This window comes from bacterium SCSIO 12844, assembly GCA_024397935.1.
Classification (GTDB): domain Bacteria; phylum Pseudomonadota; class Gammaproteobacteria; order Francisellales; family Francisellaceae; genus M0027.
The window spans coordinates 230,686-346,028 of sequence record CP073743.1; the positions used below are offsets into that span (position 1 = coordinate 230,686).

General features: G+C 34.2%; 98 protein-coding genes, 4 tRNA genes, 3 rRNA genes and 1 riboswitch (2 of these 106 only partly in view). Of the genes, 48 read left to right on the plus strand and 57 right to left on the minus strand.

Annotation, left to right across the window (positions count from 1 at the left end; all coding sequences use genetic code 11):
- On the minus strand, positions 1–854 hold the 5' portion of the coding sequence (locus KFE69_01070) for a ChbG/HpnK family deacetylase (protein UTW42770.1). Its footprint begins 4 nt before the window's first position; 854 of the gene's 858 nt are visible here — the first part of the coding sequence; the start codon lies at positions 852–854; its stop codon lies off the left edge, out of view.
- A 38-nt stretch (positions 855–892) separates the two neighbouring features.
- On the opposite strand from KFE69_01070, the gene KFE69_01075 reads away from it, so the two are divergent.
- From KFE69_01075 to KFE69_01110, 8 genes are all read left to right on the plus strand, one after another.
- Positions 893–2,665 carry a glycosyltransferase family 39 protein gene (locus tag KFE69_01075; protein ID UTW42771.1) on the plus strand — a complete coding sequence of 591 codons (1,773 nt, stop codon included), beginning with the start codon at positions 893–895 and terminating at the stop codon, positions 2,663–2,665.
- A gap of 98 nt (positions 2,666–2,763) precedes the next feature.
- Entirely contained in the window at positions 2,764–4,068 is a 1,305-nt protein-coding gene (locus tag KFE69_01080) for a transposase (GenBank protein UTW42772.1), read from the plus strand.
- Between the two features lie 239 nt (positions 4,069–4,307).
- Complete coding sequence (locus tag KFE69_01085) at positions 4,308–5,723, plus strand: FAD-dependent oxidoreductase (protein UTW42773.1); 1,416 nt, start codon at positions 4,308–4,310, stop codon at positions 5,721–5,723.
- A gap of 34 nt (positions 5,724–5,757) precedes the next feature.
- A complete protein-coding gene (locus KFE69_01090) occupies positions 5,758–6,600 on the plus strand; it encodes an SMP-30/gluconolactonase/LRE family protein (GenBank protein ID UTW42774.1) in 843 nt (280 codons plus the stop codon).
- 102 nt (positions 6,601–6,702) lie between these two features.
- The gene (locus tag KFE69_01095) at positions 6,703–7,131 is read left to right on the plus strand and encodes a DUF2141 domain-containing protein (protein UTW42775.1); all 429 of its coding nucleotides are present in this window, start codon (positions 6,703–6,705) and stop codon (positions 7,129–7,131) included.
- 34 nt (positions 7,132–7,165) lie between these two features.
- Positions 7,166–7,579, plus strand: coding sequence for a secondary thiamine-phosphate synthase enzyme YjbQ (locus tag KFE69_01100; protein ID UTW42776.1), 414 nt, complete (start codon positions 7,166–7,168; stop codon positions 7,577–7,579).
- Between the two features lie 13 nt (positions 7,580–7,592).
- Complete coding sequence (locus KFE69_01105; GenBank protein UTW42777.1) at positions 7,593–8,141, plus strand: GNAT family N-acetyltransferase; 549 nt, start codon at positions 7,593–7,595, stop codon at positions 8,139–8,141.
- 458 nt (positions 8,142–8,599) lie between these two features.
- Positions 8,600–9,187 (plus strand): hypothetical protein, encoded by a 588-nt coding sequence (locus tag KFE69_01110; protein ID UTW42778.1) that lies wholly within the window; start codon positions 8,600–8,602, stop codon positions 9,185–9,187.
- Between the two features lie 47 nt (positions 9,188–9,234).
- On the opposite strand, the gene KFE69_01115 is transcribed toward KFE69_01110, so the two are convergent.
- The 9 genes from KFE69_01115 to KFE69_01155 form a co-directional block, all read right to left on the minus strand.
- Positions 9,235–10,248, minus strand: coding sequence for an NAD(P)-dependent glycerol-3-phosphate dehydrogenase (locus tag KFE69_01115; protein ID UTW42779.1), 1,014 nt, complete (start codon positions 10,246–10,248; stop codon positions 9,235–9,237).
- A gap of 16 nt (positions 10,249–10,264) precedes the next feature.
- Complete coding sequence (locus KFE69_01120) at positions 10,265–10,672, minus strand: TraR/DksA C4-type zinc finger protein (GenBank protein ID UTW42780.1); 408 nt, start codon at positions 10,670–10,672, stop codon at positions 10,265–10,267.
- 243 nt (positions 10,673–10,915) lie between these two features.
- Positions 10,916–11,776 carry an N-carbamoylputrescine amidase gene (aguB, locus tag KFE69_01125; GenBank protein UTW42781.1) on the minus strand — a complete coding sequence of 287 codons (861 nt, stop codon included), beginning with the start codon at positions 11,774–11,776 and terminating at the stop codon, positions 10,916–10,918.
- The gene (locus tag KFE69_01130) at positions 11,767–12,786 is read right to left on the minus strand and encodes an agmatine deiminase family protein (protein UTW43936.1); all 1,020 of its coding nucleotides are present in this window, start codon (positions 12,784–12,786) and stop codon (positions 11,767–11,769) included. Before KFE69_01130 ends, aguB begins: the two co-directional genes overlap by 10 nt.
- Complete coding sequence (gene speA, locus KFE69_01135; protein ID UTW42782.1) at positions 12,758–14,638, minus strand: biosynthetic arginine decarboxylase; 1,881 nt, start codon at positions 14,636–14,638, stop codon at positions 12,758–12,760. The genes KFE69_01130 and speA overlap by 29 nt, the downstream gene beginning before the upstream one ends.
- 70 nt (positions 14,639–14,708) lie before the next feature.
- Positions 14,709–15,566, minus strand: coding sequence for a polyamine aminopropyltransferase (gene speE, locus KFE69_01140; GenBank protein UTW42783.1), 858 nt, complete (start codon positions 15,564–15,566; stop codon positions 14,709–14,711).
- The gene (gene speD, locus KFE69_01145; protein UTW43937.1) at positions 15,563–15,973 is read right to left on the minus strand and encodes an adenosylmethionine decarboxylase; all 411 of its coding nucleotides are present in this window, start codon (positions 15,971–15,973) and stop codon (positions 15,563–15,565) included. Before speD ends, speE begins: the two co-directional genes overlap by 4 nt.
- Before the next feature lie 323 nt (positions 15,974–16,296).
- Positions 16,297–17,100: a 7-carboxy-7-deazaguanine synthase QueE gene (locus KFE69_01150; protein UTW42784.1), complete on the minus strand. Its 804-nt coding sequence runs from the start codon at positions 17,098–17,100 to the stop codon at positions 16,297–16,299.
- Positions 17,097–17,573 (minus strand): 6-carboxytetrahydropterin synthase, encoded by a 477-nt coding sequence (locus KFE69_01155; protein ID UTW42785.1) that lies wholly within the window; start codon positions 17,571–17,573, stop codon positions 17,097–17,099. The genes KFE69_01150 and KFE69_01155 overlap by 4 nt, the downstream gene beginning before the upstream one ends.
- A gap of 142 nt (positions 17,574–17,715) precedes the next feature.
- Here KFE69_01155 and KFE69_01160 point away from each other — a divergent pair, with 142 nt between their 5' ends.
- Positions 17,716–18,504 carry a 7-cyano-7-deazaguanine synthase gene (locus KFE69_01160; GenBank protein ID UTW42786.1) on the plus strand — a complete coding sequence of 263 codons (789 nt, stop codon included), beginning with the start codon at positions 17,716–17,718 and terminating at the stop codon, positions 18,502–18,504.
- A 32-nt stretch (positions 18,505–18,536) separates the two neighbouring features.
- Here the strand turns inward: KFE69_01160 and KFE69_01165 are convergent, their stop codons facing one another.
- The 10 genes from KFE69_01165 to yegQ form a co-directional block, all read right to left on the minus strand.
- Positions 18,537–20,084 carry a hypothetical protein gene (locus tag KFE69_01165; protein UTW42787.1) on the minus strand — a complete coding sequence of 516 codons (1,548 nt, stop codon included), beginning with the start codon at positions 20,082–20,084 and terminating at the stop codon, positions 18,537–18,539.
- 197 nt (positions 20,085–20,281) lie between these two features.
- Positions 20,282–21,121, minus strand: a complete 840-nt coding sequence (locus tag KFE69_01170) for a hypothetical protein (protein ID UTW42788.1) — start codon at positions 21,119–21,121, stop codon at positions 20,282–20,284.
- A 187-nt stretch (positions 21,122–21,308) separates the two neighbouring features.
- Positions 21,309–22,709, minus strand: coding sequence for an aldehyde dehydrogenase family protein (locus tag KFE69_01175; GenBank protein UTW42789.1), 1,401 nt, complete (start codon positions 22,707–22,709; stop codon positions 21,309–21,311).
- Complete coding sequence (locus KFE69_01180) at positions 22,706–24,352, minus strand: acetolactate synthase large subunit (protein ID UTW42790.1); 1,647 nt, start codon at positions 24,350–24,352, stop codon at positions 22,706–22,708. Before KFE69_01180 ends, KFE69_01175 begins: the two co-directional genes overlap by 4 nt.
- A 108-nt stretch (positions 24,353–24,460) precedes the next feature.
- Positions 24,461–24,537 (minus strand) — tRNA-Ile (locus KFE69_01185).
- A gap of 64 nt (positions 24,538–24,601) precedes the next feature.
- Positions 24,602–25,327, minus strand: a complete 726-nt coding sequence (locus KFE69_01190; GenBank protein ID UTW42791.1) for a CDP-alcohol phosphatidyltransferase family protein — start codon at positions 25,325–25,327, stop codon at positions 24,602–24,604.
- A gap of 11 nt (positions 25,328–25,338) precedes the next feature.
- Positions 25,339–26,187 carry a thiol:disulfide interchange protein DsbG gene (dsbG, locus tag KFE69_01195; GenBank protein ID UTW42792.1) on the minus strand — a complete coding sequence of 283 codons (849 nt, stop codon included), beginning with the start codon at positions 26,185–26,187 and terminating at the stop codon, positions 25,339–25,341.
- A 119-nt stretch (positions 26,188–26,306) separates the two neighbouring features.
- Positions 26,307–27,755, minus strand: a complete 1,449-nt coding sequence (locus KFE69_01200) for a MetQ/NlpA family lipoprotein (protein ID UTW42793.1) — start codon at positions 27,753–27,755, stop codon at positions 26,307–26,309.
- Positions 27,733–28,779, minus strand: coding sequence for an ATP-binding cassette domain-containing protein (locus tag KFE69_01205; protein UTW42794.1), 1,047 nt, complete (start codon positions 28,777–28,779; stop codon positions 27,733–27,735). The genes KFE69_01200 and KFE69_01205 overlap by 23 nt, the downstream gene beginning before the upstream one ends.
- A 68-nt stretch (positions 28,780–28,847) precedes the next feature.
- Positions 28,848–28,922: riboswitch (SAM riboswitch) on the minus strand.
- A 67-nt stretch (positions 28,923–28,989) separates the two neighbouring features.
- Positions 28,990–30,369 (minus strand): tRNA 5-hydroxyuridine modification protein YegQ, encoded by a 1,380-nt coding sequence (yegQ, locus tag KFE69_01210; protein UTW42795.1) that lies wholly within the window; start codon positions 30,367–30,369, stop codon positions 28,990–28,992.
- Positions 30,370–30,580: 211 nt separating this feature from the next.
- Here yegQ and KFE69_01215 point away from each other — a divergent pair, with 211 nt between their 5' ends.
- Positions 30,581–31,531 carry a hypothetical protein gene (locus KFE69_01215; protein ID UTW42796.1) on the plus strand — a complete coding sequence of 317 codons (951 nt, stop codon included), beginning with the start codon at positions 30,581–30,583 and terminating at the stop codon, positions 31,529–31,531.
- A gap of 13 nt (positions 31,532–31,544) precedes the next feature.
- On the opposite strand, the gene plsY is transcribed toward KFE69_01215, so the two are convergent.
- Entirely contained in the window at positions 31,545–32,132 is a 588-nt protein-coding gene (plsY, locus tag KFE69_01220; protein UTW42797.1) for a glycerol-3-phosphate 1-O-acyltransferase PlsY, read from the minus strand.
- Positions 32,133–32,266: 134 nt separating this feature from the next.
- Between plsY and KFE69_01225 the strand changes: the two genes are divergently transcribed.
- Positions 32,267–32,890, plus strand: coding sequence for an NAAT family transporter (locus KFE69_01225; GenBank protein UTW42798.1), 624 nt, complete (start codon positions 32,267–32,269; stop codon positions 32,888–32,890).
- Positions 32,891–32,906: 16 nt separating this feature from the next.
- On the opposite strand, the gene KFE69_01230 is transcribed toward KFE69_01225, so the two are convergent.
- From KFE69_01230 to KFE69_01240, 3 genes are all read right to left on the minus strand, one after another.
- On the minus strand, positions 32,907–33,557 hold the full coding sequence (locus KFE69_01230; protein UTW42799.1) for a dTMP kinase: 651 nt from the start codon (positions 33,555–33,557) through the stop codon (positions 32,907–32,909).
- A gap of 144 nt (positions 33,558–33,701) precedes the next feature.
- Positions 33,702–34,904, minus strand: coding sequence for a cytochrome d ubiquinol oxidase subunit II (cydB, locus tag KFE69_01235; protein UTW42800.1), 1,203 nt, complete (start codon positions 34,902–34,904; stop codon positions 33,702–33,704).
- Between the two features lie 14 nt (positions 34,905–34,918).
- Positions 34,919–36,544, minus strand: coding sequence for a cytochrome ubiquinol oxidase subunit I (locus tag KFE69_01240; GenBank protein ID UTW42801.1), 1,626 nt, complete (start codon positions 36,542–36,544; stop codon positions 34,919–34,921).
- A gap of 330 nt (positions 36,545–36,874) precedes the next feature.
- Between KFE69_01240 and KFE69_01245 the strand changes: the two genes are divergently transcribed.
- Positions 36,875–37,741: a universal stress protein gene (locus KFE69_01245; GenBank protein UTW42802.1), complete on the plus strand. Its 867-nt coding sequence runs from the start codon at positions 36,875–36,877 to the stop codon at positions 37,739–37,741.
- 17 nt (positions 37,742–37,758) lie between these two features.
- Here KFE69_01245 and KFE69_01250 read toward each other — a convergent pair whose 3' ends face one another.
- Positions 37,759–38,970 (minus strand): hypothetical protein, encoded by a 1,212-nt coding sequence (locus tag KFE69_01250; GenBank protein UTW42803.1) that lies wholly within the window; start codon positions 38,968–38,970, stop codon positions 37,759–37,761.
- A 140-nt stretch (positions 38,971–39,110) separates the two neighbouring features.
- Entirely contained in the window at positions 39,111–40,571 is a 1,461-nt protein-coding gene (locus KFE69_01255; GenBank protein ID UTW42804.1) for a leucyl aminopeptidase family protein, read from the minus strand.
- A 95-nt stretch (positions 40,572–40,666) separates the two neighbouring features.
- Between KFE69_01255 and KFE69_01260 the strand changes: the two genes are divergently transcribed.
- The 13 genes from KFE69_01260 to KFE69_01320 all read left to right on the plus strand — a co-directional run bounded on the left by KFE69_01260 (position 40,667) and on the right by KFE69_01320 (position 53,332).
- Positions 40,667–41,269, plus strand: coding sequence for a short chain dehydrogenase (locus KFE69_01260; protein ID UTW42805.1), 603 nt, complete (start codon positions 40,667–40,669; stop codon positions 41,267–41,269).
- A 101-nt stretch (positions 41,270–41,370) separates the two neighbouring features.
- A complete protein-coding gene (locus KFE69_01265; GenBank protein ID UTW42806.1) occupies positions 41,371–42,285 on the plus strand; it encodes a lysophospholipid acyltransferase family protein in 915 nt (304 codons plus the stop codon).
- 95 nt (positions 42,286–42,380) lie between these two features.
- Positions 42,381–43,421 carry a uroporphyrinogen decarboxylase gene (locus tag KFE69_01270; protein ID UTW42807.1) on the plus strand — a complete coding sequence of 347 codons (1,041 nt, stop codon included), beginning with the start codon at positions 42,381–42,383 and terminating at the stop codon, positions 43,419–43,421.
- A gap of 92 nt (positions 43,422–43,513) precedes the next feature.
- Positions 43,514–45,226 carry an NAD-dependent malic enzyme gene (locus KFE69_01275; GenBank protein ID UTW42808.1) on the plus strand — a complete coding sequence of 571 codons (1,713 nt, stop codon included), beginning with the start codon at positions 43,514–43,516 and terminating at the stop codon, positions 45,224–45,226.
- Between the two features lie 121 nt (positions 45,227–45,347).
- Positions 45,348–46,890, plus strand: a 16S ribosomal RNA gene (locus KFE69_01280).
- Positions 46,891–46,956: 66 nt separating this feature from the next.
- Positions 46,957–47,033, plus strand: a tRNA-Ile gene (locus KFE69_01285).
- 1 nt (position 47,034) lies between these two features.
- Positions 47,035–47,110, plus strand: a tRNA-Ala gene (locus KFE69_01290).
- A 51-nt stretch (positions 47,111–47,161) separates the two neighbouring features.
- Positions 47,162–50,053: ribosomal RNA gene (locus KFE69_01295) — 23S ribosomal RNA — on the plus strand.
- Positions 50,054–50,094: 41 nt separating this feature from the next.
- Positions 50,095–50,209: ribosomal RNA gene (gene rrf / locus KFE69_01300) — 5S ribosomal RNA — on the plus strand.
- Together the 16S, 23S and 5S rRNA genes with 2 tRNA genes alongside form the textbook arrangement of a ribosomal RNA operon.
- Before the next feature lie 148 nt (positions 50,210–50,357).
- Positions 50,358–50,792 carry an excinuclease gene (locus KFE69_01305; protein UTW43938.1) on the plus strand — a complete coding sequence of 145 codons (435 nt, stop codon included), beginning with the start codon at positions 50,358–50,360 and terminating at the stop codon, positions 50,790–50,792.
- Positions 50,793–50,837: 45 nt separating this feature from the next.
- Positions 50,838–51,803 carry a S49 family peptidase gene (locus tag KFE69_01310; protein ID UTW42809.1) on the plus strand — a complete coding sequence of 322 codons (966 nt, stop codon included), beginning with the start codon at positions 50,838–50,840 and terminating at the stop codon, positions 51,801–51,803.
- A 46-nt stretch (positions 51,804–51,849) separates the two neighbouring features.
- Positions 51,850–52,884: an alpha/beta fold hydrolase gene (locus KFE69_01315; GenBank protein UTW42810.1), complete on the plus strand. Its 1,035-nt coding sequence runs from the start codon at positions 51,850–51,852 to the stop codon at positions 52,882–52,884.
- A 118-nt stretch (positions 52,885–53,002) separates the two neighbouring features.
- On the plus strand, positions 53,003–53,332 hold the full coding sequence (locus KFE69_01320; GenBank protein UTW42811.1) for a TM2 domain-containing protein: 330 nt from the start codon (positions 53,003–53,005) through the stop codon (positions 53,330–53,332).
- Positions 53,333–53,340: 8 nt separating this feature from the next.
- Here KFE69_01320 and KFE69_01325 read toward each other — a convergent pair whose 3' ends face one another.
- Together KFE69_01325 and KFE69_01330 are read right to left on the minus strand one after the other, a co-directional pair.
- The gene (locus KFE69_01325) at positions 53,341–54,330 is read right to left on the minus strand and encodes a hypothetical protein (protein UTW42812.1); all 990 of its coding nucleotides are present in this window, start codon (positions 54,328–54,330) and stop codon (positions 53,341–53,343) included.
- Positions 54,331–54,406: 76 nt separating this feature from the next.
- A complete protein-coding gene (locus KFE69_01330; protein ID UTW42813.1) occupies positions 54,407–54,640 on the minus strand; it encodes a hypothetical protein in 234 nt (77 codons plus the stop codon).
- A 255-nt stretch (positions 54,641–54,895) separates the two neighbouring features.
- On the opposite strand from KFE69_01330, the gene KFE69_01335 reads away from it, so the two are divergent.
- Positions 54,896–56,029 (plus strand): helix-turn-helix domain-containing protein, encoded by a 1,134-nt coding sequence (locus KFE69_01335; GenBank protein ID UTW42814.1) that lies wholly within the window; start codon positions 54,896–54,898, stop codon positions 56,027–56,029.
- On the opposite strand, the gene KFE69_01340 is transcribed toward KFE69_01335, so the two are convergent.
- The 6 genes from KFE69_01340 to gltA all read right to left on the minus strand — a co-directional run bounded on the left by KFE69_01340 (position 56,012) and on the right by gltA (position 63,324).
- Positions 56,012–57,118, minus strand: a complete 1,107-nt coding sequence (locus KFE69_01340; protein ID UTW43939.1) for a hypothetical protein — start codon at positions 57,116–57,118, stop codon at positions 56,012–56,014. The genes KFE69_01335 and KFE69_01340 overlap by 18 nt on opposite strands.
- Before the next feature lie 177 nt (positions 57,119–57,295).
- Entirely contained in the window at positions 57,296–58,390 is a 1,095-nt protein-coding gene (locus KFE69_01345) for a DSD1 family PLP-dependent enzyme (protein UTW42815.1), read from the minus strand.
- Positions 58,391–58,447: 57 nt separating this feature from the next.
- A complete protein-coding gene (locus KFE69_01350) occupies positions 58,448–59,095 on the minus strand; it encodes a hypothetical protein (protein ID UTW42816.1) in 648 nt (215 codons plus the stop codon).
- A 355-nt stretch (positions 59,096–59,450) separates the two neighbouring features.
- Positions 59,451–60,839 carry a histidine--tRNA ligase gene (gene hisS / locus KFE69_01355; protein ID UTW42817.1) on the minus strand — a complete coding sequence of 463 codons (1,389 nt, stop codon included), beginning with the start codon at positions 60,837–60,839 and terminating at the stop codon, positions 59,451–59,453.
- A 67-nt stretch (positions 60,840–60,906) separates the two neighbouring features.
- Positions 60,907–61,911, minus strand: coding sequence for an FUSC family protein (locus KFE69_01360; GenBank protein ID UTW42818.1), 1,005 nt, complete (start codon positions 61,909–61,911; stop codon positions 60,907–60,909).
- A gap of 123 nt (positions 61,912–62,034) precedes the next feature.
- Complete coding sequence (gene gltA / locus KFE69_01365; GenBank protein ID UTW42819.1) at positions 62,035–63,324, minus strand: citrate (Si)-synthase; 1,290 nt, start codon at positions 63,322–63,324, stop codon at positions 62,035–62,037.
- A 521-nt stretch (positions 63,325–63,845) separates the two neighbouring features.
- Here gltA and sdhC point away from each other — a divergent pair.
- The 7 genes from sdhC to KFE69_01400 all read left to right on the plus strand — a co-directional run bounded on the left by sdhC (position 63,846) and on the right by KFE69_01400 (position 72,254).
- Complete coding sequence (gene sdhC, locus KFE69_01370) at positions 63,846–64,229, plus strand: succinate dehydrogenase, cytochrome b556 subunit (protein UTW42820.1); 384 nt, start codon at positions 63,846–63,848, stop codon at positions 64,227–64,229.
- Positions 64,220–64,573 carry a succinate dehydrogenase, hydrophobic membrane anchor protein gene (gene sdhD, locus KFE69_01375; protein UTW42821.1) on the plus strand — a complete coding sequence of 118 codons (354 nt, stop codon included), beginning with the start codon at positions 64,220–64,222 and terminating at the stop codon, positions 64,571–64,573. The genes sdhC and sdhD overlap by 10 nt, the downstream gene beginning before the upstream one ends.
- An 11-nt stretch (positions 64,574–64,584) precedes the next feature.
- On the plus strand, positions 64,585–66,375 hold the full coding sequence (gene sdhA / locus KFE69_01380) for a succinate dehydrogenase flavoprotein subunit (protein ID UTW42822.1): 1,791 nt from the start codon (positions 64,585–64,587) through the stop codon (positions 66,373–66,375).
- Positions 66,376–66,391: 16 nt separating this feature from the next.
- Positions 66,392–67,099, plus strand: a complete 708-nt coding sequence (locus KFE69_01385; GenBank protein ID UTW42823.1) for a succinate dehydrogenase iron-sulfur subunit — start codon at positions 66,392–66,394, stop codon at positions 67,097–67,099.
- A 104-nt stretch (positions 67,100–67,203) separates the two neighbouring features.
- The gene (locus KFE69_01390; protein ID UTW43940.1) at positions 67,204–70,041 is read left to right on the plus strand and encodes a 2-oxoglutarate dehydrogenase E1 component; all 2,838 of its coding nucleotides are present in this window, start codon (positions 67,204–67,206) and stop codon (positions 70,039–70,041) included.
- A 42-nt stretch (positions 70,042–70,083) separates the two neighbouring features.
- Positions 70,084–71,643, plus strand: coding sequence for a 2-oxoglutarate dehydrogenase complex dihydrolipoyllysine-residue succinyltransferase (gene odhB / locus KFE69_01395; protein UTW42824.1), 1,560 nt, complete (start codon positions 70,084–70,086; stop codon positions 71,641–71,643).
- 92 nt (positions 71,644–71,735) lie between these two features.
- Entirely contained in the window at positions 71,736–72,254 is a 519-nt protein-coding gene (locus tag KFE69_01400; GenBank protein UTW42825.1) for an adenine phosphoribosyltransferase, read from the plus strand.
- A gap of 14 nt (positions 72,255–72,268) precedes the next feature.
- Here KFE69_01400 and KFE69_01405 read toward each other — a convergent pair whose 3' ends face one another.
- Positions 72,269–72,793 carry an FUSC family protein gene (locus KFE69_01405; GenBank protein ID UTW42826.1) on the minus strand — a complete coding sequence of 175 codons (525 nt, stop codon included), beginning with the start codon at positions 72,791–72,793 and terminating at the stop codon, positions 72,269–72,271.
- A 190-nt stretch (positions 72,794–72,983) separates the two neighbouring features.
- On the opposite strand from KFE69_01405, the gene KFE69_01410 reads away from it, so the two are divergent.
- Complete coding sequence (locus KFE69_01410; GenBank protein UTW42827.1) at positions 72,984–74,690, plus strand: NAD-dependent malic enzyme; 1,707 nt, start codon at positions 72,984–72,986, stop codon at positions 74,688–74,690.
- On the opposite strand, the gene KFE69_01415 is transcribed toward KFE69_01410, so the two are convergent.
- The 7 genes from KFE69_01415 to KFE69_01445 all read right to left on the minus strand — a co-directional run bounded on the left by KFE69_01415 (position 74,687) and on the right by KFE69_01445 (position 81,447).
- Positions 74,687–76,651: a hypothetical protein gene (locus tag KFE69_01415; GenBank protein UTW42828.1), complete on the minus strand. Its 1,965-nt coding sequence runs from the start codon at positions 76,649–76,651 to the stop codon at positions 74,687–74,689. The two genes, KFE69_01410 and KFE69_01415, sit on opposite strands and share 4 nt — an antisense overlap.
- A 222-nt stretch (positions 76,652–76,873) precedes the next feature.
- The gene (locus KFE69_01420) at positions 76,874–78,133 is read right to left on the minus strand and encodes a DUF5624 domain-containing protein (GenBank protein UTW42829.1); all 1,260 of its coding nucleotides are present in this window, start codon (positions 78,131–78,133) and stop codon (positions 76,874–76,876) included.
- Positions 78,134–78,256: 123 nt separating this feature from the next.
- Positions 78,257–78,766: a GNAT family N-acetyltransferase gene (locus KFE69_01425; GenBank protein UTW42830.1), complete on the minus strand. Its 510-nt coding sequence runs from the start codon at positions 78,764–78,766 to the stop codon at positions 78,257–78,259.
- Positions 78,767–78,842: 76 nt separating this feature from the next.
- Positions 78,843–78,919: transfer RNA gene (locus tag KFE69_01430), tRNA-Met, on the minus strand.
- A 72-nt stretch (positions 78,920–78,991) separates the two neighbouring features.
- A complete protein-coding gene (locus KFE69_01435) occupies positions 78,992–79,903 on the minus strand; it encodes a hypothetical protein (GenBank protein ID UTW42831.1) in 912 nt (303 codons plus the stop codon).
- Between the two features lie 110 nt (positions 79,904–80,013).
- Positions 80,014–80,775 (minus strand): sulfite exporter TauE/SafE family protein, encoded by a 762-nt coding sequence (locus KFE69_01440; GenBank protein UTW42832.1) that lies wholly within the window; start codon positions 80,773–80,775, stop codon positions 80,014–80,016.
- 30 nt (positions 80,776–80,805) lie between these two features.
- Positions 80,806–81,447 (minus strand): phosphatase PAP2 family protein, encoded by a 642-nt coding sequence (locus tag KFE69_01445; GenBank protein ID UTW42833.1) that lies wholly within the window; start codon positions 81,445–81,447, stop codon positions 80,806–80,808.
- 106 nt (positions 81,448–81,553) lie between these two features.
- Here KFE69_01445 and ampD point away from each other — a divergent pair, with 106 nt between their 5' ends.
- The 3 genes from ampD to KFE69_01460 all read left to right on the plus strand — a co-directional run bounded on the left by ampD (position 81,554) and on the right by KFE69_01460 (position 84,286).
- Positions 81,554–82,096, plus strand: coding sequence for a 1,6-anhydro-N-acetylmuramyl-L-alanine amidase AmpD (ampD, locus tag KFE69_01450; GenBank protein UTW43941.1), 543 nt, complete (start codon positions 81,554–81,556; stop codon positions 82,094–82,096).
- Complete coding sequence (locus tag KFE69_01455; GenBank protein ID UTW42834.1) at positions 82,093–82,941, plus strand: ABC transporter substrate-binding protein; 849 nt, start codon at positions 82,093–82,095, stop codon at positions 82,939–82,941. Before ampD ends, KFE69_01455 begins: the two co-directional genes overlap by 4 nt.
- A 76-nt stretch (positions 82,942–83,017) precedes the next feature.
- On the plus strand, positions 83,018–84,286 hold the full coding sequence (locus tag KFE69_01460) for an MFS transporter (protein UTW42835.1): 1,269 nt from the start codon (positions 83,018–83,020) through the stop codon (positions 84,284–84,286).
- Here KFE69_01460 and rpiA read toward each other — a convergent pair.
- The 12 genes from rpiA to KFE69_01520 form a co-directional block, all read right to left on the minus strand.
- Positions 84,283–84,942, minus strand: a complete 660-nt coding sequence (gene rpiA / locus KFE69_01465; protein UTW42836.1) for a ribose-5-phosphate isomerase RpiA — start codon at positions 84,940–84,942, stop codon at positions 84,283–84,285. The genes KFE69_01460 and rpiA overlap by 4 nt on opposite strands.
- Positions 84,943–85,011: 69 nt before the next feature.
- Complete coding sequence (locus tag KFE69_01470) at positions 85,012–86,064, minus strand: alpha/beta fold hydrolase (GenBank protein ID UTW42837.1); 1,053 nt, start codon at positions 86,062–86,064, stop codon at positions 85,012–85,014.
- A 111-nt stretch (positions 86,065–86,175) separates the two neighbouring features.
- Complete coding sequence (locus tag KFE69_01475) at positions 86,176–87,567, minus strand: hypothetical protein (protein UTW42838.1); 1,392 nt, start codon at positions 87,565–87,567, stop codon at positions 86,176–86,178.
- 202 nt (positions 87,568–87,769) lie between these two features.
- The gene (locus tag KFE69_01480) at positions 87,770–88,183 is read right to left on the minus strand and encodes a hypothetical protein (protein ID UTW42839.1); all 414 of its coding nucleotides are present in this window, start codon (positions 88,181–88,183) and stop codon (positions 87,770–87,772) included.
- 159 nt (positions 88,184–88,342) lie between these two features.
- Positions 88,343–88,774, minus strand: coding sequence for a hypothetical protein (locus tag KFE69_01485; protein UTW42840.1), 432 nt, complete (start codon positions 88,772–88,774; stop codon positions 88,343–88,345).
- 20 nt (positions 88,775–88,794) lie between these two features.
- Complete coding sequence (gene murA / locus KFE69_01490) at positions 88,795–90,111, minus strand: UDP-N-acetylglucosamine 1-carboxyvinyltransferase (GenBank protein UTW42841.1); 1,317 nt, start codon at positions 90,109–90,111, stop codon at positions 88,795–88,797.
- Positions 90,104–90,355, minus strand: coding sequence for a BolA/IbaG family iron-sulfur metabolism protein (locus tag KFE69_01495; protein UTW42842.1), 252 nt, complete (start codon positions 90,353–90,355; stop codon positions 90,104–90,106). Before KFE69_01495 ends, murA begins: the two co-directional genes overlap by 8 nt.
- A 79-nt stretch (positions 90,356–90,434) precedes the next feature.
- Positions 90,435–90,743 (minus strand): STAS domain-containing protein, encoded by a 309-nt coding sequence (locus KFE69_01500; GenBank protein UTW42843.1) that lies wholly within the window; start codon positions 90,741–90,743, stop codon positions 90,435–90,437.
- A 4-nt stretch (positions 90,744–90,747) separates the two neighbouring features.
- Positions 90,748–91,413: an ABC transporter substrate-binding protein gene (locus KFE69_01505; protein UTW42844.1), complete on the minus strand. Its 666-nt coding sequence runs from the start codon at positions 91,411–91,413 to the stop codon at positions 90,748–90,750.
- Positions 91,410–91,883 (minus strand): outer membrane lipid asymmetry maintenance protein MlaD, encoded by a 474-nt coding sequence (gene mlaD / locus KFE69_01510; protein ID UTW42845.1) that lies wholly within the window; start codon positions 91,881–91,883, stop codon positions 91,410–91,412. The genes KFE69_01505 and mlaD overlap by 4 nt, the downstream gene beginning before the upstream one ends.
- A 15-nt stretch (positions 91,884–91,898) precedes the next feature.
- The gene (gene mlaE / locus KFE69_01515; protein ID UTW42846.1) at positions 91,899–92,663 is read right to left on the minus strand and encodes a lipid asymmetry maintenance ABC transporter permease subunit MlaE; all 765 of its coding nucleotides are present in this window, start codon (positions 92,661–92,663) and stop codon (positions 91,899–91,901) included.
- Between the two features lie 6 nt (positions 92,664–92,669).
- Positions 92,670–93,476, minus strand: coding sequence for an ABC transporter ATP-binding protein (locus KFE69_01520; protein UTW42847.1), 807 nt, complete (start codon positions 93,474–93,476; stop codon positions 92,670–92,672).
- A 219-nt stretch (positions 93,477–93,695) separates the two neighbouring features.
- On the opposite strand from KFE69_01520, the gene KFE69_01525 reads away from it, so the two are divergent.
- The 4 genes from KFE69_01525 to KFE69_01540 all read left to right on the plus strand — a co-directional run bounded on the left by KFE69_01525 (position 93,696) and on the right by KFE69_01540 (position 99,029).
- Positions 93,696–94,142 carry a DUF3757 domain-containing protein gene (locus tag KFE69_01525; protein UTW42848.1) on the plus strand — a complete coding sequence of 149 codons (447 nt, stop codon included), beginning with the start codon at positions 93,696–93,698 and terminating at the stop codon, positions 94,140–94,142.
- A gap of 191 nt (positions 94,143–94,333) precedes the next feature.
- Complete coding sequence (gene purL, locus KFE69_01530; protein UTW42849.1) at positions 94,334–98,221, plus strand: phosphoribosylformylglycinamidine synthase; 3,888 nt, start codon at positions 94,334–94,336, stop codon at positions 98,219–98,221.
- A gap of 65 nt (positions 98,222–98,286) precedes the next feature.
- The gene (locus tag KFE69_01535) at positions 98,287–98,595 is read left to right on the plus strand and encodes a type II toxin-antitoxin system HigB family toxin (protein UTW42850.1); all 309 of its coding nucleotides are present in this window, start codon (positions 98,287–98,289) and stop codon (positions 98,593–98,595) included.
- Positions 98,592–99,029, plus strand: coding sequence for a transcriptional regulator (locus KFE69_01540; protein ID UTW42851.1), 438 nt, complete (start codon positions 98,592–98,594; stop codon positions 99,027–99,029). The genes KFE69_01535 and KFE69_01540 overlap by 4 nt, the downstream gene beginning before the upstream one ends.
- A gap of 459 nt (positions 99,030–99,488) precedes the next feature.
- Here KFE69_01540 and betB read toward each other — a convergent pair whose 3' ends face one another.
- Positions 99,489–100,955 carry a betaine-aldehyde dehydrogenase gene (gene betB, locus KFE69_01545; protein UTW42852.1) on the minus strand — a complete coding sequence of 489 codons (1,467 nt, stop codon included), beginning with the start codon at positions 100,953–100,955 and terminating at the stop codon, positions 99,489–99,491.
- Positions 100,956–101,041: 86 nt separating this feature from the next.
- A complete protein-coding gene (gene betA, locus KFE69_01550; protein ID UTW42853.1) occupies positions 101,042–102,784 on the minus strand; it encodes a choline dehydrogenase in 1,743 nt (580 codons plus the stop codon).
- A 211-nt stretch (positions 102,785–102,995) separates the two neighbouring features.
- Here betA and prfB point away from each other — a divergent pair.
- The 5 genes from prfB (at position 102,996) to KFE69_01575 (ending at position 110,490) form a co-directional block, all read left to right on the plus strand.
- A protein-coding gene (gene prfB / locus KFE69_01555; GenBank protein UTW42854.1) for a peptide chain release factor 2 occupies positions 102,996–104,091 on the plus strand; the annotation gives its coding sequence in 2 pieces (ribosomal slippage) (positions 102,996–103,067 and positions 103,069–104,091; 1,095 coding nt in all).
- A 41-nt stretch (positions 104,092–104,132) separates the two neighbouring features.
- Positions 104,133–105,671, plus strand: a complete 1,539-nt coding sequence (lysS, locus tag KFE69_01560; protein UTW42855.1) for a lysine--tRNA ligase — start codon at positions 104,133–104,135, stop codon at positions 105,669–105,671.
- 180 nt (positions 105,672–105,851) lie between these two features.
- On the plus strand, positions 105,852–108,239 hold the full coding sequence (locus KFE69_01565; GenBank protein UTW43942.1) for a 3-hydroxyacyl-CoA dehydrogenase/enoyl-CoA hydratase family protein: 2,388 nt from the start codon (positions 105,852–105,854) through the stop codon (positions 108,237–108,239).
- A 47-nt stretch (positions 108,240–108,286) separates the two neighbouring features.
- Complete coding sequence (locus KFE69_01570) at positions 108,287–109,477, plus strand: acetyl-CoA C-acyltransferase (GenBank protein UTW42856.1); 1,191 nt, start codon at positions 108,287–108,289, stop codon at positions 109,475–109,477.
- A 137-nt stretch (positions 109,478–109,614) separates the two neighbouring features.
- Positions 109,615–110,490 carry a hypothetical protein gene (locus KFE69_01575; protein ID UTW42857.1) on the plus strand — a complete coding sequence of 292 codons (876 nt, stop codon included), beginning with the start codon at positions 109,615–109,617 and terminating at the stop codon, positions 110,488–110,490.
- 7 nt (positions 110,491–110,497) lie between these two features.
- Here the strand turns inward: KFE69_01575 and KFE69_01580 are convergent, their stop codons facing one another.
- Positions 110,498–111,520, minus strand: a complete 1,023-nt coding sequence (locus KFE69_01580; GenBank protein ID UTW42858.1) for an FUSC family protein — start codon at positions 111,518–111,520, stop codon at positions 110,498–110,500.
- 243 nt (positions 111,521–111,763) lie between these two features.
- Between KFE69_01580 and KFE69_01585 the strand changes: the two genes are divergently transcribed.
- Both KFE69_01585 and KFE69_01590 read left to right on the plus strand, forming a co-directional pair.
- Positions 111,764–112,963: a NupC/NupG family nucleoside CNT transporter gene (locus tag KFE69_01585; GenBank protein ID UTW42859.1), complete on the plus strand. Its 1,200-nt coding sequence runs from the start codon at positions 111,764–111,766 to the stop codon at positions 112,961–112,963.
- 249 nt (positions 112,964–113,212) lie between these two features.
- Positions 113,213–115,343, plus strand: partial view of a hypothetical protein gene (locus tag KFE69_01590; protein ID UTW42860.1) — the 5' portion only. 80 nt of this gene lie beyond the right edge of the window; the window shows 2,131 of its 2,211 coding nt (coding positions 1–2,131); its start codon is at positions 113,213–113,215; its stop codon lies off the right edge, out of view.

A 115,343-nucleotide genomic window follows, 5' to 3' on the forward strand; every position in this document is an offset into this window, starting at 1 on the left:
GGTTGTTTCAGTGAAATATGATAATCTTTGAGTGTATTTAGATAATCATCACTTTTAAAATATTTTAATTCAGTTTCACGTGATTGACTTAATACATCGGAATCAATTTTATAGCCTGGATGACACATAATAAGGCCATTATCTGTAATGTGCTTTAATGCATAGCTGAAAGTCTCTGAGAATGTATTTGGATGAAAATTATAAATACCACCAAAACTTAAGTTATGCGGGATATTTTTTTGCTTTAATAGCTGTTGTAGGCGTTTAGCACCAGAGAATTGGATGATAAATGATTTTAAGTTACGCTGATCTACGATATAGGCTACATTGCGGATAAAAGTATTGGTTTTTTTTAGATGATATTCATCATAAAGCCTTAATACAGCTTCTCTTACGATGGGTAAATGATGGATATGTTGATGCCCATCTAAAAAATGGGGCATTTGATTAAAGGTATGGATAAATTGTTCAAGTTGTGCTTTTAATTCTAAATAAATTGAATTTAGGTTTAATAGTCGTAGCTGTGATCTTAATAATAGCTTGTTAAGTGAATTAAATTGACCATTATTACTTAAGCTATAGGCTTTAGTTAAGGGGCTGCCTTCTGTTAAGTTTAAATGAAGTCCAACAAAAATATGATCAAGTGATTTTAAAAGTAGTGCATCTGTTTGAAAGTCAGTAAAATTCGTTAAACAGCTTGTTGCATTAATACGTTTTAACTCAAGTAATTCAAAAATACCTTTAGAAATATCAGCTGCTTGACCAAAGTCATCTGCACAAATGATAATGGATTTGCTTAATTTTTCATTTTCATCACACTTTTGATGTTTTTGTGAAAAGCTCTCTGCTACCATATTGAAGTCTTAATCGATTATACTTTAGGAAATTGTAGATGATTGAAACTAAATCACAACACAATCTAAGCTTAGGCAATAAAAAAATACCCTCATGGCAAGTGGATGTACTGATTTTAGGTCTATGGTATTGTATTTATTTCTTATTTATGTTGGGTTCACGTCACTTAAGTATTCCTGATGAAGGACGATACCCTGAAATTGCTAGAGAAATGCTTACTTCAGGTAATTGGATAACACCGACAATTAATGGTGTCCCCTTTTTAGATAAACCAATTCTTTATTATTGGCTTGAAGCCTTATCAATGAAATGTTTTGGTGTTAACCCATGGGCTATTCGCCTGCCACAGGCTTTATTTGGTATTATTGGCTGTTTGTCGCTGTATGGCTTTGCAAGAGTACTTTATTCAAGAAGTGTGGCATTATTGGCAAGTTTAATCTTATCGGTGAGCTTACTGTATTTTTTTGCAGCGCATTATGCCAATATGGACTTGATTGTTGCTAATCTATTATGGATCTCATTTTTCTTTTTTATCTGTGCATTACGGATACCTTATCCTTCATACAAACGACGATTATTAATGTATTTGGTTTATATTATCGCTGGATTAGCATTTTTAACCAAAGGCTTAATGGGTGTTGTATTTCCAGCAATGGTGATTATTATTTGGGTGCTATTAACAAAAAAGTGGCGCCAATTATTAAAAATTTATTTACCAACAGGGATACTATTATTTGCGCTTGTTGTTGTGCCTTGGTTTTACCTCGTACAAAAGGAAAATCCAGATTTTTTATACTATTTCTTTTATTATCAGCAAGTGCATCGCTTTGTCGGTAGTGGCTTTAATAATCAATTAGGCCCGTGGTTTTATTTTGTAATTGTTTTAGCAGCCTTTTTACCCTTTAGTCTTATGTTGTTACATCGCCTATTACCTGGTTTAAAATCAATTTGGAGTAATCGTTTTAGGGATGATACAACGCTTTTAATTCAGCTGTGGGTTGTATTGATTTTTATCTTCTTTAGTATTCCAAGCTCTAAAATTGTGGGCTACATACTACCAATTATTGCACCATTGGCTTTATTAATTGCTTTATCTTTTGAGGCAATGATTAACGTAGGTATTATTAGAAAAAGCACTAAAGTTATGCATACATTGGCTAGTATGATATTTCTAGTTATTGCCATTGGCGCATTAATCTATCCTTTAATACAGAAAGAGTTTTCAACGAGCCTGTTATATATAAGCTTTATACCCGCTGCAATTGGTGCTTTGGGTGTTTTTTTAAGTTTATTTTATTCATTTAAAAATCAATTAAAAAAAGCACTCTATATTATTGTAGTTTCAATGATTATATTCAATGCATCAGTTTTAACAACAATCCCCATATTTGATAAGAAGACATCACAGCCTTTAGTTAATATCATCAAACCATATATTCATAAAAATACAGTTTTTGTCTCTTATGAAGATTACTGGGAAGATTTGCCACTGTTATTACAGCATCATGTCTATGTTGTTTATCCATGGAAACAAAGAAATGAATTTGAATCTGATAATTGGGCTCGTGAATTTTATTTTGGAATTCAACAGTATCAGAAAACGCATCATAGCAAGTGGCCAAAGTATTTAATTACTGAAGAAGATTTCGCTAAACTTTGGTTTTCGAGCAAAAACATCTTTGTATTTATGGATCAATCCAAATTAAAACAGTTTAAGTATTACTTTAGTAATGAAAAAACAGCAATTAAGGTTTATGGGCGTTACCGTAATGTGTTTGTGGTTGGTAAAATTATAAAGCCATCACCTTAAAACATTTAACAGCAATTCCCGCTATTAATGACACGGGTTGCAAATAAAGACTTTTAGACCGATCATATATTTATTTTTCGTAACCTAGTTATTTTACAATGAACAATCAATTTAAAAAACATCTATCTATACCAGGTTTATTACACACATTAAGAAATAGCTTTGCAAAAGCTACTGATAGGAAGTCATCCAGCATTTACTCACTTGTTGATTGTTTGATGTGTGGCATGGCAGTATTTGGAATGAAGTATCCTTCATTACTTAAATTTGATAAAGATATGCGATCAGAGGGCAGTTTGGTTAAAAATAATATTAGCTCATTATATAAAGTTGAAAAAGTGCCATGTGATACATATTTACGTGAACGTTTAGATGAAATTGATTATCTTCAATTACGTCAGTCATTTAATGCATTACTAAGCAATCTACAAAGAGGTAAAGTTCTAGAGCAATATTGTTTTTATAATGATTATTATTTGATTTCCAGTGACGGCACAGGGATGTTTTCATCACATGAAGTGCATTGTGATAATTGCTGTGTAAAACATCACCGTAATGGAACAAAAACTTATTATCATCAAATGTTGTGTGCTTCGATTGTACATCCTGATATAAAGCAAGTGATTCCATTAGCGCCTGAGCCAATTATTAAAAGTGATGGAACAAAGAAAAATGATTGTGAGCGAAATGCAGCCAAACGTTTAATTAAACGTCTTCGCCAAGAACACCCGCACTTAGCAATGATTTTTGTTGAAGATGCCTTATATGCCAATGGCCCTCATATTGATGACCTAAACAAACATAATATTCATTATATTCTAGGAGTAAAACCAAGTGATCATACCTGGCTTTTTGACTGGGTTAAAGCAAGTAAATCCGAGTTTTTGTCGATGTCACTAGAGGGTGTTAAACATGAATTTGAGTGGGTTAATCAAGCTGAATTAAATGAAACTAGAAGTGATATTAAGGTTAACTTTTTGTCTTATAAACAGACAAATAAAAAAGGTAAAGTACAGCATTTTACTTGGGTGACAGACCTTGATCTTAATTCAAACAATGTATTTAAAATAATGACAGGAGCACGTGCACGCTGGAAAATTGAAAATGAGACATTTAATACATTAAAAAATCAAGGGTATAATTTTGAACACAATTTTGGTCATGGAGCAAACAACTTATGTACAGTATTTGGCTTTTTGATGCTATTGGCATTTTTGGTAGATCAAATTCAAGAACTATGCTGTCCATTATTTAAGTCGGCATTAAAAAAATTAGAGACAAGAAGTCGTTTATGGGACAGAATAAGAAGTGCTTTTTTTATAGCACAGATTAATAGTTGGGAAGCGCTATATTTACACCTATCAGGAAAAGTTAAAGCCCAATTGATCATCGACACTGGTTAATTATATTTTGCCATGAACATCGTGTTTTTAACTATACCCGGTTATTTATTAATGAGACATAAAAATCTAATATACGGTGCATATGCTGTAGCGGTAAGTATTGTCAATGAGAATGCTAATGGAATTAATAATTAAATGAAAAATTAAGCGGGAATAGCTGAACATTTAATAAATTGTTTGTCAGTTTATCTTAAGATCGACTAAACTAATAATGTGTTTATGATACAAGTTTTAATTTTATGTCAGATGATCATTGTTATGATGTCATTGTTATTGGTGCAGGGATATCAGGTTTAGGTGCTGCCAATGAGCTTAAACAGAAAGGAATCAATTCTTTAATATTAGAAGCAAGAGATCGTATTGGTGGTAGAATTCATACCATTAACCCTTGGGGGGCATCACTTGATTTGGGTGCTTCATGGATTCACGGTATTGAAAATAATCCAATTGCAGAGATTGCTAAAAAGTATAATATTCGAACCGTAGAAACAGATTTTGATGATTCAGACTATTTGAAATCAAGGCGTTTATTTGCAGTTTATGATACTTGTGGGCGTCGTTTAAGTCAGAATGAGGTTGATGAATTATTAGCACAAACACTCGCATTTGATCAGTTTTTATCTCAGACACGAAATGAATATGCACACTTGTCATTAAGAGCAGTCTTTGATATTTATTGCCATGAAAATCAAATACAAGAAGAGCATTATCAAAAGCTTTATTATTTTTTAGGTAATATGTATGCCTGTGAGTATGGGGATGATTTATCGTTACTATCTAATGCGGTGCAGTTGCCTTATGAGCGATCTGATGTCGATGGTGCAAATGTCATTTTTACGGATGGCTATAACCAAGTCATTAAGCGTTTAGCTCAAGGTTTGAGTATTCGTTTTAATCAACAAGTAAAATCAGTCAATTATAAAAAAGACGATATGATTGAAATTAAAACAAAAGATAAACAATATTTCTGTCGTTATCTAATTAGTAGTTTACCATTAGGTGTTTTAAAAGCGGGGGATGTTGAATTTTCACCTGATTTACCGAGTGAGAAAGTTGAAGCAATCAGCTCATTAAAAATGGGTGCTTATAATAAGATGTATTTGTATTTTGATCGAGTATTTTGGGATAAAGATAGTGAGTGGTTAGGCTATATTCCACAAATGCATGAAGTTGGTAAAACATTAGATTTTATGAATTATTATAAATATGTTCATCAGCCAATTTTATTAATCTTCTCAGGGGCGTCATTAGCTAAAATTCTTGAGACTTGGTCTGATAGAGAAGTGGTTGATTATATGATGCAAAAGCTTAAGATAATGTATGGTGATAAAGTCGTAGCGCCAACTTCTTATATTAGAACGAATTGGGTATCAGATCCATTTAGCTATGGTTCTTTTTCCTGCTTGCCTGTTGGCATTTCACATCATATGTATCAGGCTTTATCTGCACCGATTGAAAATCGCATCTTCTTTGTCGGTGAAGCAACTTCTTCAACTGATCCTTCAACTGTACATGGTGCTTATACCAGTGGAGTTAATGCAGCTAATCAAGTAGCTTTATTATCTAAAGAGATGAAAAACACAGTAAAAAAAAATGATATAGATACAAACCTTTTAGTAGAAAAAGGGACTAAGATTAAAAAACTAGTTAGTTAAAGTATTAATAATGTAAGTTTCTAGGTTGTGAAATATGAAAATACGCGCGCTTGAAAATAGTTTAAATGATTGTGGAGAGATGCCAGTTTGGCATCAAAAAGAGCAGGTGCTTTACTGGGTTGATGTACTAAAACCAAAATTATTTAGTTATCATCTAACAAGTGACAGTTATTATGAATATACACTTCCCGATTGTATTTACTTTATGGAGATCGCACCTGATGGTTATCTATATGCTATTTTGGGAAATGATTTAGTCCAGCTGCATATTAATGATCATAAACTCCAGATAAAAAAGATTATAGAAAATTTGTGTGATGATTCGCGTGTTAGATTTAATGATGGTAAATTTGATGCTAAGGGTAGGCTTTTTTCAGGCACGATGGATTTTGAACAAAAAAATCCGATTGGAAAATTATATTGTATTTCTCCATCAGGTAAAATAGAAGTTGTTGATGAAGGCTTTATCGTTTCAAATGGTACGGATTTTAATCATGATTTTACTTCAATGTATTTTACTGATAGTAGGCAAAGTACAATCTATCAATATGATTATAATTTAGAAAATGGCAGTATTTCAAATAAGCGGCCTTTAGTTATTTACGATCATGGCGATGGTGTACCAGATGGTATGGCCGTAGATAGAAACGGAGACCTATGGATCGCCGTGTGGTCTGGTTGGAGAATAGATCATTTTTCATCAGATGGCCAACTTATTGAATCGATTAAAACAACCGCACGAAATATGACTTGTCCTGTTTTTGCAGGAGATAATCAACAGTTATTATTTGCAACCTCTGCAACTTTTGATTTAGAAGCAATTAACGATATGGGTAAAGATGCCGGAAAAACATTATTAATTGATTTGAAAGATTAGTTTATTTAAAATTGATAGATAAAAATATTAGTAGTTTTGCGTCATATAAATATATTATACTAGCTATTGTAAATATTAGATTATCTAAAAAAAGAGGACAGTATGTATAGAAATAGAGTAATTTGTATCATATTAAGTATTTTGCCATTATCCCTATTTGCTGCAAATTTAACGGTTGATGTAACGAATATCAATAGTACAAAAGGGCAAATTATTATAGGTTTATTTAATAATCCGCAAAGCTTTCCGCATGCAGGAGAAAAATATACAGCTAAGAAAATTAAACCAATTACAGGGGATGCTGCATCAACAACTTTCAAAAATCTACCAACAGGGGAATATGCAGTTATCGCCTTCCATGATTCTAATGATGATGGTAAGTTAGATCGAAAATTTGGAAGGCCGATTGAGCAATATGGTTTTAGTAATAATGCAACAGGCTTTATGGGGCCACCATCATTTAGTGCAGCAGGGGTGAAATTATCCAAAGATCAAACAAAGAAAATTACAATTAAACTGAATGATGCTTGAGTGAGTATAGTATTTCGTTCTTGGAAGCTTAATTATGTCTATGCAAAAACAATTAGAAATTAACACTTCAGGTCGTGGAATTTATGATATTACAAGTAGTATTAATTCATTAGTTATCAGTGCTAATATATCAGCTGGTTTATGTCACATCTTTTGTCAGCATACTAGCTGTTCTTTAACCCTATGTGAAAATTATGATGATGATGTTAAAGTGGATATTGAAACCTATTTATCAGAGTTAGTCGTTGATGGAGATAGTCGCTTTTTACATACAGCTGAAGGTAAAGATGATATGTCAGCACATATACGCACGATGTTAACGCAAAGTGAGCTTACGATTCCAATTATTGATAATCATTTGGCATTAGGCCGTTGGCAAGGAATAAATCTATATGAACATCGCTATGGCAGCTATCATAGAAATTTGATGATAACATTAATTGGCTAATTGGGCTTTATTCATGCCGGATGTTAATATACAGTTTGAAAAAGTACTAAATAAACATAAAGCAATCATTTTAGAGTGGTTTAGTAAGGATCATGTCAAAGCATTTTACTATGGTGAAGGTTTAGAAAATACGCTGAATAATCTTCAATTATACTGTCAAGGCACTAATGATAATGGGCATTATTCATTTGATCATTGGATTGCTTATTATGGTAATCAGCCATTTGGATTTTTAATGACTTCACCTGTTACTGGCCCTTATGATTGTGATGATGACTATAATAAGTGGCATGAGACTGGTAAGAAAATTTATACACTAGATTTATTAATTGGAGAGGCTGCGTTTTTAAATAAAGGCTTAGCAGATAAGATGATTAAAACATTTATTCTCAATGACTATGTCGATGCAGATATATTTTTAATTGATCCAGAAGCCGCTAATTCAAAAGCTATACATGTTTATGAAAAAGTAGGTTTTAAAAAAATAGCTGAATTTTATCCACAGTTTAATCAGAAATTGCATATCATGATGCGACTACTAGTTGATGATTTAAAGTGCTGAATAGCCAATCATGCTAATAGATAAGATCATTAAAACTAGAGAGAATAGATTAATGACAATTGCCAAGCTATTTTTCTTTTGCCATTCAAAATTTAGATAAGCAACAACAGTTGATGAGATAATAATAATTGCCAGAAATAATCGCTAATAAAAACGATAAAGTAGATATTTGATCGATCCTTTTTACAATGCCATTTACTACATGAATTTACATTCAGGCAGACTATCAAAAATAAAAGTTTGATACAAGATAATCAAAGGTGGTATTTAAATTTGAGTTATAAATAAGCAAGTTAGTTAATATAATACAAAAATAAGTAGACATGCTTCATATTTTTGTATTATATTAGTCGAATCTGATTAAAAATAATTAGAGATTAAAACAGCATATTCTATGATATAGAAGTAAATACATAGTGCTTTAGAACAACAACAATAATTAGGGGAATGCAAAAGATATGAGCAGCTCAGGGTGTCTAACTCAATTACCAGATGATGCTTCATTTACAACATATGCCCACTATGTGATCTGTCAAATTGGTGATTCTGATTGGGGCTTTTATACACTAGTTACTACATTTGGTACTTTGGTAGGATTTATATTAGTAATCATTGGTTTTTATCGCTTACAAAAGCATGGTAGACAGCAACAAATGTTTCGCTATCATTCGCCACTGGCAACGTTTTTCTATCTTTTATCGGGTGTTGGCCTTTTATCATATACGGGATTTTTCGAAATGCTAAGCTATACATTATTTAGTAATTATAGTTTTGATGCTAATCCTATCCAACAATATATAGAATCAACGGCAGACTCACAAACGACTACTGAAGTCGCAATGCAATCTTTAACTTATACTTGCTTAATCGTTATAGGTGCTATAGCTGTGATTCGCGGTATGGTTGGACTAATTAAATTAGGTGAAGGACAAGGTGGTAGTGCAGAAATATCCTCAACTATTATGTATATAGTTGCAGGAGCTTGTGGATTAAATGCACAGGTCGTACTAAGCTTTTTCGGCATTTGGAGTACTGGTAGCGCTTAAAAGTCATTTAGGCTTTTTAAATAAAAATCTTAAGTTGCGTTACTTATTTAACTTTCCATTTTTAACTCTCGATCCATCAATGATTTGACAGCATTGAGCGGCTTTTTATCTTGGTATAAGACAGCATAGGCTTGATTAACAATTGGCATATCGATGCCTAATTTTTTTGCCAAGTGATAAATATGTTCAGTCGTTTCATAACCTTCAACGACTTGGCCAATTTGATTGATGGCTTTATCTTTTGATTCACCTTGGCCTAATAATAGTCCAAAACGACGGTTACGAGATTGATTATCAGTACAAGTTAGTACTAAATCACCCATACAAGCAAGTCCGGATAAGGTTTCTTTCTCTGCTCCTAGTTTTAGTCCGAAGCGTGTCATTTCAGCCAATCCGCGAGTAATTAACGCAGCTTTTGCATTACTACCAAAACCTAATCCATCAGAGATACCAACAGCAATGGCTAAGACATTTTTAACTGCACCACCAACTTGAGCACCGATTAAATCATCTGAAGTATAAACACGGAAATAATTGCCAGTCCATAGTGATTGCATTTGTTGTGCAAAGGCCATATCGTTTGAGGCAACAAGAATTGCTGTGGGTAACTGTTCGGCTACTTCTTTGGCAAAACTTGGTCCTGTGATTGCCCCATAGGGTATAAATGACGGTAATAAGTCATTGGCGACTTCAGAGAGTAATTTATGCTCTTTTGAACATAGGCCTTTAGTAGCCCACAAAAGTGTATGTTGGCGAGATAAAAAAGGAATTAATTGCGTTAAGACAGACTTAAAAGCACTACTAGGTACTGCAATAAGAATGTGCTTAGTTTGTGCAATATACGCCTTAAAGTCATCTGTAACACTTAAGGTGCTCGGAAAAGGATGATCAGGTAAATAGTCAGCATTTATGCGTTTTGATTGCATAGTTTGTACTTGAGCTTGACTATTTGAATAAAGTATCACTTGATGTTTAAGTGACGCTAGATGTATTGCCAGTGCAGTGCCCCAAGAGCCTGCACCAAAAACTAAAAAAGATTTATTTTCAGCATGTTGATTCATAATCGCTCAAGCTATATTAGGATGTACCTTCAGTTTTTTCATGGTGTTCTTGAATTTCTTTGGCTTGAATCGACATAGTTGCTGTAGGGCGAGCAAGCAGACGACGTAAACCAATGGGTTCTCCTGTCACTTCACAATAACCATAATCACCACTTTCAGTACGCTTAATTGCTGATTCAACTTTACGTAATAGTTTACCTTGACGTTCGACAGTTCGTAAATATAACTGCTGCATTTCTTGCTGAGTTGCAACATTATTTAAATCAATATTATGCTCTGCTTCAGACAGATTTTTTTTCGCTTCTTCAATGCTTTGCACGAGTTCTTGCTTATTTTCCTCTAACAAATGACGGAAAAACGCTAATTGTTCGTCATTCATATAGTCGTCTTCTTTCATTGCTAAGAGCTTTGCTTCAGTCAGCATGGCCTTGCTCCTTAATTGTTAATTGTCTAAATCGTTTCTATTTTTTAATCTGCCTGCGAATGTATACCATAATTTAAAAGATTTAGCCATTTTTCATAACAGTATTTTCGCATAATCATCTAAAAATTGCCAATTTTAGATGCTTTGTTTCATTTTTTATATCAGCAGATAAAATTTATTTTATTGATTTTTATAATCTTTTAAATTTTTTATTTAAGCTTATTACCTTCTATTTAAGCAGATCTAAGCCTTTGCAACAAGTTGATTATATAAATCAGGGCGTCGATCGCGAAATAATCCCCAGCTATAGCGTGCTTGAGCAATTTGATCTAAATCAAATTGATGATATAAAATTGCATCATCATAACGATTTGCTTCTATGATTTTTTCACCAGTATGGTTAGAAATAAATGATGATCCATAAAAAGTTGTTTGAATATCTTCATCAGATTCAATGCCATAGCGATTAGAAGCTAAAACTGGCATCATATTGCATGCTGCATGACCAAGCATGGCAGTTTGCCAATGATCTTTTGAATCATATTCTGGTAAATGTGGCTCTGAGCCAATTGCTGTTGGATAACATAAAATTTCTGCACCTGCTAAGGCCATGGCTCTTGCTGCTTCTGGAAACCATTGATCCCAACAAATACCACAGCCAATACGACCATAAGTGGTATCAAATACTTTAAAGCCAGACTGTCCAGGTGAAAAATAAAACTTTTCTTGATAACCAATACCATCCGGGATATGTGATTTACGGTAAATACCTAAAATATCACCAGTTGCATCAATCATAGCCAGTGAGTTATAAAAATTATTTGCTTGTTTTTCAAAAAAACTAATTGGTAAAACAAGCTTATATGTTTTTGCTAGTTGTTGAAAGAAGCTCAATGTTTTAGATGAATTAACTTCTTCTGCTAATTGAAAATATTTAGGATCTTGGCGTTTGCAAAAATACGGATGTTGGAATAACTCCGGCAAAATAATTAGTTGAGCATGATTATTTGCTGCTTTAATAATTAGTTTTTGAGCTTTTTCAATATTATCTTGATACGAATTCGTTATTGAAAACTGAATAACTGCAGTATGAATTAAGCGCATTGAATGATTCCTTGTGGTTGTTGCATGGTGATACAGTGAATACCACCACCACCTGTAGCAATGGTCATAGCGGTATCGATACAAGTAATTTGATGCTTAGGAAAGCATTCTTTTAGAATAGCTTTTGCATTTTCATCGTGCTTTTTTTGTTTAAATAGTGGCATGATAATTTGATCGTTAGCGATATAAAAGTTTAAATATGATAAAGCAAGTAACTCACCTTTAAATTTTATAGGCTCAGGCTTTGGTAATTCGATAAGATTAAACGGTTGCTGTTTTAAATAATTAAGATTTGCTTGGTGGCGATGATAGTTAGCATCTAAGCGATTATGGCAGCTTTGTATCAGTATGGTATTGTGATTAATAAAACAGGCAACATTATCGATATGACCATCTGTATCTGTATCATTAGCAATTCCAAAAGGAAGCCATATAATGGTATTACAATTAAGATGCTTAGCTAATAAGGCTTCTATTTGTTGTTGATTTAAATTAGGGTTTCGCTTGGCATCGATTAAACATTCTTTGGTCGTTAAAAGCACACCCTTACCGTTAGTGTGGATAGAGCCACCTTCTAAAACCATCTGACAAGACTCAACTTGCCAATGGAGTTTATCAGCTAAATAATTAACTTGATTCTGATCATGAAAATAGGGATTAAATTTCTCCCCCCAAGCATTAAATTGCCAATTAACTGGAATGAGTGTTTGATCAATAGATTCATCTTTATAGACGAAAGATGCCATTGTATCTCGAGCCCATGAATCATCGATGGGGATATGAATGAGTTCAATAGATGATGATAAGTGCAATTTAGCTAACTGAATATGTGCTTTTGAGTCATTAATCATAAGCTTAACAGGTTCACTTTCACTAATTGCATTGGCAACATCAGCATAAGCATGACAGGCCAGTTGATAGTCATCCCAAATGGACATTCGACTCGGCCATGCCATCCAAGTTGCAGCATGCCTCTCCCATTCAGCCGGCCAGCGTCTCTGATTTTTCATCATTGCTACTCCAAGTATAATTTTCTATGCTATTTGAAGGAAGAATATTTAAATTAGTGATTAGGTTATCTATTTGATTTTCAGTAAGATAAGGGTTGTTATGTAAAATTTGATTGATTTGTAGTTTTAATGTTTGCGTATTTAAATTATCTAACTGATTGAGTTGGTTTGAAATTTCAAGTGTCATCTGATCAGAATCATAGCCAAAATGTTGCAGTATATTATAATTGGACTCATTTTGTAGAGCTAAAAATTCAACTTGTTCATTTATCTGATTTATTTTTACGCTCACAACAGGTAAGCGGCCAATTAAGTTATGATAAGAGCCTAAAACTTCTTGGTAACTTGCCGTTAAGAAAATAGCCAATGGGGTTTTGTTATTTATTGAGGCGCTAGATAAAGGCAAATAACGATTACTTACTTGTTGATTAGAGTGAGTATAGTGTTTAATCATTCCATCTTTATCACAGCTAATATCAAATAACATGACTTGTTTATCACAGGCATCATCTAAATGTTCAATCGGCATTATAGGAAATGCTTGATTGATGCCCCAATGATCAGTAAGTGATTGAAAAATTGATAAATTTAGCCAGCCACAGTCTTTTTGACTAGTTTGAGTATAGGATTGTAGCAACTGCTCTAATTCAGCATAACAATCAAAGTTTATGGCTTGTTGGTAAAATAAACTAAATAACTCGTTTAATAATAAATCATATTTTTGATTATCAAATAATTCTAATAATTTATTTTTGTTGGTTTGAATCATCTTAAGCTTAGAGATGATCTGTTGAGGATGGATGGCATTATTTAAACTAGTATGATGTAGATTAGTTAAAATAATGCTTGAGTGACTGACAATAGCACGGCCTGATTCGGTAATAATATCAGGTGTATCAATTGATAGTTCATCACAATATTGTCGTAGTGTTTTTATAATTGCTTCAGCGTAAGTTTCAATTGAGTAGTCAGGTGAATTTGACGAATTTGCATCATAGTTAATTGCAAGTCCACCACCTAAATCAATGGTTTTTAAATTAGGAAAAGTAGCTTTAAGATGACTATAAATACTTAAGCTACGTTGTACTTCAGATATGACTGTTTCAAGCTTTTGTATTTGAGATCCATGATGTGCATGTAATAATACAAGTTGAGTTTGCCAAGTGTGGCAGATGCGTTGTTTAATCTGATTAACCTGTGCTAAATTCAAACCAAATTTTAAGGCATGATGGTCTATTTTTAGAGGCTTTAAGCGAATTCCAAGTGAGAAAGGCAAGTTCACTTCTTTAGAGAAAATAGATTCAATAAGTTTAAACTCTTCAATATGTTCGATTATAACAATGACATTAAAGCCAATCGTTTGTGCAATTTGACATAAGCTTAAGTACTGTTGATCTTTAAAACCATTACAGATAATTTTTCTTTTTTGATGACTATGTTTTTGTCCTATAACAGCAAGTAATTCAGCCTTACTCCCAACCTCAAATGCAAGTGGTTGGTGTTTATTACTGTGTTGGCAGAGTGTATTAATAATACGTTGAGATGGATTAGATTTAACTGGATAAGCTAATTGATAATGGCCTTGATAGTGGTATTTTTCTTTGGCTAGTTTAAAGCAGTCATTAATATAATTAATACGATCTTTAAGAATATGATCAAAATGTAGAATAACGGGTAAATGACAATGAGGGTTATGCTCAGTTAATTGCTGATAGAGAGACTTTAATGCTATCTGTTTATGTGAATATTCACCAAACTGAAGGCAAAGTTCGCCCTTTTGATTGATAGTAAAATATGAGCTAGCCCATTGATCAATACCATAATGTTCAAATGATGTTGTTGCAATACCCATAATTAAGACCTTATTTAAAAATTAAACGATATAATTTAACTACTTTTTATTTTTATATTGTTTATGCTAGTTAAATAGCATCGAGTACATACTGTGGTAATGCAAAACTAGCTATATGAATTGCTGGTGTATAATAGCGGCACTTTAATTGAGCTGACTCAAAGCGATTAGTTATTATATCAAGTGACAGTTGGCGTAAGCTTGTATTATTACTTGCATAGCCAAAAGTCATAATGCCACCAACATAAGTAGGTACAGCAGCACTGTAAAAACTAACATCATTAAATAAAGGTTTAAGTCTTTTAGCGCTTTGGGTTACTTCATCTAATTGAAAAAAGCTAACACCATTTTGACAAACAAAAATACCATTATCTTTTAAGCTTTCTTTAACACCATGATAAAAATCATTGGTAAATAATGCTTCGCCTGGGCCAATTGGATCAGTTGAATCACTAATAATGACATCAAATTGATCCTTATTACGATTAACATAATTAAGTCCATCATCAATGACAATATTAACGCGTGGATCTTCAAATGCACCATTGGAATGATTAGGGAAATATTGTTTACACATTTCAATGACTTGTTGGTCAATCTCAACTAATGTAACAGCTTTAACTTGAGGGTGTTTTAATACTTCTCGTAATATGCCACCATCACCGCCACCGATAATTAACACATTTTCAGCACTACCATGGGCAAGTATTGGTGTATGTGTGAGCATCTCATGATAGATAAACTCATCCTTTTCAGTGGTTTGAATAATACCATCAAGTGCCATAACACGGCCAAAGTATGGATTTTCAAAAATGATCAAATGTTGAAAGTCACTTTTATTTTCAAATAAAATATTTTTAACTTCAAAGCTTTGAGCATAACCTTTGTGAAGTGTTTCTCTATAAAGTTGATTATTTATATGACTCATGCTGCTGCCCCTTTTCTACCACGTTTAAATTCATTAATTTTCATTTCTTCAGGCTTAAATGCTTGACGCAAAATTTCAATGGTTTTATGTGGTTTAGCATCACCACACATAAACACATCAAAAGCTGCAAAGCCAAATTCAGGCCAAGTGTGGACACTGATATGTGATTCGGCTAATACAGCCACACCAGAGATGCCACCATTTGGGCTAAAGTGGTGTAGATGAATATGCAATAAGGTTGCTTTGGCAGTATCAACTGCTTTACGTAACGCGCTTTCCATGAGACTTAAATCATCTAGTTGTGATGCGCCCCAAAAATCAATAATTAAATGGTAGCCAGCAAAACGAATACCATTATCGGTGATAAAGTGATCTTGATTTTCATAAGTGTGATCTGCTTGATACATCGCGTTACTAGCAGTTAATTCAGAAGCTAAATGATCTGTTTGAATTGAGTCATCAGCAGTTTTTGAGATAGCAAGTATATCTGTCATTTTTATATTTCCTCAAGGTCATTAAAGCGCACACCCCAATGATGTAATTTGTAATCAAATCATTGAGTTATGTGCGCTTTATGCTTTAAAAGTCATGGTAACTCCCAGTTAAATCTATCAAATTTAGTGCTTATTAGTCTGTGTGTCACTAATAAGGTGGAAACAAGCTATCAATAAAAAAGATAATTGTAAATATATTTTTGCATAAAAAGCGAGTTATTTGTCTTAAGCTTATTTTATACATAACGTTTATCATCAAAAGCAATAATATGATCACGTCCAGTAAATGAAAAACCATATTTTAGACAAGTTTCCATTGTTTTTGGATATGATTTGATCAATATTTCCCGACTTTGGCCATGTGGCATTAAAAAAACCTTATGATTCGGTATATCAAATTGTTGGCAAAATTGAAGAATTTCATTTAAGGTTTGTTCACCACCATCAAATACAGGCTTAATTTGATAATCACAATGATAGCTAAGCATTTGTCTAATGGCTTGATCATTAAGTCGATACTTATTATGTTGATCGATCATTTTTTGTGTAACAGCATGGCCTTTAGGTGTTATTTGATTAAGTTTTGGGATGCTATTAGAAAACTTAGGACTAAGGCTAATTAAAGCCAAGGGATAAGGTGTTTTAACAAAGTGAGAGCCTTCGGTTTCTAAGGTAATTTTAAGGTTCTGTTGATAGGCAATAATACTTAATGCACACAATAATTTTGGATGCATCGTAGGTGAGCCACCGGTTAACATGATTTCTTTAATTTGTGGATATTGTTTTATGGTATTTAAGATATCATTAAAACTCAATTGACCCTTTTCAGCATGAATACTTGAATACCAGCTATCACACCAACTATCACCTTGAAAGTAACAACGATGCGTACAACCTGTAGTACGAATTGCAATCGATGGCATACCACGACGCGAGCCTTCACCTTGGAGGCAGGGGTAAATTTCTATAATGGGTAGTATTTGATTAAAATCATCGATATATGATTCAATGTTTGTTGAATGCTCTAATAACTGGCTCATTTAATTGTACAAGATCCCATATTGTTTTGATTTTCCCAAACTTCGACTTCAGTTAAGTTAACTCGGTTATTACTAAATGCTTGAATCAGTGGCTGTAGCGTATCAAGAATAAATTCAGCCACTTTTTCTGTTGAATAATGTTTCATGGTCCGTAACTGAATTAAGTCTTTTTCTGCTAAAAGTTTAAAGGTATCAAACTCAGGATCATCTTCAGCAATTATTACAGTATGATCAAACATATAATCAAACCAAGCTTTAACGGTCTTATCATCAATTAAGTACTCTTTATTTTTAAGCCAGCCAAAATCCCATACCCAGTGGTGTTGATCTAAAGTTTTAGCCTCAAAATATAGAATAAAAATTAAATCATAACCATGTAGATATCGGCAATGTGAATGACTTGCATTCCATTGGCGAAAACAAGTTGAATAACCACTTAAGCGTTTTGATGTGCGATAAGTTTTCTGTTGCATTTAAATAAACTTAAGATAAGTATTAATATTTCATTTGCGTGTTAGCATAAAAAAAAGACTACCTTTTGTACAGCTTTTCTGTATGATATGGGCAAATTTAAATCATTAAATAAAAAAATCAATTTATTTAAGGACTAAAATAATGAGCTTTGCAGTATTATCCTTATCAGGTGGGATGGATTCATCGTCACTTCTAATGCATTTACTAGCGCATAATTATCAGGTAACTGCTATTTCATTTGATTATGGACAAAAGCATCAAGTAGAGATCGAAAAAGCACAAGATTTGTGCCAATTTTTAATCAAAAAAGGTTATGCTGTAAAACACCAAGTGATTCATCTTGATGGTTTAAGTCAGTTACTTGATTCTACTTTAGTATCAGGTGGCAAAGAAGTCCCAGAAGGGCATTATCATGAAAGTAATATGAAATTAACGGTTGTACCTAATCGCAATAAAATTTTTTCATCAATTATTCAAGCAGTAGCCTTATCAATTGCTCAAGTAAATGATACAACTTGTGATATTGCAATGGGCATTCATTCGGGTGATCATGTAATTTATCCGGATTGCCGTGAAGCTTTCAGAGAGCTGGACTATCAAGCTTTTTTATCAGGCAATTATAATGCTGAGTGTGTGAAATTTTATACACCTTATATTGATGCAGATAAGCATTTTATTTTAAAAGATTTAGAAAATAGCTGTCAAAAGCTAGAACTAGATTTTAATGAAATTATAAAAAGGACCATCACATCATATAAACCCATTTTAATTGATGGTAAGTATTATAGTGATTATAAATCGGCCTCATCAGTCGAGAGAATAGAGGCATTTATTCAATTAAATAAAAAAGACCCAATTGACTATGCTGATGAAACAGGGCCAGTAAGTTGGGAAATCGTTAAAAGCCATGTAGAAGCAGTATTGATGTAACAAAGCTAATTTATTAATTAACTTGAAAGATTTTATTGCATAGAAAATGATTTTTTTTCTTCTTCAGGCCCTTCATGGTTTAAAAATATAAAGCTAATATCCTCTTCATAATCCTCAAGAATTTCAATAGCATCCTTCTCTCTAAGTTGTTGTTTAGTTGCTTTAAGTTGTTGATTTAGTTCAAGCATTCGATTTCCTATAAATTTAATAATATCACGGGCCTTAGTATGATATTGTTCTGGAAATTGATCTAGAATCGAATCCATCTGCTTTGATAGCTTAAGAACTTTATTTTTATTAAATAGTTTAGGTAGTGTTATACATAATTGCCTAAAATCATCAATATTTTGTGAATTACTTAGTGTAAGCGCAAACGTTTTTGCTGCTAATTTTGATGTGGTTGCTGCTTCTTGACCTGTTAATTTTTCTCTTGTTTGATGACCAAACTGTAATAACCTAGAATTAGCAGTTAATGGACTAAATCGTAAATTAGATAAAAGCTCTTTAAGTAATATAAAGGTATTTTTTGGGTCGAACCCATTAGCAATGATCTCTGCTAATGGTTTTAGTGGGTACATCTGAGCGAGGTCTTCTTGACTGTTTTGATTCCATTGACTAATCAAGTAATCATGGTCAATCTTAGCATAAGACTTAATAAGAGTATCTTGCTGCCTATCATAGATAGAGGCAGCTCCATAGTTATTAATATGTGCATCATTTTCAACAAGCAAATACATAAAAATTAAAAGTGGTATTAAATTAGAGTAAGTTTCACTTTGAGGGTCAATTTGAGCATATGGTTTAAAATCTTTCAGACCTTTAGAAGATATGCCAATAACGTGATTATCTAAATCTAAAACGAGAGCTGAAGAAGAAGCTTTTGCGCCAATAAAATATTGCCAGAATTTACAATAGACTATTTCTGCTAAATAACATTCTATTTCATAGTCTTTTTCTTCTTGATTTAATTGTTCATCAAGTAGTTTGACAAAGTAAATATCATCATTGTATCTATAACGTTCAACTGCATGAGCGGATTTAACCATTGCACTACCAACTAACTCTAAGTCTTGATAATAAACATATGTATTTTCATTTTCTATTTGTTCAAAAGGGCTAAGGGGGGCCATTGGAAGATCACTCATATTATCAAAATCAAATGCATTTTTCCTTTTTGGTTTATAATATTCATTGAGAGTTTTACTAATAATGGGTTTTAGTGAAGTTGGTGATGTTTTACCTTTTTGAAGCTCTTTTAAGATAATAAGTGATTTATCATAATTTGTTTTACAGTGATTAATTCTACTACCCAGTGGGTTTGAGAAAACATGATTTTCATTAGACTTGAGAGTAGAAAGAATAATATCTTGAAATTTAAAATTATCAAGACTTAATTCAAATGTGCTTGATTTAGTATAAAGCTCAATTAATTGTTCAAGCTCATTGTCATTATCTTTTAATAAATCGACTAAATCTTGTAATAGGATAGCTCTTTTATAACCATTATCCTTTTGTAGTTGATTTTTTTCTGAGATGTAAGCAGATAGTGTTCCTGTAATAACTTCGTACAATGATGCCATATCTATACTCCTTATAAAGCATTTATTATTGATTGAAAAACATAATCATTTGGCATAGTAGAAAGTGATGTTTAGAAAAGATATAGATAAACATCTATGCAACCCAGTTGATTATATTAAATTTAATATATAGATTAGCTATTCTTGAAAATAGCTAATTTTATAAGGTAGAAATAGTAAGATCTTTTATGATAGTATTAATGCTTTATGGTTAAGCGTTCTGAAATATGAATGCTTTCACTAAATAAATTATTTTCTAAAACAAATGGATGATCTTTAAGAAAATTAGCCAGCTCTCGTTTTGAAGGAATATCAAATTTATCTTTAAGAATATTTAAATAATAAATAATTGTAGGCTCAGAGACGTTTAATTTGATTGCCATTTCTTGAATTGATTCGCCTAAAAGCGCCATATGGGCAACCTTTCTTTGTTGCTTTGGCAGTTTAGGCAAGCGTTTTTCAAATAGCTCATTATGGAATTCAATAACATCACGCTCAGTATAGGTAGGAGTGTTTGAATAAGTGGGCGTGATGTCATTTAAATCAACAAATAATTTATCTAATTTCTTTAGATAAATATCAAACTGTGAACAAATATACTTAACAGATACGCGTAAAATACCATGGATAGCTGGTAAGTCTGTATATAGTAAGCGTTTTTTATTTTGATTGATTTTTTCTTTAAAGTAGAAAATAATTTTTTTATCTTGGTAATCAATAATACAGAAGAAATGGTTAGAGCGACTGCTTCTAAGTTTTTCTGCATAGTCTTTTTCAAAGTTTGTGCCATAGAGTGCGTTTGCTGAATAAATACCGCGACAGATTGCATCATAAGGCAACCGTGCGTCACCTTGATAGAAAAAATCAGAGGTAAAAAAAGATTCTGCTGTTTTTAAGTTTTGCCAAATTTGTGTACTTAACTCATGATAACGAAGATTAATTTGAAATAATTCAAGATTATATTTTTCAAGCTTTTGATTCATTTTAGTGATGATCTTAGCATAGTGTTGTGTTGGTTTTAATAAGGCATCTAGCATAGCAACCTACTTTTATTTAATAATAAAGTTTAATTATCATGTTTTTATATTAAAATGTCTGGTTATTGAAGGTTAACTTAAATTTAATTTTTAGTCAACTAATAAAATAAATTTTATAGATAAATTATTAATATATATAATTATTTTCATTTAATAAATTTGTATTGATGGAAATCAATAATAGGGATTAAATATTTTTAATAACAGCCATCTTTATTTGAACCATATCATGCATTGTATAACCAATACCGCCGATACCATAGCCTGAATGGCGTCTACCAGCAAAGGGCATCCAATCTACTCTAAATGCAGTATGGTCATTAACCATAATCGCTGTGGCATCGAGTAAAGAAATACAATCATTTGCCATTTGCAAGGATTCGGTATAAACAGCAGCCTGGAAGGCAACATCGAGGCTATTAGCACTGTCAATGGCTTGGTGGACATCTTGATAAGTATAAAGACAGATAACTGGTCCAAATACTTCAGAAGTAGAAACTTTCGCATTATTAGCTGGATTTAATAAGATTGTTGGCTCATAAACGCTACTAGAGCGTTTTTTACCGCCAATTAAGCATTTAGCACTAGCATCAATTGCTTCATTTACCCATTGCTCAACACGATCAACTTCTTTAGTTTGAATCAGTGGTCCAACTTCAGTTTTAGCATTACTTGGGTCTCCAACGACTAAATTACTAACCGATTGTGTTAGTTTTTCAGCAACAGAATCTATCATATTCTGATGAACATAGACGCGCTGTGTCGAAACACAGACTTGGCCTGCATGATAAAAACCACCTTTTGTTATAGACGGAATAACCTCATCGAGATTAACATTTTCATCTACAATTGCTGGTGCTACACCGCCATGCTCAAGGGCACAGCGTACCCCTGGTGCTAATTTACTTTTTAGCCACCAACCAACTTTAGCTGAACCAATAAAACTAAAAAAGCCAATCTTGTCGCTGGTAACAAGCATCTCTGCTGTTTGGTTATCACAAATACAGGCTTGTGCCCAGTCAGGGTTAAGGCCTGCTTGATGTACCAGCTCAATAAAACGCAAACAGTTTAATGGTGTTGAAGATGCAGGTTTAATAATGACAGGGCAACCAACTGCTATTGCTGGAACAACCTGATGTATAATTAAGTTTAATGGGTGATTAAATGCACTAACAGCAATAACAACTCCAATTGGTTCATAAGTATAATGGGCATTTCGATTAATCGATGCTTGAGTATGCCCCATTGGGACTTCTTTACCAGAAGTTATATGTGCTAATTCTTTAACTGCAAGATAAATACCATCGATTGCACGGGCAACTTCTACTTTTGCATCCATTAGTGGCTTGCCACCTTCTTTAGCTATTAATAAAGCAAAGTCATCTTTTTCTGCTTCGACTAATTTACCTAACTTTTGTAGTATTTCAATTCGTTGGTAGGGTTCAAGCCATTGGCTACGATCTTTAAATCCACTATAAGCACAGTTTAACATCTCACTAGCTTGAGCTTGTGTGTGCATAGGAATTGTTTTAATCAGTGAGCCATCATAAGGTGAAGTGACATCAATTGTCTTATTCGTATCATTCATAGTATACAAACCTTTTCTTTTAATTCATCAATCAATACCTTGGTATTTTCGGAATAATCAACTTTTAAGTCGATTAAGTGAATACCACCTTGGTTAAAACAATTATTTATTAATGGCACAAATTCTTCGCTACTTTTTACTTCATGGCCATTAATACCATAAGCTTTAGCATAAGTGATAAAATCAGGGTTATTAAATGTTAATCCATAATCTGGATAATTCATACCATATTGTTTCCAACGGATCATACCATAAGAGCTGTCATTTAAAATTAGGACGACTAAATTTAAGTTAAGGCGTGCGGCAGTTTCTAACTCTTGGCTATTCATCATAAAACCACCATCGCCACAAATTGCCATTACTTTTTTATTTGGATAAGCTCTTGCAACTTCCATGGCAGATGGTAGGCCAGCACCCATCGTTGCTAAGGCATTATCAAGTAGAATGGTATTTGGTTGTGATGCTAAGTAATTTCTTGCAAACCAGACTTTGTAAACGCCATTATCAAGAGCAATCACGCCATCATCTGGCATTACTCGTCTTACATCATTAACAAGCCTTTGTGGCTTCATTGGAAAACTTTTATCTTGTGCATATTCATAAATATGTTGATCAAGCTCTTTTTTAATGCGTGCAAAGTAACCATGATCATGTGGTATAGTGCCTAATTTTTCTTTTAGTCGATTCATTGTTGAGATAATATCACCAACAATCTCTAATTGAGGAAAATAGACATTATCAACCATCGCAGTATTATAATTAATATGGATGACTTGTTTACCGCCATGCTCCATAAAAAATGGTGGCTTTTCAACTACATCATGGCCAACATTAATGATCAAATCAGCTCGGTCAATTGCACAATGAATATAATCATCATTTGAAAGTGCTGCAGTACCAATAAACTGATCTAAATGCTCATTAACACAGCCTTTACCCATTTGTGTATTGAAAAAATAAATACCGGTTGATTTAACAAATTCACAGACACTTGTTCTAACATCTTTACGATTTGCTCCAGCACCAATTAAAAGTAATGGGTGTTTAGCCTTGTGAATCATTTCATAAGCTTTATCAATTGCTTTTTCTTTAGCAATAGGGAATTTAACGTAAGATTTTTCAAAGATAGGGGTTGTATGTTCATCAGCAACTTCTGCTGCGATATCTTCTGGAAGTTCTAAGTGAACGGCACCTGGGCGTTCTTCTTCTGCTTGGCGGAAGGCTTCTCGAACCATACTAGGTATCATATTGATATTTGCAATTTGTTTGGCATATTTAGTTAATGGTTTCATCATGCTAACAATATCAACGATTTGGAATTGACCCTGTTTACTATGCTTAATTGGTTTTTGACCGGTAATCATTAATAATGGAAAGCCACCTAATTGTGCGTAAGCTGCCCCTGTGACAAGATTCGTTGCACCTGGGCCTAAGGTTGCTAAACAAACACCACATTTACCGGTTAATCTACCATAAGTTGCTGCCATAAATGCAGCGCCTTGTTCATGGCGAGTTAAGATTAATTCAATCGATGATTTTCTTAACGATTCAAGTAAATCTAAGTTTTCCTCTCCTGGAACACCATAAATACGTTCCACACCTTCATTTTCAAGTGCCTTAATAAATAAATCAGCCGCATTCATATTTCTTATATCCTTATCATTATAATAAGAACTACTATAAAAAGACTTATGCTAGGTTGCAAGGGGAGTATAGTTTGCTCTCACTGAAGATAGCTTGATATAAGATATTGGTGGGCCCAGTAGGACTTGAACCTACGACCAACGGATTATGAGTCCGCTGCTCTAACCAACTGAGCTATGGGCCCTTAAAGACTTTTCAAGTGTATCGAATCTAGTATAATTTTCAAGTATTAAATTCGCTTAATTTAACTAAAGCTTTAATGGTTTTAAGGTTCGATAAACACTCACAGCAAAGTATAACAAAATATAGCCAATACAAATGCCATTTAAAATAAGCTGTTGTTTCGGGTAAGTAACTAATAATAGTATTGTTGCAATACCCCAAATAATTGTTGCTATAAACATTAATGTTACAAGGTATTTATTTTTACTTAAATGCGTCATCCTTGATGGATAAATATATTTAATCGGAATAAAACTAAATATGGTTAATATTACGATAATAAATACATTAGTGATTGGATGTAATTGCCAATAGAACAAATAGAAAATTACAATATTCCAATAGCTTGGAAAGCCCTTAAAGAAGTGATCATCAGTTTTCGCATCAACTTGGGTAAATTGATAACATGCCGCCATTATAATCATAACCATACAAGGGATTTTCCAATAGTGTGGAACAGAGCCATTGGTTTGTGCAATCATAATAAAATAAGCTGGTACAACAGCATAGTTAAGAAAATCAATGATATTATCTAACAGTGCACCATCGATTTTTGCAAGCGCTTTAATATCAACCATACGTGCTAAAGAGCCATCAACGGCATCAACAATAATACTAATAGCGATATATAAAAAAGCTAATTCATATTGATGTTTTGAAATAGCAAATAAAGTCAGTACGCCTAGAACAGCACCTAGTGATGTAAAAACATGAATTAAATAAGCATATAGCTTTTGTAGGCGGTATTTCATTATTTACTTGTTTACTGCCATGAGTTAGATACATTAGTTAACATTTGTTTAAATTGTGCGCTATTAACATAGCCAGGTGTGTAGCTATAAGCACCTGTATCCGTTTTATAAATTAAAACAGGCGTTACATTAAAACCATTACTTAATGCATATTGATTATTTGCTTTGACTTGATCAAAGAATTTTTGATTAGTAGTCGTTTGTTTTAATGCTGTAGCACCACCTGATTCCATTTGCATATTGAAGTTTAACTCATCTTCTTGTAGTGCTTTTGTTTGATCTTTGCTAGCTAATATAGAAGCTGACTTAGCAGCACTATCTTGTTTGATAAACCCAACTGGAATCCAGCGAATTTGTAATGTGCCATCTTGAGTTAACTTAGCTTGATTTAGATCTTTATATAATAAGTGGCAATAAGCACAGTTTGGATCAAAGATAATATACATTTTGTGCTTGGCTTTATCACTTCCTTCAGTGATATAGTTAGTTTTTGAAGCTGATTTAAAAGCAGCTTGTGCTGTTGGTGCAACTACATATTTTTGATTATACTCTTCAGAGATATTTTTACCTTCAGGTGTAATAATGGTTCCTAAAATTAAATTACCATTTTTATCGGAAAAAAGAATTTGTTTTTGGCCACCTGTTTTTGGCTCGATAACATAGCCTTTGTAACCATCGATTGCATTAAAGCTTTGACTGACCTTTGCTTGGTTTTGCGTTAATTTTTGAATCAATGCAATTGTTTTACTATCAGTAGTCGTTGCTTTTGTACTACTAGTCGCTGCATCAGCAGCAAAGCCAATATTGCCCATTGCTAACATAAAAGCAACTGATAAAAATGAAATTTTCTTAAAAGACATTATAGGTTCTCCTAATTATCAAACTAAGTCTTGCCAAGTGTAACACATATTTTAGTATAAAATGTAGTTTACTTAAGCTTGACCCAGATTGAAACCATTATTTTTTAGATAATTATTATTTACCAGGCAGGAATTGCAGCATCATGTGGAAATGCTTTATTTGCAGCTTTGATAACTGCTTGAGAGTGCATGATTTTAATTAATGTTTTATAGATTGGGTTATTTTTATCAGCATTACGGATAGCGATAACATTTGCAAATGGCGAGCTTTTTGGTTCAACAAATAATGCATCTTTAATTGTTAAATGTGCTAAAGAGACAAAATCATTATTAATCGCTGCTAGATCAACTTGATTTAATACTCTTGGAATTTGAGCGGCATCGAGTGTTTTAATATTTAGTTGATATGGGTTATCTATAATGTCATTTAATGTCGCTTGCCAATTAACATTTGCTTTTAATTTAATTAAACCTGCATCTGCTAATAGCATTAATGCGCGGCCTTGATTAGTTGGGTCATTTGGAATAACAACGCTTGCACCGATTGGTATGTCGTGGATGGATTTAAGTTTTGTTGAATATAAGCCCATAGGGAAGATAAAAGTTTTTGCAATCCAATGAATTTTATAGCCATGGTTTTTAATCTCAGCATTTAAAAATGGGATATGTTGGAATGCATTAGCATCAATATCTCCTGAAGCAAGTGCGCGATTCGGTAAGTTATAATCATCAAATGCAATAGGTTTAAGGTTAATATGGTATTTATCTTTAGCAACAACCTCAGCTGCTTGCATAACTTGTGCCATAGGACCTGATGAATAGCCTATTTTAAGTACTGTTTCATGCTTAGGTATTAAACTATAGGTAATCTGACTGATACAACCAACAGCTAAAATAAAGGTTAAAAGCCATAGTTTTGTTAAAGATTTACTTCTAGCTAAGTAGTCTCCAAATGATTGTGTAAGTTGAACAATAACAATTAAAATAATGACAGTTTCAAGCATGACAGTTAAGTTAAAGCGTTGATAACCATATTGTATAGCCAAGGTGCCAAGACCACCACCACCAACGGCACCAGCCATTGCTGAATAACTGATTAATGAGATAACCGTTAACGTAGCACCAGAAATCAATTGCGTTTTTGCTTCTGGTAGTAGCACTTTTGTAATGATTTGCCAACGTGTTGAACCCATTGATTCAGCAGCTTCAATTAACCCTCTATCGACTTTGAAAATTGCAGTTTCAGCTATGCGTGCATAAAACGGAATAGCTGCAATTGTCAGTGAGACAATCGATGCATTTGTACCAATTGATGTGCCGATAATAAAAACCGTAATAGGGATTAATAAAATCATTAAAATGATATAAGGTACAGAGCGTGTTGCATTAACAATTACACCCAAAGTCATATTAAATAAACGCGCTTTTAAGGTTTTACTTTTTGCAGATAAAAAAAGTAAAATACCCAGTGCCAATCCAATAACGATTGATAATAATGATGAAATAAACACCATATATATGGTTTGCCAAGTAGATAAGATTACCTCAGAAAGCATCAGCTTTTGCATAGCCTAAAACCTCAATTTTTATTTGTTGTTGCTTGATGTATTCAAGTGCCTTATTGATATTGTTTTTCTCGCCAAGTAATTGGCAAATACTAATGCCAATGGTTTGATTTTGTACTGGTGCAATATTTGCCTGAATTAAATTAGCAATAACATCAAAGCGTTTTGTTAATGTTGCAATAATTGGTTCTGATGCACTGTGGCCAAGAAAAGTTAACTTTAAAACAGGTGTTAGTGTTTCATCATCTGTATGCGTTAATTTATGCCGTAAATCATCAGGCAATGATAATTTCATAGTGTTTTCAGTCAGTACTTTAGCAATAGTTGTTTGTGGATTAATAAATACATCGATGACATTACCAGTTTCTGCGATAATGCCTTGATCGATAATTGCAACTTGATTACAGATATCTCTGACGACTTCCATTTCATGAGTAATTAGAACAATGGTAATATTTAATTCAGCATTAATTTTTTTTAATAACTTTAATATTTGACGTGTGGTTTCAGGGTCTAAAGCTGACGTTGCTTCATCACAAAGTAAAATATCAGGTTCAGATGCTAATGCGCGTGCGATGGCAACACGCTGCTTTTGGCCACCAGATAATTGTTCAGGGTAGTAATGCGTTTGATTTTCTAGGCCAACTAACTTAATAAGCTCTGTTACACGTTGGTGAATTTTATTTTTATGTTTATGCGCAATCTCAAGTGGGTAGGCAATATTTTTATAAACATCTCTTGAGGAGAATAGATTAAAATGTTGAAAGATCATACCAATTCGATGACGTAGTTGGCGTAAGTCGCTGTTGTTAAGATTGGTAATTTCCAAATTATTAATCTTAATATGGCCAGAAGTAGGCTTTTCAAGTAAATTCAGCGTACGAATTAAAGTACTTTTGCCCGCGCCACTTTTACCAATAATACCAAAAATATCGCCTTTTTGAATCGATAGATTGATACCTTTTAATGCGGTCTCAGTTAAGAGCTTACTCGTATAAGTTTTTGTCAGATTCATGATTTCAATCATCTAAAGTCCCCTTTTATGGGCTATTATTATTTAAAGTATTTAAAATCGACTAAAGATGTTATAGAGAATTGATGAAATACTCGCTTTAGCCGAATTTATATAGCGCCCGCAAGCTGATCGCTCAAATCAGCGCTAATAACTACGCTATCAGTGATTGTAGTTCACGTCAACGTTTAAAATAATAAAAATAGATCAAATATTGGATTAAATTTATACAGGCGTATGAATTTGAACACTTTGGGCTGTGTTATTCTCTAATGGTTCTTCATTAAAATGACGAACTAATAGTGCATAAGAGACATCACGTTCGCTTAATACTTCGTCTAAATGAATATAAGCAGTATAGCCACTACCTTTCGCCGTTTGCATTGTTTCGCCATATTGATCTTGCATATTATCTAGTGTGATCATACGACTACCTGACGGTAACATTAATTCAATACGATCTCCAATACTAAAACGATTGCGAACATTCACTTCAATTTTACCATTGTGGCGATCATAGTCAGTTACCTCACCAACAAACTGTTGTGATTTACTTTTTGATGATGAATTTTCATATTTTTGATATTCATCATGGACATGGCGTCTGAAGAAGCCCTCTGTATAGCCACGATTTGCTAAGCCTTCTAATGTATCCATTAAAGCCATATCAAATGGGCGGTTATTTACCGCATCATCAATTGCTTTACGATAAAGTTGTGCTGTTCTTGCTGCGTAGAAGAAGCTTTTAGTACGTCCTTCAATTTTAAAACATTCAACACCCGCTTTAGTTAAAGATTCAATATGATGAATGGCACGTAAATCTTTTGAGTTCATGATATAAGTACCATGCTCATCTTCAAACATAGGTGATAGTTTGCCTGGGTCTTTATCACTTTCTAAAAGTACAATTTTTCTTGAAGGTTCACCTATACCAAGGGTTGGTTGACTGATTGCTTCAACATTACCCCATTCATCTTCTTTTGCTTCTGTGACATGATAGCTATTACGACAAGCGTTATTGCAAACGCCTTGATTTGGATCTCTATGTTTAATATAACCTGATAATAAGCAGCGTCCAGAGTAAGCCATACATAATGAGCCATGTACAAAGACTTCTAATTCTACATCTGGGCAGTGTGTTTTAATCTCTTCAATTTCTTTTAGTGATAATTCGCGTGATAAAATAACACGTTTAATACCAAGTGTCTTATGCCAAAATTTTACTGCTTGGTAATTGACAGTATTCATTTGAACAGATAAATGGATTTCTTGATCAGGGTAAGCGTCTCTTACCATCATCATCATACCTGGATCAGACATAATTAAAGCATCAGGTTTAAGTTCTAATACCGGCGCTAAGTCATTTAAATAGGTTTTAATTTTAGCATTATGTGGTGCGATATTATTGGCTAATAAAAAACGTTTACCTAAGCTATGTGCTTCATCAATGCCTTCTTTTAGTTTTTCTAAGGTAGAAAACTCATTGTTTCTTGCACGTAGGCTATAGCGTGGTTGGCCTGCATAAACAGCATCAGCGCCATAGGCAAAAGCAAAGCGCATGGATTGTAATGAGCCTGCAGGTGATAGTAGTTCAGGAGATGTCATTGTATTTAGTGCCTCTTGATTTGAAATTTTAAAATTGGCTTATATTTGATCAATAAAGATCATTTGGTTGCTGATTGTATCTAAAAAGTATGCAATTTGCCAATAATTAATCATTTAAAATCCCTTTTTATCTATGAATACTTCGATTAAAATGAGTGGTAAGTAATCAATTGATAGTTGTAGATGAATGATGTTTTTTAGCAAATTTAAAATGATATTACTAAATACGTTTTGTATCATCATATTGGTAAGTAACTTTGCCTATGCAAATGCTTCCAAAGCTAATCAAACTGATGACTTAAGTAGTAACCAAGAAGTTAATGCAGTGATAAAAAAAATTGATGTTCTACAAAAAGAATTAGATCAGATCAATGCTAAAATTAATCAACTATCCCCACAAGATAAACAACAAGTACAACAACCTAAAAAAACGCTAACACCGCAAGAGATGCAAGCTCAATCAAGTTCAATTTTTATCCCTGGCGGAGCACCGCGGCCAATTGCAAATCAATCACATCTTAATCAGCCTAAGGCACCAACGCCTAATAAAGATGCACCTAAAGATCAAAAAGATGCAGCAGATGCAAAATCTAATACAACAAATGATAATTCAACTGGTAGTAGTTATTCAAACAGCAATACCAATGATTATAATAACGCAAATAATTATTCAACACCGTTTCCATCGACAGCAAATAGGCAAGTTACTCTATCATTAAATGACTATACTTCTGACACGCCTACTTATACTTATGATAGTAGTACATCTTCTGTTACATTTACATTTGTGAATGATATAACGCTGACTTTAAATTTTAATAATTTTTCTGTATTTAATTTAAAAATTTGTAATAGTAGCTTTGAAAACTGTCAAACAGTGACTGATAATCCATCAACAAATGAGTACCAACTATCAATGAGTCAGTTAAATGCAGTTAATTCAAACCTAGGTGCAACACAGGCATCGCTTTCAGGTGGTACTTTCTTTGTGCCAACTTTCTATATTCAATATACTGCAACCTCAGGCTCATCTACACTCTTAACGGGTAGTTTTTCATTCCCAACAAGTTCAAGTGATATCTCTTGTAGTAGCACATCTAGTACAGTGTCTTGCCAACTACTAGATAGTACCCAAGTCAGTTTTTCAAGTTCAAGTAGTTAATGTAAGGTAAAATTTATTTTGCTTTTTGACCAATTTTACTTTCACTACCTTTAAGCAAACGTTTAATATTACCGTGGTGTTTTAAAAGGATAATAATAGCAATGATTGAAAACACAACCATTGGCTTAAAACCATAGAGGAAAAACACAATAAATGGCACTTCAATTGTAGCAATTAACGCTGCTAAAGAAGAGTAACGACTAATAAGTGCAATAATTAACCAGGTAATCACAAAACAAATACCGATAACCCATGAAAAAGCGAACGTAACACCTATAAAAGTTGCAACACCTTTGCCGCCTTTAAACTTAAAAAATACAGGCCAGATATGTCCAATAATGCTTAAAAGACCAATTAGGCTTATTTCGAAGAAAGTTAGTTGCAAATACTTTGCAATAATAACTGGTATCAAACCCTTAAGCACATCACCTAGCAAGGTTAAAGCAGCAGGTAATTTACCACCTAATCTTAATACATTGGTTGCGCCAGGGTTGCCTGAGCCAATGGTTCTAGGAGAAGGTAGACGAAATAGCATGCAAATTAAGATAGCCATATTGATTGAGCCTAATAGATAGGCAATAATAGCCATTAAATAGATCATATCGTTAGTTAATGCCCAAATTGATTAATCGTTTAGGCATTCTATAATTAACTGGCTTAATTGATCAAGCATATTTAGTTAGGCTCATAATAATGTTGTAGTATAAGTATGCTTTTATAAAAAGGAGATAAAGTGTGTATTTGAGTTTTTTTGTATCGATGATTGTAATTATGAACCCAATTGGTAATGCTGCAATTTATATTGGCTTAATTTCAGATAGAGATAAAAAGGAACAGGCCTTAACAGCTAAAATTTGTGCAATTGCTGTTTTTATCATTTTACTTGTTTCATTTTGGGCTGGCTGGCCAGTATTAAAGTTTTTTGGAATTGGTGTGGGTTCATTAAAAGTCGCCGGTGGTCTAATTGTTTTAAGAATTGCTTTATCAATGCTTAAAGGAAGCTCTCATACCCATGATCATGATACTGAAGAAGGACAACAAAAATGTGTTAAAAAGGCATCTGTAGCTGTTGTACCAATGGCAATTCCAATTATTGCAGGACCTGGAGCAATCTCTGTTATGATTGCTAATGCGCATCAGTTTCAAGGCCTAGAGTCAGGCGTTATTATAAGTTTACTAAGTTTATTATTAGCTGTAATTATTTGGTTTGTATTAGTCATTGCACCATGGCTTGGACGTCTACTAGGTGAGCAAGGTATGCAAATTATCTCAAGAGTTATGGGATTAATTCTAGCAGCAATTTCAATTGAGATGTTACAAAGCGGAATATTATTACTATTTCCAGCGTTTTCATATTAAAGTTATATTTGAGTAATTATGATGTAGCATTTATATAATTTTCAATGGTTAAAATAATATCATTTTGAACTTCACTAATTGATTTAGAAGCATCAATTGTGACAGCACTAGGATCATTTTCAACTAATTGATGAAAAATAGCTCGAGATCGTTCAAAGAAATCATATTTTTCTTGCTCAATACGATCAGTTTCTCTTGACTGAATACGACTAAAACCAATCTCAGGTGCTAAATCAAGAAAAATAGTTAATCCAGGCTTAAAATTGCCTAATAAGGCATGATGGATTTGTTGAACACGTTGAAGCCCAAGTGATCTGCCACCACCTTGATAAGCAAAGCTTGAGTAAAAAAAACGATCACAAATAACCCACTGGTTATTGTTTAAAGCAGGAATAATGAGCTCTTTGACATGCTGCATTCTCGATGCATACATTAAAAGTAGTTCTGCTTCATTTGTTAAACTTTCAGTTTTAAAATCAGTGATTAATAATTCTCTAATTTTCTCAGCGATAAAAGTACCGCCAGGTTCACGAGTCAGTTGAATTATTTCATTTGGCTTATGATGCCTAAACCAAGACTCAATTGTAGTCATGGCACTTGATTTGCCCGCACCTTCAAGGCCTTCAAGGACGATAAATTTATTTGTTTGACAGTCTATAATTGGCATAAAACTTAACTATTTGATCCTTTGTTGTTTGTATTAAGCTCATCACGTCTATCAATCAGTTGACCAGCCCAAATACCTGCACTGACAGCAAAAATAGCAGTGATTGCCCAAAAAATATAAAACATAAATTATTCCTCTTTCAAACTAATAGAAAACATGCTTATTTGCTTCAACTTCTTCAGTAGTAATTTTGCGATTATTTGGCCACATTTTTCGATAGACAAAACGTGTATACGTAAAAATAACTGGAATCATAATCACGGCAACAACTAAAATACCAATGAGAGATATTTTAGAACTGGTTGCGTTCCAAATAACCAGCGATTGGTTAGGTTCCAATGATGAAGGCATAATAAATGGAAAAACACTTAATGCTAAAGTTAATACAGTGCCTAAGACGGTAAGCATACTCATGATAAACATCTCTTTGGCAGCATCTTTATTTAGATAATATAAAATACCTAATGCACCTAATAAAGCAAGTGCAGGTGCCAAAACCATCCATGGGTGTGTTGTATAGTTAAGATACCAGCCACCATCTGTGATGCTTACAACGCTACCATGAATTGGATGGTAAATGCCATCTGATAAGTATTTTAAATCAGCATTAGGACTCCAGTGATAGCCAGGTAGGAATATTAACCAAATGCTAATTACGATAAATAAAAGTATAAAAAGTACTGTGGATATTTTGACAATCATCTTAAAACGATTGTATAAGTGCTTAGTCGTTCTAAGCGCGATGTAGCAAGCACCATGCATGATTGATAAAACAACGCTAAAAATTGCCATTAAAATTGCAAAAGGAGAAAAAAGCTTAAGTAGTGATAATAAAGCAGGCTCCATAATGAATTGGTTAGCATGAGTGCCATAATAAAAACGTAAAGTCTCTGGATTAAAAGCAAAAGGGAAGCCTAAAAAGATATTACCAACGGCAATGCCTAAAGCAAAAATAGTAACAAAGCTACCTAAAGCAAGCATCCAGTCCCAGAAGTAGCGCACCTTTTTGGTTAAAAATTTAGAGCGGTACTCAAAGGCAACAGGTCTTAAAAATAAGGCCCAGAGTATTAATAAGACAGCGAGATATAATCCTGAGAATGAAGCGGCATAGACTCTTGGCCAGACAGCAAATAATAATCCACCAAAAGCCACAAGCCAAACTTGATTACCATCCCAAGTTGGTGCCATAACATTAATAATTGCTCGACGTTCATTATCTGACTTACCAGTAAATGGCACTAGAATGCCACCACCTAAATCAAAGCCAGCAGTTGCAAGAAATGCATATAAACTAATACCAACAGCGAGCCAACCAAGAAGTTGTAATATGCTAAGTAAGTCGATCATTGATTACGCCTCCTTTAAGCTTTTAAATTTTGTTGTTGTTTTTCGAAATGATAACGTCCACTGTGTATGGCACTTGGACCAAGGCGTGCAAATTTAAACATTAAAAATATCTCAACAGCAAATAAAACACTATCAAAGAGTAAAAATAAAATCATCGTTGTAAATACATCTGCTGTATTAAGTGTTGATGAGCTAATGCTTGTTGGTAGCATATAATACACAGTCCAAGGCTGTCTGCCGTGTTCTGTGACAAACCAGCCAGCAATTGCAGCAATCCATGGTGCTGGAATCATATAGAGCATAAAGCGAAGTACCCATCGATGCTGCCACAGTGAATTTCTTGCAAGTAGGAAAATGCCGATCACAAACATCAATAACATTAAAAGCCCTAAACCAACCATGATTCTAAAGCCCCAATAAATACTAAATGAATTAGGTACGCTATCGCGGGTTGCTTTTTCCAAAATGCTTGGGTTGTGCGCGATGGCCTGTTCTAGTGATTCACCTTGACCAACATAAGGTAGTAAAATCATGCCAAAGCCTAAATCACTTTGATATCGTTTAAAGGTATTTAAAGCCTCTGTATTAGACTGATCTTTACGGAATTTCATTAAGGCATCATAAGCTTTTGCACCTTGGATAATTCGCTCTTGATAAGATGGTTGTTCAATGCCATCAGCATTTTTATAACCATCATACATAATTGCCTTTAAGCCATAAATTGGTGTATCTAATGAGTGAGTAACTAAAGGGCCTAGTAAATAAGGAACTTGAATTTCAAATAGGTTTTCTTGCCTTTCTTGATTTGGCCAGGCAACTAAATTAAAGTTTGCAGGTACCTTTTGGGTGGTCCATTCACCTTCAATTGCGGCAAGCTTTGCAGGTTGTTCACGATAAACAGCCAGCCCATTTTGATCACCCATCACAAGTAACATAATCGTAACAACAAGCCCAAAGCCTAAGCCAACGGCAATTGAACGTTTTGCAAATGCAATGTCACGGCCATGTAAAAGGTAAAAAGCACTAATACCAACGACAAATACAGCAGCTGTTGCATAGCCGGCTAATATCGTATGAATAAAGCCAATCTGTGCAGTAGTACTTGTTAAAATTTCTAATAAATTTGTTGTCTCCATGCGCATAGTTAATGGATTAAATAAAGCGCCGATTGGATGTTGCATAAAGCCATTGGCAATTAAAATCATCAATGCAGATAATGTTGAGCCAATTGCCAAGCAAAATGTAGCTGTCAGGTGTTGTTTTTTTGTTAGCTTATCCCAGCCAAAAAAGAAAATACCGATAAACGTTGATTCCAGCATAAAAGCAACTAAGCCTTCAATTGCAAGTGGTGTTCCAAAAGCATCACCAACAAACTGAGAGTAATAAGCCCAGTTTGTACCAAACTCAAATTCCATCGTTAAGCCGGTTAAAACACCTAAGGCAAAATTAATACCTAATAGTTTTCCCCAGAATTTAACCATATCTTTATAGACTTGCTTGCCAGTTTTGACATACAAGCATTCCATGGTGAATAAAATCCAGGTCAATCCCAATGTTAATGGAACAAAGAGAAAGTGAAATGAAGCCGTTAGGCCAAATTGCCAGCGGGCAAAGTCAACAGATAATAATTGCGGCAGCATAATATATCTTCCTGTTGTTTGTCTTTAATATCTTTAATATGAAAGACTTTTGATATCATACTTACGTGCTCATTATACGCTTAAGTATTAAATTTTGTAGCGATATTTTACCCCTAAATAAAGTTTTTATAAAATTGTGTGGCTTAACAATAGGTTAATTCATTAAATGATCTAAAAAGCTTAAGATACTTTGCTTGTCAAGAGTGAGAGATTTCTTCTATGATTACAGATAAGTTTAAAGTAAAATTATGTTTATTTACTTTATTCAGTTACCTATGGGATAGTTTGTTTAGTTATAAATTTAATGGTTTACATTCAAGGGAGTATTCAATGGAATATAGAAATATCTTAGTGGCGATAAATGTCTATGAGGATTACCATCATGTACTTAACTCAGCAGAGTTAGTAGCTAAAAAATTTGACGCAAGTTTAACTTTATTAATGGTATTGGATAGTCCTTTTGAGCTAATTCCAATGTCAGCAGAATATCAAAAGGAGCTAGAAAAAGAAGCAATTGATACGCTTAAACAAGCAGCTAGTAGAATGGCATTGCGTCAAGTTGATACAGTGACAGAAATTGGTAATCCGTCACTGGTTATTAGTGATTATGCAAAAGAAAAAGGGTGTGATTTAATTATTTTAGGTTCACATGGTAAGCATGGTATTAATTTATTATTAGGCTCAACCTCAAATAGTGTTTTACATAGAGCGCCTTGTGATGTATTAACCATTCGAGTGACAGAGCATCAACCATCGATTCCATCTGATTACCGTAGCATATTAATTGCAACTGATTTTGAAAAAGACAGCCTTGTTTTAGTTGATAGAGCACAATCATTTGCACGTTATTATCAATCGTCATTAAATGCAATTACAGTTCAAGGAGATCCAACAGTTGCAGTAAGTACTTATGGTATTATTCCTGATGTACATCATGATTTAATGAAAGAAGCAGAAGCACGCTTAAGTAATTGGGTGAGAGATAATCAAATTCATGGTAAGTATAAATGTGTTATGGGTGAGGCGCCATTTGAAATTACCCATTATGCCCATGAAGAAAATATTGATTTAATAGTTGTTGGTAGCCATAAAAAAAGCGCAATTGGCCGTTTCTTCTTAGGCTCAACGGCAAATGCGATATTACATCAATCGAAAAAGGATGTACTTGTGGTACGTTTAACTGAAGATCATGTTTAAGATGACTTCTTAAAAACTTAATCAATACACTCTATAGTTGATGGACCTTTATGATTCAGAGTATCTTTACTTTCTATTGCGCATTGTTGATTTGAAAATAAAGTAGGTGGTATTGTTGTCATATGGTTACTGGGTAATGCAAAGCCTTGTGACTGATCAGTTGCTATGTACATTGACTGCTCTAGTGCTTCTTGTAGTGACTCCTGAACCTGTTCTTTAGAAATATACTCTGGCGTATTGTCTTGTAGATTCTCAGGGGGGTTGTGAACCAGTTGTCGTTTCTTGTTGGATTTCTCTTGAGGTAAAATAGCATCATTTAACTCGTTAATATTTAGCATACTTGTGTCAAAATCTACTTTAACTTCTTTACCATTAGCATCTAATTGATAGATTTCACACTCTGGATTAAGCTTAATTAGCATTGCAACTAAACTAATGCAATGTGCTAACCCAACGATATATAGATTATTATTTTGACCTATAGCATTTAAACTTTCATGCATAGTTGCTAGCCATAATAAATTGCGTCCTTGAATATCATCAGAATCAATATTTTTTTGATAAAATTCTTTGTATATATTTGCCTGGAGACGCTCGTCGCCTTTATTGTAGATTTGAGATAATATGTTTCCATCAATATATTGTCTTTCAGATATAACAGAGTTAGCGCTAGATGCGCTTTGGACTGCTAAACGCTTTTCATCAGACTCAAGTGCATATGCATTGTTATAATTTTTTTCGGATTTTAGCGCTATCAGTGTATAAGAGTGATCTGGTGCTAAGGTGCATATTTGATTTGTGCGTTCATAAGTTGGCAGCAATTTTTTTTCAATTTGTAATATGCGTCTTCTTTGTGTTTTATCACCTTTAGAAAATTTCTCTTTACATTCAATTAATTCATTACGTAATTGCATAATTTCATGGTAGTTTGCTTTTGACTGACTGCTATAATCTTGTAAAGCATTTAAAATATTAAAGTTTTGAGATGCTGATGACATTTCATTATAAATACGTTGAAATTCATTTTTATCAAGGTAGTTAAATATAACACCTTTATTTTCTTGATCCAATATACTTGCAGCATGCATAGTTCCCATAATCGTAGCTTTTGAATCACCATGTTTAACTATCCATGTAAGTGTTCCATTTGCTGGTATCTTACTGTTATTTCTTTCTATAAATTCAGCTAAATTATTTAAATGATCTTTTGATATACCTAATTTACCCATTTGCAACCACCATGAAATTTAATTTTTTTATAAATTTTGTTTTATATTATTAAATTTTTTAAATAATGATAGGTTATGATAATTTATTTATTATTATTTTTATTATTTATTGGATATATTTTATATGAAATATAGGTTTGTTAATATTTTAATAGATTATTTAATAATGATAATGTATAAAAAACACCAATGCCTGTAAAATCTGATGGCACACTACCTAATCCGCCTTTATTCATACTTGCTGCTAAATCAAGATGAATCCATTGTTTGACCTTGTCATGATCGACAAAACGGTTTAGAAAACGTGCTGCTAGTATATGATCAGCGCTCGGTGAGACACTGCATTGTAATATATCAGCTACATCCGATTTAATTAGTTGGTCAAAGTCATCTGGGATTGGAAATGGCCAAGCACGTTCACCGGATATAGTCCCTGACTCAATTAATTGTGGTAATTGGTCGACTGCTTTAGTAAATAAAGCCATATAGCGGGTTGAGATTGCACGAACGGCAGCTCCAGTTAAGGTTGCATAATCAATTAAAAGATCAGGTTTTTCTTGTGATGCGAGATGGAGAGTATCAGCTAATGCCATACGACCTTCGGCGTCAGTGTCAGTGATTTCAATGGTTGTACCATTTAAGGCTGTGATGACTTCATTTAAAAGGTAAGCATCTTTATCAATTAAGTTTAAGGTTACAGCAAGAAAGCAGTCTACATTCATTTCTACATCAGCTTCAGTTAATGCCACCAAACTACCTAAAGCAACTGAGCTACCTTGCATATCCTCATGCATATTATACATGTATTGAGATTGTTTAAGGCTGACACCGCCGGTATCAAAGCATATGCCTTTACCAACAAGGGAAACTGATTTTTTTGCATTTGGATGACGATATTTTAAATGGACAATAAATGCTTCATCTGGGCAAGCTCTTGCGACAGCGCAGAAGCTATTAGCCCCCATTTTTTTCAATTCATTATAAGTATAAAATTTACTATCCCATTGGTATCTGTCCGTAAGTTTTTGAATAATAAGCTTATAATCTGATGGTTTAAGATAGTTCGTTGGCGTTGCTGCGAGTACCCTTGCTAAGCTATTACCTAGGTGGCCCGCTTTGGTTTCTTTTAAGTAATCTTTTTTATGTTCGCTAAAGATATCAATACAATTAATATATTTGTGAGATTGTTCTTTTTTGAAATTAGGCATTTGCGTGTTATAGGCTAATACGCATCGCAATGCATTTGCTTCAGAGATACTACATTGACTGTTATTAATAATTGCAATATCGCCTTGAAGTGGTTTAAGACAACCCAAATTATTTTTAAGCCCATCCATAAATTCAAAGGGGTTGTTTTTCTCAACTACAATAAGAAAAGTGCCTTTATCATTAGGTAATTGTGTTACCCAGCTTTTATCTCCTTTTTGATGCTGGTCATTAAAGCGTTTGCTTAAACTCTTAGTCAATGTAAAAGAATCAATTGCAGTTTGGTTTAATTGATCGAGTATTGTGATAATAAGATAAGCATTTTGATATTCACTTAGATTAAATTCAGTATTTGAAATTTTGATATCAGGTAATTGAAAAATTGTTTTTAACATATCGATTAAAGCTATTTTTTGTTACTATGGACATCAAGATTATCATAAATCAAATTCTGTATTCTATACATTTAATTAAAATTGGGGATAAGTATATGAAAGTTATCGTTGTTGGTGGTACGGGGAAAATTGGTAAAGCTGTTGCAAGCGCATTACAAAAAGAACATGAAGTCATTACAGCGGGTTATTCTTCCGGCGATGTTCAAGTAGATATTGGATCAAAAGCATCGATTGAATCCATGTATAAAAAAGTTGGCCAGTTTGATGCAGTCGTTGCAACAGTTGGAAAAGTGAAATTTGCTTCTTTAACTGAGATGACTAGTGAGGATTATGAAATAGGCTTAAATCATAAACTAATGGGCCAAGTCAATTTAGTATTAGAAGGTATCAAGTACATTAATCAAGGTGGTTCATTTACGTTAACCAGTGGTATTTTAAATGTTGAGCCAATCGAAAGTGGTACATCCGCTGCAATGGTAAATAGTGCATTAGAAGGTTTTGCATTGGCAGCTAGTTATGAATTACCGAATAAAAACCGTATTAATGTTGTAAGCCCAACTGTGATTACTGAAGCTTTAGATATTTATGGTGACTTTTTTAAAGGCTATCAGCCGGTTGCAGTTGACCAAGCAGCTTTAGCTTATGTAAAAAGTGTTAATAGTCATCATACAGGGCGTGTTTATCGAGTTGGGTTTTGATAAGTTAATTTGAACTTCCCCAAAAACTTAAGTAAAATTAACAATGATTATAAGCACTCATTTATTTATATAGAGTGTCTAAGATAAACAAGCGATTAATGATGAAATATAAAATAATAAATTTTCTTGTGCCCAAACTAATTCGTTTTTTTTCTTATTTGCCATTGAGCTTTATGCAAGCATTAGGCTGGTTGATTGGTTTTACCTTAAGTTTCTTTCCCAATCAATTAGTGAAAATTGCAGAACGTAATATTGCTTTGTGCTATCCAGAGTTATCCTTATTACAACAACGTAAACTTGTGCGTCAATCGGTGATTCAAGCTGTGATTGCTGGTGCTGAGATGCCTGCGATGTTTATGAAAGACCCAAAAAAACTAATGACCTATATTAAAGAATATGAAAATGATGATTTACTTAACCAAGCTTTTGCTCAAGGTAAGGGCTTGTTATGCCTTGGGCCTCATGTTGGTTGTTGGGAATTAGGTGGGTTATTTTTGGCAGATCGTTTTCCAGTTTTTACCCTTTATACGCCGCCAAAGCAGCAAGTATTAAGTGAAATTATAACTAAAGCGCGCGCTCGTTCAGGTGCTGAGATGGAGCCTGCATCGCAATCAGGTGTCAGACACTTATTTAAAGCATTGAAAGATAAAAAAGCGATTGCGATGTTAACTGATCAAGTGCCTGATCCAGATGACTTTGGTGGACTTTATGCACCGTTTTTTGGCATTGATGCTTGGACGATGAGCTTTCCATCAAAATTATATAGTAAACGTAAGCCGCCAACATTTATTGTTTATGCCATCCGCCGAGGTGTCGGGCGTGGATTTAAATTAATTGTTGAGCCATTTGATGAACATATGAAGCCATTTTTATCTAATAGTCAATGTTCTGATGCGTTTACTTATGCAATGAATAAAGCTTATGAAAAAATTGCTAAAAAATATTCAGCACAATACCAATGGACTTATCGCAGGTTTAAACATCCACCTAAAGGACATCCAGGTTTGTATCTTTAATTAAAATTGATTAAATTTTGTATTTCTGCTACTGTTTTGAAATTATTTTTAACACGATTAACTTAAATACGGCATGATTAAGGTAAATCATTATTATGACGGAATATCGATTAATAAAGGCATTAAAGCGCCAGCCTGTAGATAAAACACCGATATGGATAATGCGTCAAGCTGGACGCTACTTGCCTGAATATCGCAAAGTGCGCTCAAGTGTTAAAGACTTTATGAGTTTGTGTAAGACACCAGATTTAGCTTGTGAAGTGACATTGCAGCCACTAAGAAGATTTGATTTGGATGCAGCAATTTTATTTTCAGATATTTTAACGATACCTGAGGCTATGGGTTTAGATCTTAAGTTTATAGAAGGCCAAGGCCCTGTATTTGCTAATCCAATTCAATCGAAGGCTCAGATAGATAATTTAATGACAGTCAATTTGCTCGATTCATTAAAATATGTTTTTGAGGCAGTAAAATTAATTAAACATGCGCTACCAAATGATAAGCCATTAATAGGCTTTAGTGGTAGTCCATGGACTTTAGCTTGTTATATGATTGAAGGTTCTGGTAGTAAGCAGTTTGCTATTATTAGACGCTTTATGTATGAAAATACTACTTATTTACATCAACTATTGGATAAACTGGCTATTGCAGTTGCTGAATATTTAATAGAGCAAATTCGCCATGGCTGTGATGTAGTAAAGATTTTTGATACTTGGGGCGGTATATTATCTGCAGAGACTTATGCGCAGTTTTCTCTTAATTATATGAAAAAAATTATTAAGCTTGTTAAAAAAGCTTATCCAAATGTACCTGTGATTGTTTTCACAAAAGGTTCGGGTCAATGGTTAGAGCAAATTGTAAATTCGCAAGCAGACGGTATTGGTATTGATTGGCAGACACCAATGAAAAATGCTTATCAGGTTATTAATGAGCGTGCTGCAATTGAAGGTAATTTAGATCCAGCTGTTTTATATGCGGATGAATTAACCATTGAAGTTGAAGTCAAGCGGATACTATCAGAGTATGGGGGCGCACCAGGACATGTATTTAATTTAGGCCATGGTATTTACCCAGATATAGCGCCAGAGAAAGTTCAATTTTTAGTCGATTGTGTGCATCAGTTAAGTAGCCGATAAAATATCGTGTATACTAGTTATTAGTATACGCCATCATAAGCAAAACTATTTTATTAATAGAGAATCAATAAAAATTAATAGGTAATATAAATATGACTAAGCGATTTGTATTTAAGCGCAATTTAGAAACAGGTGAAATGTGGGTTGAAACAGATTTAACAGGAAAAAGTTTATTAACCTTAGCTTCATTAAACAAAGGTACGGCATTTAGTGAGAGCGAACGTTGGGAATTTAATTTAAAAGGTAAATTACCTTATCAAGTAGAGTCAATTGAAGAACAAAAGGCAAGAGCCTACCAACAATTTTGTGGCTTTACAACCAATTTGGATAAGCATATTTATCTAAAAAGCTTGCATGACCAAAATGAAACTTTATTCTATCGTTTAGTTCGAGATCACTTAGGCGAGATGTTGCCAATTATTTATACGCCAACAGTGGGTGAAGCTGTTCAGCGTTACAGTCAGACTTATCGACGTCCACGAGGACTCTATATTGCTTACCCGGATCGACATAAGATTCGTGATCTATTAAAAAATAGAACCAATGCTGATGTTGATATTATTGTTGCATCAGATGCTGAAGGTGTTTTAGGTATTGGTGATCAAGGCGTTGGTGGAATTGAAATCCCTGTTGCAAAATTGATGGTTTATACACTTTGTGCAGGATTAAATCCAGGGCGATATTTACCCATTTTCTTAGATGCTGGGACTAATAATCAAGCGTTATTAGAAGACCCATTATATTTGGGCTGGCGCCATAAACGCGTCTGTGGTGAAGCTTATGATGAAATGGTGGCGCTTTTTGTTGAAGCAGTAAAAGAAGAGATGCCCAATACATTTTTACATTGGGAAGACTTTGGTAGAGATAATGCTAGAAAAAACCTTGAACTCTATCAAGATGAAATTTGTAGTTTTAATGATGATATGCAAGGTACCGCAGCAGTTGCAATCTCAGCGCTATTAAGTGCTTCGAAAAAAGCAAACATTGATTTTACCGATCAGAGAATTGTTATTTTTGGTGCTGGTACGGCAGGGATTGGTATTGCTGATGAAATTGTAGAAGTGATGATGCGTTATGGGTTAACAAAAGAGCAAGCATATCAAAAATTTTGGTGTTTAGATCGCCAAGGCCTAATTACAGAGCAGACTGATAATGTCGATTTTCAAATGCCTTATTGCCGTAGCACAGATGAGGTAGCATTATTTAAACGCAGTGCAGATGGCAAAATTTTATTAGAAGAAGTTGTAGAGCAAGTAAAGCCAACAACCTTAATTGGCTGCTCAGGTGTGCCAGGGGCATTCAGTGAAAAAACCATTCGCTTAATGGCTGAGTATAATAAAGCACCGATTATTATACCGCTGTCAAACCCAACTGATCGCTGTGAGGCATTACCTCAAGATATTATACGTATTACAGAAGGGCGAGCCTTAATTGCAACAGGAAGCCCATTTAAACCTGTCGGTTATAAAGGTGTGATCTATCGTATTGCTCAATGTAACAATGCATTGGTATTTCCTGGGATTGGCTTAGGTGTTGTTGCATTAAAGTGTAAGCGGCTAACTCAAGAGATGCTATGGGCTGCTTGTAAAGCCCTTGCAAATTACCCCATACAAGACTCTGCAATCTTGCCAAGTTTGAATGAGGCTTATACGGTTAGTCGTCAAGTTGCATTTGCCGTAGGTCATCAGGCTATCACAGATAAAGTAACTTCATTTGAGGCTGGAAGTGACATTTGGCATTTGATAAATAATGCTACTTGGGAGCCAAAATATTATTCTTACAAAAAAGTTAACAAAATTAGTTGACAAAGCCTACAGAATCGGTAGAATTCACCCTTGTCGCCTGAGAGTGGTCAGCGGCAAAGATGGTTAAAAAATAGATTGATATGTAGACACTTACGTTCTTGTCAATAAATTACAGAGATACAAACTGAAGAGTTTGATCCTGGCTCAGATTGAACGCTGGTGGCATGCTTAACACATGCAAGTCGCACGGCAGCATGATCTAGCTTGCTAGATTGATGGCGAGTGGCGGACGGGTGAGTAACGCGTAGGAATCTGTCTTAAAGTTGGGGATAACACGGGGAAACTCGTGCTAATACCGCATAAAGTTTACGAACCAAAGCTGGGGACCTTCGGGCCTGGCGCTTTGAGATGAGCCTGCGTTGGATTAGCTAGTTGGTGAGGTAAGGGCTCACCAAGGCTGCGATCCATAGCTGTTCTGAGAGGAAGATCAGCCACACTGGGACTGAGACACGGCCCAGACTCCTACGGGAGGCAGCAGTGGGGAATATTGGACAATGGGGGCAACCCTGATCCAGCAATGCCACGTGTGTGAAGAAGGCCTTAGGGTTGTAAAGCACTTTCAGGAAGGAGGAAAGGTATTAGATTAAGAGTTAAATACTGTGACGTTACTTTCAGAAGAAGCACCGGCAAACTCCGTGCCAGCAGCCGCGGTAATACGGAGGGTGCGAGCGTTAATCGGACTTACTGGGCGTAAAGGGTCCGTAGGCGGATAAATAAGTCAGATGTAAAAGTCCAGGGCTCAACCTTGGGATGTCATTTGAAACTGTGTATCTAGAGTATAGGAGAGGAAAGGGGAATTTCTGGTGTAGCGGTGAAATGCGTAGATATCAGAAGGAACACCAATGGCGAAGGCAACTTTCTGGCCGAATACTGACGCTGAGGGACGAAAGCATGGTTAGCGAACAGGATTAGATACCCTGGTAGTCCATGCTGTAAACGATGAGTACTAGCTGTAGGAATCGGTGTTAAGGTTCTTGTGGCGTAGCTAACGCGCTAAGTACTCCGCCTGGGGATTACGGCCGCAAGGCTAAAACTCAAAGGAATTGACGGGGACCCGCACAAGCGGTGGAGCATGTGGTTTAATTCGATGCAACGCGAAGAACCTTACCTACCCTTGACATACTGAGAACGATTTAGAGATAGATCGGTGCCTTCGGGAATTCAGATACAGGTGCTGCATGGCTGTCGTCAGCTCGTGTCGTGAGATGTTGGGTTAAGTCCCGCAACGAGCGCAACCCTTATTTATAGTTGCCATCATTGAGTTGGGCACTCTATAGAGACTGCCGTGGTTAACACGGAGGAAGGTGGGGACGACGTCAAGTCATCATGGCCCTTACGGGTAGGGCTACACACGTGCTACAATGGGCATTACAGAGGGAAGCGAAGAGGCGACTTGGAGCGAAACTCACAAAGGTGTTCGTAGTCCGGATTGTTCTCTGCAACTCGAGAACATGAAGTCGGAATCGCTAGTAATCGCGAATCAGCATGTCGCGGTGAATACGTTCCCGGGTCTTGTACACACCGCCCGTCACACCATGGGAGTGGGTTGCACCAGAAGTGGCTAGTCTAACTATTAGAGGACGGTCACCACGGTGTGATTCATGACTGGGGTGAAGTCGTAACAAGGTAGCCGTAGGGGAACCTGCGGCTGGATCACCTCCTTAAAGGTAAAAATACAAAAGAACGTTAAGTGTTTACATATGAAACTGTTATGTCTTGAAGAAGAATTTGGGTCTGTAGCTCAGCTGGTTAGAGCGCACCCCTGATAAGGGTGAGGTCGGTAGTTCAAGTCTACTCAGACCCACCATGGGGCCATAGCTCAGCTGGGAGAGCGCCTGCTTTGCACGCAGGAGGTCAGGAGTTCGATCCTCCTTGGCTCCACCAAATTATTTCAAGAGTTTAATATTGATCTTTAACAATTTAGTTTACTGATATAGCCAAGGGTAAAAGCGCAAACGGTGGATGCCTAGGCAATTGGAAGCGAAGAAGGACGTGTAAGTCTGCGAAAAGCAACGGGGAGTTGGCAAAAGAGCGTTGATCCGTTGATGTCCGAATGGGGGAACCCATCCACTGTAAGGTGGATATTCTAATCTTTGATTGGAAAGCGAACGCAGGGAACTGAAACATCTAAGTACCTGTAGGAAAAGAAATCAACCGAGATTCTCTTAGTAGCGGCGAGCGAACGGGGATTAGCCTTGTATGATTTATAATTGATGTTAGTGGAATAAGTTGGGAAGCTTAACGATAGAGGGTGATAGTCCCGTACACGAAAGTATTGATTAGGAACTAAGCATACGAATAAGTAGGTCGGAACACGAGAAATTTTGACTGAAGATGGGGGGCCCATCCTCCAAGGCTAAATATGACCAATTGACCGATAGTGAACCAGTACCGTGAGGGAAAGGCGAAAAGAACCCCTTTAAGGGGAGTGAAATAGAACCTGAAACCGTTTGCGTACAAGCAGTCGGAGCATTTTTAAGAAATGTGACGGCGTACCTTTTGTATAATGGGTCAGCGAGTTATTTTCAGTGGCAAGGTTAAGCGAATAGTGAAGCCGAAGGGAAACCGAGTCTTAATAGGGCGTCTAAGTCGCTGGGAATAGACCCGAAACTGTAGCGATCTATCCATGTCCAGGGTGAAGGTTGGGTAACACCACCTGGAGGCCCGAACCCGGTAATGTTGCAAAATTATGGGATGAGATGTGGATAGGAGTGAAAGGCTAAACAAGCACAGAGATAGCTGGTTCTCCCCGAAATCTATTTAGGTAGAGCCTTATAAGTAACTCATCGGGGTAAAGCACTGTATCGGCTAGGGGGATATTCGTATCTTACTGAACCGATGCAAACTCAGAATACGATGAAGTTTAATTATAGGAGACACACGGTGGGTGCTAAGGTCCATCGTGGAGAGGGAAAAAGCCCAGACCGCCAGCTAAGGTCCCCAATTGTTTGCTAAGTGGAAAACGAAGTGTGAAGGCAGAGACATCCAGGAGGTTGGCTTAGAAGCAGCCACCCTTTAAAGAAAGCGTAATAGCTCACTGGTCGAGTCGGCATGCGCGGAAGATTCAACGGGGCTAAAGCAAACAACCGAAGCTGCGGCAGTACTTTAAGTACTGGGTAGGGGAGCGTTCTGTAAGCCGATGAAGGTGTGTTGAGAAGCATGCTGGAGGTATCAGAAGTGCGAATGCTGACATGAGTAACGATAAATAAGTGAGATTCTTATTGGCCGGAAGTCTAAGGTTTCCTACGCAATGTTGATCAACGTAGGGTTAGTCGGCCCCTAAGGAGTAGCCGAAGGGCGAATCCGATGGGAAACGGGTTAATATTCCCGTACTTATTGTGTTAGTGATGTTGTGACGGAGAAAGCTAGATCATCCTGGTGAATGGTTATCCAGGTGAAAGTATGTAGTTTGGCATAGTAGGCAAATCCGCTATGTTATAGACGAGATACGAGACGAAGTAAAACTTAGGTTTTACGAAGTGATTGATGCTCGGCTTCCAGGAAAAGCAGCTAAACTTATAGCACAAGAAACCGTACTGTAAACCGACACAGGTAGACAGGTAGAGAATACTAAGGCGATGAGATAACTCAGGTGAAGGAACTAGGCAAAATGACACCGTAACTTCGGGAGAAGGTGTGCCCACATTATGTGATGAGATTTACTCTCTAAGCAGAAGTGGGTTGCAAATACCAGGTGGCTGCGACTGTTTATTAAAAACACAGCACTCTGCGAACTCGTAAGAGGAAGTATAGGGTGTGACGCCTGCCCGGTGCTGGAAGGTTAATTGAAGGGGTTAACGTAAGTGAAGCTCTGGATCGAAGCCCCAGTAAACGGCGGCCGTAACTATAACGGTCCTAAGGTAGCGAAATTCCTTGTCGGGTAAGTTCCGACCTGCACGAATGGCGTAACGATGGCCACACTGTCTCCACCTGAGACTCAGTGAAATTGAAATCGCAGTGAAGATGCTGCGTACCCGCGGTTAGACGGAAAGACCCCGTGAACCTTTACTACAGCTTTGCACTGGACTTTGACCCTATCTGTGTAGGATAGGTGGGAGGCTTAGAAGTATAGGCGCTAGCTTATATGGAGCCAACCTTGAAATACCACCCTGGTATGGTTGAAGTTCTAACTTAGGTAGAAATACCAAGGACAGTGTATGGTGGGTAGTTTGACTGGGGCGGTCTCCTCCTAAAGAGTAACGGAGGAGTACGAAGGTGCACTCGGTATGGTCGGAAATCATACCAAGAGTATAAAGGCATAAGTGCGCTTGACTGCGAGAGTGACGGCTCGAGCAGGTACGAAAGTAGGTCTTAGTGATCCGGTGGTTCTGTATGGAAGGGCCATCGCTCAACGGATAAAAGGTACTCCGGGGATAACAGGCTGATACCGCCCAAGAGTTCATATCGACGGCGGTGTTTGGCACCTCGATGTCGGCTCATCACATCCTGGGGCTGAAGCAGGTCCCAAGGGTATGGCTGTTCGCCATTTAAAGTGGTACGCGAGCTGGGTTTAGAACGTCGTGAGACAGTTCGGTCCCTATCTGCCGTGGGCGTCGGATGTTTGAGAGGATCTGCTCCTAGTACGAGAGGACCGGAGTGGACGTACCTCTGGTGTTTGGGTTGTGTCGCCAGATGCATTGCCCAGTAGCTATGTACGGAAGGGATAACCGCTGAAAGCATCTAAGCGGGAAGCCTCCCTCAAGATAAGACATCCCGGGAATTTATTCCCTTAAGAAACGTTCGAGACTAGGACGTTGATAGGCTGGGTGTGTAAGTGCAGCAATGTATGAAGCTAACCAGTACTAATGATTCGAGTGAATTGGTTATATCAGTAGACTAGATTGTTAAGGGTCAAACCTAAAAAGTTTCCCGGTGAGTATAGCGAGTGTGAACCACCTGATTCCATGCCGAACTCAGAAGTGAAACCACTTTGCGCCGATGATAGTGTGGCAGTTGCCATGTGAAAGTAGGGCATTACCGGGGATTTAATTCAAAAAGCCTCCTTCATTGGGGGCTTTTTTGGTTCTGAAAGAAATTATAAAAAATCAATGAATCTCATTTAAATTCAGCTTATAATTAGCCATAAGAAATGGTTAATTTAATTAACAGGATGAATATTGTGAAAAAATTTTTGCAAAGCCTATTATTGGCTCTAGTGGTCGTTATTTCTTTTATTATAAGTGCTTGTAGTTCAAATACAGGTGTAAGCAATTATGACATTAATCAAGCAATGACGGGTATTCCGCCAGATGTAAAACAACAGCTTGGTGATTTTAAGTTTTATTTTGGTAAATCTGCTGGTTGGAGCGCTAAAGAATTAGGTCCAGTTAAGACTTCTCTAAGAACCAATGCATTTGCAAAAAATCCACAAGTTTCTTGTAATCGCGTTTTCTATTCTGCTTTAATTAGTCTTAAGAAACAGGCGCAGAAATTAGGTGGTAATGCCGTTGCAAATATTCAATCTAACTGGAAAGATAATAAAGTATCCAGTAAGGCGACATATGTTTGTGATAATGGATTATGGATGTCAGGTGTGGCACTGACAGGTACTGCTGTTAAAGAATAATAGGATTAATGTAATTAAGCTAATATGACAAGGAATGTTAATTAGATGTTTGGGGAACATAAGTCAAAATCAAAAGATAAACTAGAGAGACAAATTTTAGAAACATTAGTCTTGCAAACCCTAAAAGAGCAAAGGCGCAAGCGGCGTTGGGGAATTTTCTTTAAGTTTATTATTGTTATATTACTTATTATTCTAATTGTTGGAATTTTTTGGCCATCAAGTTATAGCCCTAAGAGTAATCCTAATAAGCCGCATATTGCCTATGTTAGTATTGATGGCATTATTATGGAGGGCTTAAATGCCAATGCAGATGATATTATTTATGGTTTAGAGCATGCATTTGAAGATAAGTATTCTAAAGCTGTAGTCGTTGAAATTAATAGTCCTGGTGGCTCACCTGTTCAGTCAGATGAAGTTTATCAAGCGATGAGGCAATTGGAGAAAGCTTATCCAGATAAACCATTGTATGCAGTCTGTACGGATGTTTGTGCATCAGGTGGTTATTATATTGCTTCAGCAGCTGATGAAATTTATGTTAATCCAATGACTATATTAGGCTCTATCGGTGTTAGAGCAGATGGCTTTGGTTTTGTTGAAACATTACAAAAACTTGGTATAACAAGAAGGCTTTTTACAGCAGGAAAAGATAAAGACTTTTTAGATCCTTTTAAACCATTAAATCAACAACAGGTAGAAGCTTTAGATAAAATGCTGACACAAACCCATCAAGTTTTTATTGATAGAGTTAAACAAGGCAGAGGTAAGCGTCTGAATTTATCACAATCAGCGGTTTTATTTTCTGGACAACCTTTTAGTGGTATTGAAGGAAAACGTTATGGTTTAGCCGACGGTTTTATGTCATTACGTCAATTGGCAATGCAAAAGTATAAATTAGATAATATTGTTGATTATACCTATTATAAGAGTCCTATAGAGCAATTATTAATGAAAGTATCAACTTCATTAATGTATAAAGCGATGCTTTCTTCATCTTTACAGTTGCGTTTTTAGATAAAGCTCGTTAAGCTTGATAGATTTTAATGAATTCGTATAATTTATGTTTGATTGGCAAAAATTAATAAATGAGCATGATAATTTACAAAAAAAGCTTTCTAAATTACCTCTAAAGCTAAATTCTAAAGCTAAGTCATATCATGTAAATCATTATGATGTAATATTTGAAAATCATTTATTTAAACTAAGATATTATTGTGGAAATTCTCAAAAAACCAATCAAATAGCTTTGTGTGTGTATTCATTGATAAATACAGTTGATATCTTGGATTTTTCAGAAGATGTTTCTTTCGTTGGCTCATTAAAAAAAAACTATTGCGCACTATATGTAATTGAGTGGAAGCAAGCTTTAGATGAGCCAATATTTCATAGTCTTGAAAACTACATTATTCAAAGCCTCAATTTGGCAATTGATATTATTTTAGATCAAGATAAGAAAAATCAAATTGATTTATTTGGTATATGCCAAGGTGGTGTTTTTGCCTTGGTTTATACAGCAATATACCCAAATAAAATTAATAGACTGATACTTTTGATGACACCAATTGATCATAAGTCTCTTTATCAACAAGCATTGTTACTTGAGTTTTGTACATTGGCTAGTGATAATAATAAGTCAAAGATAATTTCTAAAGAATCGGTAAAGCATTATTTTGCATCATTAAGGCCATTAAAGCACTATTTAGGACGTAATGTAGATATAGCATTGGCATCTTATCAGAAAAGAAAAAAATTATTAGCGATCGATAGTTGGTTGAATCAACCAATGCCATTATCGATTAGTGTTTTTAAAGAATATTATCATAAGATTATTAAAGAGAATCGATTAACTTTAGGTGGTTTGAGTATTGGTAGCTATAAGGTTAGTTTGAGTAATATCAATTGTCCAATTATTAATGTATATGCGATTTATGATCAGTTAGTTCCATTAGAAAGTAGTAATAATTTGGCCTTATATATTAAGTCTTCTTATTATGAAATTAGATTAAATACTGGTCATATTGGTATTTTTATTCAAAAGCGATACCTTAATCAATTTATTAAAAAATATGAAAATATTTTAGACTCATTTAGTTAGTTTTAGCATATTTATATATGAACTAAGTTGAATTATTATTCAAAATAAATAAAATATATTTTAATTTATATATATGTATTTATATAAAGGTAAATTAATTAAAAATGGAGTTTTAAATATGGACTATATAGATCAAAAGCGAATTGAGGCAAATCAACTAAATGTGACAGTAGCTTATTTATTATGGTTGTTTTTAGGTTACTTTGGTGCGCATCGGTTTTACTGTAAAAAGCCACATGCAGTGACAATTTTAGTATTAGAAATTATTGGCTTAATTAGTTTATTTGTTGCTATAGGGATTATTCCTTTAATGATTGTTTTAGTTTGGTGGGTTATTGATACAACTAAAATCCAAAAATGGGTAAGTCAATATAACCTTGGTCTTGTTGAACAATTTCATTTAAATGCAGCTAATAAAACATACCAACCAATGCCATCTAATTCCTAATATATTAATTAGTGAGATAGGCTAATAAGAATAATTGCAACAATTAAAACGATGATACTGATGAATCGATAAAATTTATGTAATAGTGAAAGTTGTTTTACTCTATCAAAAATTATTCCCCAAACTTGTGATGTTAAAATGATTGTTATCATTAAAATTGGCCAGCCATCAATGATTTCAGTTTGCGTAAATAAACTCATGCCAAGGCTATAAAGAATTAATGACCCACTAAAACATAGGCCCATCATTGCAATTAAAGTTAGTGGTATTGGACTTAATAGTTTGATTGATGGTAAGTGATTTAAATTTAGTAAGTGATTTTTTTTATAACGTATTAGAAAGCCTATAAACATAGGAATAGCAGCAATAGATAAAAATAATGGCCAGTACCAATAGCTATTAGTTGAATTAACAAAACTATGTGAATGATTACTAACAATGATAAATGAAATATTTTGTAAGCCACTGGCGATGCCTGCAAATAATGCTAATAACCAGCAAAGTTGTGTGTTTTGATTTGGCCTATTTTTATATAATTTTTTTTGCTGAAGGTGGTTAAGTTTATAATTTATCCATAAGCTAAGTAAGATAAGTATGATGGCAATACAAATTAAGTTACCACGATAGCTAAAAAGCATCGATTGATAACCAATAACAAAAAGAGAACCTAGAATAACACCAATGCCTAAATTTACCGCAAAACTTGCAGCAATGCCTATCTTATCAATGGCATAAAAAAAGCAGACTTGTCCAATTCCAAAAATTAAACCACTCACTATTAATAGACTTAAATTATAAATCCCAATGGAGTAGTAAAGATTAATTGATTTGGGATAGATAACGAGTAATAGTAACCAAGGAATCAAAATTAATCCAATTGCTGTATAATACAACCAGATTTGTTCATTATTATGGTGCTTGATAAAGCGTGAAGGAATAACAAATGAGCCATTTAATAAACCACCTAATAGAATAGATAGAAATCCTAGAGCGTACACAATAGCTTAATCCATTAATTAAAATTTAGATAAATGTACCCTAGATCATTTACTATGGCTAGTTTTTTTTAAAAGTTTACTGTGTACTTAATTGTCCGCAAATATAAGCAATTTTAACAATATCTTCTTTAGAATATAGTTTATATTCATCAGAAAATAATATATCCGACGGTTTTTTATGAAATGTTTTATTTGTTTCGACATCCATAATATGAAGACTTGTAATGTTATCAGCAATAATTTGATAGCGGTTGTTTACTTCACGATGGTTTAACGATATTTGTTTGTTACAGTTAAGCTCGGTGTTCATAGAAAGTTTCCTTACTGTCCTATCAATGTTTCATATTTTGATCGTTTCATATATTAGACACATTATGCTTTATTTTGATAAATGTCAATTCTGCCATATAAAATATTTTTGAATTTTAAGTTATCTATTTATAAAGTGATTTAAGGTGAGTTAATGTGTATTTGATAATTGATATGTTCTAAGGTAAACTGGCGTGTATTTTTGAATAAGATGATGTCAAGTTTAATATCATAAAGAGCTTTAAGGATGGTTTGCGTGACGAATGAGGAAGTAGTGCTTAATAATATAAAATTGTTAATGAATGCGAAAGGTTGGTCATTGCGAACGCTTGCTGCACAAAGTGGCATGAGTCCAGGAAATTTAAGTAAAGTTTTACAAGGTTCGGTAAAGCTATCATTACCTGCAGCAATTAAAATAGCAGAAGCAATGGATGTTGATTTGCAAAACAAATTGTTGAAAGGTGTAAAGACTTATTCAACTGAGGATAGTGTATCAAAGAAATATAGTATTGGTATAGTTTCAATCAATAATCGAAGATTAACAAGTATTTTAGATTCTAAAGGAAATCAAAAAAGTGAATCAGTATTATCTGGTGGGCTTGATTTGGTTGATGAGTCTGCTGAATTAATTCAATTAGTTCAAGAAGCAATTAATGATGCCTGGGTTAAAATTAAAACAAAATCATCTTTTAACCCTTCAGAGATTAAGCTTAAGTTAGTCATTCAATCTTATGAATTTGTTGAAAAGCGTAAGAAATTTTTATTATTAGCACACAAATATTTTAATGATGTAATTATTTTGCCTGATTGGGCAATTACTCTGCTTGCTGCATTTGATGGTTCTGAAGGTATCTCACTTGTTGTTGATAAAGGTGTATCGCTTTCCTATTTACATGATAGTTATTTAAAAAAAATGGGTGGCTGGAAATATCCTGTTTATGATCTTGGTGGTGAAAATTGGCTAGGTGTTGAAACCATTAAGCATACGATAGAAGCGATTGAAGATTATGTGCCTATGTCAGATCTGGCAAATAATGTTCTTTCAAAATTTAATGGTAAAATTGAACATATTACAGAGACATGTCATTTAAGTAATGATGCAGATATTTATTGTATGTTCTCTGAGATATTGTTACGTGCCTATTATACAGGTGAAGCGATGGCTCAACAGATTGTTGAAAAAGGTGCTAATCATATTAAGCGTATGGTTGATCTAGCCGATAAGCGAACAGGTTGTCAGCTGCCGATTACATTAAATGGATCATTAGCAAGGCTTTATAAGCCGTATCTCGATAGTGCTCGTATATTTGAAGTGGCACCGACAAAAAATTTAAGCGAACTATTAGCAGAAATAGATGAGGAGAAGCTTAGTTTATATCACTTCAGCTAATTCAAAGAAGTTTTGACGTTGCTTTAGAACATAGGACATAGATTGGCAGGCAATCTGATTAATTTCTATATCGCTTAAGCCGATTGATCTCATATTATGGATTTGCTGCTCGATTGGTTGTGTACCTGCAGCGACTAAATTTTCATTTTGATAAAGTAACGTTGATGGCTGGAATTGTTTTAAATGACGTCCAGCAAGGCGATGACTTTCAATTGAATCAGTCATTAAAAGCATGTTTTCAGCACCAGTGATTTCAACAGTTTTTCTAACAATAGCTAAATCAACATGCTCACCATCAAAATTTTGTGCAATTTTCACAAGACCTTTCTGTGCATTTTTGATCATTGTTGCAGGAATAATACCAAGCTTTTCTTCAATGTTATTAATATTCCATGATGCTAAATTTAAATTTTCAATATCTTTTTGACGTTGCTCTCTTTCTGCAGTTGTACGCCATGCGTGTTTGAAGTTACGTGGCATATCATTATATAAATGATCAGTAACAGTAGGTCCTTGTCCCCATGCTGCTACAGCATCATAAATTTTCTGTAGTGCTTGAGCAGATTGATAAGGATTGTGCTTAACAAAGTGTCCAGCAGCAGGTAGAACACCACCAGAAAGTAATGTTTCAGCAATCCAAGTGGTATCTTTAGCTGGAAAGTTTACATTGCTATTTTCATGTGGATTCAGCTCAGCATCTGGAGAGAATATAACATAAATTAATCCATCTTTGCCACATTCGGCTAGTGCCTGCCATTGCTTTTTCGTTGGATTCCAAACACCTTTATGTGGTGTGCCACCATGGCTTGCTAATAAAGGACCTTCTAAGGCAAATCCTTTAATTTGCTTAAAATAGCCTTTTTCTTTGCCTTCAGTAAAAGTTTTTAATACATCAAAAAAGTTTTCATACTGTTCTGGTAGAAGGTATAAAGTTAAAATTGCTTGTTGTTTACGTTCAGATAAAAGGGCTTCAATATCAGTTAGATTAAGTTGATCTAATTCCGTGAAATCATATTGACCAATACCGTGGCAGTGGACATCAATGGGTTGATTGATTGTTAACAAATTCTTTGATCCTATATTTTGTATCGCATTTATTAATGCCAATATTCCTGATAGTGGCATTCTAAACTTTTTTGTGGTTAGTTGTATAGAATATTTTTTATTTTGATTGAAATATTTATTTTTATTTCAGATTTAAAATTATCAAATTTATTGATCTTTAATCAGAAATAAGTAGAAGTCTGTTTTAATGTATAAATAAGCTTATTGACATTTGCCGCGTAGATTAATTTTCCAGATTTTAGTCACAATGTCATTTTCTGTAACAAAAAGATTGTCATAAAGGTTAATTGTTGGATCACAGTGAGGGACAATCATTTCAATTACATCACCTAACTTAGGTAATGATTGACCTGTAATTTTACCGTGCTCATCACCAAAATAATCCCAATCATAATGAAGGTTCGAATGACTGATAATCTGTGGCGCAGTTGGGTCTTTATAAATAGCTTTTAGTCCGGCATCAACTGTAACGTGGCTATGACAGTTAGCGCTAATAACGCTTGTTAATAATGTCATGGCATTTAAAAAATAATCATCTCTATACTCAATATCATAATACTCTTTATCCATAACTGTATAAGAGCCTGGTTGAATTTCAGTTACACTGTCAATTAAACAGTCAATTTCATAAGTACCAGTACCGGAACCTGTTTGAATGAGGTTCTTAAGGCCAGTGTCTTGTTGGATTTTATTTTTTAATTTGCCAGCCTTTTCTAGTAATTGTTTTGAGTTTTCTTGACGTTGAGCATGTTCTTTAATATGTTGAAAATGGCCAGCATAACATTGAATGCCTTTTAAAGTTATAAAGGCTAGTTGATGGGCTTTTATAGCCAATGTATTTGCCTGATCAAAATTAACACCTGTACGCCCAATGCCCGCATCAATATCAATAATAACATTAATGTTTTTACAAGGTAGCTGGCTGGCTAATGTATTTAACTTATTTAAGTTATATTCATTATCGCAAACAATAAGGCTATTAGGTGCAAGTAGTAATACTTCTTTTAGTATTTTAAGTTTTTGCTCAGTAACGATAGGGGATGTAATTAATAAATGATCAATTCCATCTTTAGCCAGTGCAAGTGCCTCAGTAACTTTAGTAACACATATGCCAATGGCACCATTAGCTAGTTGTAATTTAGCTATTTCTGAACATTTATGTGTTTTAGCATGGGGGCGGACAGCCTTTTGATGTTTATTTGCAAATGTTTGCATTCGTTTTATATTGTTGATAAGTTTATATTTATCAATAACAAGGCAAGGTGTATCTAGCTTATTTTTATGTATTCCTATCATATTTTGCTACCCAATATTAATAATTAAAAACATGCTTATTATAGTGCCTAATGGATCTTAAGCAAAAACTAAGATTGCCTGAACCATAACACCAAGGATTAAGTCGCTATTACCTAGAATAATACGATCAAATTTAGGGTTGTGGGCATTTAAATAGGTGCTGGCACCGAAAGTTAACACTTGTCTAAATAAAGGGTGAGGGTAATTGTCAGGTTTAACAAGTATAAAGTCACCATCTTTATAGGCTTTTTTGTTATCAAAAATGATAATACTTTGATTTGGAAAACGTGGCGACATTGCCTCTGTTTGCAATTCAATAGCAAATAGCTCGCCATCACTATGGATATCACAGTAGATTTCTTTAATGGGTTTTTGTGGCTTATTTGTTAGCGTATCAACATGATATACTTTGACTAATTGTTGTTTGCTCTTTATATGATGTAAAGGTGATTCATCATCGACTTTTTGATCAATCATTTCTCCCTGGCCTGTTTTAAGCCATTGCTCATTAACAGTTAATTTTTCAGCTAAAATGGCATATTTTTTTGCTGGCGGGCAAGTTTCACCATTAATCCATTTACTGGCACCACGATGCGTTAAGCCAATGATTTCAGCTAAGAGTTGGATTCTACCACGGTTTTTTGGTGGAAATCCTTTGTAATCAAGTGCTTGATTAAGTCGTTGAGCAAAAGTAGATTTAGTCATAAAAATGTTTGAAAGTTGTATATAGACTCTTAAAAATAGAACCATTGGTTGCTTTGTTAATTATTCTAACAAAGGTTTAAATAAATATCTAATAGGAATTATTTTTAAAAATAATTCTATTTTTAATTGACTTGTAGCGTGATAAAGCGTATAAATAGAATTAAATCTGAACTATTTAAAAAACTTAGGTAAAATTGATTACAGTTTTGGAAAAAAGAGTCAACAAAGTTAATTGTCTAGTCTCTAATCTCTCTTAATGTTGATTCTTTCTTCCAACAATTATAAGTTAAAAATATAGATTTGAAATAAACTGAATTGAGTGAATAAAATTCGGGGGTTGCATATTTAAATAAACTTAAGCTTTTTGCTTAAGTTTATTTAATATCTTAATTAAGTAATCTTCTCCTTTAATTGTTAGCTGAAGCTTTCCTTCTTGAATTAATTTATTTCTAGCTTCTTTACTTGTAGCTTTATCGCCTTTTATAATTTCATTGGCAATAATAGACTGAGCTTTAGTCGTTAAAGGCTTAAGTTCAATACTATCATTAATTAGTTCATTTTCACCAATGATGATAGCAAAATTAGCATTTGCTTTATCTGCTTGTTTAAATTGTGATTTAAAGCTACCACCTGATAAATTAACCTCAATAAGCATATCAGGTAATGCACTACGTATAGTTTCAGCTAATTTTAATGCTTGATACTGTGCTTGTTTATTACTATGAACAAAATAAATAAATGGTTGCAAACTAAGATGTGGGAATAAGTCTAGCTGTTTAAGTAAGATAAGAATTCGCTCAAAGCCTAATGCAAAGCCAAATGCTGGTGTATCTGGACCCCCTAACTGTTTGACCAAACTATCATAACGACCGCCAGCACAGATCGTGCCTTGTGCACCGAGTTGCTCGGTTACCCACTCAAAAACAGTATGTGAATAATAATCAATACCTCTGACAAGGTAGGGGTTAACTTTGTAGGGGATATCAAGTGCTTTTAACTGGCTACAGAGTGCTTCAAAGCGTTCCTTTGATTCGTCATCAACATGGTCAATTAATTTAGGTGCATCATCAATTAATTGACGCATTTGACTATTTTTACTATCCAATATTCGTAATGGGTTTTTATATAATCGTCTTTTGCTGTCATCATCGAGTTGCTCAATATGCGTTTCAAAGTATGCTATGAGTTTTGATTTATATAGTTCGCGAGACTGATTAGAACCTAAATTATTTAACTCTAAGATAACACTTTTAGCTAAGCCCAATTGTTGCCAAAATCGCCATGTCATGATTAAAGTTTCTATTTCAATTGCTTCATCACTATAACCTAATGCTTCTACACCTAATTGGTAAAATTGACGATAGCGTCCTTTCTGTGGGCGTTCATGTCGATACATAGGGCCACTATACCAAAGTTTTTGTTTTTGCCCACGTAACATATTATGTTCAATGACCGCTCTGACGCAACTGGCAGTACCTTCAGGGCGTAAGGTTAGACTTTCATTATTTCTGTCTTTAAAGTCATAAGTTTCTTTTTCAACGATGTCAGTAACTTCACCAACACTTCTGTGGAAAAGTTCACTTTTCTCTAATAGAGGTGTGCGAATTTCACAATAGCCATATTGTTTAAGTATTTTAGAAAAAATGTTCTCGACATATTGCCACTGATTAGATGATCCAGTATCACCATTTTCAAATGGTAAAACATCATTCATACCACGAATGGATTGAATTTTTTTATTCATAGGTTTAGCTTATATTTAATTTATATTACTTTCAAACGAAGCGTTTATTGTAAAGCTATATACCTATTTAGGTAAAGCCTTTTAAGAATGCTTGCAGATAATAGCTAATTAAAGTTGCAATGATAACAAGTAAACCACCGATTAAAGTTAAAATAATACGATCTAATGCAAGGGTATTATGATACTGTCCTAATAAATGTGTAAAGCTTAATACAAAGAGCTCAATACATAAAGTTCTTGCAATATAAGAAAAGCCTAAGGCAAAGATTAAAAATAATAAGACAACTAAAAATGCTAAGTTTAGCCAAAAATTGCTAGGCATTATATAAGTCATAATAATTACAATGGCAAGTGCGCCAAAGGCATTAACACCGATACGTATAAGAGAAGTCTGTATGGTTTTACTTTTAGAGCCTTGAATGACGACTAAAATAGTTAATCCAATCCAGTATAAATGTTCAATGTTTGTATGGTATTTTAATAAAAGCATCATCATCCAGCCCATTACTAAAGCAATTCCAGCAATCGCTGCGGATAACAGTTTAGTCTGAAAATTTAATACTTCTGATTTGTAATTTTGATAACTTTGATTAATAATTCTTTGATCAAAAAGCCAATAAAAAGCGATAAATAAAGGTAAAAAAATAAGACTGTATAGACTATAGTGAAGTGCACTATTTAGATTAAATGCAAGTGCATTAAAAATTAAAAACATTAAAGCGCCAGTAACTAAAACTGCTGTATTTTCTTTTGTTTGAGGGAGTAAAAACGCCAAGATGGCATAAATAATAATTAAGGGTTGGCTATAAGTTGGTAAATAATAGCCAACTAATCCACCACAGATAATAGATAAAATTACAATAATGCTACTTAATAATAAAAAAGCTGGATGCTTTATTTGAGGTGAAAATGTAGCCGCACAAGACATAACTGCAATATTAAACATAATCAGTAGGCTATTTTGATCAATGCCCATAACGGCAAATATGCTTGTTATGATTAAACAAAATAGTGTGATTTTAATTGCTTCAAAAATAAAAGCTAAATAGTTAGGCAATGTTTGGCTATCCATAAATTAAAAAGTTTTAATGAAGTATTAGTATGGTTAAAATATCATATAATAATAATTGTAGAAACGCGACTTATCGCATTTAAAAATAATAGTAGATTAAGATGTAAAATGATAGAAAACGTACTAACGTTGATTCATATCAACAAATTCACGTTCACTATGACCAGTATATAGCTGGCGAGGTCGATTTAAACGTTTATTAGGATCTGCAACCATTTCCATCCAGTGCGAAATCCAGCCAACGGTACGAGCTAGTGCAAAAATGACGGTAAATAAACTGGTTGGGATGCCAATTGCCTGAAGAATAATCCCCGAATAAAAATCAACATTAGGATATAGTTTGCGTTCAACAAAATAAGGATCTTCTAATGCGATTTGTTCTAATCGTTTTGCAATTTTCAATAGTTGATTATCACTGTCACCTAATTGAGCTAATACCTCATCACAAGTCTCTTTCATTACCTTAGCGCGTGGGTCAAAGTTTTTATAGACACGATGGCCAAAGCCCATTAGACGGAATGGATCATCTTTATCTTTAGCTTTAGCAACAAATTTATCAATGTTTTCAACTGAGCCAATTTCATTGAGCATGCGAATAACAGCTTCATTAGCGCCACCATGTAATGGACCCCATAGTGCTGAGATACCAGAAGATATACAAGCAAATGGATTAGCGCCTGTTGAACCAGCTAAGCGGACAGTTGAAGTTGATGCATTTTGCTCATGATCAGCATGTAAAATAAAAATACGATCAAGAGCTTTAACATGAACTGGGTTAGGTGTGTATGTTTCGCAAGGTGTTGCGAACATCATATATAGGAAGTTTGCAGTATAATTTAGGTCATTTCTTGGGTACATAAATGGTTGCCCAATACTGTGCTTATAACACATAGCAGCAATTGTTGGTACTTTTGCGATTAAACGATAGGCTGATATAAGACGGCTATCTGAATCGTTAATGTCTAAATTATCATGATAAAATGCACTTAATGCACCGATTACGCCAACCATAACGGCCATTGGGTGAGCATCACGCCTAAAGCCTCTAAAAAAGTGCACGAGTTGTTCATGTACCATCGTGTGGTATTTGATATTATGTACAAAATCATCATATTGTGCTTTATCAGGTAGTTCACCATGAATTAATAAATAACAAACTTCCATAAAATCAGCATTATTTGCTAATTGTGCAATTGGATAGCCTCGGTGCAGTAAAATACCATTGCCACCATCGATATAAGTAATTTTAGACTCACAAGAAGCAGTAGACATAAAGCCTGGGTCATAGGTAAATTTGCCAGATTTAACCAGTGATGATACGTCAATTGTTGCTGGGCCTTCTGTGCCTTCATGGACAGGGAGTTCTATTTCGTAGTTGTCTTCATCAATGCTAAGACGAGCCTTTTTAGCCATAATTAAACCTCCTAAAGAGTTGGATTGTCATTGAGTAACGCAAAATGATTAACGCAAGAATTAAGAAAATTGCGTCTATGGCTTGGTGCGTTGCAATAGTATTAAACAAAATCCCCTGAAATGTCAAATGAGCATTGCAGCTGCATAATAATTTTTTAAAATTTATTTATTTATTGATGTGTCAAAAATTACGCTTAAGCCTTTAAGCCTTTAAGCCATTATCTATACTTTGTTAATTAGAAAATTTAATCTATTGATTAGTAGAACTTAATATAGAAAATAATAAAATATGATGGAGGTCTAGAATTTTGATCGAGAATTTTAGTTTGTTATACCTCTGATTTTTAAATAATTAGTCTATGGTGACTACCACTATAATAAAATTGACAGTCACCCCTTGACAAGTTTTATTGATTGATCGATTCTGTAATGTCAAAAAGTCACGCTTGGGGGTGGTGATTATAGGGTTATGTGCTAGAATAAGCACAGCCTTAATCATCAACTTTATAGGAGTGACGTAAGTGGAAAATAAAGGCCCGCGTAATATCGGCTTATCGTCGATTATCCACTATCGCTTTCCAGTAACAGCGATTAGTTCGATACTTCATCGAATCAGTGGTATTTTACTGTTCTTGTTTGTCCCATTTGTTATTTGGGTTTTGGATATTTCCTTAAGGGATTTGTCATCATTTAACCAAATTAAAACCTGTTTAAGTGGCTGGCCAAGCTTTTTTATTTGGTTATTTATCTCGTCACTTGCTTATCATTTATTTGCAGGTGTTCGTCACTTGCTGATGGATATCGGTCTTGGTGAGCATAAAGTATCAGGTCGAGTCGGCTCTTATATTGTGATTGTGTTAGGTGTCTTATTTGCAATTATTTTTGGGGTGTGTTTATGGGCTTAAATACGGTAACTTCTTTATCAAGAAGTGGATTAAAGGATTGGTATATTCAACGCTTAAGTGCATTAGTTTTATTAGCATATATACTATTTTTAGTTGGTTTTAGCTTATGCCATTATCATGATGGTGTTAGTTTTTATCAGTGGCACGCCTTATTTGCATCTCACTGGATGAAAGTATTTACATTACTTGCAGTGATCAGTTTAATTGCACATGCTTGGGTCGGTATTTGGACAATATTAACGGATTACGTCCATTGTGCGTTAATCATGGGCGTTGTTCAAAGTTTATTGATTTTAGCATACATAGCAACGCTTGCATGGGTCGTTATTGTTTTATGGTTTTAAAGGTGATGTAGATGAATATAGCAAAACAAGAGTTTGATGCAATTGTAATTGGTGCTGGTGGTGCTGGCATGCGTGCATCGTATCAATTATCACAGTCAGGGTTAAATGTTGCCGTCATATCAAAAGTATTTCCAACACGCTCACATACCGTTTCAGCTCAAGGTGGCATTGCAGCTGCTTTAGGTAATGTTGGTGATTTTGGTGATGACCTTCCAAATGACGACTGGCGTTGGCATATGTATGATACAGTTAAAGGTTCAGATTATATTGGTGATCAAGATGCAATTGAGTATATGTGTGAACATGCACCAAAGGCAATTATTGAATTAGAACATATGGGACTGCCTTTTTCACGTTTGGATGATGGTAAGATTTATCAACGTGCATTTGGCGGTATGTCAAGAAATTATGATGTAGCAAAGCAGGCAAAGCGTACATGTGCCGCTGCAGATAGAACAGGGCATGCATTATTACATACCCTATATCAAGGTAACCTAAAGCATCATACAAACTTTTTTAATGAGTGGTATGCCGTTGATTTAGTTAAAACATCAGACCACTCGATTGCAGGGGTGATAGCCTTATGTATGGAAACTGGACAGCTAGTATTTTTTCAATCAAAAATTACCATTTTAGCCACTGGCGGTGCTGGGCGTATTTATGAATCATCAACCAATGCACATATTAATACAGGGGATGGTGTTGGCATGGTTTTACGTGCAGGCTTTCCACTACAAGATATGGAGTTTTGGCAATTTCATCCAACAGGTATTGCTGCTGCAGGTGTCTTGGTTACTGAGGGCTGTCGTGGTGAAGGTGGTATTCTACGTAATAAAGATGGTGAACGTTTTATGGAACGTTATGCACCAACAGCAAAAGATTTAGCCTCTCGTGATGTAGTCTCTCGTGCATCACAGCAAGAAATTAGAGAAGGGCGAGGCTTGCAATTTGGTGGTGTTGATAGTGTCAATTTAGACTTAACTCATTTAGATGAGAGTATTATTACTAAGCGCCTACCAGGTATTCGTGAATTAGCCATTACATTTGCAGGAGTTGATCCTATTAAAGAGATGATTCCTGTTGTGCCTACTTGCCATTATATGATGGGTGGTATTCCAACCAATAAATATGGTCAGGCAGTTACACAAGATACCATGGGGCAAGATGTTGTTATTGGTGGTTTATATGCCGTAGGAGAATGTGCTTGTGTTTCTGTACATGGAGCAAATCGATTAGGTAGTAATTCATTATTGGATTTAGTTGTTTTTGGACGTGCTGCGGGGATACACGCTCAAGATGCAATTCGACAAGGTGTATCAATGCAAAGTGTAACTGATAGTGACTTAGAACATGCATTAGCTCGTCTTAACCGCTGGGAGACCAATAAAGATGGTGAACATGTTGCAGATTTACGACGTCAGTTGCAAAAAGCAATGCAACGTGATTTTGGTGTTTTTAGAACAGAAGAGACGATGCAAGAAGGATTAGATAGCTTAAAAGAGATTCGTAATCGTATTAAAAGTGCTGTTTTAGGTGATCATAGTAAAGTATTTAATACAGCGAGAATTGAAGCATTAGAGTTAGATAATTTAATGGAAACTGCAATGGCAACAGCTGTTTTAGCTGTAACCCGTAAAGAATCCCGTGGTGCTCATTCGCGAGAAGACTATCCAAAACGTGATGATGTCAATTGGCTTAAACATACGCTTTATTATTCAGAAGGTGATCGTTTTAGTGAGCGTGGTGTTAATATGATGCCAACGAAAGTGAAACCATTTGAACCAAAAGAGCGTAAATACTAAAGGAGTCGTAATTAAAATGCATACTATTAGATTTAAAATTTATCGTTATGACCCAGAAGTCGATAAAAAGCCTTATATGAAAGAATATACTCTAGAAGTAGATAATCCGCATATTAAAGTCTTAACAGCAATTGAAATGCTAAAAGAGAAAGATCCAACTATTGCAATACGCCGTTCTTGTCGAGAAGGTGTTTGTGGCTCTGATGGTATGAATATTAATGGTCAAAATCGTTTAGCTTGTATTACAACTTTAAGTGATTTAAAGCAACCGATTGTAATTAGGCCATTACCAGGGCTGCCTGTAATTCGTGATTTGGTGGTTGATATGAATCAATTTTATCATAACTATGAAAAGGTAAAACCTTATCTGATTGCAGAAGAAGGCCATCAACCTGCAACTGAACGTTTACAGTCACCGGAAGATCGTGCAAAACTAGATGGACTGTATGAGTGCATCCTATGTGCATGTTGCTCAACATCTTGCCCATCATTTTGGTGGAATCCAGATAAATTTATCGGTCCTGCTGGATTGTTGCAAGCTTATCGTTTTGTGATTGATAGTCGAGATGTGGCAACAAAAGAACGCCTAAGTGATTTAGAAGATCCATATAGCGCATTTCGTTGTCGTGGTATTATGAACTGTGTTCAAGTTTGCCCTAAAGGGCTTAATCCGACAAAAGCAATTGGCAAATTAAGATCAATGATGCTGAAAAATGATTTATAAATTTTAAAATAAAAGTTTATAGTATATCTATAAAAATATTATAGAGAAAAACAAAAGCTCAAATGGTGATGAAAATGAGTGACAAAAGTAACGATCCTGAATCTATGAAACAATTATGGTCTAATTCTCAATTATCTGGTGGAAGTAGTGCTTATTTAGACTCTATCTATGAATCATATTTAGAGAACCCTGATAGTGTTGATGCTAGCTGGCGCGCTTATTTTGATCAAATGGCTAATGGCGTCATTGACACACCGCATTCACAAGTACGCCAAGAGTTTATTGAATTAGCACGTCATCCACGCACGATTCAAAAAACTGAAACAGCTGTTACAGGAGAATTTCCTGATGGAGGAGATCAAGTATCAGCTGTGATGGATTTAGTTTATGCTTATCGTTATGTTGGTCATAAATTAGCAAAGATAGATCCATTGGGCTTAAGAGATACGCAAGATGTACCTGAGTTAGCATTAGCATTTCATGGCCTTAAGGCATCTGATTTGGATGTTGAATTTAATGCTGGAGCAATCACGCATCATAAGCCATTAAAACTAAAAGAAATTATCAAAAAGCTTGAATCAATTTACTGTGGCCCCATTGGCTCTGAATATATGCACATTACTGAAACTGCAGAAAAAATGTGGTTGCGAGAACGTTTAGAAGAAACAGTTCGTCCAATTAGTAATGAGCGCAAAATATGGTTATTAAAACGCCTAAGTGCTGCTGAAGGTTTAGAAAAATACTTAGGCATGCGTTATGTTGGCCAAAAACGCTTTTCTTTAGAAGGTGGTGAAAGCTTAATTCCAATTTTTGATCGTATGGTCGAAAAATCTGGTGATTATAATGTCAAAGAGCTTATTATTGGTATGGCGCATCGTGGGCGATTAAATGTGCTTGTTAATATTATGGGTAAATCGCCTCAGGAGCTATTTAAAGAGTTTGAAGGTAAGCAAGGACGTAAATTATTATCAGGTGATGTGAAGTATCATTTAGGATTTTCATCAAATGCACGTACAAATCATGGGGATGTACATTTATCATTAGCTTTTAACCCATCACACCTTGAGACAGTTGATGCAGTTGCTGTGGGTTCAGCAAGAGCAAGACAAGATCGTTGGAAGGGTAGTGATAATATAGAGAATAAAGTGATTCCAGTTCAAGTTCATGGAGATGCAGCATTTTCTGGACAAGGTATTGTGATGGAGACTTTAGCTTTATCACAGACACGTGCTTATGGCACAGGTGGCTCCATTCATCTTGTGATTAATAATCAGGTTGGTTTTACAACCAGTAATCCTAAAGATGCTAGAAGTAGCTTATATTCAACAGATATCGCTAAAATGATTGAAGCGCCTATTTTTCATGTTAATGGTGATGACCCTGAAGCAGTACTAAGAGTCATCGAATTAGCATTTGATTATCGAATGACATTTAACAAAGATGTTGTCATTGATTTGGTTTGTTATCGTCGTCACGGTCACAATGAAGCAGATGAACCATCAGGTACTCAGCCTGAAATGTATCAAACGATTAAACAATTAAAAACAACGTGTCGTTTATATGCTGATCGTTTAGTAAATGATGGCCTAATTTCAGAAAGTGATGCTAAAGAGATTCAAAAAAATTACCGTAAGCGTTTAGAGAATGAGCAGTGTGTTGCTAATGTCACAACTGATTTATCAGCATCGGAAGATTTAAAACTAGTTGATTGGAGTCCTTATTTAGATAAGCACTGGTTAAAAGATAATGTATCAACAACTTATGATAAAGAAAAGCTTGTTCAGTTAGCAAAAAAAGTATGCCAGTACCCTGCCAATTTTAAATTACAGCCTCAGGTGAAAAAAACTTATGATGAACGTCTTAAGATGGCTTGTGGTGAAGTTGCTTTTAATTGGGGTGCTGCTGAAATGCTTGCTTATGCAACATTAGTTGAAGAAGGACACCCTATTCGTATGACAGGCGAAGACTGTGGGCGTGGTACATTTTCACATCGTTATGCTGTCTTACATAATCATGATTTAGTTAATAAAGTACAACCTGATTATATTCCAGTACAACACCTATCTGAAAAACAGGCAAGTTTTGAGATTTATGACTCTATTTTATCTGAATATGCCGTATTAGGTTTTGAATATGGTTATTCTGCCTCAGCACCTAATTCGCTAGTAATTTGGGAGGCGCAATTTGGTGACTTTGCAAATACAGCTCAAGTTGTTATTGATCAGTTTATTTCTTCGGCTGAAGAAAAATGGGGGCGTTTATCAGGATTAACACTTTATTTACCACATGGGCAAGAAGGTGCGGGGCCTGAACACTCATCAGCTCGTTTAGAGCGTTATTTACAATTATGTGCTAATGAAAATATGCAAGTCTGTATACCAACAACGCCTGCTCAAATGTATCATATGATTCGAAGGCAAGCATTAAGACCATACCGCAAACCACTTATTGTTATGACACCTAAAAGCCTATTACGTCACCCAATGGTGCACTCTTCAATAGATGATTTAAGTGAAGGTCATTTTCATTGCGTGATTAAAGAAGTGGATGCTGCAATAAAAGCAAAAAATGTCAAGCGTGTTGTTATTTGTACAGGCAAAGTATATTACGATTTATATAAAAAGCGTAATGAAAAAGAGCTAACTGATGTTGCTATTATTCGTCTTGAGCAATTAAATCCATTCCCTGAAGCTGAATTTAAAAAAGTAATGAAAGCTTATAACCATGTAACTGATATTATATGGGCTCAAGAAGAGCCAGAAAATCAAGGTGCTTGGTGGATGATTTCGCATTGTATTAGAAAAATGCTTAATGACAACCAAACACTAGGCTATGCAGGGCGAGCTGCTGCTGCATCACCAGCTGTGGGTTATCCTTCATTATTCCACGAACAACAAGAGCAACTAGTTTTAGATGCATTGAATTTATCTCAAACAGATTAATTAAGTTTAATATTTGATAGAAACTAAAAGGTAGTATTATCCATGACAATTGAAGTAAAAACACCTGTATTTCCTGAATCTATTACAGAAGGCACAGTTGCAACTTGGCATAAGAAAGAAGGTGATCAAGTTGAAGAAGATGAGGTTATTGTTGAAGTAGAAACAGATAAAGTCGTTATGGAAGTACCAGCGATGTCATCTGGAGTTATAAACAAAATTATTAAACATGAAGGTGATGTGGTTAATAGTGAAGAAGTATTAGCTACACTAAGTGAAACTAGTGGTGAGATAGTAAAAGAGTCAGCAGAAGTAAAAGCACCTCAAAAGCAAATGGCTACTTCTACTTCAAGTGAGAAGAAACCTGCAACTGTTGGCGTAAAAGCCGTTGATATAAAAGTACCTCAGTTTCCTGAATCTATTACAGAAGGTACCATTGCAAATTGGCATAAAAAAGTCGGTGAGCAAGTAGAAGAAAATGATGTGATTGTTGAAATTGAAACAGATAAAGTTGTTATGGAAGTACCAGCAATGGAAAGTGGTGTCATCTCAGGGATTCTTAAAACCGAAGGTGATGTTGTATTAACTGAAGAGATTATTGGTACTTTAATTGTTGGCGCACCAGCACCTTCACAAACAGCAGCAAGTGTAACAGCTGATGTAAATACCCAAGTAAATCACGCCAATGAGACTCAAGCACAGCATTTATCACCATCGGTACGTCGTGCAGTAAAAGAGCATGATATTGATATAGCAAATATTCAGGGTAGCGGTAAAGGTGGTCGTATTGTTAAGGAAGATTTAAATAAGCCACAGCAAGCTACATCTACTGTGCCACCAACTCAAGCAAAAGCTATGCCTACCCAGTCGCCTAAACCTCAGACACAGGTTGAAATAACAGGTGATCGTTACGAAAAACGTGTCAAGATGACGCGACTTCGCCAAACGGTTGCTAAACGATTGGTTGAAGTGCAGCATACTAATGCCATTTTAACTACATTTAATGAAGTTGATATGAAACCTGTGATGGATTTACGCAAAAAATATAAAGATTTATTTGCTAAGGAGTATGAGACTAAACTTGGCTTTATGTCATTTTTCTTAAAAGCCTCTGTTGAAGCATTAAAGCGCTTTCCAGAAGTCAATGCATCTATTGATGGCGATGATATCGTATATCATGGTTTTTATGATATTGGTGTCGCTGTAGGCTCAGATAGAGGCTTAGTTGTGCCTGTAATTCGTCATGCTGATCAGAAGTCGTTTGCTGATATTGAAGCAGATATTGTGCAAAAAGCGATTCGTGCGCGTGATGGTAAATTATCACTAGAAGAAATGCAAGGTGGTACATTTACTATTACCAATGGTGGGACTTATGGCTCAATGCTGTCAACACCGATTATTAATGCGCCACAAAGTGCTATTTTAGGGATGCATAATATTGTTGAGCGTCCTGTGGTGAAAGATGGCCAAGTCGTTGTCAGACCAATTATGTATTTAGCACTATCTTATGATCATCGAATTATCGATGGTAGTGTTTCAGTACGTTTCTTAAAAACAATTAAAGAGATGATTGAAGATCCGGCAAGATTATTGCTTCAAGTATAATATTAATTTAACATGTCATGACAAACGTATTAATGGGCCCGAAAATTCGGGCTTTTTTATGATTTATAGTTAATTGATAATTGAGGATACTGATGGAATATAACTTATCTAATAGCATTCGCGCTGTAAAAGATTTTCCTAAGCCAAATATTTTATTTCGTGATATTACAACCTTATTAAATGATGCTGATGTTTATCAACAAGCACTTGATCAGTTAGAGCTCGTTGCTAAAAAATATGAATTTGATGTAATTGCTGCAATAGAGTCGCGTGGCTTTATTTTTGGTGGTGTACTAGCGGATCGGCTAAAAAAACGCTTTGTACCGATTAGAAAACCAGGAAAATTACCTTATCAAACCTATCAGGTTGAATATGAATTAGAATATGGTAAAGATGCGTTAGAAGTGCATATTGATGCGTTTAAAAAAAATGATCGCATTTTAATTATCGATGATTTATTAGCAACAGGCGGTACTGCCAAAGCTGCAGCAGAACTTATTGAAATATCTGGCGCTAAGATAAGTAACTTTTTATTTTTAGTTGAACTCGATGATTTAATGGGTAGAGCATTATTAACTAATTATGTCGTTGATGCTTTAGTCCACTATTAAAATAGGTCGCTATTTTATTTCTTTTTTTTATTAATTAATGAAATAATATACAACACAATCCAGCGTATGCAAACAGCAACTAAAACGCCAATTAATGATTCTAAAAATCGTGATAAGGCATTCCAAAATGGTGGTATATGTGGTGAGAGTAAGCTTACAGCGATAACAACTGCAGCGGTTAGACCTGCAAGGCGTAATCCTTCTTCGAAATGAATAAATTTACAGATTAAAGAAATTAAGAAAATAACAGGGATACAAAGAATAATATGTGCCGGAAAAAAAACTAAAAAAATACCAGCAATGGCTGCTCCAATAAATGAGCCAATTAAGCGTACAACTGCCATATGATCTGTCAGTTTACGTGTATTTTGTATAACAACAATGCCTGAAATTGCAGCCCAGAGCCCACCAATGATTGACAATTGTTGACTGCTATAACCAATAAAGCTACTAATTAGAAAGCAAATCCATACAATGAGTGCCATTTCAATAGATAGAAATAATTTAGTCGATAGTTTATTTTGATGTAAATGAATCATTTTTGCTCACTTAAAGTCCATATCCTGTTACTTTAAATTTAGAAAAAAATTGCTGATCATTCAAGTTGATTAGGGTGAAACAACAATTTATATTTGCTGTAACTATGCTGGCATATGATTGAATTTCATCTATGATGAAAGACATTCTAATTAATTCTTATCAGTAAGATTATAATGAAGGAGAGATCTGATGCCATCGAAGAAAAAAGTTGCTACTGGTCAATCAATTAGTACAAAGCTCAAAGGTAGAGCACTTTTAAATGAACCATTATTAAATAAAGGTACGGCATTTAATGAGCTAGAGCGAGATAGTTTTGATTTACATGGTTTGTTGCCAGTACATATTGAGTCAATGAATTCACAAGTGATGCGTGTTGGCCGTCAATTACAGGAAAAAGCTAATAATATTCAAAAAAATATTTTTTTAAATGCTTTACATGACAGTAACGTAACCTTGTTTTATAAATATGCGACAATGAACATAGATGAAGTGTTACCGATTGTTTATACACCGACAGTTGGCGATGCAGTAGAAAGCTATTCATGTGAATTTAGAAGGCCTGCAGGTGTTTACCTTTCTTATGAACAAAAGGATAAATTAGATAAAATTTTAGCAAAAACAGCTAAAGAACGAGAGATTGATTTTATTATTGTTACCGATGGTGAAGCAGTACTTGGTATTGGTGATTGGGGCATTGGTGGTATGGATATCAGTATTGGCAAATTAATGGTTTATATTATTTGCTCAGGGATCAATCCTGCTCGAGTTTTGCCTGTACAATTAGATGTAGGAACTAATAATCAAAAATTGATCGATAGCTCACTCTATTTAGGATCACATCATAAGCGAATTACAGGTAAAGAGTACGATGAGTTTATTGATTTATTTGTCAAAAGCGTTAAAAAACATTTTCCAAACGTCTATTTACATTGGGAAGATTTTGGCCGTGATCATGCCAGAAGTATTTTAGAAAAATATCGTAATGATCTATGTACATTTAATGATGATATGCAAGGTACAGGAATTGTTGCAACTGCTAACACAATTACTGGCATTCAGGCAACAAAAACGAGCTTTAGTGATCATGTGGTTGTGATGTTTGGCGCAGGCACAGCAGGCTGTGGTATTATGGATCAGATATTAGATGCATTCGTTGCCAGTGGTATGACAGAGGCACAGGCAAGAAAACGTTTTTATATTATTGATCGTAATGGTTTAATTGTAGATGATATGGAAGGTTTACCTTATTTTCAAAAACCCTATGCAAGAAAAAGAAGTGAACTTAAAAAATGGCAGGTAGTTGATCAGGATAATATATCTTTACAAGAAGTCGTTGAAAATGCTAAAGCGACTATTTTAATTGGCTGCTCAACAGTTAAAGGAGCGTTTAATAAACCAATTGTAAAAGCAATGGCTAAAAATATTAAACGTCCAATTATTATGCCATTATCTAATCCAAACTCACATTGTGAGGCTGAACCTGAAGACTTAATTAAATGGACAGATGCTAAAGCGATTATTGCAGCAGGTAGTCCGTTTGATCCTGTTGAATATAAAGGTAAGACATACGTGATATCTCAGGCAAATAATGCGTTTATTTTCCCTGGTCTTGGTCTTGGCGCAATTGCTGTTAAAGCGACAAAAATGTCAGATAATATGATTCGAGCAGCATGTAAAGCATTAAGTGAGTTCTCACCATTAAGAAAAAATAAAGATGCGCCAATCTTACCACCAATTCATGATGCACCATTAGTCAGTAAAAAGGCAGCTGTAGCTGTTGCAAAAGCTGCAATTAAGGAAGGTTTATCAGCAATTAATGCTAAGGCATCCGATGCGGAAAAATTAGTAGAAGCGGCACAATGGACACCTAAGTATTCTAAATTAAATAAAGCTTAAGCACTGTAGTTATCTAGTGCATAACCTTTTGTTGTACCATCCACTTTACTTCCCTGTGGTATACTAGAGCCATCTTTTAATACCATGATACTATCAATACCACTTTTTGAATCACCATTAAGCCAGCGAGTAACAACATGGTTGATTAAAATATTGTTAGTTATATCAACTTTAATCGCTGTTTCTGCATTAATTGTTTTTTGTGCTTGAATGCTTGGAAAATAGCTATAAATACCAAGGCCATCGGCTTTAAAGTTTGATGCATTTGCCGTAATATATAGTGAAGCACACACTTGTTGTTTGGTGGAAGCCTCACCTGGTAAAGCACAACTAATTGTTTTTTGATCATTGCCATCATCTAAAGGCATAAAATAAGGCATTTCAGATTGATAAAAATTAATTTCACCATCAGTACCATTCCATACGGTTTGATAGTTTTCAAAATGCTCTACAGCTAATGCATTCATCGTGACATGGTTGCCATTTACAATTAATCCATATTGTGCTTGATCGATTGTCCAAGGCACTAAGCTTGCTGTGATTTTTACATCGTGATCAGCACGCCACAACCATAAGTTTTGCCCAATGGTATAGTTTGCATTAACAGTGATACAGCTATAGGCAGATGGAGAGTCTTGACTTACCTCTGTTCGAGCTATACGGCAATAGACATCTTGTAAGATAGTTGGGTTATTTATTTTACCTTGACCTTTTGTGCCAATGGTTAATAGAGTGTTTTGTGGGTCATTAATATTACCATTTGTACCGGCATCAAAGGTTATGCCACTGATATGTACACCTTCACTTGCTGTTGTCATACAGCTACCAGTTTGACTTTGGCAAACAAGTGCAGGTATACCAAGACCTAAAATTGTTTTATCATTTGGTGTATTAATTGTACCTTGAAGCTTATAGATTCCAGGCATAATAATTAAGCCTTTAATCGCATTGTTAGATAACTGTGTATTGATTTGATTAATTTCTGTTTTAGATATCTCTGTTGGTTTATCGTTATCTGGTGTTAGGATTATAAACTGATTTATAGGGATTGCTTGATTACCTACACTAACTTTCCATGTACCATTATCATTGATAATATGTGGTGCTTGAATATTATGTAGCTGCGTGCTATTTGTCATAGTAAATGGATAGCCTGGCCAAGGATTCTTAGTTGATGAGTCACCAGAGCCTGTATTGGTACCGTTATTATTATTAGATACGATATTCCAAACACCAGCTTGTAACTGATTAAATGTTGAATCAGTAATGTAATATTGTTGTTGCGAACCTAAAATAAGGTTTTGATCAACTTTGACATTATCCATAAAACCACCACTGGTATAGCCACAGTCACCACCTTCTCCCCAGTCACACATAAGTAGATTTTGTCCGCCGGTAATTGCAATATTTCTTATTGGGGAAGCTTGGGAGACTGCAAATCTTAACGGATGTCCGAGAGAAGCTGTATTAATTGTTAAATTTGATAGACTGCGCCAGAAATTATTTAAGCCCCCAGGAGACTTACAATTAGGATCAGCTGTATCTAAACAGTTATTTAAAACATTAATACCAGGGGAGACAATCACTTGATCTCGATTAGGTGCAACGCCTGTAATTTCTGTATAATAACCTAATTTAAATGGACCACTCATTGTATAGTTACCTTGATCAATTAAAATAGCATAACGCTTTGAGCTCCATTGGGTCGTTTCACCTTCATGGGTCGTATCTTGTGGTCCACCAATTTGACTACCTAATTTAAATAGGGTATTACCATTGTGATCATTCACAAGGTAAGCGCCGGATGGACAAGTGTCACTAGTGCAGTCGGATGGAGATTTTAGTAAAGTTTTAAATTCATCTCCATTAAGAATATTTGCAAAAGTACTGCTAGCTGTAATGAGCCCCAATGTTGAGATAATACTAATCGTAATTTGTTTGATATTTTCAGAAGTTAACATATCAATCCCTTTGTGTTTTATTAAACCATAAGTGTTATTCTTAAGGCCAAAATTAATAAGAAAAAATTAATTTTGGTGTATTTAAAGTGGACTAAAATTAGCTATAGAAAAAGGATTTATGCGTTATATTTATGCTAAGAAAGACATTTAAAACTTAGTGATAATACTTATGGTTGTAGGGATAGATCTGATTATAATTTATTTAATAATTTTTTTGAAAATTTATTTGCAAGGATAATTCATGACGCCTTTAGGAAAACCTGTTTCAAGCCCTGGTAACTTTATAGTTTGAGTATCATAATGATTATTTGCTAAGGCTTGTGGTATCCAAAAGCCAATGGTATTAGAAAGCATCTGGGTTGGGTCAGAAAACGTATATTTTAGTCGTTTGCTAAATGCAGCAATATCATCAGCTTTAGTATTAGAATAATCACCTGGCAATAAACTAGATTGTGTCGTTGTTGTGATATCTGCTATAAAACTTAAGGTTTTATTGGCAATTATTTCTCTGTTATATAAAGCACCCCAGACACTTTCAGTATAATAGTTATAGGCCTTTAGGGGCAAAGTTTTGTCACCGACAGAATCTAAAACTTTAGCGTAAGCAGCTATAAAAATACGTCTATCGGGTAATTGATTATTCGACTCTACTTTTAAAAAGTTGTAATACCAATTAGAGTCTTTTGTTAACCCTGCCGTATAGTTGGAGCCTGCAACATTACGTAAAATTACTTTAGCATTTTGCCAGTTGATATCTAATTTTGAAAATGTTTGATGTAGTCTGTAAGCATCATCTAAACCTACCAACATAAAGGTACCAATCATAACATTGTTATAAGGTATTGGATAAGCTTTAGAGTGGCTTTCAATAAAGTTATTTTTAAAGGTGGTTTCATTGAATGAATTTGGATTTTTTAATATGGATGTTAAATAGGATTGAGATAGTAATAAGGCATAATTGCTCATACAATGGATGGCTTTTTGATGGCCTTGCCAAGCAGGGTTATTCAATTGATAAACCCAATTTGGTTTTTGGTTATTCACTTTATAAGTAGATTTAATATTATCTAATAGGTTTTGTGCTAATGATTTCCATTGAGTGTCACCTAAATTCTTCAGATAAAGCAAATAGGCAATGGCAGGGCCAATATGAGAAATTGATGTCGTTTCAAAAAAGCCACTATTAGGTTGCACCCTTAAGCTTTCATGAGCTAATAGTTTGCGATTTTGATCATAGATATACAAATCAGAGTTTAAAAATAAGATTAAAACAGATGCTGAACTAGTATTTGATGTAGAATTAGTTTGCATTTCTTTACTTAGTGTAGTGCCAATCGATTTATCTTGACCGTAAAAACTATGTAATAATTGATAAAATGCAGTTGGTGTTTGATAGACTGTTGTTTCAGAAGCTTCTGTTTGAGCATAACTTACAGCCCCTAAAGAGAAAATTAAAGCAAATATAGTGAGATATTTTTTCATCATTAAACCTATTTTTTATTATTAAAATTTTAAATAAGATACAGAAAGTAGGTGCTATAAAAAATTAGAAATAGGTTAATGAAAATTGTTAACTAAAAGTTAATATAATAAGGATATAAATACCTAGCTTGTCAATTGAAGCATATTAGCTGTTGCAAGTGTTTTAATTTTATCTTCAGTTAAACGAAAAACCGTCCACTCATTCATGGCTTTGGCACCTAAGCTTTGATAAAAATCAATCGCTTTTTGATTCCAATCTAAAACCCACCATTCAATTCGACCACAGTCTCTTTCAACAGCTAATTTTGCGAGAAAATAAAAGACTGCTTTACCGATGCCACTTCCACGATGTTCAGGCTTAATGTATAAGTCCTCTAAATACAGGCCAGGCTTACCAATAAAGGTTGAAAAATTATGGAAAAATAAAGCAAAACCAATTTCAATATTATCTTTGCAAATCAAAATCACTTCAGCACGTGGTATATTACCAAATAAATGCTTTCGTAAGCTATCTTCTGTTGCAATTACTTCATGAGCTAATTTTTCAAATTCAGCTAATTCAGAAATAAAGTTTAAAATTGTTGAGATATCATTTTCTGTAGCAAAACGGATATGAATATCATTAAGTGACATAGAGAAAATCTTCCATATGGTAATTTCTAACTAAGAATTAATATACTTGATATTATGCTTAATTTAAAATAAAAATTGGTAGCTACGAGTGGACTTGAACCACCGACCCCAGCATTATGAATGCTGTGCTCTAACCGACTGAGCTACGTAGCCAATGTGCGAGACTGTATTTTACTGAATTGAGCGCTTGTGTCAACCATTGGCGAGGATAAATTTATATTTTTATTAGTTGAGCGTAATAGTGGCATAAACTGCTTTATGTTCTTCACTATTAGGGTGGTTAGGATAAATCTCAGAGCTAGGGTTAATGACATAACCTGATATGGTGGCATTACTATGATTAGTAGCTACCTGATCATAAGGTAGAGAATATTTGCGAGGTTGGGTATTTTGGCAGCAGGTGTCATTTATGCTAGAGATTTTAAATGCACCAAATGTTGTTTTAAAATCTTTCAAGCTATTAAGACGTGAGGCATTACCGTTCGCATCACCTACTTCATTCATATCACCAGCAAGGATAACAGTAACATTTGTTAATTTAGTACCACTGCCTACTGTATTTTGTGCATCTTGAATAAATTGTTTTGTATTCCAATATGCAGCTGATCCATAGTGAGGAAAGTGTAAAGCGACAAATAAAACTTTTTCCCCACTATTATCTTTTGCTGTACCTTCTAGGTAAATCATATTATAAGGACGAACACCATTATTATTATCTGTCGTCCAATAATTTCCTGGGGTAGTTGTATTGGGTAGAACTTTCCAACGATTGGTATTAAAGGTAATTTCTGTTTCATCAAAATCACCACTGGTTAAGTGATTAGTATTCACATATGTTTTCCAGTTAGTTAAACCATAATGACTCTTTAATTCATCATCTAATAAAGGAGTAGCACCATGGTGTGTGTCTGTTATGGCTTGTTCTAGTGCAATAAAATCTACTGGTTTACTTTGAATTTGACTATTAATTAGATCTAATTCTTTACTGCGTAAACTATTTTGACTCCAAATACCATGATCTCGAGCAGAGCGAATATCACCTTTGACATTGTATTGTATGATATTAACGGTTGATGCATTAGCGATAGAAATGCTACAAAATGCAAGTAAGCTTAGTATAGATTTAATTTTAATCATTTTAAAATACTCCTTAATTTATTTTTACAATAAGTAAAAGTAATTTTCTGTTTAATTGGCAGACGATAATAATCAAACGTTAATTAAAAGTAAAAGATTTTACAGCAAATCTAAACTAAATATTTAAGAACTAAATGGCCTAAAAGGACAATTAACACAAGATTAACAACCAGTTTGACGACCTTAGAGTGGCCTTTAATGAGTACCTGGCTACCTAAAATATAACCAAATGCTGAAGCTGGTACACCAATTAAGGCAGGCGTCCAATCAATACGATTGACGACGATAAAATAACCTAAAGCAGAAAGATTTGAGATGAAATTAATCAAGCGTGCATTAATCGATGCATCAACATAATCCATATAGAGAAAAAAGACAAAGCCTAATAATAAGAAAGTACCAGTACCTGGACCAAAAAAACCATCATAAGCACCAATGATAAAGCTAACTAAAATACAACGAGTAATTTCTTGAGATTGACTTAATTGGCTTCTGTATTTGACTTGAATGATCCTTGATTTAAAGGTATTGATAACTAGAATACTTGGAATTAATACAAGTAATAAGTAAACCATCGCTTGTGCATCTAAAAAGCGGCTTAGAAATGCACCAGAAATTGCACCTAATAATCCGGTAATAACACCATATTTCATTAAGGATAAATCAATTTTATTATGACGTAAAAAACGGTAAATAGCAGTAGTGCCACCTAAAGTTACAGTGAATTTATTGGTTCCTAATACTAATGCTTCAGGAACACCAATTAAGAGAAATGTAGGGATAGTAATAAAGCCCCCGCCACCACCAATTGCATCAATAAAACCAGCAAAGGCAACTAAGATAATTTCAATAATGATTTGTTCAAAACTCATAATGATTGCTATCCTTTGCTTGATTCATCGCTACTTAATATAACGATTTATAATAAACCACTTAACCCATAAAAAGCTAAAAATACCAATATAAGCGCCAAAAACTATATCAGAAAGGAAATGATCATTAACAATTAATCGGCTAATACAGATTATTGTTGCAATAATACATGCAAGTATTATAAAAAAGGATTTACGTGATAGATAAGCTAAAGATAGAAGACCAGCAAAGTTAGCTAATGCGTGGCCTGATGGTGTTGAATTAAAGACTTTTTTCATTGAAAAAAAATGAAAGCCATATAGATTGTGATTAAATAGCATCTCTGGGCGATAACGTGCTAAAGTATATTTCAGAATTGCACCAATTGCTAAAGCCACAAACAAGCTTAATGCGATAATTAACCATCTTGATTGTTGGGTTCTCGGTTTGTTTCTGATAAATAGCCAAGCATAATAGATAAAAATTAAGATCATTAACATTGCCCAATGCTTTGGATCAAATAGATTATCAAGCCATTGGCTAAATTGATATATTTTACTTGTATGTGCGATTTGTTGGTTAAGATAATAAGCGATTGTTTGATCAAGATAAATATAGCTAAACCAATAAAAAATAACCAGTAAAATTAGGAAGATAACTGAGCTTTTTAATGGCATTGGTGTTTTAGCCATGTATAATCCTTAACAAGGTATTGATTTTTCAATAATGACCAATCATATATTGATTTATAGGTAAAATAAAGGCATTAATGTGGCTGAAAATAGTATAAAAATGGATATTTCATTAGATCAAAATACGGGTTGGCTTAATGGTATTAAGCACAAACCATCGCCTAATTTTAACCAAAGGCCAAATAGACTAGATTTATCATTATTGGTGATCCATTGTATTAGTTTACCTGAAGGTCAATTTGGTGGCAGTGAAGTAATCGATTTTTTCCAAAATAAACTCGATATGAATCAGCATAAAAGTTTTAATTTACTTAAAGGTATGAAAGTATCTGCACACTTTTTAATTAGACGTTGTGGAGCGATTATTCAATTTGTTTCAATTTATGATCGAGCCTGGCATGCAGGTGTATCATCTTTTGAAGGTAGAGAGAATTGTAATGATTATTCCATTGGCGTTGAACTTGAAGGCACAATCGATCAATCTTATGAAAAAGCACAGTATAGCTCCTTGGTTAAACTAACTAATTTATTAATAAGTCATACTATAATTAATAAAACTAGCATTGTTGCACATAGTGATATTGCACCAAGACGCAAAAGTGATCCTGGTGAATATTTTGACTGGGGTTATTATTTAAGGTGTTTATGAGTAAGAGGCTGATTGGATTAATCCTATTATTGATTTGTATTGGGGGTTATACAACAGCTTATGCGATTAATGTAATTACACTTGCACCAAATATTACTCGTTTGATTCAGAGTATTATAGAGAAAGCGCATGAAGATAATATTAAGCCAAAGGTAAAAATTATTGCAACAGTGCATTATATTGGTGAACCAAGATCTATTCGTAATATTCCATCAATTGGAGATGCTTATCGTATTCAGTTAGAAAAAATTATATTATTAAAACCTGATTTAGTACTTGCATGGCAAGGCGGGACTAAAAAATCAGATATTGAAACATTAAAATCTTTTAAAATTCATGTTGTTGAAGTCAATGCAACATCCTTGAGATCTGTTGTTAGTTTAATTACTAAGTTAGGCGAATTAATTGGCTTAAAACCTCAAGCCGATCAAATGGCAAAAGAGTTTTTAGAAAAACTAAAACAACTAAAACCTAAAAAACCGTCACATAAGAGGGTATTTGTACAACTATCAGAATTGCCCTTATATACCATTGGTGGTAAAGGTTTTATGAATGAAATTATCTCTTACTGTGGTGGTAAAAATATTTATCAATCAGTAGCAAAAGAAGCATTTGAAGTATCGGTTGAATCAGTCGTATTAAAAAATCCAGATGTTATTTTAGTGACACAAAATTTAGTTAATGGTTCAACAAAACTTTTAACTTCAACGCTTTGGCAAAGATACCCTAAGCTTTCTGCAGTTGAGAATAAACAAATTTATGCAGTTAATTCAAATACGGTATCACAAGCTACTTTAGAGCTTTTAGATGGTGTTAAAGCGCTGTGTAAGGTTTTAAATAATTAATCAGTTAATTATACTTAAACTTAAGCTAAACTTAAAATTAAATGGATTAAAAATAAACCAGTGATGAGGTTTGATAATGAACACTAAAACGGTATGGAAAGTTGTATTTCTCTCTGGTATTGGTGGAATGTTGGAGTTTTATGATTTTATTATTTTTGCTATTTTTGCGCATCAGTTAGGCATAGTCTTTTTCCCATCAGATTCAACTAGCTTATCGACAGTATATGCTTTTGCTATTTTTGCGGCAGGTTATCTAGCAAGACCTTTAGGTGGCATTATTTTTGGTCACTTTGGTGATCGCTATGGCCGCAAAAAAACCTTTGCGATTTCAATTAGTTTAATGGCAATATCAACGTTATTAATGGGATTAATACCAGGTTATCATTTATGGGGGGTGACAGCAGTCTTATTATTTCTACTACTAAGGGTTATACAAGGATTAGCAGTTGGTGGTGAGATTCCAGGCGCAATTACATTTGTCTATGAGCATGTAAGAAAGTCCGCAAGAGTCGGGATTGGTATTTTATTTTTCTTTATTAATTGCGGTATTTTATTAGCAAGCGTTGTTTATGCTTTAATTTATCATTTATTACCCTTAGAAGTAGCAAATGAATATGGTTGGCGTATTGCATTTATATTTGGCAGCCTTTTAGCAATTGTTGGTTATTATTTGCGTAAACGCCTTGATGAGACACCTGAATTTGTGCAATTTGAAAGTCGACTACGACCAACTGTGCCGATTATTGAGTTATTTAAAAAACATAGTTTATCTGTGCTTGCGGGTAGTTGTTTGATGGTATTAATGGCAACAGTAATTAGTATGGTATTTCTGTATTTAGTGCCTTATTTACAAAATATCGGTAGTTATACTGTTATGGAAATATCACGGCTACATTTATTTGGTTTAATCATATTACCTATATTTATTCTTTTTTGGAATTTTGTTGCTGAGAAAGGCGTTAGGCAAAATAAACTCTATACATGGATTGTAGTTTGTTTTATCGTTTTATTAATTCCTTTATTCTATGAAGTTGCACATCACCGATATGAATGGATTTCATATTGTATATTAATTATATTAAGTGCTGGAATAGCTGGCTTATCACCTGTGATTTTAGCTGAAAACTATCCAGTTGAAGTGCGTTATAGTGGTGTAGCTTTTGGTTATAATATTGCTTATGCAATCTTTGGCGGTTTAACACCATTGATTGCAAGCTGGATGTATTATGCAAATATTTCTCATATTGCACCTGCTTGGTTATTAGTTATTGCAAGTGTTATTGGTTTAATCGGTCTTTCATTAGGTATTCGTTATCAAAAGTTTGCAACTAAAGTTGTTAGTTAATTTAAAGTTTTGATGCCTTGATTAGTTGCCATTAACACAGTATCTGCTGTACGGTGTGCAAATAAGCCACAACAAACAACACCAGTTAATTGTGTTAGAACAGCTTCAGTCATTTTAGGCTTACTCATCTCAAGATTATGAATATCAAGAATAATATTGCCATTATCTGTAATAAAGTTTTCACGTAATACAGGTTGGCCACCAAGTTGAATAATCGCTCTTGCAACTAGACCTCTTGCCATGGGAATAACTTCAATTGGTAATGGAAAACGACCTAATAAATCGACATATTTCGATTGATCAATAATACAGATAAATTCTTTAGCTGCTGTAGCAAGTATTTTTTCTCTGGTTAAAGCACCACCACCACCTTTGATTAACATTTTTTGGTGGTTACATTCATCAGCACCATCAATATAAAGATCAACTGAGTCAACGCTATTTAAATCTGAGACATAAAATCCATGTGCTTTAAGCTTTTCAGTCGTATCTTCAGAAGATGAAACAACTTGATTAATTTTATGTTTAATTGGTACTAAGGCTTCAATAAAATGTTTAACTGTTGATCCAGTACCAATACCAAGTGTTATATCAGGTTTAATAAAAGTAATAGCGGCCTCAGCGACTTGCTTTTTTAATGATTCGACTTGTTCCATGAGAGATCCTTTAAATTTAATCATTTATCACAGGCTATGATAACACTCTTAAAATTACAGTGTTAAGTATTATTCAAATTGATTTAAAAATTGAAGCAATTTCTGGCTTAAAGCAAAAAAATCAGGATTAAAAGCAATTCTTTTTAAATTTTTGATTTTTAATTTATTTTTTGCGCTAACAGCGCCAAAGATTAGTGGGTATGGTTTTTCATTATGATAATAATTGCCTTCGATACCATAATGTGGATCATTAATATCAATATGCATGCCAAGGTGCGAAAAATCAACGATTTGTGCTGAAAATTCACGACTATTAATAATCTTAATACGTTTATCTTCAGATTGAAAGTCATCTAAAGCAGAGTAGACTCTACAATAATTCAAAGGGTTGTTTTGATGGTTAAAATAGTTAAGTGCAACTTGGTAAGATGTGGTTTCATCTTCTGTTGATATGATCATAAAAATCGGTTGTTTTAATGTTTTTTTTAATTGTTGCTTGGTTTTTTTTATGTGTTTTACAATTTCTGCTGCTGCTTGCATGGGAAATTCATTATAGCTAAATTTATCACTGCCACAGAGTGATTTAACATGCGTAAATGGTTTTACTGGGATAACTTTACTAATCGGGCTAATAAACGGAGGTAATGATGAAACCCAAGGTGTATTTAGACCAAAAGCAGGTGCAAATAGTGTAATACTTTGAATAACATCTGGATATTTTAAGGCAGTTAGCATTGAAAGTAGCCCACCATAGGAATGGCCTATTAAATGAATGCGTGAATATTTAGATGCTGCTTGTGTGATTAGATGATCGATTTGATCAAGCCAGCTTAGGTATGGAATATTTAATAATTCATTCGGTGTTGTCCCATGGCCAAGTAATAAAGGAGCAAAACAATGATACCCTTGCTCATTGAGTTGATAGGCAAGTGAGCGCATGGCATAAGCAGATGAAGAAAAACCATGTGTTAATATTACCAGTGGTTTTTGATATTCTCCTTTGAGAAAAAAAGGGCTATTATCAATATGAGAAGCTTGCTTAACATGTTGACGTGTCAGTGTAATATAATCACTTAAATTTAGTGATTTGACTTGGTCGATATGATGTTGATACTTATTCATAGTAAGTCAAGCAAAGATTATTATTGTTATTAGTATAATATAACCATAGCAGCTAAATTTTAATTGGCAATATTTAAGTGATGCAAATTAATAGCATATATTTTATTTAAATTATAGTGTGTTAACTTGTATTTGATCCATTTGCGCTTGATTCTGATTAATAAAAGTATCAAATGTGTGAAAATGTTGTGGTGTCTCAGATACCTTAAAAGAAGGCTTAGGCCTAACAAGTCCAAGATCTTGCCTTGCTTGAGTTAACCTGTCTGAAACAGCAACATAAGAATGAGCTAATTTATCACTATTTCGTGACCCCCAACGTTTGTGGCTTATAACGCGTTCTAGTTGGTTAAGTTTATTTTTTAAGTTATTACCATCTAAAGTAGCGTTAGGCATTTGATAAATTTCATCCATTACCACTTTAATTGCTTTTGCTTTTTTTTCACTCCAGTAGCCAATATTACCACCTTTTCTAGCTTTCATGTCATCAATAGCTGCTTGTCCAATATCAATAAGTTCATTTTTAATACCTTCTAGTTGAAGATTATCGTTTATAATATTGTCATAGGCAGGGTTAGTTGTGTTAATCGTGACTTTTTCGGCATCTATATTAGTTGCATAGTTTAGTGTAATTCCTTTACCAGTTGCATTATCTAAATTGTGAGAATTTGGATATCTTTGTGCACCAGCAGAGTCATGGCCATGAATATGGTATAGTGTTTTACTAACATCAGCTGTATCTAAAGATTGTAGAAAATGACCATGGCCACAATCTCTATTCCAAATAAGTTGGTACTCTAGTGAATTTTGGTCAATATTTCTGATTGATCCATCTGCTATTTTATCAGAAAAGCTTTTATTAATATCAATAGCTTTATCTACTACTGAATCATAATATGGAGCTTGTTGATTTATCTGATCAATTATATTTCTGTTAAGTGGTGCATGGGTTGCAACAACTGGATTATCATTAGGATCAAATTTAACTGAAACAAGTTTTAACTTAGCTAAATAATTATCTAACATTTGCCCAAGTAGCGGTTGTTGAATATCTTGATCAATTAAAGTTTGTCTAAAATTGGTTAAAGATTTGGCTTGATCTTGATGAGCATCTCGATATAAATTATGTGTTATTTGGGCATAAGTTCCGTTTCTCATGTGCTGGAGATTACTGACAAATTCATGATCATGGTTAGAGTAGATAATTTCATAATCAACATTATTGTGACTCATAGTATGTAATAAATATAAGGTCATTGCATCATTTTGACCACGGTCAGCTAGGACATCACCTATATAGCATAATGATGTATTTCCTACCGCAATAGGGTCAAATTGTAATTGATCAATTAATGCGTTAAAAGCACCTACATTATTTTGATCATATGCTTGTTTTAAATTTGCATAATGGACATCTAAATTTGTAATTATACCTTCATCTTTTAAACCAATTAGCATTTTTAATGTATTGGCATGAAGGTCACCAAAGTAAGTTGTATTAGGCATTGTGCAACTCCTTCTAGTTAATATTAAATTTAAAATAATCAGATATTATATAATCATTTATTTCGGAGAGTGAAAAGGTCTTAGTGAAATAGTATTTGGCTGATATTTAGGATAAATAGATTTTATTACAATAAGTTATCAGAATGTTTATTGTAATATATTAAAGTTTGATTATTTTTTATGAAGTTTATTTTTGTTGTAGCTATAAAGAAAACTCTTTCCCATTTACTTCACTTTGTTTATCAAAAAATGTTGGTACTGAAGTTGAGGTGGTTTTATCTTTTAAGTGGCTAGGTTTATTGATTTCAACCCATTTTTGTTCATTACTAAAATAATGGATATTAACAATAGCTTGAGGACTCAGCATACTTTGGTCATTACTATCAGTTTCTAAAATAATATCTTGATAAGTATATTTTTCACCTATCTTGGCATGTGCTTTTGCCTCAGCAAATGTATCATAGGTTTTTAGGAATGTAGAGCGTGCTGGCTCTTTTAGCAAATTAAATTGGTTAAATGTATCGGCAGCAATTTGAAAGCTATTTTTTTTATTAAAAGCAGCAGATGAACTGCCTCTGTATTCATTAATTGGGCATTTAAATACAATAAATGTCATTTGAATTACCTCCTTTGTTATTCAAAAGAGAGCATCATAATTGATCTGAATTTATTTAAAAAGTAACTTTTATCGTTTACTTGAAATATTTAAAATAAAATAATAGAGAATGTAGTTGTTATTATAAAGCATGGCATCAAATAATTTTGTAATGATTTTTTATGAATGTTTGATCATCTCAATCAGTGCTAAGATAACTAAGACGGTTAAGAAACTATTGGCAATTAAAAAAGCACTGAGTCTGTGCGTAAATCGATTATAGGTTAAATAGATTAATGAGTGAATCAATGTTGCTGCAACATAAAGCCAACTTAAAATTAAAAATAAATAATCTTCAATATGAAGATAAATTAATAAAATAATGGTGATATAAAATAAAATTGGTAGTCTACATAAATCTTGAAAATGGTAGGCCGTTGTTTTTGCATGATGGCTTTCACTTTCTGCTCTGGCATATTCCAATTCATTTAAATCAGTAATTGGTAAAGAGCCATCACGAATCGCTTGTACTTTTGAGAAAAGACTAATAAATAAGCTGATTAGCGTTAAAATCATTAATACAAATACTGGATATAGTAATAGTTGTTGCATCAATTTGAATTATCTCTTACTTAGCTTGCATATAATGTAGTTCTAGCAAAGGTTTCACACTTAGGCAATGAACTTGTTGCTATTCGTTTAATATTTGCACCAAGAGATTGAAGTTTTTTATCAAATTGACTATAACCACGGTCAAGGTAATTAATATGATGAATATAGCTTTCGCCTTCTGCAACTAATCCAGCAATTGTAAGACAAGCTGAAGCCCTTAAATCAGTTGCAGTGACTTCAGATGCATATAGTTTACTATGACCTTGACAAAATACATGATTACTTGAAATATTAAGATTAGCATTCATTTGATTTAACGCATTAACGTGATGAAAGCGGTTATCAAATATGTTTTCAGTAATTGTGCTTTGTCCTTTTGCAAGGCTATGTAATAGCATTGTTGGTGCTTGTAAATCGGTTGAAAAGCCAGGGTAGGCTTGAGTTGTTAAATTGATGCCAATCAATTCATTAAGACTTGGGTATATCTTAATTTTAGATTTTGCAGTGCTGATTTTTGCACCCATTTGTCTGAAGTGGTTTAATTCAGTCGTTAGTAATTTAGGATTAGTGTTTGTTAGTTCAACTAAGCTATTCGTTGCAAGCGCACTGATAAGATAAGTGCCTGTTTCAATTCTGTCAGGAATGATTGTATGGCATGCGCTATGAAGTTTTGGAACACCACTGATTTGTATTTTAGATGTACCAGAACCTTTTATTTTAGCACCCATAGCATTTAATAGTTTACATAAGTCAATAACTTCAGGCTCTTTGGCTGCATTTTTTATTGTGGTAATACCTTCAGCAATTGTTGCTGCCATAATAACATTCTCAGTTCCTGTTACAGTAGGCATGGTAAATCTAATATCTGCACCATGTAGTTTCGTTGATTTTTTTTTGGCATAAACAATGCCATTATTAATATGAAATTCAGCACCCATTAAGCTCAATGCTTGTAAATGTTGATCAATAGGGCGTAAGCCTATATTACAACCACCAGGTAGACAAATGGCAACTTCACCAAGACGGCTTAGTAGGGGACCTAAAAATAAAACAGAAGCACGCATTGCCTTAGCTTCTGCAAAGTCAATAATTTGTTGTTTAATCGTGTTAGCTGTTAAGGTAGTTGTCTCATTTGTCTCAGTCAGATGAACACCTAATTGTTTTAGAATTAATTTAAAATGCTCAACATCTGTTAAAGATGGCACATTACAAAGCATAACACTTTGCTCTGTTAATAAGCTTGCAGCAAGTAAGGGTAAGGCTGCGTTTTTTGCGCCTGAAATTTTTACTGTGCCTTCTAAGGTGTTGCCACCTGAAATTATCAATGTATCATTCATTGTTTAGTGCATGCCATTGCTTTGGGGTATAAGTTTTTAATGCGATTGCGTGAATCTCTCCACTTCTAATATAGTCGTTTAAGACTTGATATACCAGTTGTTGTTGCTTGACTTTACTGAGTATTTTTTCAAAAGCATCACTAATGACAATGGCTTCAAAATGGACATTATCATCTGATTGTACCAGTGCTTGTGAGTGATCAATGGCCGTTTCAATAAGTTCTTTAAGTTTGATTGCATCCATTTGAGTTAATCCAATTATTTGTGGTTTTATGGTATTATTCAAATTGGATTGCAAGTTTGCAAGGATTATGTCAAAAAATTTACACTAGAAGGTTATAAACACCTTGAACTTTTGCAAGTTCAGATGCTTTTGGGTTGGTGCTTAAGCCAGTGATTTTTAATGTTAGGTTGTGTTTCATAGCTAATGATTTCTGTAGTAACAACCAACTTAAACCAGCGCTATCAATGGCTTTGATCATATTAATATCAATAACCCAAGTGCATATATTTTTATTAAATTCTCCATAAAGTGTTAAGGCTTTTTGTTCAATTGGCATAACGCTATCAAAGCATAACGAATCATTTATCTGCCAAGTGATTGTTTGTTCATTCCTCTGAATGTCAATCATGGTTTTAGGCGCCTTTAGCATTCATTTGAGTTAAGCGCGTGATTAATTGCGACATACTTGTTGCTTGTTGGAATTGTTCACGGTAGTTATTTAGAATACTCACACCACCAACAACAATATCATAAGTTTTCCAAGTATTATCACTGCGAATCATTTTAATTTCCAATGGTGAAGCATTATTATTGGTTTTATTAACAATTTCTCCTTTGACGGTAATATATTGTTTGTTTTTAATTGAATCAGGTGAAATTGGTGTGATTTTTAATTCATAATTACCAACTTTAGTGACGGTTTTGGCATAAAAGCGTGCTAATAATGTAATAAATTGATCAATAAATTCTTTTTTCTCTTTTGCTGATGCACTACGCCATTTAATACCAACAGCATATCCTGCCATAACATCTTCATCAACATAAGGGATAAAATATTGATTAACTAAATGTACAAGAATTTGTGGATTTTTTTCAATTTCTTGTGACTGCTGACTGACAAGTTCTTGAAGTTTGCCAAATGAGCCTTGAATAATTGAAACAGGGTTGTTTGGGTTGATCGCTGTTGCATTCGTTTGGTTATCAACGACCGTTGTTGTTTTTGTTGTATGTTCGGCATAGTTAACTGAAATTAAACCCATAGTTAATATAGGAGCGATAATTAATTTTAAATATCTCATTTTTCTTTATCTCCACTAGATGATACGAATGTGTTAATTAATGATGTAAAATCAATTGCAGGATATGTAGTAACGATGCGATCTCCATTTTTTAGATTGCCTGGTGAAAAGCCAGGTGCGATACCGATATAACTTTCACCTAATAAACCACTGGTTTGAATGCCTGCAGATGAATTTTCTGGGATTTGCTGAAACTGAGTATTAATTTTCATTGTCACAACTGCAGCGAAGGTTGTAGGGTTAAGAGAAATATTAGAGACAGTACCTACTTGTACACCAGCTATACGTACAGCTGCATTGGGCTTTAGTGCGCCAATATTGGTAAAATCAGCTGTTACTGTATAGGTTTTTTGACCTGTAATATCTTTAAAGCCAAGACCACTGACTTTCATTGCAAGAAAAATTAATGCAACAATTGCGATAATGACAAATAAACCAACCGCCATTTCATAAGATTTTTTATACATCATAAAACCCTTAATTTATTATTTAAACATCATGGCTGTTAATAAGAAGTCTAGCCCTAAAACTAATAAAGAGGAGTAGACAACTGTTTTAGTGGTGGCTTTTGCAATGCCTTGAGAATTAGCTTGGCAAAAATAACCTTGATAAATACTAACCCAAGTAACAGCAAAACCAAATACAATACTCTTAATAATGCCAGTGACAATATCATCAAAAAATAAAACAGATGATTGCATATTACCCCAATAAGTACCGCTATAAACACCAAGTAAGCCAACACATACCCAGTAACCAGATAATACAGCAACAGCACAAAAAATAATATTCAGTAAGGGCATTGCAATTTGACCACCCCAAAATCGTGGCGCAATAATATAGCGAATTGGGTCAACGCCCATCATCGTTAAGCTTGAGAGTTGTTCAGTAGCTTTCATAAGACCAATTTCTGATGTTAAGGCACTGCCTGCTCGTCCTGCAAATAAAAGTGCTGTCACTACAGGGCCTAATTCGCGTAAAACACTTAATGCAACCATAGGACCTACTGCAGATTCCGCACTAAATTTAGTTAAAGTATAGTAACCTTGTAAGCCTAAAACAAAACCAATAAAGATAGCTGAGACAACAATAATGGTTAATGAGTTAAAACCAGTTGCATAAATTTGCTGAATACTTTGGCGTATCTTTACTGGTCCAAAAATACTCTGTAATAAAAATAAAAACGCCTCGCCCAGTGCTTGAGTTTTATTTAGAAAATAGCGCCCTATTGATTGGGTAAAGTTAATCATTACTCTTTAGTCCTTAAGCTCTATTAACTCTTTAAATGAAGCACCAGGATAATGGAAGGCAACTGGCCCATCGATATTACCATTTAAAAATTGTTTTACAAATGCTGAGTCAGATGACCTTATTTCATCAGGGCTACCACAGCCCATAATTGACTTATTTGCTGTGACAATTACATAATCTGCAATACTTAGTGCTTCATCAATATCGTGGGATACGACAATAGATGTCATATCAAGAGCATCATTAAGTGTTTTAATTAATTTTAAAATAACGTGAAAAGAGATAGGGTCCTGGCCAGTAAATGGCTCATCATAAAGCATAATATCAGGATCAAGTGCAATGGCTCTTGCTAAAGCAACACGCCTTGCCATACCACCTGAAAGTTCACTGGGCATTAATTGATAAGTATTACGTAAACCAACAGCTTCAAGTTTCATTAAAACAATATTTTTAATGATTGCTTCAGAAAGATTTGTATTTTGACGTAAGGGGAAAGCGACATTATCATAAACAGACATTTGGGTAAATAAAGCACCCGACTGGAATAAAACCCCCATACGTTGTCTTAGCGCCATTAGTTGTTTGCGTTTAATTTGATTAATGTTTTTATCAAATACACAAATAGACCCTGTTTGAGGACGTATCAAGCCACCAATTAAGTGTAACGTGGTTGTTTTTCCACAGCCGCTTGGCCCTAATATAACTGTAATTTTTCCCTTTGGAATTTGAAAGCTAATTTGCTTAAAGATCGTGCGACTACCTCGGTAGAAGTCAACATTCTCAAATGTGATAACCGACAAGTTAAGACCCACTTAATAAACGTTGTCATTAAAATTGTAGTTATCATAGCGAATTTTATGCTAAATGGCTACTTATGATCATTCAAGTTACATAGGCAATAAAACACATAGGGATAAAAAAGATATATTTTAAATAAAAAGGCAATATTTTGTATTTTTGGTATACTTAATTTAAGGTAAGGGGAAATACAAGTATAACAAAACTAGGGTGCAGAATGAGGTAGTCATAAGATGATAAAGAAGCTATTTGTCATAACAGTTGTATGTTTGCCTGTCACAGGCTTTGCAGATGGCTTTATTCAATACCCTGTTTCATATCATTGCCCAGCATTTAATCAAGTAGCGATTCAAAGAGATGGCTCTTTTGAAGCAACAACCTATATCAATGGTTTATCAATCCAGTGGCAAGGGGCTGCTATTCATCGTTCTGTAGGTGTCAAAGCACTTAAATTTAAAAAAGCAGTACTAGCCTGTGATGGTGATGCTAAGACTTGTTTGATTTTCTGTGATTATACAGCAAGTGGCGGTGATAATAATATTATTCGTTTAACCATGTCTAAACTGAATTTTTCCTATCATAAAGCGATGTCTGGAGGCTATGGCGAATACTGGAAGAATAATCAATGTATTCGTACTCAGAACAAAGACTGTGTATTTCAAATTGTTGAAGGATATTAAATCTAAAGGATATTTTTAAATCTTACAAACACAATAGTTGTCGCTTAAAGATATTTTTAGTACAGTAGCACTCAAAGTAATAGCTAGTACTGATATATTTTTATGCTCTTTAGATACTTGGAAAAATCGACTTTGATTCAAGTAAATTTTATATCCTTTAATCATTTAAACATTAAAGCTGGAGATATTAAATGATGCAAACTTTTTATGGTAATGGTGCGTTATCAAATTTTGATCAATCACGTTATTTAACGCAATTGCAACAAATTGATCAGCGTATTGATGCGATCAATGCAGAATATGTCCATTTTGTCGATATTAAAAGTGACTTAACAACAGATGAAACTAAAAAGCTTAAAGCTTTATTAAGTTATGGAGCAAATAAACCACTTGAAAATAGAGATGGTCAATTAATTTTAGTTCTACCTAGATTAGGTAGCATTTCACCATGGTCATCAAAAGCAACAGAGATTATGCATAATTGTGGATTGTCATCAATTAATCGCATAGAGCGCGGTATGATTTATTATATTCAGAGTAATCAACATTTGGATGAAGCTTCTTTAAAGTTAATTACTAATTGTTTATATGACCGAATGACTGAAGCTTACTATTTTCAACTTGATCAAATAGCATTATTTGAATCTTTAGAGCAGCGTTGTCAAATGAAAACAATCGATATGCTTAGTCAAGGTAAAATAGCATTAGTTAATATCAACCAAAGTTTAGGTTTAGCATTATCAGAGGATGAGGTTGACTATTTATATGATAATTACATCGAACTTAATCGTAATCCAACTGATGTAGAGTTAATGATGTTTGCACAGGCAAACTCAGAACACTGTCGACATAAAATTTTTAAAGCCGATTGGTCAATTGATGGACATAAGCAAGATAAAAGTTTATTTCAGATGATCCAAAATACTTATCAGCACCATAGTGATGGTGTGTTATCTGCTTATACGGATAACTCAGCAGTGATTGAAGGTTATACAAATAAGTGGCTATTGAAAAATCAAAATGACCATACTTATGAGTTATCAGAAGAGCCTATGCACATTCAAATGAAAGTAGAAACACATAACCATCCAACTGCGATTTCTCCTTATCCAGGTGCTGCTACAGGATCTGGTGGTGAAATTAGAGATGAAGTTGCCACAGGTCGTGGTGCAAAAATGAAAGCAGGTTTAACTGGTTATACCGTGTCGAATCTTAATATACCAGCGATACTAGAACCGTGGGAATTTAACTATGGTAAACCAAATCGCATTGCTTCAGCTTTAGATATTATGATTGAAGCACCACTAGGAGGTGCTGCATTTAATAATGAATATGGAAGAGCAAATCTATGTGGTTATTTTCGCACTTTTGAACAAGTAGTTGATGGTCAAGTTAGAGGTTATCATAAGCCGATTATGATTGCTGGAGGCTATGGTAATATTAGAGCTTCTCAAGTGAATAAAAATCAAATTCCTCCAGGTGCTAAACTGATCGTTTTAGGTGGTCCTGGCATGCTCATTGGTTTAGGTGGAGGTGCTGCATCTTCTGTATCATCTGGCCAAATAAATGAGGGCTTAGATTTTGCCTCAGTCCAACGTGATAACCCTGAAATGCAAAGGCGTGCCTATGAAGTCATTGAGTCTTGTTTTAATATGGGAGAAGATAATCCAATTATTAGTGTCCATGATGTTGGTGCTGGTGGTTTATCTAATGCATTGCCTGAGCTCGTTGCAGACTGCCAACGTGGCGCTTATTTTGACTTAAATGCAATTGCTATATCAGATCCATCAATGTCACCGTTAGAGATTTGGGCAAATGAATCACAAGAGCGTTTCGTATTAGCAATCTTACCAGAGCATTTAGCATTATTTGAATCCATTGCACAACGTGAACGTTGTCCATTTAGTGTTGTTGGTGAAGCAACAGAAGCTGAAATAATTATCTTAGAAGATACAGTCAATCAAATAAAGGTTATTGATTTGCCATTGTCAGTTTTATTAGGTAAGCCACCAAAAATAACAAAAGATGTCCTAACAAAGCCTTATCTGAAAACACAGTGGGACTACCAGTTAATTGATATAGAAGAAGCAACTTTTCGTGTATTAGCATTACCTTCAGTTGCAGATAAAAGCTTTTTAATTACCATTGGTGATCGTAGCGTAGGTGGAATGACTGTGCGCGATCAAATGGTTGGTCCATGGCAAGTGCCAGTTGCAGATGTTGCTGTAACTGCTAGTGGTTATACAGGCGTTACAGGTGAGGCGATGGCAATGGGTGAGCGACCGACCTTAGCTTTAATGAATCCAAAGGCAGCAGCCCGTATTACAATTGGTGAGGCGATTACGAATATAGTAGCTGCACCTATTGAACATCTGTCAGATATTAAACTTTCAGCAAATTGGATGGCTGCTTGTGGCTATGAAGGTGAAGATGCCAATCTTTTTGAAATGGTAAAAACAGTGGGGTTAGAGTTTTGTCCTGAATTAGACTTAACGATTCCTGTTGGTAAGGATTCGCTTTCTATGCAAAGTCGATGGCAAGATGAAAAGGGAGAAGAAAAATCAGTTGTCTCTCCTGTGTCTTTAATTATTACAGCGTTTAGTCCAGTGATTGATGTTAGAAAAACATTAACACCTCAATTGGCGCTAGATACAGCCAGTGAGACTCGCTTAGTGTTTATTGATTTAAGTAATGGAAAGAATCGCTTGGGTGGTTCAGCGCTGGCACAAGTTTACAATCAATTAGGTGAGGATACACCAGATATTGAAACAGAAACATTAAAAAACTTTTTCACAGCAATTCAATTATTAAATCATAATAGAAAAATATTAGCCTATCATGATCGTTCAGATGGTGGTTTGATTGCAACCTTAGCAGAAATGATGTTTGCATCTCGGTGCGGAATGGATATTCATTTAGATGCTTTAGGTGATGAGCCTGTAAGTGTTTTATTTAATGAAGAGTTAGGTGCAGTCATTCAAATTAAGCATAATGACCGTGATCATATATTAGATACTTTGCATTCATTTAAGTTAAATGCACATATTATCGGTGGAATTCATAAAGAAGAAGTATTACGTATTGAGCATGATTTAGATATAATTCTAGAAGTAAGGCGTGCACAACTACAAAAAGCTTGGTCAAAAGTAAGCTTTAATATTCAATCCTTAAGAGATCATAGCCAATGTGCTTATGAAGCTTATGAGCGTATTACAGATGAAAATGATCATGGTTTGTTTGTTTTTTCAAGCTGTGACTTGGAAGAAAATTTAGCTTCGCCTTATCTAAATTTAGATGCAAAACCTAAAGTTGCTGTATTAAGAGAACAAGGTGTTAATAGTCATAATGAAATGGCTGCTGCTTTTTATCTAAATGGTTTTGAGGCTGTTGATGTTCATATGAGTGATTTAATTGCTGGAAGAATCAATTTAAAAGAAATGAAGGGATTAGTTGCTTGTGGTGGTTTTTCTTATGGTGATGTCTTAGGTGCTGGTGGTGGTTGGGCAAAATCAATTCTATTTAATGATCAACTGTCTAATCAATTTCAAGCGTTTTTTGAAAGGGAAGATACTTTTAGTTTAGGTGTTTGTAATGGTTGTCAAATGTTTTCAGAGATTAAATCATTAATTCCAGGTGCAGCGCATTGGCCTGATTTTATACGTAACTTCTCTGAGCAGTACGAAGCAAGATTAGTCATGGTTGAAGTGATGGATTCAAACTCGCTGTTATTTAGAGGCTTAAAGGGTTGTAAAATACCAATTGTTGTGTCTCATGGCGAAGGTCGAGCGCGCTTTGAAAACGAAAATGATTTGCAAACGCTATTAACTGATAAGCATGTTGTACTTAGATATGTTGATTATGATGGAAAAATTGCAACTAAATACCCTGCCAATCCTAATGGCTCACCTGAAGGGGTTACAGCATTTACCACAGAAAGTGGCCGTCATACGATTATGATGCCACATCCAGAGCGTGTTTTTAGAACCATGCAATTATCATGGCATCCAAATGTTTGGAAAAAACATCAGTATTCACCATGGATGAAGTTATTTGCTAATGCTAGGGTTTGGGTGGATTAAGCAATTTGCAAAATATTTCAAATTGAAATATAATTATATTTAAAGTAGCAATAATTAAGCAATATATGCATATCATATCAAAGGGGAAGCTCAGAGAATATTATCGCGACAATACTCAAAGTAAGCTTCCTTTAATTGAGTGGTATGAAAAAATGAAACTTTGCACAGCTAAAAATTTGACAGAATTACGAGAAATTTTTAATAGTGTAGATTATGTTTCAGGTTATACAGTGTTTAATATTGGTGGTAATAATTATCGTTTGATTACATCTATACACTATAACCGTAAGAAATGTTATGTAAGAGTAGTGTGGACGCACACTGAGTATAGTCGATATGAAAATCAAGATAAACTTAGGCGAGGTCAGCTATGATAAAAGAAAAAAAAATTAATGACCTAACTTGTTGGAATGAAGATATTATTGATGTTGAATTGCCAGCTTATGCATTAAAAATACCTAAAAATGACTTAGAGTATCAGATGCTTGAAGGATTGCTTGATCGTTTAATTGATATTGTTAAAGATGATGAAAATCACTTTTTAGCAGATGTAATGGAAATTATTGGTGATCACCTTGAAGCATATGATGATAGGCACTATCAAGCACTTGAGGATGATGTAACACCAGTTGAACTAGTTCAGTATCTAATGCAAATAAATAATTTAAAACAAAAAGATTTGGTTGCTATTTTTGGTAGTCAAGGGAATGTTTCATCGTTTTTAAATGGTAGAAGAAAATTAAGTCCAAGTCAGATAAAAGCTTTAAGAGATCGATTTCATATAAGTGCAGATTGTTTGATTGAATAAATATTTATAGTATTGTTTAGAAACTTTGCTTTATATATTTTATCCGTCTAACTCTTAGACGGTTAGCACGTATACGCTGAAGTCGTTGTAGTTTCATTGAGTATTTCATAGTTTTTTCCTTAAATTAATATAGTTAACATTAGACTTTTAGCAATAGAAGACTATCGCTTAGTGAATGCTTTTAAATGGTTAATTGATTTCAATAGTTCTATGCAATTATTTGATAAAAATAAACTTTTTTAAAAAAATAAAGCAATAAATAGATCAAACTGTTTGATAATCCTAATTGAATGACTATTTATGTCTACTTGGTGGTTCGATAGTGCTTGCTGTATCCATGAAGCTTACCTCCTATCTACTTATTAATACTTTGATTATTTTTTCTTTTGAAGACTATAAGTTAAATTATGCTTCGGCGCTTATCTTAATCTAAGTGTGATTTTAATGTCAATGCTTTTGTTATTCATAGGGACTTGCCAATGGAGATAGTCCAACATAAACAGATTTTAATTGTGTATATTGATGTAAGGTTATTAAACCATTCTCACGACCAATACCCGATTCTTTATAGCCACCAACTGGCATTTCAACAGGTGATAAGCCATAAGTATTAATCCAGCAAACTCCTGTTTGTAGTTGATGGGCAACACGGTGGGCTATCGATATATTCGAACTAAATACCCCCGCAGCAAGGCCGAATTTGGTATTATTTGCACGTCTAATTACTTCATTTTCATCATTGAATGTTAGAATTGACATCACTGGGCCAAAAATCTCTTCTTTAACAATACTCATATCATCATGACAGTCTATAAACACCGTTGGTGAGATAAAGTAGCCATCTTCACAGCCTTTTGGTTGTAGCTGTTTGCCACCGTATAATAAAGTTGCACCTTCAGAAATACCGGTATCGATATATGCTAATACTTTTTCTAGGTGAGTTTTTGAAATTAATGCACCAAAGTTGGTATTATGATTTTTTGGATTGCCAATGTGAATATGCTTTTCAATACGTAATAATAACTCAGAGATAAACTTTTCATAGATAGACTCTTGGACAAATACTCGAGTGCCATTAGTACAAATCTCACCTTGAGTATAAAAGTTACCTAACATTGCGGCGGTAACGGCCTTATCAATATCAGTATCTTCAAATATAATTAAAGGTGATTTACCACCTAACTCCATTGTAATCTCTTTTAGTGATGATGCAGAAGATGCCATGACTTTTTTACCTGTAGTTACTTCTCCAGTAAATGAAACTTTTGCAACTTCTTGTGATTGAGTTAATTTTTGACCAACTTTGCCATCGCCTAAAATAACATTAAATACACCTTTAGGCATGCCTGCTTGAATAAAAATTTCAGCTAATTTTAAAGCACTTAATGGTGTTTCTTCAGATGGTTTAAATATCATGCTATTACCACAAGCAAGTGCAGGAGCTGCCTTCCAGCAAGCAATTTGAAGAGGATAGTTCCAAGCACCGATGCCAGCACAAATACCTAAAGGTTCACGCCGTGTATAATAAAAATCCTCACCTAGTGATTGTTGATTGCCTTCAATAGAAGCAGCAAGGCCTGCAAAAAACTCAATCGCATCTGCACCGGTTATAATATCTACAGTTGAGGCTTCTTGATAAGGCTTACCGGTATCTTCTACTTCAATGATTGCTAATTGATCATTTTTAAGCCTTAATAGTGATGCTACTTTATTTAAAATACGCCCACGTTGTGCACCTGTTAAATTAGACCACTGGATAAAGCCTTCTTTGGCGCTTTCAATTGCTTGGTCAACTATAGATTGATCGGCTTGTTCAATTTGATAATTGATTTTGCCTGTTGCAGGGTTAAACACATCGATTGTTTTACCCGTATGACTTTTAATATATTGGCCATGAATAAAACTTTGATAAATTTTTTTAGTCATTGGTAAATCTACTTATTAGTAACTTATTTATCTTACTTGATTGTAAGATAATTTGTTTTATCTGTCATAATGATTCTAATTGTTAATTAAGCAATTAGATGTTTTGTGGTTTTAGCTTTATTAAAAGCAAAAGCGCTTGCTCTAATAGGCTTATTTGGGCGTTGAGTTAACTGCCAATTAGGTGGACGCCATACTTTGGCGTTAATTTCATCTAATGGCTTAGTTCCAAGAATTAAATCACTTGCTTTTTCTGCTACCATAATTGTTGGTGCATTAAGGTTACCATTAGTTATGACTGGGAAAATTGAAGAATCAACAACACGTAGTTTGTTGATACCAATGACCTTACAAGCTGAATCTACGACAGCTAATGCATCATCTACATCACCCATTTTACAAGTGCCACAAGGGTGATAGGCGCTTTCAGCATTTTCTCTTACCCATTGATCAATGGATTGATCAGATGATAAATCAATATCAGGCTGAATAACTGTACCTCTATATGGATCCATAGCTGGTTGTAAGAGTATCTCAGAGGTTAAATGAATACAGGCTCTCCAATCAATAATATCTTGATCTTCTTTCAGGTAATTGAATTGAATGTTCGGTGCAACTTTTGCATTACTGGATGTAATTGTTACGCTACCTCTACTTTTTGGTTTATTAGGGCCAACATGGACTTGAAAACCATCTCCTTTAAATGCTTGTTTACCATCATAGCGGATCGCTGCAGGTAAAAAATGGTACTGTATATCAGGTGCTATAAGACCTGATTTTGAACGAATAAATGCACAAGCTTCAAAGTGGTTAGATGTACCCAATCCTTTTTTTAGAAATAGCCACTGTGTTCCAATTAGTAGTTTATGCAATTTACTTAGTTTAGAGTTTAAGGTTATTGGTTGTTTGCATTGATATTGAAAATACACCTCTAAATGATCTTGTAAATTTTTTCCCACACCTGGAAGTTCATGTATTAATGCAACTTTAGCTTTGCTTAAAGTTGCTTGATCACCAATGCTTGAGCGTTGTAAGATAGCAGGTGAATTAATAGGGCCTGCACTTAAGATAATTTCCTTTTTGCAGAAATATTGGATGACTTTCTTATTATAAATACACTCAACACCAATGGCAGTTTTATCTTTAATAAGTACTTTATTAACAAGGCTTTTAGTTATAACCGTTAAATTTTTTCTTTTTAATGCAGGTTTAAGATAGGCTTGATAGGTCGAACAGCGAACGCCGTTTTTTATCGTCATTTGCATTGGTGAGAAGCCCTCTTGCTGATAAGCATTATAATCTTCGGTATAAGAATAGCCTGCTTGATTCCCTGCTTGAATAAAAGCTTGATAAAGTGGATTTTTATTTAAATTATCACCTTGTTTAACATAAAGAGGCCCTTGTTTGCCCCGATAGATATCTTCTTGTGCAAACCAGTGTTCAGCATAACAAAAATAAGGTAGACAGTGAGCATATCCCCAATTTTTTGCGCCTAATTGTTGCCATTGGTTAAAGTCATTTGCATGGCCTCTAACATAGACCATACCATTAACGGCAGAAGAACCACCTAATCCTTTACCTCGTGGGGTGTTCATTCTACGGTTGTTTAAATGAGGTTCTTTTTCTGAATAAAATCCCCAGTTGTATTTAGGCATATTCATTGGATAAGATAGAGCTGAAGGCATATCGATTAAAAGGCTTTTATTATGGCCACCATATTCAAGTAGTAATACACGATTTGAAGGGTTTTTACTTAAACGATTGGCAAGCACACATCCTGCTGAGCCAGCACCAATAATAATATAATCAAATGGTTGATTGTTTTGAATCATTTTTAGTTTGTCCATTACGAAATTAGTTTGTTGACAAGCTTTAGTGTTAAGCCATCAGCCTTGATAAGCTTATGTTTTAAGTAATAGCAAATAGCTTATCTGAAATCAAACTGTGTGATTGTATTTAATCGAATACTTTGTGTCTTTAGCTATTCAATGTTAAAATGCATCTCGATTTTGTTTTCACTAATTTTAAAATAGGTATGCATTCATGGAAATTAATCAAGCTAAGGCACAATTAGAAGCGATGCGCCAACGTGCTTTACAGCTAAGGGGGTATCTTTGACTTTGAGGTTAAACAAGAACGCCTAGATGAAGTGGTTCGTGAGTTAGAACAGCCACAAATTTGGAATGAGCCTGAAAGAGCACAGCAGTTGGGTAAAGAGCGAGTTGATCTTGAATTAATTGTTAATACAGTTGAGCATTTAGAAACTGGCATAGCTGATGCATTAGAATTACTTCAACTAGCTTATGATGATAATGATGAAGAGTCCTTTGAAATAGTATTAGATGATATCAAAGTACTAGAAGCTGATATCTCAACTTTAGAATTTAGGCGGATGTTTTCAGGTGAAGCTGATCATTGTAATGCATTTTTAGATGTTCAAGCGGGTTCTGGTGGAACAGAAGCACAAGATTGGGCGCAGATGTTAATGCGAATGTATCTGCGTTGGGGTGAAGATCATGAATTTAAAACTGAGTTAATTGAAGTTTCAGATGGTGAAGTTGCCGGGATTAAAAGCTGTACGATTAAATTTTCAGGTAACCATGCTTATGGTTGGCTAAGAACAGAGACAGGCGTACATCGTTTAGTAAGAAAATCTCCTTTTGATTCAGGTAATAGACGCCATACTTCGTTTGCATCCGTATTTGTATCACCTGAGATTGATGATGATATTGAAATTGATATTAATCCAGCTGATTTAAGAGTAGATACTTACAGGGCCTCAGGTGCTGGTGGACAACATGTTAATAAAACTGATTCTGCTATTCGAATAACCCACCAACCAACAGGTATTGTTGTACAATGCCAAAATGACCGTTCACAGCATAAAAATAAAGATCAAGCAATGAAGCAATTAAAGTCAAAGCTTTATGAACTTGAGATGAGTAAGCGTAATGCTGAAAAACAAGCTTTGGAGGAGTCAAAAAGTGATATTGGTTGGGGTAGTCAGATACGCTCATATGTTTTAGATCAATCTCGAATTAAAGATCTTAGAACGGGAGTAGAAAATACCAACACGCAAGCTGTTTTAGATGGAGATTTAGATCGCTTTATTGAAGCAAGCTTAAAAAGTGGCTTATAAGGTTATATAATGATTCAATTATTTAAAAAGAGAGAAATATAATGTCATCTGAAAAAACTGTTGATTTAAACGAAGTAGAGTCTCAACAAGAAGAAAAAAACCAACTTGAGATTAGAAAAGAAAGATTAGATGAGCTACGCCAAAAGGGTGTTGCTTTTCCGAATGATTTTAAGCGTACGGCTGTGGCACAGTGTATTCAGTCACGTTATGGAAAAATGACGAAAGAAGAGCTAGAAGCAGTTGAAGATAAACCTGTGTTTAAAATTGCAGGGCGTTTAATGCTTAGGCGCATAATGGGTAAAGCAAGCTTTATTACAATTCAAGATATGTCAGGACGAATTCAGGCCTATTTACGTAAAAATGATTTACCAGAAGATGTATATGCAGCATTCAAAGCATCATGGGATTTGGGTGATATCGTTGCAGTAGAGGGGACGTTATTTAAGACCAATACGGGTGAGTTATCTATCCATGCGACAAATGCGCACCTTTTAACTAAAGCACTTCGTCCATTACCAGATAAGTTTCATGGACTTTCTGATCAAGAGTTACGTTATCGTCAGCGTTATGTTGATTTAATTATGAATGAAGAATCAAAACTAGTTTTTAAGCGTCGCTCTGAAATTGTTAATTTTATTCGTAAGTTTTTTAATGATCAACGTTTTATGGAAGTTGAGACACCAATGATGCATCCATTAGTTGGTGGTGCAGCAGCAAAACCATTTAATACTTTCCATAATGCATTAGATATGCCATTATTTTTACGTATTGCGCCTGAATTATATTTAAAAAGATTGGTTGTTGGTGGCTTTGAGCGTGTTTATGAAATTAACCGTAACTTTAGAAATGAAGGCTTATCAACGCGTCATAATCCTGAATTTACCATGCTTGAATTTTATCAGGCATATGCAGATTATCATGATTTAATGGATTTAACTGAAGATTTAATGCGTCAACTAGCACAGAGTGTACTTGGTAGTACTACGGTTGATTATCAAGGAAAAACGTATGACTTATCAAAACCATTTAAGCGTATTTCAGTTTTTGACTCAATTTTAGAGTTTAATCCTAATTTAAAATCATCTGATATTGATAATATTGAATCTGCAAAAAAAGTTGCTGACAATTTAGGTATTAAAATTGAGGCTAGCTATGGTTTAGGAAAAGTTCAGATTGAGATTTTTGAAAAAACGGTTGAAGCTAATTTATTAAATCCAACATTTATTACTGAATATCCTGCTGAAGTATCACCATTGGCAAGAAGAAATAATGATAATGCATTTATAACTGATCGTTTTGAGTTCTTTATTGCTGGCCGTGAAATTGCAAATGGCTTTTCAGAATTAAACGATCCAGAAGATCAGGCAGAGCGCTTTAGAGCACAGGTAGAAGCTAAAGCTTCAGGTGATGAAGAAGCAATGAGCTATGATGAGGATTATATTAGAGCTTTAGAATATGGTCTACCACCAACAGCTGGTGAAGGTATTGGTATCGATCGCTTAGTGATGTTTTTGACAGACTCACCATCGATTCGTGATGTGATTTTATTTCCTCATATGCGCCCTGAAGGTGGGCTTTAAAGCTTATTTATTTCTCGTTTAGTTATCTAAAAGTTATTCTTCTTATTGCTTATGCTATAACATAATTTAAACACTTGATTGGTTGTGCTATGGTGTTGGGGTTGTATTATTTTCTCGTTTTATTATAAAGAAGGAGTTTATATGAATCAGGAAACCTTAGCACAGGATGAAGTTTTAAAGATGGATAACCTTGAAGTACAAAAAAATATAAGCCATAGCCATATTAAGAAAGTCGCTGTATTGGGTGCAGGTGTTATGGGGGCGCAAATTGCAGCGCTCTTTGCCAATGCATCGATTGAAGTCGTATTATATGACTTGGCAACCAATGATGGTAAAGATAAAAATGTAATCGTTAATAAAGCATTAAAAAATTTAAAGAAGATTAATCCCGCACCTTTAGGCTCATCAGATGCAATTAACTTTATTAAACAAGCTAATTATGATGATCATCTAGCTTGGCTAAGGAAGTGTGATTTAGTAATTGAAGCAATCGCTGAAAAATTAGAGTGGAAAGAAGCACTTTATGAGAAAATTGCAAGTCACTTAAAGCCATGTGTTTTATTTGCTAGTAATACATCGGGTTTAAGTATTAACACACTTGCTAATAGCGTGCCTGAAAATTTACGTGCTACGTTTTGTGGTATTCACTTTTTTAATCCACCACGTTATTTACCTTTAGTTGAATTGATTCCACATCACGGCACTGAAGCTTCTGTTTTGGATCAGCTAGAGACATTTTTAACGACTACTTTAGGTAAAAGTATTATCAGAGCAAAAGATACACCAAATTTTATTGCTAATCGCCTAGGCGCATTTGCACTAGCTTGTGCTATGCATTATGCAGAGAAATATGATATTGGCTTTGAAGTGGTTGATCAATTAACGGGTAAACCTTTAGGTAGGCCAAAAAGTGCCACTTTTAGAACAGCTGATTTGGTTGGTTTGGATACATTAAATCATGTGACCAATAATATGACTTTATTTGCTAAAGATGATCCTTGGCTTAAGTTTTATCAAACGCCAAAATGGCTTGAAAATCTAATTCAAAATAATAAATTAGGTGCAAAAACCAAAGGTGGAATTTACGAGAAACGTGGTAAAGACTTATGGGTTTATGATATTAAATCAAATGACTATCGCTTATCTGATAAAAAGGCAAATAAAGAAGTTTTAGAAATCTTAAAAGAAAAAGATGTCAAAGTGCGTTTTGAGCGTTTAAAAGCATCTAGTTTGCCAGAGGCGCAATTTTTATATGCTGTATTTAGAGACTGTTTCCACTATGCTGCATTTTGGCTTGAGCATATTGCAGAGACAGTGAGAGACTGTGATTTAGCATTACGTTGGGGTTTTGGTTGGAAAGAAGGTATTTTTGAAACTTGGCAAAAAGCAGGTTGGCAATCGGTTGCTCAGTGGATAGAAAGTGATATCGCTTCAGGCGAGATTACAGTTGATGCACAATTACCAATGTGGGTTAAAAGTGTTGATGGTGTTTATGATGATAAAGGTCATGCATATAATGCCCGCTTAGGTCAATTTATGCCAAGAGCTTATCTGCCTGTTTATGAAAAACAATTCTTCCCTGACAGTGTATTAAATGAAGTATTTGATTGGGGTAAGACTGTATATGAAAATGAAGGCATTCGTCTTTGGACAACAGGCGATGGCATTTTAGTTGTTACATTCAAAACTAAAATGGGTGTTATTGGCTCTGATGTATTAGAAGGCTTAAGAAAAGCAGTTACAATTGCAGAAGATGAAAATTTCGAAGGCATTGTCATTTGGAATAACAGTAAGAACTTTTCTGCTGGTGCAAATTTGGAAGAGTTTGGTATGGCCTATATGCTTGATGGTGTGCCAGCTATTGAAGCGATATTAAAGAACTTCCAAGACAGTGTTATCGGTATGCGTTATGCGCAAGTACCAGTTGTTGCAGCTGTTCAGGGTTTTGTTTTCGGTGGCGCATGTGAGTTAATGCTACATTGTGATCGTACAGTAGCTTGTTATGAAACTTATACTGGCTTAGTCGAAGTCGGTGTTGGGCTTGTACCTGCAGGTGCAGGTTGTAAGGAGATGACATTAAGAGCACAAGCTTCAATTGACCCTGAAAAACAAATGCAGAAATATTATAAAAATATTGCCATGGCAGAAGTAGCTAAATCAGCAGCTTATGCAAAAGAGATGGGTTATTTAAGAGATAAAGATATTATTATTTTCCAGTCAGCCGAGTTATTATATGTTGCTAAAGCTCAAGCAAAAGCAATGGCTAAAGCTAATTATAAGCCACCAAGAAAGCCTGAAATTAAAGCCTTTGGTCGTGATGCAAAAGCGACAATTGATATGATGTTAGTCAATATGTTACGTGGTAATTTTATCTCAGAATATGACTATTATATCGCATCAAGTATTGCCAAAATTATGACAGGGGATAATGTCGATAAGGGTACTGTTGTTAATGAAGATTGGTACTTAAAACTTGAAAGAGAAGTTTTCAGTGATCTAGTACAAAAAGAGAAAACAGCAGCACGGATTGAGCATATGTTAAAAACAGGTAAGCCATTACGTAACTAAGCTTAGTTAAATAATCAATATTAATATATTTTCAGGGAGATTAATCAATGACTCAACAAACAGTTTATGTTGTCGATAGTAAACGACTACCCGTTGGAAAAGCAAATAAGGGTGTATATCGTAATATGCGAGCTGATGATTTATTAGCTTATGTGATTAAGCATACCATTGAATCAAATTCAGTAGATCCAAAATTAATTGAAGAAGCCATATTTGGTTGTGCGATGCCTGAAGGCTCACAAGGTATGAACGTTGCAAGAATTGCAACATTGTTAGCAGGAATGCCAGATACAACACCAGCAATGACAATTAATCGTTTTTGTTGTTCTGGTATTGAAAGTATGGCGTTATTAGCCAATCGTATTGCTACAGGGCAAATTGATTGCGGTATTGCCGGAGGTATTGAGAGTATGAGTTCTGTACCAATGGGTGGTAATAATTTATCAGGTAATCCAGCCTTCTTCGAAAAAGATGAAAATGTTGGTATTGCCTATGGAATGGGCATTACAGCTGAAGTAGTAGCTGAAAAATATCATATCAGTCGAGACATGCAGGATGAATTTGCATTAGAAAGTCATAAACGAGCAATTAATGCCATTGATAATGATTATTTTAATACTGAAACAATTCCAACTGATGTAGTTTATAGAGGTGCTGATCTTGAGCATATGACAACAACTGAGAAAAAAGTTACCATCACACATGATGAAGGGCCAAGACGTGATACTTCAATGGAAGTTTTAGCAAAATTAAAACCTGCTTTTGCTAAAGGTGGTAGTGTTACAGCAGGCAATAGCTCACAAGTTAGTGATGGTGCTGGTTGTGCTATTTTAGTTAGTGAAGCATTTTTAAATGAGCATAACTTACAGCCAATTGCGCGATTTGTTGGTTATCAAGTTGCAGGTGTGCCGCCTGAAGTAATGGGTATTGGACCGATTAAAGCAATTCCACAAGTGTTAAAAAAAGCGAATCTTAGCTTAGATGATATTGGTTGGATTGAATTAAATGAAGCGTTTGCGGCACAGTCATTAGCAGTGATTAATGAATTAGGGCTTGATCCTAAAAAAGTTAATCCAAATGGTGGTGCGATTGCATTAGGTCATCCATTAGGTGCAACAGGTGCTATTCGTGCAGCAACGGCTATTCATGGTGCTAAGCGTATCAATGAAAAATATGCTATGGTAACAATGTGTATTGGTACTGGTATGGGTGCTGCTGGTATTTTTGAAGTGCTTTAATCGAAAGTACTCTAAATTATAAATTCTGGATATTTATCAGTCTAAATATTCATATACCGTAGTTTGGCGGTACTTAAGCTTTTTATTATTATTTAAACTTAACTTCATACTAAAAAAGTATGGGGTTGAGAATTATAATGAAAAGAATAGTCTGTATTGCTGCTTTATCTGTTGTGTTTATTTTGGGTAATCTAATTTATGCTGAAGCTGGAGTTAACTTAAAGGTAAAAAATAATTGTCCGATTAGGATTAGTTTTTTTCAATCAGAATCTCATAATAGATTTGGGGATCCTGGTGGTGATATGGGGTTTACAAAGCCTGGCTATATCATGCCTGGAGATGAATGGGATGGCCGATACTTAAGCCATCATAATGATTCTCACGGTAAAGAAATTAATTATTATCATATAGGATATAGATTTAGTGGCTCTGGTAGAAGCGCAACAATTGGTGGTATTACTTTGTGGCTATATAGTAGCGGAATTTATAATTACTTAGAATTATTTGATCTATATGGGAATAATACAAACTTGTTATCAATAACTCATCAAGGTTGCCACGCTGATGGGGTAAATACATGTTGGTGGCGTAATGTGGTTAATAATACACCTACCTATACGATGACTGCATGCCCTAACTCAGATAAAATTGAATTAAAAACTTATACTTTTGGCTTAGGGAATATGCTTGTTTCAGATAGGTATAATAATAAAATCAGTTTACTTAAAAATAATCATTATGATACTCAGTCAGTGGATCTAAGTTTATCAAAACAATCATTTTATCAATTTAGATTTACAGGTATAAAAACAGTTTGTTATTTAAACCCGCAAAGTACAGGTAGTTATATCTATTGTAACGACTCTGGTGTATATCCTTATGTTGACTTTTCAACACAGACATTAGCCTTTTTCTGCAATAGAGTTACAGGTACCCATTCAAAGTGTCCTCATGTTACAAAAATTTTTTCAAAGCTAGCTTCAACTGCAGCTGATATTGATATATTTAAATAAATCTAATTTAGCCTTCTTTTGCTTTACCCAGTTTAAAAATATGACAGATGATTAAACCAATAATAATGCCTAAAACAACATTTAAAAATCGAGCAATAATATTATTAATATCAACATCATGAAGGCTTGCTAAAATCATAATGGTCATTGCAATAGCCATGGTATTACCTGTGTGTGACAAAGATTTAGCATTCACAATAATAAAAGCACAAATGATATAGCCAATTAATAGAATCAAGATCGAAAAGTAGGGAATATAGAGTGTAAGCATAACAGCTAATAAAGCAATTAAAGCAGCACCAATATGTGCAAGAAAACGTAATTTAGCTTTTTTATAGACGCCAAAAGCAGTCTCTTCAATAATAAAGTAGCAAGTGATAGCTGCCCAAAAGCCACCATGATATTGAAAGATAAGCCAAGGAAAGAATGTAATAATTACTGATAATGCTAACAGAATTGATGTAAGTAAGTTTAATCTAATATTAGGTTGGTTGACTAGTTGTTTAATATTAGATAGAAATTCATTTTTTAATGGTATGGATTCAGTATTTGAATCAAAAAGCTTAATAAAAAGATTGACCAAAAATAAAATCGTAATACCTAATAAGACAAATGCACAGCGAGAGATAACAACATTAAAATAGTTATCTGACTGGTAAGCTGAAGCAATGATAATAATAGCTGATAAGCCGATAATGATACCTGCATAATTAAACGTGTTTTTTTGTAGAATAATAAATCCCGCAAATAATGAAATAATAAAAAGCCCAATCGTTAGTACAATGATACTCTCTTGTGCAATGATTAATAAAATATAAGCTAATACGCCTCCAATGAGTGTGCCAATAATTCGCATGATTGCTTTGGTATAAATATGATGTGTATTTGGACGGATAATTGCAGCAATGCTTATCATTGCCCAATAGCCATTTTCCCATTGGAATAGTTGAATTAAAACATATACAATAGCTGCGGCAATGATAAATTTAAGGCTAGTAAGGATTGATTGCTTATGATTTAAATTTGGCATGATTTATTTTTATATCGGTATTTTATTGTTTGATTATAGTTTGTTAAAGCGTATTGGCAAATTTTTATAGCATAACACTTTCATAAAATAGTAAATGATAACTTGATTAAAAACTTAAGTGACAAATGTATTAAAAAAACGTATGCTGTGTGTTTTGTAAGCTTTATAAAGCTTTTTTAGAAGCTGTTTTTATAGACGGTAATGCTAAATAATTTAATGGTTAATTAAAGCAAAGGAAATTTAATGGTCATCTTTTCAAAGTTATTTCATTTTTTTATCGGCTTAATTGTGATATTTCTTATTTTATATATTACGAGTATGAATCGAAAATACGTTAAAAAAAGAATTAGATATATTATACAGTTAATTATAATTGAAGTCATATTGGCATATATCCTTTTAGCCTCTTCGGTAGGTAAAGATGTCATTGGTGTTGTCTCAAGTGGCTTTGATCATTTAATGGCTTATGCCCATGAAGGTACTTTATTTGTCTTTGGCCCATTAACGAAAAACTTTACTTTCTTCTTTAATGTATTGATGCCAATTGTCTTAGTGTCTGCTTTAATTGGTATATTGCAATATTTTAAAATCTTGCCATTAGTGATTCGAGGTGTTGGTTGGCTATTATCTAAAGTTAATGGCATGGGCAAACTTGAGTCTTTTAATGCTGTAAGCTCTTTAACCCTAGGTCAAAGTGAAAATTTTATTGCATATAAAGATATTTTAGCGCAAATCTCTCCAAGACGAATGTATACAATGGCAGCAACGGCAATGTCGACTGTATCATTAGGTATTGTAGGCGCTTATATGCAGTTAATTGATCCAAGATATATTATTACGGCATTATTATTAAATATGATTAGCACCTTTATTGTGTTGCATATATTAAATCCTTATGACCATAGAGAAGAAATGGAATTTGAAGCAATGGCTCAACATGGCTATAAAAAACAAACCTTCTTTGAAATGTTAAGTGAGTATATTTTAGCTGGTTTTAAAATTGCCATTATTGTTGGTGCCATGATGATTGGTTTTATTGCGCTAATAGCAATGATCAATCAGATATTTTTAGCCATTTTTCATATTAGTTTTCAGGCAATATTAGGTTATATCTTTTACCCATTTGCTTGGCTATTAGGTGTATCTGATGGAGAAACACTAAAAGCTGGCAGTGTTATGGCGACTAAATTAGTATCTAATGAGTTTGTTGCAATGACCTATCTTAAAGATCATTTAAATCAATTCTCAGCACATAGTGTGGCGATTATCTCAGTATTTTTAGTTTCTTTTGCTAATTTTAGTTCCATTGGTGTTATTGTTGGTGCAATTCAAGCTTTAAATACGGAAAAATCAAAATTTGTTGCTAAACATGGTTGGCGTTTGGTTTTCGGCGCAACAATGGTTAGTTTCTTATCAGCGCTTGTTACAGGGCTTGTAATCTAATAATTCTTATAAAATACCACTTTAAATCATAACATCTAATGTTTAAATTGTATCATCAAGTATTTCTTTGTTGTATAATGAAATAATTTTAAAATCAAATATTTAATAACCAGGTATTTTAAGTTTTTGAGTTTTTATATTACAAATATCGTTGTGCTAAAAAACAATTTTATCTAATAGCAGTTATATTAAAAAAAATGGATTATAAATTTTGTCATTGTTTAATAGTCAATTGATGGATTAGAAATGATGGATTATTTAAATATTACTTTAGAAGCTATTGATCAGTATATTAAACAATATAAAGAGAGTATAAGTAAGCAGGTTACAGGGCTTTATCAAAAAGCTACAGGAGAGCAACGTGCAAGGCATCTTTTAGAAATTTTATATAAAATTAAAGAGCATAATGCTAATGGGGAGTTTACAAACCAATCTATTAAAAAATTCATCAGAGCTTATCTTCTAAATAATATAAGATTGATGTCTCATGCGCTAGAGGATAGTGGCATAGCTTATGATAATGTTGATTTTGAGTTACTTTCAGGGGGTGGTAATGGCTATGAAAGTCTAAGGCCAATCTTAAGCTATACTTTGGCGTTAATTACAAACTTTGAGCGTCTTGTTCTGCCTGATCAATTCTATCAGCTAAATTTTAACAAGGAGAAAGTAAAAGAAATATTGTTTGATTTTGCCACGCCAGTTACGTCCTTATCAGTTGAGAAAAGAAAAGGTGGTAAGAAAAAATATTTTGATGCGACAACTGGCTTTGTCTATGTTAGAGATATGAGTGAAAAAGCAAGTTGTGAAGTCTTAGAAGAGTTTAAGAAAGAAAGTGAATTAGAAGCCTATGTTTTAGCTTATGCAAGTAAGACAAAAGAATTTGCATTACTTGATATGTTGTCTTTTCAAAGACAAGATCCATTAAATCCATATCGTGCTCAAGTTGCAATCTATTTCTGTGATCATGAAAATTACTTTGGTTTTGAAACCTTGGATGACTTTATAGCACAGGCACAGAAAAGACAATACTATGATGAACAGCTACTGCAAATTGTAATGCAAATTTTCGATATTACACATCAGCTATGGTTGGCTGGTATTTCACATCAAGATTTTCATATGGGTAATATTAAAATTATTCCTGATGGCCCTTATGAGGATAATAAAACAAATTTTAAGGTTCAATTATTTGATTTTGGTAATACTCAATTTAATTTAGCATATTCTGATAAGGCTTTATTAGTCGATTGGAATTATTTATTATTTGATCGCTCGAGTTGTTATTCAGATGGGTTGGGACGCAGCTTTGTCTCTTGCTTGCCTTTAGAGACAGATGTTAATAAAAAACATTATCCGATTGATAAATTAGTTTCTTTATTGGATCCAGAAGGAAAACTAACTTCCTTCCTTACAGAGTGTTATCACTTTTTTATTAATTCACTTAAGTATGCGGTTAATAAAGATATGGCTAATTATGCCTATCAGAACTTTAAATATAATATTTTATTTTTACTAAAAGAAAAAAGACCAGTCTATCGAATGGGTGAATGCTATTTAGAGCAAGAGGTATTAAATACAGTTGCTCAACATGAAGCAAATTTTGAACAAAAGCTCTCTATGAAGGATAGAGAGATTGATAGCTTGCAAAAGGAATTATTACAGAAAGACCGTCAAATTGAAGTAGTAACTCAAAAGCAAATAGAAGCCCAAAGGTTATATGATGAACTTCGACTAAGAGAGCAAAACTATAGACAGACATTAGTTGAAAAGGATATTGAAATCAATCAGGTACAACAATTATTATTACAAAAAGATCAACAGGTTGTTTCATCTGTTTTTGGTAAACATGGTTATGAAAAAACAAGTTCATTAAGTCGAAAGCGTTTTAATAAAATTAGACACATTTGTGATGAAGGCATTGGTGCTAATCTTATTTTTATTTTAAGAGATGGTAAGCGACGCTGGACAAATTGGCATAGTGGTTCAGTTGCTCATATGATGATTTGTAAATATTTACATGGCACGATTACAGCTGATGTTCATTATGATAAGTCCAGGCGTATTGAGTTAGTTCAGAAAATACTTTTAACGAAGTTAGGCTTAGATAATATACAAGATAAACTATATGATAACTTAATCAATAAAATTAAGAGCTTTGTATATACAATATATGATTATGCAGCAGATTATTTTTATAATAAAAAGGCAATGGAAGAAAGTGCAAATTTTGTTAATGAATTGTGTTTATCGAAATTAGAATTTAGAGGTTCAGATTGTATTGTTACCATGACGGTTAAACAAGCTATAGAAAATCAGTTTAGAGAAGAAGATATCATTCAAGCTATTAGCCAGTTATATAAAAGTAAAATGCCTAAAAATG

Coding starts and splice junctions, on each gene's coding strand:
- KFE69_01075 (UTW42771.1), top strand. CDS start 893: ATGATTGAAACTAAATCACAACACAATCTAAGCTTAGGCAATAAAAAA.
- lysS (UTW42855.1), top strand. CDS start 104,133: ATGTCATCTGAAAAAACTGTTGATTTAAACGAAGTAGAGTCTCAACAA.
- rpiA (UTW42836.1), bottom strand. CDS start 84,942: ATGGAACAAGTCGAATCATTAAAAAAGCAAGTCGCTGAGGCCGCTATT.
- KFE69_01240 (UTW42801.1), bottom strand. CDS start 36,544: ATGCTGCCGCAATTATTATCTGTTGACTTTGCCCGCTGGCAATTTGGC.
- KFE69_01215 (UTW42796.1), top strand. CDS start 30,581: ATGATATTACTAAATACGTTTTGTATCATCATATTGGTAAGTAACTTT.
- KFE69_01470 (UTW42837.1), bottom strand. CDS start 86,064: ATGAATAAGTATCAACATCATATCGACCAAGTCAAATCACTAAATTTA.
- betA (UTW42853.1), bottom strand. CDS start 102,784: ATGATTCAAAACAATCAACCATTTGATTATATTATTATTGGTGCTGGC.
- KFE69_01420 (UTW42829.1), bottom strand. CDS start 78,133: ATGAAAAAATATCTCACTATATTTGCTTTAATTTTCTCTTTAGGGGCT.
- sdhD (UTW42821.1), top strand. CDS start 64,220: ATGGGCTTAAATACGGTAACTTCTTTATCAAGAAGTGGATTAAAGGAT.
- KFE69_01460 (UTW42835.1), top strand. CDS start 83,018: ATGAACACTAAAACGGTATGGAAAGTTGTATTTCTCTCTGGTATTGGT.
- speA (UTW42782.1), bottom strand. CDS start 14,638: ATGGGTATTGCAACAACATCATTTGAACATTATGGTATTGATCAATGG.
- KFE69_01525 (UTW42848.1), top strand. CDS start 93,696: ATGATAAAGAAGCTATTTGTCATAACAGTTGTATGTTTGCCTGTCACA.
- KFE69_01275 (UTW42808.1), top strand. CDS start 43,514: ATGACTAAGCGATTTGTATTTAAGCGCAATTTAGAAACAGGTGAAATG.
- KFE69_01585 (UTW42859.1), top strand. CDS start 111,764: ATGGTCATCTTTTCAAAGTTATTTCATTTTTTTATCGGCTTAATTGTG.
- KFE69_01405 (UTW42826.1), bottom strand. CDS start 72,793: ATGATTCATTTACATCAAAATAAACTATCGACTAAATTATTTCTATCT.
- KFE69_01495 (UTW42842.1), bottom strand. CDS start 90,355: ATGGATGCAATCAAACTTAAAGAACTTATTGAAACGGCCATTGATCAC.
- KFE69_01535 (UTW42850.1), top strand. CDS start 98,287: ATGCATATCATATCAAAGGGGAAGCTCAGAGAATATTATCGCGACAAT.
- murA (UTW42841.1), bottom strand. CDS start 90,111: ATGAATGATACATTGATAATTTCAGGTGGCAACACCTTAGAAGGCACA.
- plsY (UTW42797.1), bottom strand. CDS start 32,132: ATGATCTATTTAATGGCTATTATTGCCTATCTATTAGGCTCAATCAAT.
- dsbG (UTW42792.1), bottom strand. CDS start 26,187: ATGTCTTTTAAGAAAATTTCATTTTTATCAGTTGCTTTTATGTTAGCA.
- mlaD (UTW42845.1), bottom strand. CDS start 91,883: ATGATGTATAAAAAATCTTATGAAATGGCGGTTGGTTTATTTGTCATT.
- KFE69_01570 (UTW42856.1), top strand. CDS start 108,287: ATGACTCAACAAACAGTTTATGTTGTCGATAGTAAACGACTACCCGTT.
- KFE69_01110 (UTW42778.1), top strand. CDS start 8,600: ATGAGCAGCTCAGGGTGTCTAACTCAATTACCAGATGATGCTTCATTT.
- cydB (UTW42800.1), bottom strand. CDS start 34,904: ATGATCGACTTACTTAGCATATTACAACTTCTTGGTTGGCTCGCTGTT.
- KFE69_01260 (UTW42805.1), top strand. CDS start 40,667: ATGAAAGTTATCGTTGTTGGTGGTACGGGGAAAATTGGTAAAGCTGTT.
- KFE69_01415 (UTW42828.1), bottom strand. CDS start 76,651: ATGTTAACTTCTGAAAATATCAAACAAATTACGATTAGTATTATCTCA.
- KFE69_01165 (UTW42787.1), bottom strand. CDS start 20,084: ATGGCATCATTGTACGAAGTTATTACAGGAACACTATCTGCTTACATC.
- KFE69_01540 (UTW42851.1), top strand. CDS start 98,592: ATGATAAAAGAAAAAAAAATTAATGACCTAACTTGTTGGAATGAAGAT.
- KFE69_01160 (UTW42786.1), top strand. CDS start 17,716: ATGAGCTTTGCAGTATTATCCTTATCAGGTGGGATGGATTCATCGTCA.
- KFE69_01175 (UTW42789.1), bottom strand. CDS start 22,709: ATGAATGATACGAATAAGACAATTGATGTCACTTCACCTTATGATGGC.
- KFE69_01480 (UTW42839.1), bottom strand. CDS start 88,183: ATGACATTTATTGTATTTAAATGCCCAATTAATGAATACAGAGGCAGT.
- KFE69_01265 (UTW42806.1), top strand. CDS start 41,371: ATGAAATATAAAATAATAAATTTTCTTGTGCCCAAACTAATTCGTTTT.
- KFE69_01100 (UTW42776.1), top strand. CDS start 7,166: ATGTCTATGCAAAAACAATTAGAAATTAACACTTCAGGTCGTGGAATT.
- KFE69_01390 (UTW43940.1), top strand. CDS start 67,204: ATGAAACAATTATGGTCTAATTCTCAATTATCTGGTGGAAGTAGTGCT.
- KFE69_01455 (UTW42834.1), top strand. CDS start 82,093: ATGAGTAAGAGGCTGATTGGATTAATCCTATTATTGATTTGTATTGGG.
- KFE69_01500 (UTW42843.1), bottom strand. CDS start 90,743: ATGATTGACATTCAGAGGAATGAACAAACAATCACTTGGCAGATAAAT.
- KFE69_01505 (UTW42844.1), bottom strand. CDS start 91,413: ATGAGATATTTAAAATTAATTATCGCTCCTATATTAACTATGGGTTTA.
- KFE69_01575 (UTW42857.1), top strand. CDS start 109,615: ATGAAAAGAATAGTCTGTATTGCTGCTTTATCTGTTGTGTTTATTTTG.
- KFE69_01255 (UTW42804.1), bottom strand. CDS start 40,571: ATGTTAAAAACAATTTTTCAATTACCTGATATCAAAATTTCAAATACT.
- KFE69_01090 (UTW42774.1), top strand. CDS start 5,758: ATGAAAATACGCGCGCTTGAAAATAGTTTAAATGATTGTGGAGAGATG.
- betB (UTW42852.1), bottom strand. CDS start 100,955: ATGACTAAAAAAATTTATCAAAGTTTTATTCATGGCCAATATATTAAA.
- KFE69_01080 (UTW42772.1), top strand. CDS start 2,764: ATGAACAATCAATTTAAAAAACATCTATCTATACCAGGTTTATTACAC.
- aguB (UTW42781.1), bottom strand. CDS start 11,776: ATGCGCTTAATTCATACTGCAGTTATTCAGTTTTCAATAACGAATTCG.
- KFE69_01130 (UTW43936.1), bottom strand. CDS start 12,786: ATGAAAAATCAGAGACGCTGGCCGGCTGAATGGGAGAGGCATGCTGCA.
- KFE69_01360 (UTW42818.1), bottom strand. CDS start 61,911: ATGGATAGCCAAACATTGCCTAACTATTTAGCTTTTATTTTTGAAGCA.
- KFE69_01385 (UTW42823.1), top strand. CDS start 66,392: ATGCATACTATTAGATTTAAAATTTATCGTTATGACCCAGAAGTCGAT.
- KFE69_01350 (UTW42816.1), bottom strand. CDS start 59,095: ATGACTAAATCTACTTTTGCTCAACGACTTAATCAAGCACTTGATTAC.
- KFE69_01170 (UTW42788.1), bottom strand. CDS start 21,121: ATGCTAGATGCCTTATTAAAACCAACACAACACTATGCTAAGATCATC.
- hisS (UTW42817.1), bottom strand. CDS start 60,839: ATGAATAAAAAAATTCAATCCATTCGTGGTATGAATGATGTTTTACCA.
- KFE69_01330 (UTW42813.1), bottom strand. CDS start 54,640: ATGAACACCGAGCTTAACTGTAACAAACAAATATCGTTAAACCATCGT.
- KFE69_01320 (UTW42811.1), top strand. CDS start 53,003: ATGGACTATATAGATCAAAAGCGAATTGAGGCAAATCAACTAAATGTG.
- KFE69_01440 (UTW42832.1), bottom strand. CDS start 80,775: ATGAGTTTTGAACAAATCATTATTGAAATTATCTTAGTTGCCTTTGCT.
- speD (UTW43937.1), bottom strand. CDS start 15,973: ATGTATCAAGCAGATCACACTTATGAAAATCAAGATCACTTTATCACC.
- sdhA (UTW42822.1), top strand. CDS start 64,585: ATGAATATAGCAAAACAAGAGTTTGATGCAATTGTAATTGGTGCTGGT.
- KFE69_01565 (UTW43942.1), top strand. CDS start 105,852: ATGGATAACCTTGAAGTACAAAAAAATATAAGCCATAGCCATATTAAG.
- mlaE (UTW42846.1), bottom strand. CDS start 92,663: ATGATTAACTTTACCCAATCAATAGGGCGCTATTTTCTAAATAAAACT.
- KFE69_01150 (UTW42784.1), bottom strand. CDS start 17,100: ATGAGCCAGTTATTAGAGCATTCAACAAACATTGAATCATATATCGAT.
- KFE69_01250 (UTW42803.1), bottom strand. CDS start 38,970: ATGGGTAAATTAGGTATATCAAAAGATCATTTAAATAATTTAGCTGAA.
- KFE69_01120 (UTW42780.1), bottom strand. CDS start 10,672: ATGCTGACTGAAGCAAAGCTCTTAGCAATGAAAGAAGACGACTATATG.
- KFE69_01085 (UTW42773.1), top strand. CDS start 4,308: ATGTCAGATGATCATTGTTATGATGTCATTGTTATTGGTGCAGGGATA.
- KFE69_01410 (UTW42827.1), top strand. CDS start 72,984: ATGCCATCGAAGAAAAAAGTTGCTACTGGTCAATCAATTAGTACAAAG.
- KFE69_01245 (UTW42802.1), top strand. CDS start 36,875: ATGGAATATAGAAATATCTTAGTGGCGATAAATGTCTATGAGGATTAC.
- odhB (UTW42824.1), top strand. CDS start 70,084: ATGACAATTGAAGTAAAAACACCTGTATTTCCTGAATCTATTACAGAA.
- KFE69_01105 (UTW42777.1), top strand. CDS start 7,593: ATGCCGGATGTTAATATACAGTTTGAAAAAGTACTAAATAAACATAAA.
- KFE69_01580 (UTW42858.1), bottom strand. CDS start 111,520: ATGCCAAATTTAAATCATAAGCAATCAATCCTTACTAGCCTTAAATTT.
- KFE69_01400 (UTW42825.1), top strand. CDS start 71,736: ATGGAATATAACTTATCTAATAGCATTCGCGCTGTAAAAGATTTTCCT.
- KFE69_01200 (UTW42793.1), bottom strand. CDS start 27,755: ATGCAAAAGCTGATGCTTTCTGAGGTAATCTTATCTACTTGGCAAACC.
- KFE69_01475 (UTW42838.1), bottom strand. CDS start 87,567: ATGCCTAATACAACTTACTTTGGTGACCTTCATGCCAATACATTAAAA.
- KFE69_01310 (UTW42809.1), top strand. CDS start 50,838: ATGTTTGGGGAACATAAGTCAAAATCAAAAGATAAACTAGAGAGACAA.
- yegQ (UTW42795.1), bottom strand. CDS start 30,369: ATGACATCTCCTGAACTACTATCACCTGCAGGCTCATTACAATCCATG.
- KFE69_01345 (UTW42815.1), bottom strand. CDS start 58,390: ATGATAGGAATACATAAAAATAAGCTAGATACACCTTGCCTTGTTATT.
- KFE69_01155 (UTW42785.1), bottom strand. CDS start 17,573: ATGCAACAGAAAACTTATCGCACATCAAAACGCTTAAGTGGTTATTCA.
- KFE69_01270 (UTW42807.1), top strand. CDS start 42,381: ATGACGGAATATCGATTAATAAAGGCATTAAAGCGCCAGCCTGTAGAT.
- KFE69_01095 (UTW42775.1), top strand. CDS start 6,703: ATGTATAGAAATAGAGTAATTTGTATCATATTAAGTATTTTGCCATTA.
- speE (UTW42783.1), bottom strand. CDS start 15,566: ATGAGTCATATAAATAATCAACTTTATAGAGAAACACTTCACAAAGGT.
- KFE69_01180 (UTW42790.1), bottom strand. CDS start 24,352: ATGAATGCGGCTGATTTATTTATTAAGGCACTTGAAAATGAAGGTGTG.
- KFE69_01205 (UTW42794.1), bottom strand. CDS start 28,779: ATGATTGAAATCATGAATCTGACAAAAACTTATACGAGTAAGCTCTTA.
- KFE69_01435 (UTW42831.1), bottom strand. CDS start 79,903: ATGATTAAAATTAAATCTATACTAAGCTTACTTGCATTTTGTAGCATT.
- KFE69_01445 (UTW42833.1), bottom strand. CDS start 81,447: ATGGCTAAAACACCAATGCCATTAAAAAGCTCAGTTATCTTCCTAATT.
- KFE69_01485 (UTW42840.1), bottom strand. CDS start 88,774: ATGCAACAACTATTACTATATCCAGTATTTGTATTAATGATTTTAACG.
- KFE69_01425 (UTW42830.1), bottom strand. CDS start 78,766: ATGTCACTTAATGATATTCATATCCGTTTTGCTACAGAAAATGATATC.
- KFE69_01230 (UTW42799.1), bottom strand. CDS start 33,557: ATGCCAATTATAGACTGTCAAACAAATAAATTTATCGTCCTTGAAGGC.
- gltA (UTW42819.1), bottom strand. CDS start 63,324: ATGGCTAAAAAGGCTCGTCTTAGCATTGATGAAGACAACTACGAAATA.
- KFE69_01190 (UTW42791.1), bottom strand. CDS start 25,327: ATGAAATACCGCCTACAAAAGCTATATGCTTATTTAATTCATGTTTTT.
- KFE69_01115 (UTW42779.1), bottom strand. CDS start 10,248: ATGAATCAACATGCTGAAAATAAATCTTTTTTAGTTTTTGGTGCAGGC.
- KFE69_01315 (UTW42810.1), top strand. CDS start 51,850: ATGTTTGATTGGCAAAAATTAATAAATGAGCATGATAATTTACAAAAA.
- purL (UTW42849.1), top strand. CDS start 94,334: ATGATGCAAACTTTTTATGGTAATGGTGCGTTATCAAATTTTGATCAA.